Below are 115,343 nucleotides of genomic sequence, written 5' to 3'. Positions count from 1 at the left end.
AAAGGGCTGTAAATAACAGCCAACCCATACCACCAAGGGTCATGACCCAAACGGCATTTGTAAATGCCTGTGGACTGAATTCCGGTGATCCCAAATCGACGCCAGCCGCCTGTGCGCCAAGGCTTGCACCCACCGTTTCGATCGGTGCCGATCCAACAATTCCAATCCGCATCAATGTCACCGGATTTCCTATAAACGTGATTAACGAGATCGCTACAATAATAATTGCAAAAGAAGGTCCTAACGAACTGATGGCCCCCGTTCTCACGGCCGCTCTCACTTCAGACTTCGTCAGTCCAACATCCGCACTCGCTCTTGAAGCAATCCGAATAAACATAACCGCTTGAAAAATAACCGTCCCTACAACCAACATGGCAATGATCCACATCGGAAAGCTATTTGCCACCTTCATTGTTTCTATCATCTTTTTCCCTCCCCAGTTCCACTTTTTACTAGCCATCACTAACTATAGACAGTTACCATATTACCAACAAATAAAGCGCTTACAATTAGTTCGAATTTTAGCCCTTTTCAATTTATGTTCCTTACTATACACTGGGGTTATCCTTGAAACAATGTGTATCTTCATACAATTCCTATTTTTTATATGGATAATCCTACATCACAATGGGAAGGAGACCTTCAAAATGACAGAATTCGAATCACCACATTCATTATTGCAAGATCATATGAATGAAAATGAACTGACCATTTTAGTCGATAGCATCCGTTCCATCACCTCCAGCCTGGACCTTGACGAAGTGTTGAAAAAGATTATGCGCAACGCCCTAAAAGTGATCCCTGCCACCGATGCGGGATACTTATTGCTTTACGATGAAGCATCCGATCGGCTACTTGCGAAAGCACCCATTGGATTCACGGACAATATCTACAATTTCAAGGTGAAAAAGGGGGAATCTATTACAGGTAAAGTATTTGAGGATGGGATTGGCAGGTTCTTTAACTCCCATGAGGAATTGATGAACACAATGGATGATTTTCATATTTCCAAAGCGAATCTTCAGACGCTTACAACGTCCATAACTTCTACAACGGGGCCTGAAACCCTTATTTGCGTTCCGATTTCGCTTGAAGGGAAACGGATTGGGGTGATGACCACCCACCAATTGAAACGGAAAAAAGTGTTAGACGAAAATGATTTGCTTTTATTACAAGTGTTTGCGGAACAAGCCGCCATCGCGATTCAAAATGCACAGTATTACGCGGAAGCACAACGCCGAATTGGAGAGATCACTCAATTGAGCACGCAACTGGAAGAGCGGAACAGCCAACTTCAAAAGAGACATGAAGTGCAGGAAACGTTGACGGCCATTTCCTTGGAAAACAGAGGGATTGAAGCGATGATCCATGCATTCAATCAAATGATCGATTGTCCAGTCACCTTTTTCAGCAATATCGAAGAGAAATTCTATTCGAATTCCTTTCAAGAATTATCCACCCCCGATCCACACGAGCTAAAAAATATCTTTGCGAGTAGCAGAAAACCAATCCATCTTGAAATTGGATTTCCTGCTAAAATGGTTTATCTGTACCCGATCTATAACGGCATCGTTTTTCTCGGTTGTTTTATCCTTCATGTGAAAGAAAGCATTTCCGAATCAGATCATATTGCACTCGAACAAGGCTGTTCCATTCTGACATTGGAATTAATTAAAAATCAGACGGTCACTGAATTTTTTTATAAAAAGACACACGAGCAATTCCTTACATTGCTGGACGCCCCTAACAATGAACATTTGGAAGTGCTTGCAAAGGAGAATGGCCTGGACGTTTCCTCACACTGGTTCCTTACCATTTTTGAAATACCGAATTACACAGACTTGCAAATCCTTGCAATAAAGATTCATCATTTAGTTCTGAAACTGAAAAAGAAGCTACCTATGACGGCATCGATGATTTACGGATTACAAAACCAGGTCATCCTTCTTGCTCCTTTGGATAAACCTGATCAGTTTCAGGCTATCCGACAAAAATTCCAAACCATCAAGAACGATTGGGATGCGGATGGGAATCCTGCTTTCCGTGCCGGCATCAGTGCGACTTATAAAGGGTTGCAGTCGATTCAAAAATTACACGAGGAGGCGACCAAAACGCTCGCTTACCTCGCCTCGCGGAATCGATCCGATATGATCCGATATGAAGACATCGGGTTAAACCGGCTCTTTTTAAATCAGCCACCCGAGGAAATCGAGCAATTCATCAATGAAGTATTTGTACCTCTCTCCGCCTCTAACGAATCGAAAACGGAGTTGGAAGAAACGTTGCTCGCCTATTTCAACGCCAATCGTTCCGCCACAAAAACAGCGAAAAAACTGCATATTCACATCAATACCCTGTACCAACGACTTCGGAAAATCGAGCATCTATTGCAATTGGACTTAAACGATAACGAAGACTCCTTGAAAATTCAACTCGCATGCCATTTACGATCGACGTATCTGTAAAGACACAAAAACCGACCCTCACAGGTCGGTTTCCATGTATTATGCGTTCAATTGTTTTAACACTGTCCCTACTTGCACGGTGCGTTTTGCTTGGTGGGCAACAGCCGCTTTGATCGCCGCTTCATCGTCAGCAATTTTTCCGTCCTGTCCCACTGTGACACTCGTACCGTACGGGTTTCCGCCTGCTGCAAATGTCACTGGATCTGTAAATCCTGGTGCTGCAACAATGGCACCCCAATGGTACATCGTTGTATAAAGGGACAGGATTGTCGCTTCTTGTCCGCCGTGCGGATTTTGTGCAGAAGACATGGCACTCACGGCTTTATTGGCTAGCTTTCCTTGGAACCAATGTCCGCCCAATGTATCGAAGAAACCTTGGACCTGACTAGCGACATTCCCAAAACGTGTCGGTACGCTAAAGATGATCGCATCTGCCCATTCGAGATCATCGCCTGTCGCAACAGGCACATCTTTTGTCGCTTCCGTATGTGCTTTCCAACTCGGTGTTGAATCGATGGCAGCTTGTGGAGCTGTTTCTGCCACTTTCATCACTCTCACTTCAGAACCAGCCGCTTCTGCAGCTTCCTTTGCCCATTGTGCCAGTTGGTAATTCGTACCGCCCGAACTATAGTATACGATTGCTGTTTTTGTTTTTGTCATGTTAACCGTCTCCTCTGTTGTTGATTTTCCAAATAATTTTGCAAAGAAACCCATCTCATATGCCTCGCTTCTGCTTCATTTTCCAAATACTGCGTTGTACCATTCCGCCGCTGCATCGACTTCCGTACGCGTTAACGAATGGCCATTCATCTCCCAATGTACAGCCGTTTCCACGCCCGCATCTGTCAGTAATTCATCCAACTCTTCCGACTCTTCCGCCGTGCACATCGGATCATTTTTACCCGCAGCGATAAAGACCTGTGTCCCCGTCAAATCCGGCAAATCGATGCTGCGTCGCGGAACCATCGGATGATGCAGAATCGCACCTTTCAACGCATCTGCATAATGGAACAGCAAGCTCGCGGCAATGTTGGCTCCATTAGAATACCCAATTGCAACGATATTCAATCTGTCAAAACCATATTCTTTTGCGGCTTCGTCTAAGAAATCATTCAGTTCTTTTGTTCGGAAGATCAAATCCTCCTCATCAAAAACACCTGCCGCCAATCTGCGGAAAAAGCGTGGCATGCCGTTTTCAAGCACATTGCCACGAACGCTTAGCACGGCTGCATCTGGATCGACCATCTCCGCAAGCGGCAATAAATCCTGTTCCGTACCACCCGTACCATGCAACATAAGAAATACCGGCTTCGTTGCATCTTTGCCTGGTTTGAAAATATGTTTCATCTTAACCTCTCCCTTATCCCTCAAATTATCGGGCATTGAACGGTGTTCAAGCTTCCCCTAATTTCTTCATATACAATTCCCCTAAATGATCAGCAAACAAATATCTCGAATTCAAGGTAATGATAGCAGACGCGCTCCCACATGTCAAAGGGAGCGCTTGTAATCGAAAAACGATTCAATTCGTTACGTCTATTTCCATAAAAAAAGGAAAGCATATATAAGCTTTCCCCCCAATTTTATAAAACTTTACTCAGAAACGCCTGCGTCCGAACTTCCTGTGGATTCCCGAATAATTCTTTCGGTATGTTTTCCTCCACAATATAGCCGCCATCCATGAAAATGACGCGGTCCCCTACTTCTCGCGCAAAACCCATTTCATGCGTCACAACGACCATTGTCATTCCCTCAACGGCAAGCTGCTTCATGACAGCAAGCACATCGCCTACCACTTCAGGATCCAATGCGGAAGTCGGTTCGTCAAATAGCATGATCTTCGGGTCCATCGCCAATGCTCTGGCAATGGCGACCCGCTGCTTTTGCCCGCCCGATAGTTCGCCGGGATACCCTTTCGCTTTGTCGGACAATCCAACCTTCGCCAGCAGCTCCAACGCCTTCTTTTCAAGTGATTCTTTATCGCCTTTCCCCAGTTTCATAGGCGCTAACATAATATTTTGCAAAACGGTCATATGCGGAAATAAGTTAAATTGCTGAAATACCATGCCAACATTTTGCCTGATTTTATTAATATCGAGCTTTGGGTCAGTAATGTCTTGCCCATCGATAATGACATGGCCACCTGTAATGTCTTCCAGCCGATTCAAACAGCGTAAAAATGTACTTTTCCCTGATCCCGAAGGACCGATTACACAGACGACCTCCCGCTCTTGTATGGCCACATTGATATCTTTCAACACTTCAAGCTCCCCAAAGGACTTTTTCAAATTCTGCACCTGAATCAACGTCATCTGAGAACGAACCTCCTTTCAACAAAGCTAGCTAGCACGGATAGCAAATAAATGACGATGAAGTAAATGACACCAACCGTCAACCAAATTTCAAAAGGTTGGAAAGTCGTACTGGCCTGCACCTTCCCTTTCTGCACAATATCCGCAATCCCGATTATGGAAAGCAAGGACGTGTCTTTGAAACTGATAATGGACTGGTTGGTGATCGTCGGTAACATTCTTCGAAAAGCTTGCGGCAAAACAATGAAACGCATCGTATGAGCTTGAGTTAATCCAAGTGACCTAGCCGCTTCTGTCTGCCCCTTATCAATCGACTGGATACCGGCGCGGATAATTTCGGAGAAGTATGCACCCGCATTTAAAGAAACGGTTAGAATTCCCGCTACAGTCCGATCCAACGAAATAAAATCAAGCCCATTCAATCCAAAATAAATGAAAAATAACTGAACAATAAACGGCGTTCCCCGAACGATATCCACGAAAACCTTTGCAATCCAGTTTAACGGTTTAATGGATGTCAGGCGCATCAAAGCCGTTACCAATCCAACCAAAAAGCCAAAGATAATCGAAAAGAAAAAGATGTACAAAGTTACTTTCAAACCAGCCATCAAATAGGGCAATGCTGCAATAATCGTATCCATCCACTCATCCCCTTTTATTCAAATGCGCCTTGATGCATTTGATCCCCGTTTATGGAAGTGGGCACTTCCGCTAAATCTAGTTAAAAAAATATAGCGCAAGAAACACGCTATATTTTTTAAAGGCTATTCACTCACTGAGATACTTATCTAGAATCTTATCGTATTCCCCGCTATCGCGAAGTTCTTGTAAACCCTCATTGATCTTCTGCAAAATATCGCTATTTTTTCCTTTCAATACCGCAATTCCATATTGGTCTCCATTCAACCGCTCCCCAACGATTTGCAAACCGAGATTGTTTTGAGGTATCGCGTAAGCGATTACAGGATAATCCTCGATTAAAGCATCTGCATTGCCATTTTGAACTTCTTGGAACATGGCAGGACTATCATCGAATTGAACGATCGTATATCCATATTCACTTTCATGATCCATCGCAAACTGCGCTCCGGTTGTTCCATTTTTCACAGCAACCGTTTTACCTTTCAAATCTTCGATCGATTGAATGTCCGTCGTCTCCCCTCCAACGACTAAAGTCAGACCTGCATCGAAGTACGGATCCGAGAAATCCACGACTTTTTTACGCTCATCTGTAATACTCATGCCGGCAATCGCAATGTCCAGTTGACCTGCTTGCATCGCCGGAATAATGCCCCCAAAGTCCATGGCATCATATTCGATTTCAAATCCTTGGTTTTTCGCAATCGCTGTCATAATATCAATATCGATTCCTGTCAATTCTCCATCCACTTCAAACTCGAACGGCGGGTATGTGTTGTCTACTCCCACTTTGTATACTTCCGTACTATCGTTCCCTGAACTATCGCCTGAAGTTTCTTCAGAGCTTTCCCCTTGATCAGTACCGCATGCCGCAAGAATGAGCATGAACGATAGGACTAAAGTGAAAATACCAAACTTTTTCATATGAATATCCCCCTTTTTGTTTGATTCATTATCAAATATATCACAATAGTCCCAATTTTACTATAATTGTTTTCTGAAAATTAAGGCCTCCTTATACCTCATTTTTCATCAAACTAAAAACCCTCTCTAAAGGTAGAAAGGGCTTGTCAACTGTCATGACGATGTAAAATTTGAGATCCGCCAGTATTCCCAGGCTAAGACTGGGGCCATCCATGCTAGGCCTTTACTCTCAACTTGATGAATCGGAAACCAGTTATCTCCAGAACCTTGCATTAAATAGACTTCATGATGGGGGGCAGCATCGTGCGTACCCGTCAAATCAAATGTCCCGTCCCGGCGCAATACCGCCCGTACTTCATAATCGATTTTAGGTGCAGTCGTCAATGGATTCCCAACAGCATGCGTCAGATGAAAACCGGCCTCGCCTTCTTTGTGATCCTTCCGTTGCACAGAAATCCCATCGAAAGAGGCGGTCGCTTTTTCTCTAAAGTGCTTCAAGCGGTTGTAGGCGATAGATGGACCAATATTTTTCGTGAAGAAAAGCGGTGACCGTTCAAGATCATAGGCCAGTTCAATATCAACGCGGGTACGAAAGCTTTCCCCGTTCGGATCAAATTCCCGGCCATCTCCTTTGAAATAGCGGTTTAACGTCAACGGATGGGGATTCAGCACCCACTCATCCGCCAAAAAAGTTGTATAGCGGAATGCCCACCGCTCAACGTTCAACAGTCTTTCCCTTTCCCCGACAGGTGTCAACAATCTCTTCGGTTCGGCAATCACTTTTGTCACCGAGAAACTTTCAATGGCCGCCTCCTCCTTGGAAGTCGTTCGATTCAACCAGTCAAAGAGCGTAGACGCGATCGATTTACTGACATTCAACCGTTCTTCCGACTTCAAAAGCGGACGCTTGGCATGGATCGTGTATGTATACGACTCATCCAGTTCAAAATTCCGGTCGATATAGCGATTCACATCCACCGTTTGGAGAAACACCCCATTCCGGTAGATTTCGTATTCGTAAACGTCTGTCATCTCCTCCCAAGCGAGTGCGATTTGTGTCTTGGCGACAATCGTCGTCATTACCAGTGATTGCAGCGGATTTTCCTTGTTCTTCTCTTCCGCGAACGCGGATGTTTGCAATGCGATGACGTCCACCACATCCCCGCCAACTACCCGCTCGATGGAATAATTATAGAGTTTTGCATGCTTGAAATCACCGTCACTAAATTCCGGCACCGTCCCCTCGTAAAGATGGACACCGTCTTTGTAAACATGATATCGTCCGCCAACATCATTCCACGTAAAATAGATCAAATCCGGCCGATGCATGACCGATTTAATTTCAAATACCGCCGTATCCTTCATCAATAAACCACACTCCCTCCTTCTAAAAGTGTGGCACACTTAAGGTTTCGTTAAACGTCTTTTACGGCCAAAAGAGCCGTACCCCTTTCAAACTGGGGCACGGCTCTCCTTTATCAATTACGCCTCGGCGTAATTGCGTCCAGATTTTGAATTGCGCTTTCCAATAGCTGATGCCTTAATTTCTGCAAAGAACGCAGAAATTAAGGCATTTTCATTCAGGACGCGGTGAACTTAGCCTGAGTTCCTCTAATCAGCAAATCTTTTTGTACTGAAAGCGAAGCGTCAGCTACAGGGAGTTTGGACTCCCTCTGATTGAAATGCATTCTAGCATTCATCCCGCCACTTACGGAAGTGAGGGACTTCTGCTGAATCAAGTTAAACTACAATTTTTACATTTCCACACCCGTCAATGACAGTCGGACCGCCCCTTTCAATCGGCGTGCCGCTTCCAACGGATCATCCTGCCCCGCAATTGCGGAGATGACTGCTATGCCCGAAGCACCCGCATGAATAACCGCCCTTGCTTTTCTTTCTGATAGGCCACCGATACCGACGATCGGCAATCCTGGCAGCAATGATGCCACTCGTCGAATCATTTCGGGACCGACGACAGGCTGTGTATCTGTTTTAGTCTTTGTGCTATAAATCGGACCAATGCCAATATAATCGGCCTTTGCTTCAGCCGCCGCTAGTGCTTCTTCTACATTATGAGTAGATACGCCAAGCAACATCGACGGTCCTATTTGACGACGAACCGATGAAATGTCACCGTCTTCCTGACCAATATGGACGCCATCCGCTCTGACCTCTAACGCAAGAGCGACATCATCATTGACGATAAACGGAACGTTATAGCGATGACAGAGTTCTTTACACGCTTTGGCAAATGACCGCAACGCTTCCCCTTCCAGTGCTCCCGGCCCTTTTTCCCGAAGCTGGAAGCATGTTACGCCGCCCTTCAATGCCTCTTCCAATACGACAAGCGGGTCGCGCCCTACCACATTCACTGTCCCGAGAATGAAATACAATTTCAGTTTCTTCTTATCCAATCACCGCAACCCCTTCCATTAGATTCCCACCTTTACGGTTGTAAGCCCAATGATTCGTCGGACCGTGACCGCCTCCGATACCCAAGCCATTTTCAATGGCTGCATGGATAAAACATTTCGCAGAAATGACCGCCTCCGGCAACGACTCCCCATCTGCAAGAAAAGCGGCGAGTGCGGCGGAATACGTGCACCCTGTCCCATGCGTGTCTTTAGTGTCCACCCATGGCGAGCGGACTGAAAAACGCGTGCCGTCCGATCCGGCAAACAGATCTTCTGCAAACGGCGCTTCTTTCCAGTGGCCCCCTTTGATGACAACCGAATGGGCGCCTAAAGCCATTATATGCTCCGCCGCTCTCTCTATGTCTGATTCCGACTTTATTTCCAATCCTGTCAATACTTCCGCCTCCGGAATATTCGGCGTCACGACAGTCGCAATGGGAATAAGCGCGGACTTCAATGCATCAACCGCCTCCTCTTTCAACAGCGACGCGCCACCCTTCGCAATCATTACCGGATCGATGACAAGCGGGATACCGCTATCACGCAGTTCAGCCGCCACCGCCTGAATGATTTCCGCCGAAAACAACATCCCTGTCTTGACCGCCTGTATAGCAAAGTCTTCTTTCACCGCCTGAATCTGCGCAGTAATGATGGATAGATCCATCGGCTGGATCGCCGACACCCCATACGTATTTTGCGCCGTCACCGCCGTCAAAGCGGATGTCCCGAACACCCCGAGTTCCTGAAACGTCTTCAAATCCGCCTGAATCCCCGCACCGCCGCCACTATCCGATCCTGCAATCGTCAAAGCCACATGTACCATTCGATTCCCCGCCCTTTTCTTCTTAAGTAAAAATCAAAAAGCCGCTTCCCGGTGATGATGGGAAGCGGCTACCATTTGTAGGTTTGTCAAAGGTGCGCCCACTTCCCTACGCCAGTATCATCCGGATCAGGTTCCAAGGGTCCGTGCACCCATGCACGTCTCAGCCTTCGAAAAAGGCTCCCCTAGTGGTAATTGAAACTATTCAGCTTTAAAGTCCAGTGTAGCATAATTTAGACGGGAATGTTGGTTTGTTTCGTGTTTGCGGCGTTCGATTACGTATAAAGTATTGATTCGCCAATATCCAGACGTTATACGCCAATAAACGTCCGACAAACGCTGATATCAGGTCGATATACGCCAATATCTTGTCTTCTTATACCTATCAATCCAACTCTCTCAACCGCTTGCTCAACACTTGAAAGTCCCGATCCAAATCCGCATATTTTTTATCTCCCGGCTTCAGCAAACTTAACTGTCCTAGCACCGCCTGCAATTCGGTTTCCAATCGCAACCGCTCTTCTGCGGACTTTTCGGGTTGGATCACTTTCTCACGTGCTTTCCACTCCGCATAGGTCAGCGGTACTTTCCGGATCGTCCCTTTCTCAAAAACGAGCAACCCCTCCGCCATCCGCTCTGTAAAATAGCGGTCATGCGAAGCAAACAGCAATGTCCCCGGAAATGACTCCAATGTCTTTTCGAGTTCCTCCCGCGAAGGTAGGTCCAAATGGTTGGTCGGCTCATCCAACAGCAGCACATCCGCCCCTTCCAAGATGAACTGCATCAGCTTCACTTTCACACGCTCGCCCATGCTCAGCGCGGATAACGGCAAATTCCAATGCGCTTGCGTAAAACCGAGATTCGTCAAATTGGTCCGGATCATGCCTCGCTCGTGAAAAGTTGTCACATGGAAATACTCCGCCATCGTCACATCCGGAAGATCGAGCACTGTTTGATTCAAATAGCCGATCGTCATCCCCTCCGTTTTCCACAGCTTCCCTTCATGCCCTTCCTCTCCTAGCATCATCCGGAACAGTGTCGATTTCCCTGAACCGTTTGGACCCACAAATGCGATTCGTTCACCGGCTTGCACGGTGAATGATACGTCCGCGAATAATTCCCGTCCGTCGAAGTCTTTCCGTACTTCTTTCAATTCCAGTACCCGTTTTCCTTTCTTCCTCCGCCCTTTCACATCGAACGACACTGTGATTTCGGTTTCCGGCTTTTCGATACGCTCCTTTTCCAGCTCAGCTTCCAACCGTTTCCGTTTCGAGCGGATTTGGACGTCACGCTTTTTCGCTTTCATTCGGAAATATTCTTTCGTCCCATCCTTTTTTGTCGATTCCGCATGGGCTTTGGCGGACCAGTCTCCCAATGCTTCGATCTGTTCTTCGACATGTGCGATTTTCCGCTGTTGCTGCTCGTACTGTTTCTGCTGAATTTCCCGATCCTTCTCCTTTTTCTTGCGATAATCCGTGTAATTCCCTTTATATACTGTCAATTTCCCATATTCGATTTCAAATACAAAGTCTGCTACCTTGTCAATAAAATGCCGATCATGGGAAGCGACCAAATACGTACTTTCCCCGTCCTGAATGATTTGGATCAATTCCTCCAACGCTTCACTATCCAAGTGATTGGTCGGCTCATCCAACAGAACAAGCCCACTGTTTTCAGCAAGTGCGGCGGAAAGTCGAATTTTCATCCGTTCGCCTCCGCTTGCCACTGTATAGTCGACAGACTCCGGCACTTGCCATCTTTGCCGATAGATATGCGTTTCTGCCCGTTCCCAGTCGGCATCGCCTGCCTCTTCCTGTTCCTGCCTGAAATACGTAACGGACGGTGCTTTACCAGCCCAATTCATCGAACCCGAAGTCGGAGCGATTTCTCCTGCCAGCAGTGACAAAAGCGTCGATTTTCCCGCACCGTTCGCTCCAACAATTGCGATACATGCCCCTGCCGGAATATCCACCGACAGCCCATCCAAAATCACCGTTTCTCCATATGCCACCGTTACCTCATTCAACGTTCCGATCAGCATGTGCATTCCTCCAAAAACGGAGGGACAAAAAAATCCCTCCGAAGTAGTATCGGAAGGATTAGCCCTATTGTTGCCAAATTTAAAGTCTCCTAAAAAACCTCTTGCCCGTGCAGAGAGGAAGGAAATGGTTTAAAAATGGACAGACTAATCCTGTTTTCCGTGTAAAGAAAAATTTAATTTCTCGGAATCAAGAGATTAGTTATCCATCGTCCACCCATCATTCCTTCCTCAAGATAATTACTGAAAGTATACCACAAGCAAGCAGCCAACTCAAAAATATGTCATGCTATAATAAAGAATAAGCAAAGCATAAAGGAGGATTCCATGACTCAAAAAATCATTTTTTTCGATATAGATGGCACGTTATACGATCACGACAAAAATCTGCCACCCTCTACTAAACAGGCGATTTTCGACTTAAAGGAAAAAGGTCATATCGTGGCCATTGCCACAGGACGCGCACCATTTATGTTCAATGACCTATTGGACGAATTAGAGATTGACACATTCGTTAGCTATAACGGTCAATATGTCGTCTTCAAAGGCGAGCCTATTTACACAAACGCGCTCAATAAGGACGCGCTTGTCCGCTTAACGGAAGTTGCAGTAGAGCGCGAGCATCCGGTCGTCTACATGAATCACGAGGATATGAAAGCCAATACCCCCGACCACGAACACGTCTCTGCCGGTATTCATTCCTTGAAAATCGATTATTTTCCCAATTACGATCCAGGCTATCACGAAAATAACGATCTGTACCAATCCTTGTTATTCTGTAAAGATCCTGTCGAAAAAGAATATGAACAACAATTTCCCGAATTCGATTTCGTTCGCTGGCATCCTTTGGCGGTCGACGTCGTCCCTGTCGGCGGCTCCAAAGCAATCGGCATTCAGCAAATTATAGACAAATTGGGCATTCATCCAGAAAACATTTACGCATTCGGTGACGGCTTGAACGACGTCGAAATGCTAACAACCATCGCGAACAGCGTCGCCATGGGAGACGGACATGAAGATGCAAAAAATGCAGCCAAATATATCACAACAAATGTCAGCGAAGATGGTATTTTATACGGTTTAAAAATGGTCGGCTTGCTTGATTAACGGCACGGTAGTGACATACAGATAGCCACTGCCGTGCTCTTCCGTCTAAAGAACAAAAACGCAGGGCGCCTAGACGTGAAATCACTAGGTTATCACTTTTCCACAGTAGGAGATTTTATAATTTCCTAATCAACAAAAAAAGTCTGTGCAATCCCCCGCAAAAGTTGACCTTTCACGACAGTTCTTTGCACAGACACTGCTTCATTTATTCATTTGAGCGAGAAAATCCGCTAAAGGATCCGTTTCTTCTTCCACCTCAACAGGCGCGCTTTCTGTCATCGCCACCTGATCCCAATCAAAATTATCCAAATCATCGCCATCATCGACAACACTGCTCGGCAATGGATTTTCCGGTATTTGCGGTATTGCCGGTTCATCTAACGCAGCCGTTGTCTCATGCTGCACATACAGAGCTGCATCGGCATCGATAGCGTTACTGTTCAATGAGGCATAGAGAGCCGCCGTACGGACTGGATCAGCAATCAGCTGATAGACGATGCTCCCTAAGAGCGCTTCGGAATGCTCATGCCTCAACCAATCGCGTTGGGCTTTCGTTAAGCCTTTCGGTAATGGAATCGAAATGGCTTCCCGCTGCTTGATAAGGGAATCATTCACCCCTTCAATGACAAACTGGGCGATTTTACTGGAAAAATTCCTTCTTTCCACTTCTTTTAGCTTCTGCAATTGCTTTAATGTATGGTCAGATGTATCGGAAGGCAGCCGGAATGTGATCGGCTGCCCCCTTTTCAAACCAGTTTCACTCATGGTTCATCACCTATTTTGTTTTCGCTAACTTTTCTTCTTCCCTCGGCTTCGCCGGCTGGTTTTTTCGGGCAAAATCGGAAATCAGTTTGTAATACGCGTTGGCCATCATCCAGACGCTTTCTTTTTCATCCTCGAAGAAATCGATGTTATAGCCATCCAAACTGTTATTCAACGTCTTCAAATAGTCTTTCAATACGATGGAACCGCCACCGATGAAATAGCAGATTTCCGTTTGTGAGTTTCTTTGCCAAATGTTGCGCAAGTGACGATACTGCTTTTTCGCCAAGTCTAACAGGATCCGATCGACGATGTCATGCACGCTCGTCCGGCTTCCCCGCACCATAATATGATTGCGGTCATTTTTCTTCGTAATGATATCGACCACATCAGAACGGCTATCTAGCTCAACGCCATGGCGCGCGTAAATCTCTTCGCGAATCTTGTCCAGAGACTCCGAAACACCTAAATTGAAGCCTTGTGCCTTATCGTCATCCACTTTACGGTTTTTAATAACCGCCACATCCGTCGACAATCCCCCGATATCTTGGATAAGAATCCGTTTGTCAATCAGCTCTTTATTGATGATATTCAAGTGATTGTCCATTACGAGATTGATAAATGCCGCGAACCCTTCCGGATACACTTTCACTTCATCGAATTTCAGATTCACTTTCAACCCTTGGTATTTAGGAGTCACTAAAAACTCGACTTGGTGAACCGAACCGAGTAGTTGGGAACGATAGCCTACATCCTTCCCTTCCTTCACTTCTCTTAGTGGAAGGCCCGTCCCAAGCGTATATGTCGCCTCAATTACATTATTATTACGTTTAAAAACACTTTTGTTTTCTTCACGCGCTGCATCCAATGCTAATGCAGCAAACAACATTACAAGTGTCTGATCTTCCTCAGATTTGTTACTTCCCGGATCCAACTCCGTAGAATTCCCGCTCTTTGTCGCCAATTTCCCAACACGGTAAATGGCATTGTTGTCATGTAGTGTAGGAGAGTGCAAACGGATATGGATACCTTCTGTCGGGTCTTGATTGTCCAATTCTTCAATACCGATAATCGGACGATCTGCAACATCCTGCGCAATCACATTCGGGATATTGAGTTCCGTTTCCAACTTTCCAAAAATAGCTTTCAATGAATCGTTACCTACGTCAATTGCTGCAATTCTAGATTCCGTCAATCCAATCACCCTTCCCTTAATCTTTCTTTCCACTAAAATGGTACTGGAGTTTTCTAGACAAATCAATACTATCCCTTCATTTATAACACAACTGTAATGTTGTGTGCGCGAGCGTAAACATGTACACATTTACGTATACTTATATAAATAAAGGATGTGTACTTGTTTGTATACTTGTAAACGTAATTGTTTACAATTGTATACAATTACGTTTACAACGCCACTACATTTGTATACATCATTTTTGATAGCAAAAATTCTTTTGGGAAGGCAATCATGACTTTTCCTTCCTCCCTATCTTTTCATCTCCTTCTGATCATGCCTCTCTCTAAAATGGGCATCCTATAGGGAAGATCGAAGAAAATCCGGCATCGAACGCCTAGGATTCGGTTCCCTTTATATTGATGCATCTTCATTCAGACTGAGCTACAGCGGACGCCCCTTCTATAGATGGCAATTCGCTTCCCTATTTAATGGTTACGTCTTGGCGCCGAATCCATTTTACGCGTCCTATCCGTACCGAGATGTTATACTGTGAACGATCTTATTTACAAGGAGGGACAGGATGGATCCATCCAGACGCTCAAAGTCGATTCGACTGTTGAACTTCATCGAAGAAAAAGGAAATAAATTACCGCATCCTGTGACAATTTTCATCCTCTTCACTTTGCTTGTCATTGCTTGCTCTCATATTTTTTATCTGACAGGAACGAGCGTCAGCTTTGAAGGGGTCAATCATGAAACGGGTCAGATGGAGATGTTGACGGTTAAAGCAGTCAGCTTGCTTGTTCCCGAAGGCATTGCTTACATGTTTTCCAACGTTGTGTCTAACTTCACTTCTTTCGTAGCCCTCGGTCCAGTACTTGTAGCGATGCTCGGAGTGGGTGTTGCCGAGAAAAGTGGCTATATCAGTGCTTTAATGACGAATACTGTCTCAAAGGCGCCGCGAAGATTCGTCACACCTATTGTGGTGCTGATGGGTGTACTGTCCAACGTTGCTGCCTCTGTCGGGTATGTCGTACTGGTGCCGCTTGGTGCCATCATCTTTTTAGGTTTTAAACGGCATCCGTTGGCTGGATTGTCTGCAGCGTTTGCCGGGGTGGCCGGTGGATACTCCGCCAATCTGTTTTTGGGGACGAATGACCCGCTCTTAAGCGGAATTACAACGGAAGCTGCACGGATATTAGATGCCGGATATATCGTCTATCCGACCAGCAACTGGTTTTTCATGTTTGCTTCCACCTTCTTGATCGTTATCATTGGAACGTTCGTAACGGATAAGCTGATCGAGCCCAAATTAGGGAAATATATACCCGTTGGAGATGTCGAACATCAAAACCAAATTTCTTCTCTAGAAAAGAAAGGACTTTTATGGGCAAACCTTTCTATTTTAATCACGATCGTCGCAATCGCTCTTCTGGTTCTTCCCGAAAACGGAGTCTTACGAGGTGAAGGCGGTAGCATTATCAAATCGCCTTTTATGAGCAGTATTATTTTCATCATGATGTTAATCTTTTTAATACCAGGTATTGTTTATGGTTTGGTTACAAAATCAGTAAAAAACGATAAAGATATCGCCAATTTGATGACAGGTTCATTGGAAACAATGGCAGGGTTCATCGTGCTGATCTTTTTCGCAGCACAATTCGTGGCGTTATTCAACTATACAAATTTGGGGACGATTATCGCGGTGCAAGGGGCAGCCTTCTTGCAAGCCATCCATCTAGATGGGGCACCACTACTTGTCGCCCTGATTTTCATTACGACAGTCATTAACTTGTTCATCGCTGCGGATTCGGCGAAATGGGCAATCATGGCACCGGTCTTCGTCCCGATGTTCATGCAGATGGGCATTTCACCGGAAGTGACCCAAGTGGCATACCGGGTTGGCGATTCATCAACAAACATCATCTCGCCGCTAATGCCCTTCTTCCCCCTTGTCGTAGCCTTCGCGCAGCGCTATGGCAAGGAGAACGGTGTAGGAACAGTGATTTCGCTTATGCTCCCCTACTCCATCATCATTCTGTTTGGATGGACGATTTTCTTCATCCTCTGGTATGTGTTCGGAATCCCGGTCGGTCCCGGGACAAGTTTGAATTATTAAGAAAGGGTGTTTAACAATGAAAGTAACGACAACATGGACAGGCGGGCGCGCCTTTACCGCAGTCGGCGATTCCGGCTATGATGTCAATATGGATGCAACAGAACTATATGGCGGTTTAGGGAAAGGGGCAACCCCTACCGAAATGCTACTCGGAGCGGTGGCAGGTTGCATCGGAATCGATGTAACAATGCTCTTAAAAGCCCAGCTCGATAAAATAAAGAAGCTTGAGATCATTACAGACGGCACGCGAAAAGAAGAACCTCCGAAAGGCTTTACGGCCGTCGAAGTGACTTTTGTCATCGATGGCGACATCGACAGCCATAAAATCTGGCGGGCTATTCGGCTTGGAAAAGAGAAATACTGTTCCGTCTCCGACTCGTTAAAAGCGGACGTCACGTTTAAATTGATTTTGAATGGCAAGGAAGAATTGGATCTCTAATAGGCATTTATAACGATGCATTATGGCAATTGCAGGAGTTTTTTCCTTCTCCCTTTGCGCACGTTGAGCCGTTCGTCATATTGTGTTATTGTTAAGTTATAATAGAATAATCTACCGCTAGGGGAGTCTTATGAGAGGCTGAGATGCATTTATGCGGACCCTTGGAACCTGATCTGGGTCAAACCAGCGTAGGGAAGTGGAAACGCTTAAACAATTCGTACAGCCGCTTCCAAATCTGCGATGAGGAGCGGCTTTTTCATATGCACCTGCCAGTCATGGGGCTGTACATCGACTTGCACCCTGCCCTATTTGCTTATGTTCGCGGGTTGTTTGCTTGCACTCGTGAAGGTTTTGATTGCTGATGCGAAGGATTTGCTTGCCTTTTTGTCGAATTGCTTGCATTACAAGACTTTAGAACCAGATAAAATCTAAGGGAGGATAAACTATGACAACTTTGATACAGAAACTGCGTGAAGAACGCCCGCTAATTCATTGTATAACGAATATCGTCGTCGCCAATTTCCAAGCGAACGGCTTGCTGGCTCTCGGGGCTTCTCCCGTCATGGCAGATGCGATAGAAGAAGCTGCCGAAATCGCCGCCGCCTCCTCTTGTACCGTGTTGAATACCGGAACATTGAAAAAGGACACGGTAACATCGATGCTCTTGGCAGGGAAAAGCGCCAATCAACAAGGGGTTCCTGTCGTCCTAGATCCAGTCGGCGCGGGTGCAACCGCTTTCCGGAAAGAGGCCGTTTTGAGGATTTTGAGGGAAGTGGATGTGGCGCTCATCCGTTGCAACGCAGGGGAGCTAGCTGCTATCGCTGGAGTCGACTGGCGTTTCAAAGGGGTTGATGCAGGGGATGGTGAAGCGGATATTACCGCCCTTGCAGAGGAAATTGCTCACATGTATAACTGTGTCGTTGCAGTCACCGGTCCTTGGGATATTGTGGCGGATCGGCATGGAACGAGTTGCGTGACAGGCGGGCATCCGCTTATGTCACATTTGACAGGTGCAGGCTGTCTCCTCAGCGCCGTTGCGGGAGCTTTCTTAGCCGTGGCGGAGGATGAGCCATTCAACGCCGTGACCACTGCATTGGCGTTTTACAAGAAAGCCGGGGAAAAAGCCGCGGAGCACGCTTCAGGTCCGGGTGATTTTAAAACCTATTTCTTGAATGCCCTTTATACATTGGAGGAAGATGTCATCCAAGATCGGCAGTTCATTCGGCAACCACAAGGGAATGGCAAGGGAATGACATTGTCATGAACACACGAAAAATGGTCATCATGACTATGTTCGTCGCCATCGCGGTTGCAGGCTCGACATTTGTTTACTTTCCGGCCGGCATCGCACGCGCCTACCCGATTCAACATGCCGTCAATGTCATCGCCGCCATCATGCTCGGGCCCGTTCCGGCCGTTATCATCGCTTTTTTAACTGGGCTTGTCCGCATCCTGACAGGCACAGGCTCTTTGCTCGCATTTCCAGGCGGGATGATCGGTGCCTTTCTTGCGGGCGTCTTCTATAAGTATTTCAGAAAGACATGGTTGGCAGCTGTCGGGGAAGTCATCGGAACAGGCGTCATCGCCTCCCTGCTCGCAGTCCCCTATGCCAAACTGTTGATGGGAACTGCATTCACAGCTTTCTTTTTCGTCCCTCCCTTTCTCGTCTCCAGTGTCAGTGGCGCCATTTTAGGATTGGTGCTCGTTGTACGGTTACAGCGAACACAGATTGGTAGTCAGCTAGGACGGGAAATATAAAAGGAGGCAATCATTTTGTGATTGCCTCCTCAGTTTGTTGATAAACGCTAGTCAATCATCCGATCAAGAAAAAGTTCCACTTTTTCCAGATAGGCGTCACCGGCTACAGCAAAAGATTCACCGTGGTTCGCATCGGGAACAAGAAAGAGTTCCGCATGACTAGCGGTTCGCTGAAACAACTCCTCCGCCATCTCCGTCGGAACGAATGTATCACCTTCCCCATGAATATAGAGGATCGGGACATCCGTCTTCTCCACTTCTGTCATTGCACTAGCTTCCCTGAAGGAATAACCGGCTCTGATTTTCGTCAACAAACTCGTGCTATCCAGTAACGGAAATGCCGGCAAATGAAACATCCGATTCATTTGATACGTAAACAACTGGTAAACCGACTGATAGGGACTGTCCGCAATGATGGCCTGCACCTGCGAAGGTAGATCTTCTTCCCCGCTAGCCATCAGGACAGTTGCCGCCCCCATTGATAAACCGTGATAAACCACTTTTGTATCTTTTCCGAGTTTCTTCACCAATAATGATGTCCAATCGATCAAGTCAAGCCGATCCGGCCAGCCAAAACCGTAGTAATTCCCCTCGCTTTTTCCATGTCCCCGTGCATCAGGCATGAAAATGTTGTAACCTAACTCATTATGATAATGCTGTCCGTATAGCCCCATTTGCTTGCCATTCCCTAAATAGCCATGTGTCAGGATGACCAATTTATCGGTCGGCTGTGAGGCAGGCAAATAGTAACCGGACAGTTTCAGTCCATCGCGTGATGTTAATGTAAGGCGCTCAAAGGGCTGATCCTTTACCCACTCGATCCAATCCCCGTTCAAATACAGCTCCATCGACTGATCCGACACTTCTAAATCAGCGTTATTCTGCAAGAAGTCTTTCGGGCCGCGTTTGACCGCCAACCCATAAAAAAAGAAGCTGCCGGCAACTTGGCTGACGATGAAAACCGCGATAAAAAGGAGCAGGATCTTCTTCCAATTGATTCGAATCGCTTTCCATCTCCTTTAATTCTCTATCATCGGGCACGCTGGATGCCTACTCCCATTATAGTAGGAAAACGAGCGAAAATGAATGGTATCCGAACGATTGGAAGACTAGGAATTTTTCCCTCCATCTATAGAATACAGAAGTACCCGGCCGCAAATCATTTCGACTGGGTACTTCTTTTGAATCGTCATACTCTTACTTTTAAATGAAAAATCATAATAATTTTTATATTCCGAAATTACTGTACGGTTGAGAAAGAGTAAAAGTAATTGAGAATAAATGCTTAGCCGGTAGTCGTTTGTAACAGCTTTGAAAATGTTTGGTTAATGTTTAGCTTAAAATGAAGCGTTACTCTTGACATTTATAGTGCTTTATACAATAATGAATATTGAATTAGAATTATTATAGTTAACCAATAATAAAAAATATATGATTGGTTGTTTGAGGTCAGCCTTTATCGCTCAGACTAACGACTATAAGTTCTAAAAAACATACTTTGGGAGGAAATTAAATCATGTCTTTAATCGGAAAAGAAATTCTACCATTCAAAGCATCAGCTTATAATAGCGGTAGCGGAGAGTTCATCGACGTTACAGAAGAAAACCTAAAAGGTCAATGGAGCGTTGTTTGCTTCTACCCTGCAGACTTCACATTCGTTTGCCCAACTGAACTCGAAGACCTTCAAAACCAATACGCAACGCTAAAAGAGCTAGGCGTTGAAGTATATTCTGTTTCTACAGACACTCACTTCACACACAAAGCTTGGCATGATCACTCAGAAGCGATCAGCAAGCTAGAATACATCATGATCGGTGACCCTTCACAACAAGTTTCACGCAACTTCGACGTTCTAGACGAAGAATCAGGTCTTGCAGATCGCGGTACGTTCATCATCGATCCAGACGGCGTTGTACAAGCTGTAGAAATCAATGCTGGCGGTATCGGCCGTGACGCAAGCATCCTCGTAGGCAAAATCAAAGCAGCTCAATACGTGCGCAACAACCCAGGCGAAGTTTGCCCAGCTAAATGGGAAGAAGGCGCTGAAACTCTTAAACCAAGCCTTGACCTTGTAGGTAAAATCTAATAATCCCGATTTAAATGGATGAGTTGGCGGGGGATACCCCCGCTAACTTTTCAAACTTCGGCGGATGCTCCAGATTTTGAATCTAAGGAAGGCTATTCAAGATCTGGCGCGTACACGCCGAGGTGTGTTTGGCGAAGTACTATATGTTAAGGAGAGATAATCTTGTTAGATGCAACGATAAAAGCACAACTCGCCCAGTATCTAGAAATGATGGAAGGCGATGTATTACTTAAAGTAAGCACAGGTTCAGATAAAGTTTCCAAGGAAATACTAGGTCTTGTAGAGGAATTAGCGGCGATGTCCTCCCACATCAAAGTCGAGCATACACAACTCGAAAGAACGCCTAGCTTCAGTGTCAACCGCGTCGGTGAAGACACAGGTGTAACGTTTGCAGGTGTTCCGCTTGGCCACGAATTCACGTCTCTCGTACTAGCACTCTTACAAGTGAGTGGTAGAGCTCCGAAGGTCGAGCAAAAATTGATCGACCAAGTGAAAGCTATTCAAGAAGAACTAAACTTTGAGTCTTATATTAGCCTCAGCTGTCAAAACTGTCCGGAAGTCGTACAGGCGTTGAACTTGATGAGCATTTTGAACCCGAATATCACACATACGATGATTGACGGTGCTGCCTTCAAAGAAGAGGTAGAAAGCAAACAAGTTATGGCTGTACCAACTGTTTTCTTGAATGGTGAGTCATTCAGTAGCGGACGCGCGACATTGGAAGAAATCCTTGCGAAACTAGGCAGCGCACCAGACGCTTCAGAATTTGCTAATAAAGAGCCATACGATGTGCTTGTTGTCGGTGGCGGTCCAGCAGCGGCAAGTGCGGCGATCTATGCGGCACGTAAAGGCGTTCGTACGGGCGTTGTTGCTGAACGTTTCGGCGGTCAGATTTTAGACACGGCTTCGATCGAAAACTTTATCAGTGTCAAGCATACGGAAGGTCCACAGCTTGCAGCAAGTCTCGAAGAACACGTCAAAGAGTACAATGTAGATATCATGAATTTACAACGTGCTGTACGTTTAGAGAAAAAAGATCTCGTCGAAATCGAACTTGAAAACGGTGCAGTGCTGAAAAGTAAAACAGTCATCCTCGCTACAGGCGCACGCTGGCGCAATGTCGGAGTACCTGGCGAAGCTGAATTTAAAAATAAAGGCGTAGCTTACTGCACGCATTGTGACGGTCCATTATTTGAAGGGAAAGACGTGGCGGTTATCGGCGGCGGTAACTCCGGTATCGAAGCGGCGATCGACCTTGCAGGCATTGCCAACCATGTAACGGTTCTGGAATTCATGCCTGAGCTCAAAGCGGACTCTGTCCTACAAGAGCGTGTCCATAGCCTGCCGAACGTCAACGTCCTGAAAAATGTTCAAACAAAAGAAATTACGGGTGTTGATAGCGTAAACGGCATCACGTATGTAGACCGTGAGAGCGGTACAGAACATCATGTTGAACTGTCAGGTACTTTTGTTCAGATCGGCCTTGTACCAAACACAGATTGGTTAGGCGATACAATTGAACGCAATCGTTTCGGCGAGATTGTCGTAAATAATCGCGGTGAAACGAACATCCCTGGCGTATTCGCTGCGGGAGACTGCACGACAAGCCCGTTTAACCAAATCATTATTGCGATGGGCTCAGGCGCAACAGCATCATTAAGCGCTTTTGATTACCTCGTCCGCAACTGATAAAGTGAAATTAGGTTCGCAGAATTCTATAAGTGCCTTAATTTCTGCAATGAGCGCAGAAATACGGCAAATCGAACCCTTCGCTGTTCGATTGGCAGTTGATCTCCCACCTATCCTTAGCGTTCTACCAAAGCCTTGAGGTGGGAGTCTTACTGCCCGTTAAAGCGGGATATCTTTCAAAAGTCCTTGTACTCTCTACTAGATTGTACAAGGACTTTTTTGTATGATTGTATGAATTCCCCTCAGACAGCGATCAATTTCCTTCAAACTCCGATTCGATCCGCTTCATGAACTCCTCTGCAGCGCTGTACCCTTGCTGTTTCAAATACCAGTTATTCGCAGCCGCTTCAATCAAGCCTGCGATGTCACGACCTGGCTGAAGTTGAATTTTAAGATGCGGAATTTTAACGTCCATGTATTCCACAAACTTCGTTTCCATTTCCAGCTCATTGTTCAGTTCATTTTTTTTCCATTCGGTCAGTTCAATATCGAGCGCAATCCGTGTTTCCTCTTGGAATGCGGCTCTTCCATAAAGGCGCACGACATTCAACAGGCCGACACTGCGAAGCGCAAGAAATTCTTTATTTTTTTCATCATATGTGCCGAGCAATGTTTGCGGGCTCAGTTTTTTCAGGACGACGATATCGTCAGCGACTAGTCGATGTCCACGTCCGATCAGCGTATGAGCAGTCTCACTCTTCCCTACCCCGGACTTGCCGCGCAGCAAAATACCCATCCCTGCGACATTGATGCAGACGCCATGGATCGCGATTTCCGAAGCCATCGCTTTAATGACATAGGCATCCAATTTCGCACTGAGTTCACTCGTGGAATCAGGCGTGCGCAATACCGGAATCTTTTCTTCTGTACAATATTGGATCAGCCCTAAAGGCTCTTCTTGTCGCGACGTGATGATGATACAAGGCGGCGCATATTGAACAATATTCCCGATGCGCAGCTTGCTCTCCTCCGTCGACAAGGTATGTAAATAATTGATTTCGTTTTTGCCAAGGATTTGGACATGTTCTGTGGCGATAAAATCGAATTTATCCATAAACTCCAATCCCGGACGTCTCACTTTCGTCTTTTTAAGCACACGATGCAATTGGTCATGTCCGCTTAGCACTTCCAGTGAAAACTTTTTTGTAATTTCTTCTATGGTTACGGTCCTCATGATATAGTCCCCTATTCTACGGTCGTTGTTTTTCTAGTTATGTATATCGTACATCGAGTTTCCGTTGACAGGTTTTACAAATTTGTGTCCAACTCAATGAATCTGTACAATTCCTATAGGCGTCGCCTAGTACTAGTATAACCTCTTGACCATGTTCATAGACAGCGATAGCCTATTCCTGCTTTACGATTGTATAAACAATTCCACCAAAAATGAGCAGAATACCAGCTATTTGATACAGCGTCGGTTGAAAATCTAAAATAAGGATATCGAGCAAAATGGCCACAACCGGATCGACAAACACCAATGCGGAAATGACAACCGTCGATAATTGCCGAAGACTGTTGAAAAATAAATAATAGACAAACCCTGTATGGATGAAGCCTGTCCCGACGATGTACAGCCAATTCGAATCACTTAACCCGTTGAACACCGTGAAGTCCATGAATGGAAATAACATGACAATGCCGACTGTCGTTTGGATAAACGTCATCGCATACGCACTCAGCCCTTTGATCTCTTTGCCGATCAGCATCGTCATCGCATAACAGAGCGCCGACAAGATGGCCCACCCAAATCCCAAACCGACAAAATCGGATAACGAAGCGAAGTTTTGAACTCCGATGATACAGACACTTCCAAGAAAACAGATGACAATCGCCAATAATCCAGTTAACGTCATCCTTTCTTTCAAAAACAGACTGCCGATAATCAAAACGAAAATCGGGGCTAAATTATAAAGCGTAATAGTAACTGTAATCGATATTTCTTCAAATGCCTTGAATAAAAACACCCAATTGAGCACTAAAAAAACACCGCAAACGACTGTTTGCATAACTTCCCGCTTTCTCCACACTTCCACTTTGTGTCCACCTGTAATGAGCCAACAACACCCTAAAAAAAGCGTCGCACAAATACATCGGACGAAAACCAATTCAGCCGCGGGAACTCCTGTCTTTACAGTAAAGAATCCGACCGACCCAAAAATCGCCATCGCCAATGTCATTTGCAGCATGGGCATTCCTTTCACGCCGATCCCTCCTTTCTCCTGAACTTTATAACTCTATTATGTCAGGAAAGAAGGTTGAGAGAAAGGTGAATGAATAAAGAAACAATATAGAATAACAACGATCCATCAAATAAAAAATTAATTTTCAAATGCTGTCCACTTTCCCCCTCTAACTCTCTATATAAAGGGTGAAGGGGGATATTACCTATGACAACATACTTAACAGACTATGCACACTTCACCAACAAGGACGATATGGACCAAGCCGTCAAACAACATATCTCCGCAAACTGGAACGCCATGAACGACACGGACCGGGCTGTGCTCGATATGATCCGTTGCTACTCCGTCAAATACGGTGCAGCCCACTTGAAACACGAAACGATGGAAAAGTCCATTGGAAAATCAAATGCAACAATCCGTCGCGCAATCCGCAAACTGGAAAAGCTCGACATCATCGATCGCATTCATTTCATCCGCCCTATCATGAGCGGTCTAGGCGCAAATATTTACGCCATTAAACCTTTCCATGACCAGGGGGAAATGAACAGCCGGGACGATGCTCCAAAACGCGATCACCGCGCGGACAAGCCATCGAATCCGGAAATTGAACCATCACTTTCTAAATCTATAAATCCTAAAGATCTAAATATAACGTCTCCTACGGAACAGTTCTCGACGACACTTTACGGGAGAATGAGATCACTCCTTTCCTCAACGATCGGAGAGACCACCTTGGCAAGAAAGTTTTTCGGTGTCTATCGCCAACAATCTTCCCAAATGCTCAAGTTCAGCATCCACGCCGATAAGGAGGAGCTGTTCGAACAATTGGCCTTACAAGCCCTACAGATTGCCCTTCAAGCAACGAAACGCAAGAAGATCCAGAACCTCCCTGGCTACTTCTCTGGTGTATTACGTGAGCTTATTGGCAAGGCGTTGTTTAGTGATATTTATCAGGAATATGATGTGGCAGTGGATGGGTTTTATGTGCCTAGCAATCAGTACTGATGCAATTTGTAGCAACAAGGAACCTATTTTTAATTTGGATAAAAAAACAGTGCCCGCTTACCATAGGGCAGCAGGCACTGTTCGTTTTCATTCTTGCAGTTCATTTTCAATTTGCTGTAGCAATACGGACATGACTTTTGCGGATTGGGCACGTGTAGAGGATGCTAGCGGCTGGAATGTACCGTTATCCCCTTGCATGATGCCGAGCGCATAAGCTCTTTGCACATCTTCCAGCGCATCGTCGCTCACGCTTTGCAAATCACTGTAGCGCTGTTTCACTTCCACTTTCACCGCTTTTTTTGTTGCATACTCATAAGCGTTGACGGCCATGATAGCCATTTGTTCACGCGTCAGTTTTGCATTAGGATCAAATGCCTTTTCGGATACCCCAGTCGCGATTTCCGCCTCAAACACAGCCTGCACGGCGTCTTGTGCTGCGCTTGGAACATCGTCGAATTGGCGATCTGTGGAAGTCGGTTGCAGTTTAAGAGCGTTCGCCAACATCGTCACGAATTGAACGCGCGTCACTTCATCTTGCGGCGCGAATGTCGTTTCCGTTTTGCCTTTAATCACACCGCGATTGTACAAATCGTGGATATAAGGGGATGCCCAATGATTTTCATTGACGTCTTCAAAACGGCTCGGTTCGTTCATCTCTTTTCCACCAAATTCGTAAATCGCGACCGTCCCGGATACTTCATGCGTCGCCGCTACCAACGCATGACCTGTCGGGCTTTGATTTGCGGCAATAAAACGCAATCCTTCAGGCGAGACATCCCCTTTGATGTCTTCACTGTAGTCCCTGCTCGCTATATATGTGACGAATTCGGGGTGCGACGGATTTGTAAGCTCATAAACCATAATGCCGCTCACACGCTCCAAAGCGATAAAGGCATAGTTTTTACCGTCAATTCCCCCAACAACAACGGTTTCCGGTTCCGGCCCTTTGGCGGAGCTCCGTTTGTCATAGGCAATTTCTTCATTGTCTGTGTTAAAGAACTCTGGGAGTGCTTCGGCCGTTATATTCTCGAATTCACTCCCGCTATCAAACACCAGCTCCATCGTATCCGCATCAAAGATGGAGAAGCTGCGTCCGCCGTACGAATAGAGCGCTTCATACGAACCATCCGGTGACATGCCTTGTTCGAGTGTGATTTTCGTTTTCGTCATCTCATCGAATAGGCCATCCGCCACTAACTGGTCTAACTCCTCTTGCGTGAAGCCTCCGTAATGATCGGCCTTCAATTGAATCTTGTCGGCAATATCACCGATTTCTGCCTCTTCGGAATACGCCTCGTAATCGCGGGCATCCCCTTCATTCGGCGTCAAAATATACGTTTTACCACCCGCTGTGAACGTATCGATGGCATCAGGCATATAAAATCCTAGCACAGGCAGGCGCTCAAGTTTCGTTTCGTCATTCCGTTTCCCATCCAGTTCGTTCCCCGGGAGGGAATGATCTTTCACGCCAAGCCCTTTCACATGCAAGATTTTTTCTGCCACTAGGTCAACCGTCGCAATCGCATTATTTTCTTGCATCGCAACATACGCTAACTTGCTATCGGCAGAAACCGCTACATATTCCGGCTCCAATTGCTGAAGGACCGTCCCTTTGGAATTCACGCGCACTTTGTCATCGAGCTCTACATCTTGAAAGGTAAGCGTATTGACCGTGAAATCAGCTGGCTCTTTCGTGACACCAATAATCGAAATCGTCCCTTCCGGATCAACCGCATAATCATCGCTCGGCTCCCCTTCATTTGCAACAACGGCCTTCGCTCCATCCGGTGTAAATGTCACCATATCCGGCAACGAACCGACTTGCACATGTGTGATGTACGCTCCCTCTTTGGATAAAAAGAAGATATAGCCCGTATCTGTTTTCGGATTACTTACGACCGAAACCGCCACCAAATCTTTCGTCGGATGGGAGGCAATACTTGTAATATCAGATACATTTTCAATGCCGAACTCCGAGAAAAACACCCGTTTTTCCGACCGGACTTTTGTAAACTCACCAGATTGTAAAGACTCAAAAGAAAGGATATCAATTCCGGACACGGCGCCATTCGTGACAAAAGCCCGTTTCAACGCTTCATCATAAGCCATAATTTCAGTACCGCCAAGCCCTGCCATACTGTCATATTGACCGATTTGCGTAATCTTCAAATCCGCCCCCTCATATTGAAAAAAAGGAGGTTGCTCCGCGAACACATTGTACGGCTGGCCCGCACCAAATAAAATGCCCGCTGCCGCAATCCCTGCAATGACTTTCTTTTTTATCTTCATCCATGTAACCCCCAAAATCATGATCTCTTATGTACTTATTCTAGTGATTGATTATTAAGGGGGTGTTAATGGTTTGTAATTTTTTGTCCTTTTAGAAGATATTCTTTAATTCGCTCATGCTACATTAAAACACCATTCTAAATTAGGGAATGTAATGCTTTATATTTTTCTTGCCCCATTCGTACATCATTAAAACGATGGGCATGAGGCTTTCGCCTAGATTGGTTAATGAATATTCCACCCGTGGAGGTACCTCAGGAAATACCTTCCGATGTACAATCCCATCCTCTTCTAACTCCCTAATTTGAGAAGTTAACACCTTATGTGTAATTTTGGGAAGCATTCGTTTAATCTCACTAAATCGCAATTTACCCTCTGTTCCTAAATAGTACAGAATGATGATTTTCCACTTGCCGCTAAAAAGGGATAAGGTCAGTTCCTTTTCACAATTAAATTCGCCGTTTGCCATCTTCCTTTTGACTTCCGTCCGCAAATCATCCATCAGATTTCCCCTTTCCCTTTGTTTCTCAAAAGTATCCTTCTAGTAACCTTCTCACAAAAAAGTGCGTTCTTCCAGCGAAAAGAAATATACTTTAGAATTGTATAAAGATAGCGAATATTACTTTTTAACTATCTACTATTACTCATATGTGAAGCTTGATCGGTGTGAATTCTCATATTGAAGGAAAATTAGGATAGGAGATGAAAAAATGGCAGGAAACAGAGCGATTGTTTATAGAGGTCCAGGACGTGTAACGGTTGAAGATATTAGCTTTCCCGACTTGATTCTTAGAGACGGCCCCGGAGTAAATCCATTAAATGTCGGCCGTAAATGTGAGCACGGCGTTATTTTAAAAGTTATTACAACGAATATTTGCGGAAGTGACCAACATATGGTGCGTGGTCGAACGACAGCTCCATCTGGGCTCGTCCTTGGCCATGAAATTACAGGCGAAGTCATTGAAGTGGGTCGTGATGTGGAATTTATTAAAAAAGGGGACCTTGTCTCAGTCCCGTTTAATATTGCTTGCGGCCGTTGCCGTAGTTGTAAAGAGCAACATACACATATTTGTGAAAATGTGAACCCGGATCGTCCTGGGTCGGCTTATGGCTATGTAGACATGGGCGGTTGGGTCGGCGGCCAATCTGAATATGTCATGGTCCCTTACGCCGATTTCCAACTGCTAAAATTTCCTGACAAAGATCAAGCGATGGAAAAAATCCTTGATTTAACGATGCTTTCCGATATTTTCCCAACAGGCTATCATGGCGCAGTTAGTGCCGGCGTAAAACCGGGATCTACTGTATATGTGGCTGGAGCAGGTCCAGTAGGTTTAGCTGCTGCCCACTCTGCCCAACTTCTAGGTGCCTCAGTTGTCATTGTTGGGGATTTGAATAGCGAACGGCTCGCACAAGCTAGAAGCTTCGGCTGTGAAACCGTAAACCTAAAGGAACATCCGAATCTCGGGGAGCAAATCGAGCAAATACTAGGTATACCGGAAGTAGATTGCGCCATTGATTGCGTTGGCTTTGAAGCCCACGGACATGGTGCAGGAGCCGGTGAAGCTCCTGCTGCCGTATTGAATTCCATTATGGATGTCACGCGTGCAGGGGGACGTCTTGGTATACCTGGACTCTATGTAACTGGCGATCCAGGTGCCGTCGATGAAGATGCAAAAATTGGAACGCTAAAGGTACGTCTTGGGCTTGGTTGGGCGAAAGCACATACTTTTGTAACAGGCCAAACGCCAGTTATGAAATATCATCGTGACTTGATGATGGCGATTTTAAGTGGAAAGGCACAAATTGCGAAGGCAGTAAATGCCACATTAATCTCTTTAGACCAAGCACCAGCAGCATATGCTGAATTTGATCAAGGAGCTTCCAAGAAGTTTGTTATCGATCCCCACGGCGTTTTGAAATAAGTAATTTTATTTTAAATATAAGGAGGACCATTATTATGAGCAAAATTACATTAGATGTAGCAAAAGAAATTATCGCAGGTGCGGAAGAAGAAGCGAAAAAAATTGGAGTGTCTATGGTTATTTCTGTTGTCGACGAGGGTGGAAACATGATTGCCGTTCACCGGATGGATGACGCTTGGCTAGCAAGTGTTGACATCGCTCAAAATAAAGCATGGACATCCGTCGCTTTAAAAATGCCTTCAGCAAACCTGGCAGAGGCGACTGTTCCTGCAGCAGAACTTTATGGGTTAAACACAACGAATAATGGACGCCTTGTCGTCTTCGGCGGGGGAATCCCGCTTGTCAACGACGGTAAGGTAGTAGGAGCAATAGGTGTCAGTGGAAGCACAGTGCCTCATGACGTTCAAGTTGCGGAAGCTGGCGTGAAGGTATTTAATAACAAACTATCTTAATATCATTTTGCTAGGGTTAGGAGTCAGGCTTATGGTCCTGACTCCTCTTTTTTTTGAAAGAACAGGCGTAACGAGTAAAAAGTACCCGGTTACCTTACATTATTCCTTCTCTAACTCCTCATACCACTTATCTTTCCAAGCTTGGACCGCCGCATCGATTTCATCTCTCGCCTGCTTCGCTTCTGCACTTTTCTCGTCATACAGTCCTCTGAAATGATTCCCTCTCAGTTCCTTCATTTCCTCGACACGATCCATGACGTGCTGTGCAGCCTCCTCACTGATGAGCCCTTCCCCTCTGAGGAAACGAGCTGCTCCATTGATGCGGATCGCTTCCCGGTCCGAGAGATTCGAAAGCGGGCCATAAATATCTTGAAGCTCCGTCATTTGATCGACCAGCTTCCCAAGCGTTACCCCTTGCTGACTCCACACCTGCATCAGGCTCGGCTTCCACTTTTTCAACAAGACATCCTCAAAACCAGACTTATCGCGCACGGTCGCATACTTGCCGCCCCCGGCTTCCGCCGCCTCTCTCAACTGGTTTTGACCTTCATCATCTACGTCAAAGCCAATAATATTCACCTTGGCCTCGATATTCCCCTCATGCAACTTCTTGGCCGCCGCGATCGGATCTCCTCCGCACGTCTCGATCCCGTCACTCACAATATAGACGATGTTACGGTACTTCTCATTTCCATAAGAAGAAAGCAACTCCCCCGCCTTCTCCATCGCACCCGCTAGCGGCGTCCATCCGCTCGCCTGGAACGAATCCATCGCCTCATGAAAAGCGGTCTCCTCATACGCACCCAGCGGATACACTTCATCGATCGAACTACAAGAAAGTTCCTTCTCGGATTCAACGCCCCTTCCCTTATGACCATACGCCAGAAGGGAAACATGCACATCATCCTCCAACTCACTCGTAAACGCCTCAATCGCCTCTTTAGCCAGCGCCATCTTCACACCGCCCGCCACCTCGGCCTTCATACTGCCACTTGCATCCATCAAAATGACAATATTCGTCTTCCGTGCCTTCGCAACCTCAATCTCATCCTTCCCATCCGGCAACTCCGGCATCTCATAACCATGATCATACGAAGCCAGTTGGTCATAGAAGGAATGATATTGCCCCGAACCAAGCTGATACACAAGATAGTCATAGATCTGATCCGCATCCAGCTCATTATTTTCCAGGAAATAATTCGATAGCTCCTCCTGCATAATCGGCTCAAACGTATCCTCATAGAAATTATGATACGTCCAAAAATTCTTCGTCTCCGCCGCTTCAACTTCAGGCGCCATATGCTGCCCCACCAATTTACCGGACTTTTGAGCTATCATGCCTTCCAGCTCTAGTGATGCTTTCGGAATTTCATCGGTTGCAGAGGCTGTTTCGTCCGCTTTTTGTTCTTTTGCCTTTTCTGTTGTTTCTTCTTCAGCTTTAGCATCCGGTTTGGCCTGGTCTGAACAGGCTGTTAGGATGATGCAGGTGAATAGTAGTAATAATGCCGTTTGGATTTTTTTCTGGATGAACATGATCTTCCTTCCCCCTTGGATTGCTTACTTATTGTATCTATTATTTACGTGGGATGGAGAGGGTGGGTTTCTGGGGATTAAGGGCTGTTTTTCGTTATCCTATAGTCACACGCCAGCTTCAAAGAAGACCATCCTTTATTTTGCCCCCCACTAAACTTCACTCTTAATGTCAGTTCCTCTTGGTTGTCATTCCAGCGTAACGACGTTTGAATTGCAGTAGGTGTCTTGGGCAAGACTTCAATTTCATCTTTTATTGCACCGTATTCCAATACTAAACTGTCATTTTGTGAATAAATCGTGAGCACCATTGTAGAATTTCCTAATAACGCCGCAATGCCTTTTCTTATGTACTCTTGTTGAGCTACTTGTAAGCTTTCACCCAGTTCTTCCGATACCTTTTCTAAAGCCTCTCGATGGGTTAATAATTCTTGCTCAAACTGTTTTTTTACTTCTTCAACGAATAAAGCCAGAGAACCTATATCAAAATATTGCGGTCCTAAAATTGTTCCGATACCTGGATTTTTCGTTGTTATTTTAGTATTCCTTTTTGAAATCGCCTTTAATGAGAAGGACTCCACAACATATTTTTGATCGACCCTTAGAACAAGTTGCAAATCACTTGTATCCAGACGATCCAACACATAATTATTTGCAACTAATTGTATACTTTCGATTTGGTAGGATGAATATTTCCCTTCCAAAAATCCGAAAATCTTTTTCATCGTTATAGTCGATGCTCTCTGTAAATCCAGTAACTCTTTATGCGAAATAATCGGTGAATAAGTGTTCAACATTTGACGATATTCTTGTTCATCTACTTGAAGTACGGATGGTTCTGCTTTCAAGATTCCATAGTACACCATCGCCTCGTTACACTTCCCAATTGCATTGCTCTTGTTGGTTGTCTCTAATTGGATATGTTGTTCAATCAGCATTTCAAAGTTCTCGATAGAACGCAAATTACGCTGCTCGATCTTATCCTCAGCCGGGAACACTTCATAGCTCGTCGCTAACTTAACGGACGAAGTAGGACCACTTTCAAATTTAAATCGAAGGGTTAATGCCTCTTCGCCCGAACGAATACCAATAGTATCATTTCCTTTTTTATATATTTGGATTCCCTGGTTACTATCAATATTGGATTTCCAATGCTCCACACCCAAACATTTGCTCCCATTCGAATGTCGAGTTATAATGGTAGTACTATCAATCAACATTAATTCATTGAAGGCATGTTGGATTCCCTCCGCTCCCACATTGTACTCGTCTTTTAGAAGTATAAAACAGTACTCCCGAAGACTAAAAAGAAACTCAGTCCGGTATGGATTAATCTCTTCTTCGAATTTCGAATAGTAATGACCGACCTTTTTCTTCAACACCGAGATGCGATCATAAGCGTTTAGATTTTCCTTCAAAGAAATAATTCCTTGCAAATACGAAAGATACTCTCGATTGAAATGATCGTTAAAATAGGTTTGTAAACCAGTCGAACCAAAATACTTTTCCAAAAAACTTTTAGCACCTAAATTTTTGGGTTGAATATTTGCAGAACCTTTAATAAGAAATAGATTGATTTTAATTTCTTGTTGGTCAGTTAACCTTAATACTAGATCCGACTCAGCATCCGGCCGCACAGTTTCAAATTTATTTTTAACAGACTGGATATTCGGGTATAGTTCTTTGATAAAGTTAACTGTTTGTACGACAGGATCAGAAAACGCGTCAAGGGAATCTCCTATCAATGAGCGTTTCAACGCATGACTCACATGCAAGACATGATTTTTTCCAATTACACTTGGCTTGTTCACATAAATCCCCCATTCCTCTTATTTCCCTGTCACTACTTGAATCTTTTTACAATTTGTTACAGTGGCCTTTTCTTAATGCACATGTTAAAATGATATATAGCTATCGGAGGTGCGCAACATGAAGATTGCAGTACGCGGAAGAGCAAAGTTTCGTCCCTTAAAGGATTATGATAAAGCAAAAATCAAAGAGTTACTACTTGATAAAATCGAAGAAGAACAAGCAAAAGCTCAAAAGTTGTCGAATGAAGATCAATTTGATGTATTTGATCGACAAGCAGATAAGATGAACGTAGTCAGTCTTTTCTCTGGGTGTGGCGGTTTAGATTTAGGTTTCGAAATAGCCGGTCTCGATGCTACATTAGGCAAAACAAAAACAGAACAGGTCCTAAAATCACAATCAGATTTCTTCAAATCCCGGCATAAAAGTCTATTTCATACCATTTACACAAATGATATGTTTAAGGAAGCCAACCAATCATATAGTTTGAATTTCCCTAAAACAATCGTTCAACATGAAAAAGACATTCGAAAAATCAAAGACTTTCCTAGCTGCGATATTGTATTAGGAGGCTTCCCATGTCCTGGATTCAGCGAAGCAGGACCTCGACTTATTGATGACGAACGTAATTTTTTATACATCCACTTTATTCGTTGCCTGATTCAAACAAAGCCAAGCTTCTTCGTGGCAGAAAACGTAAAAGGATTACTTACATTAGGCAAAGGCGAAGTAGCCAAGCAAATTATTCAGGATTTTGAATCGGCTGGCTATAGGGTGAAATACAAACTCGTCAATGCACGAGATTACGGTGTACCGCAAATACGCGAGCGCGTATTCATTGTCGGTGTACGAGAAGACATCGATTTCGATTACCAGTTTCCAGATCCAACACATGGTGATACACAAGGATTGCTTCCTTTTGTTACATTACAAGATGCAATATATGATTTAAAGGACAACCCTGGCGATTGGTACGAAGGTAGCTTCTCACCTATGTACCTTTCCCGAAACCGCAAGAAAAATTGGAGCGATCAGAGCTTTACAATTCAAGCCTCCGGCAGACAAGCTCCTTTACATCCAGGCGGAGCACCAATGGAAAAAGTTCATGCAGACAAATGGATATTGCCAGGCGACGAAAGCCAGCACCGACGGCTTTCCGTAAGCGAAATCGCCCGTATTCAAACTTTCCCAGATTGGTTTCTATTCTCTGACGGGAATAACACAACTGCAAATAAAAATGGACGACTCGATAAAATTTACAAACAAATAGGTAACGCGGTACCTGTCGAACTCGCTAGGGCTATTGCTGCCCCCATTGCAAAATGGTCACTTAAAAACTTTCAAACCATTCAAGGGAATCGTAACTATTCCGAACAACTAAACTTATTTGAAGAGACCACTGTTTAAAACCAAAATATTCTTTATATCAGGACAGTCACTCATGCCCCCTATAACCAAGGTACTCAGTTCTGAAACAATTTAAAGTTGTTTCAGAACTGAGTACCTATTTTTAAAGACATTATTTAATGACGAAGAATTAAGAGTTAAATACAGGGATAAAGGTCGTCCAATGAATTGTAGGTATACGAAGCAAACAAAAGGGATGTCCCATCATTTCCAATTGGTCATCCCTTTTCATTATAATAATTTATGTCTGTAGATATAAAAACGATTGTTTTTTCCATTTATATTGACTCTATCAACATGTCCGTCCTTTATCAAACTATTATTAAACTTTGTTACATTATTATATTTTGATATGAAGGAAACACCTTCAATTGTTCTATGCGGGCTTGGAAATTGATACATTTTACGATGCCTTACAACTCCATCTCCATATGAGCCAAAACCCGTTTCTTGTGTATTAGCGTGGGCAAACGCACAGTCACGGTCATCATTGAAAAAATCACCGTCAACAATAGAATAGTCAGTAAGGTATCCATAAGTTCTATCAGTTTTATAACGTGCAACAACGTAATAACATTCACCTTGTAAATCGTTATGTTTAAAAGCACCACAAGGTATCGTCGAATTGAATTGAATTTGTCCTTTAGTTCGAAGTGATTTCAATTCAAATCCTACATTATTGATAACGCAGTCAGGATGATCATTTGCTCCCAATGATACGGGGTTCAAATCCCTTAGACCTTCAAAAAACCAATCGCTTAAAAGTTCATCGTTACCTTTTAGGTAAATGTTGGGGTTTCTATGTTTATGTAACTTTTCACAGCTCCTATGAAAAACTTCAATTGCTGTAATTAGTGCATTTTTCTCATACTCTATCATGAAGTTCTCCTTTCAAAATATACACTAATTCTGCTATAACCTATATATGAATCAATATCATACTTTCCATTAAGGAACCTGCACACTCCTTGATTATACCTTAAATATTCCTGACCAACATTTTAATATCCTTATTTGCTCCTTGAACTCGCAAGTATCCAAATTCATTTTCCTAAAAACAATTAATCGACTCCAACTTCGGGACACTTCGCATACTTTCACAATTACATATTCCACATAAGTCTGTTTAATCTTTATGGATTTCGTGACACTCGTCACAAGCCTAGAGCATTTTTTCATCAAATTTACTCTTACGCTCCTCTATATCCATTTCATCTTCCCATAACCCTACTTGTACCGTGAAATCTTCAGTTGAAAGCATATAACCTAAGTCTTTAGATGGAGCATAGACTAATCGTAAATTGCCCAAAGCTGCTTCCTTCTATTGAAATCACATTCTTAACGACGATTCCCCTATGATCATCAATTACTCGAACGAGCGTTTTATTAATTTTATACTTGATCGTTCGTTTCAATATTCCGCTTTCTTTTCTACTTATATATCCGATCCCTGACATTGATTTTTCTAAATCTCATCAAAAAGTACCTAGTTACGGAAAAATTCAAAGTTGTTATAGAACTAGGTACCTCACCGATTAAGTATTGTCTAGGTTTTGTCACCGAATGTCTTGCAAATCGAATTAGTCAAACATAGGTCTCTTAAACTGACGGGTGCCTGTCACAGCTGCTATCGCTTATGGATTGCCATTCAGAGAATGGTAGCTAAAGGCACTCGATAAACTTAATATCGTTTTAATCCGCAAAAAACGTAGGCAGCCCCATTTCCCTTAGCAGTTGATTAAATGTTGGGAAGGTTTTAGAGCTAATCGTTCCAATGTTTTCTTCGGTAAATAAACGTGCTCTCATTTGCTTAAATAGTTCTGGATTGATGGCTGGAAAGACTTGCTCAAATGGCTCTTGATGATCCAACTTAAATAAGTAACCTACTGTGTAGATGTAGAGAATCGGGAAATCTTGTTTGATATTCGACGCGTACTCCAGGAATGCGGGGAGGTAATCGTCGATGTGATAGTACTGTTCTTTTGGAATGTAGGTGATATTAGGATTTTTACTGGTGCGGAATACGTCGGCTGGACCGCTTCGCCAGTTTCCTAACATGGCGGTGAATGCCAAGATGGAGTGTGCCCGGATTTCCGGGTCTTCATCGTTGAAATGTTTGTAGTATGGAGCTTTGGTCTGTTCGCCCCAGTCATGGGCTGTGTCAAATAAGCCAATTTCAATGCCGCTTAATAAGCGTGCTAGTTTTTGTTTCATGTTCGCTCAATCCCTTTGTTGTATAATTCCTTTCACTATACGTTAATGAGTCCCAAAAGGCTTCTATTTGTTAGAAAGAGCTCCTTCTTCGGTTCATCTCTGTCGTAGCTTCTCCAAACCATATAAAAAAAGTATCTAATTCCGGAACAACTCAAAGTCGTTCCAGAACTAGATACCTATCAGAAAATACTTACCCAGCTGAAATCGGAACTAGCTTGGCCAGTTCATCGATCGCTAGCTTAATATCTTCTTTCGTGTTGTAAAAATGTGGTGCTATGCGGATCACATCGTTCCTTGCTGACACAATGATCTGACGGTCTTTCAGTTTTTGTTCGATTTCGTTTGCGTTCGGAACCTTGATTGCTGTGTTAGAGCCTTTTTGTTCAGCCTGTAAGGGGCTTGCAACTTCCAAGCCTTTTTCTCGGCAATAATCCAATGTGTATGCGGACAGTTCACGAAGATAGCGTTCGATATTCGGGATGCCCACGTCTAACAGGACTGAGATGGCGCTTTTTGAAGCGAAGCCATTTATCATCGGAAATGTGCCTGAATCAAATCTTCTTGCGCCTTCCGCGTATTCCACTTCTTGGCTATTAAAGGCAAATGGATTCGATTGACCAAACCAACCGGTAATTCTCGGAACTAGATGATTTGCAATCTCTTTTCTCACGTAAAGAAATGCAATTCCAGGCATTCCGAGCATATATTTTTGCATTCCGGCGGCGAGGAAATCCACGCCAAGGTCTTTCACATCAATATCAATCTGACCTGCAGACTGATAAGCATCGACGAACATTAGGCTATCATTTCTATGTGCAATCTCCGTGATCCCTTTAATATCAAGTCGCTCTCCATTATAAAAGGATACATGTGGCGCGGATGTTAAAAGTGTTTTATCGGTAATATTTTTTTCATAAGTAGTTGTGGACGGGTGAATGTACTTCACGTCATACTTGCCTTGAGAAAGTGTTGCATGCCCGATACATGGAAAGTCAGATGTAGATAAGATGACTTCATTTTTCAATGTGTGTGGTTCAAGGCTTGTTAGAACTGCAGAAATGGCATGCGAGACTGAAGAAACGATTGCTATTTCGTTTACGTCAGCATTAATCATTTTCGCAAACTTCCTCCGGCTTTCTTCACACGCATCCATCCAGTATCCCCAGTCCGTTCCACGCTCTTCCAATGAGTGCATATAGTCTTGCACGCTGTTTTTCACATCGATATGAATTGCACTTTGCGAACAGCTTGACAGTTGAATATTCTTTTTCAATGAAGGGAACTGCTCCCTAATTTCATGTATGTTTTCCACTGCGTCTTTTCCCCTTTCCGACTGCTTTTGTCCAGTATAGTTGCTAGAAGTTCTAAAATCTGTAAAGGTTTTTACTAAATATTTGATAGTAAAATTGATAACTTTTCGGAAAAGTAAAAAATTTTACTGTTTTTTAAATTTGTCTCTTATATACTACTCCTAAAACCAAGGATGGGAGTGTTCCTACATGACGCAAAATGTTATTTCCGAGAAAAAAACAAAATCCAAATTGAAGCTGTCCATGCCAAACGTATTTGTCATTTTGTTCGCGATGATGTTTATGGCTATGATTGCAACTTGGGTTGTTCCGTCGGGATCCTATGATCGTGTTGAGGGTCCAGACGGCAGAATGGTCGTTGTTCCGGATTCCTATACGGTATCCGACTCTACTCCAGTTGGCCTATTCGATGTGTTCATTGCAGTTCCTCAAGGATTAACAGAAGCGGCAATGATCGCTTGGGCAATTCTAATCATCGGAGGTACATGGCAGATTTTACATGCGACGGGTGCTATATCAGCAGGAATCGGAAATATGGTGACAAAGCTTGGAAAAAGAGAGGCCATTATTATTCCAATCATGATGCTTATTTTCGCTTCAATCGCTGCATTCATTGGGGCAATGGAACTCGCCATCGTCTATATTCCCATCATGATTGCGATGTGTCTGGCATTGCGTCTAGATGTGCTGACGGCTGTAGGAATTTCGCTTGTTTCGGTCGGAGGCGCTTTTGCAGCTTCCTTGACAAATCCTTTCACTGTTGGCTTGGCCCAACAAATTGCAGGGCTTCCACTTTACTCAGGATTTGGATACAGACTGATTGTGCTAACAGCTTTTCTTGGCATAGGTATTCTTTATGTACTGCTCTATGCACGCAGAGTGAAAAAAGATCCAAGGAAGAGCCTTGTCTATGAAGAAAATTTAAATTTCATCAAAACGTATAAAGAAAATGAAGTGCTAGAGCATCGAAAAGAACATAAATATATTGGAGCTCTTCTCATTGTCGCTTTTGCATTAATTGTTTACGGAGTTTTAAAATTGGGATGGTTCATGTTTGAAATTGGCGCGGTTTTTCTTATAGTTGGGATTGTAAGCGGTTTATTATCAAAAATGTCACTCGATACGATTACGGACCATTTTATTGAAGGTGCTAAATCCGTGTTATTGGCAGCGCTTGTTGTGGGTTTGGCGAGAAGTATCGTAATTATCATTGAAAATGGCGGCATCATCGATACGATTGTCATGGCATTAGTCGCTATGATTGACGGGCTTCCCCATGCAGTTAGTGTTATCGGGATTTTCATCTCACAGTCCATTTTCAATCTGATCGTTCCTTCTGGAAGCGGGCAAGTCATGATTACCATGCCGATCCTGTCGTCTGTTGCGGAGATGGTTGGAATCACTAAGCAGTCGACGATACTCGCAACACAACTGGGCGATGGAATTACAAATATCTTGTTCCCAGTGTCCGGCGTGCTGATGGCCAGTTTGGTCTATGCTAAAGTCCCTTATTTCACATGGGTGAAATTCATCATGCCACTTCTTATTATTTGGACCGTTCTCGGTTGCATATTTTTAGTTATTGCTCAGGCAATTCAATGGGGACCTTTTTAATTTCATAAATAGAGGTGAGGGTTTTGATGAAAAGAATAGTTTTTAAACATGGAAGAGTAATTGATGGGTACCAAGATAAGCCTCTGCAAGACGGGCTTGTCGTTATAGATGACGGGACGATTGTCTACAGCGGTAATATGGATGAAGTGGTTTTAGAACGCTATCAGGATGCGCATATAGTCGACTTAAGTGGGAAAACAATTATGCCAGGAATGATCGATGCACATGTCCATTTAACTTTAGCTGGGGAACCGAGCTACTTGCAAACCTTAATTATGGAAGACGCGAAGCTGACGGTTATTAAAGGCATTGAACGAGCAAAAAAGGCTTTGAATGCTGGATTCACAACGATTCGCTGTCTTGGTGAAAAAGGGCAAATCGATGTATACATTAAAAAGGCAATTGAAGAAGGCGTGATTGTCGGTCCCAATATCTTGGCGAGCGGTAAAGCAATTACGATTACTGGCGGCCATGGTGACATGTTTCCGGGAGATATTGAGATTGATGGTATTGCCACGATTGTAGACGGTGAAGACGCGGTACGAACTGCAACTAGAAAACAGTTAAAACTAGGGGTCGATAATATTAAGCTCATGGCAACCGGGGGCGGGATGTCACCTGGTGATGCTAGAATTTCTCAGCTGACGATTACCGAAATGCGGGTTGCTATAGAAGAAGCCGAAAAGTATGGAAAGCTTACAGCGGCGCATGCCATAGGAGAGGAAGGCATCAATAATGCGCTGGAGGCCGGCGTTAGGACGCTTGAACATGGAACCTATATCAGCGACAAAGGCATCGGAATCATTCAAAAGACCGGCGCCTATCTCGTCCCTACACTTGCAGCATTTAAAACATTAAAGTATGGAAAAGAAGGTGGCGTTCCGGAATATCATCTGAAAAAAGTACAAGCCTTCAAAGATGCCCACTTTATCAATTTGCGGAAAGCACTGGATGCTGGTGTGAAAGTCATTACAGGTACCGATGCTGGGACACCCTTCAACTTGCACGGAGAAAATGCATACGAACTCGAATGTCTCGTTGAAGCAGGGATGGCACCGATGCAAGCGATTCACGCTGCGACCCGAGTGGCGGCAGAAGCGCTGAAACTTGAGGATAAAGGGATGCTCAAGGAAGGCTATGTAGCCGACCTTATCATAATAGATGGTAATCCGCTTGATGATATCACCATTCTACAACAAGGGAAAGTCGAACAAGTTTATAAGCAAGGCGACCTTGTATACAACCAAAAGTGAAGAACAACCCGCTTCCGATTATGTGGAATGCGGGTAGTTTCAATGATAGTCACGTAATTTCTGTACATCGGAAATGTAATAATAACGTCCCTTCTTCTCAATCAATCCTAATTCCATCAAGTTTTTCACGACATTTACGACTGTTACACGTGTCGTCCCTACGAGATCAGCAATTTCTTGATGTGTGAATATGATTGAAATCTTTACAGCCTTTTGATTTTCCATTTCTCCATACATGGATGCCAGCTGCAAAAATGTTTGGACAATCCGCTCTTGAGAATTCCCAAACGACAAATGCAGGGATGAATGAGCCAGTAACTCCACTTTCATGGAGAGCATTTCAATACGCTGCTTAGCAAGTTGTCGATGTTGGAGCAGTAAATCTTCAAAATGATTCTTCTTCACTTTTAATAATTTTGTTTCTGAAACGGTCACTGTACTCGTCACATAGGCATTTCTGTTTTGCATTTTATACTCACCGAGTAGGCCATTTTCTCCGATAATGGCAATTGTCTTTTCTTTACCTTCTTCATTAATCAAATATAACCTAACTCGTCCCTCTAGCACGATATACACAACATCTATTCTTTCTCCCACATGGTATAAATGTGTATTCTTCTGTACCCGTGTCAATTCACCTTCAGTTAAAAGCAATGACCAATCAAAAGGTAACTTATCTAACCAAGGCGAGTTATTGGAATGATCTTCTCTATTCATATCGTTCACCTAATTTGTTAGTATTTTCATTAATCATATCCTATTATCGAATATTCCGAAAGATAAATTACTTTAAAACGAACTAAATAATGATGCTGAAAACGGGTATTAAAATAAAATCTTTCTATTCATAGGACCTAACAACTATTTATTTTAATATATAATCGAAAGTATTTAGACATATATCTTTATATCTTAACAAAGGACGAAATACCCTTTACAATGAGAGGATGTACATTCTTAAGTAAAAGGGAGTTTTTTAGCATGAAAAGTTCTTCGGGTATTGATAGAAGCACGCAAGCATTGAATGGATCGTCTGTGTTGGCCGCCTTGGAGGCGAATTTGGGGATGATCGAATTCAATCTGAACAAAGAGGTTATTTGGGCGAATGACAATTTCGCGAAGGCTTTGGGGTATACGGTCAGTGAGATTAAAAATATGGACCACAAACACTTTTGCACTGAAGCGTTTGTAAATAGTAGAGAATACGATGCGTTATGGGCGAATCTCAAAAAGGGGATCAAGTTCGAAGGGAAAATTCAAAGAGTGGATAAGCAGGGGAATTTGCTTTGGCTTGAAGCGACCTATATGCCTGTCCTCGATGATAGTGGCCGCGTCAATGGCATCCTTAAAATTGCTACAGATATTACGGAGCGTGAAAATAAAGTGAGAGATATCGTTTCGCAGTTAGAGGAATTGTCTTTAAGTTTCGGGAACATGGTGAATGAGAACTCGATAGAGAATATGAGAGCATTCCATACCTTGAAGGAGCAGACGGACCTCATCAGTGATACGGCTAAATCGATCCGGAATATTTCTTCGCAAACCAATATTTTGGCGTTGAATGCAGCGATTGAAGCGGCTCGGGCCGGCGAACATGGACGCGGTTTTGCAGTTGTGGCGGAAGAAGTTCGTAAATTGGCGAGTAATGTAGATATGGCGATTAAAAAAGTGCATTCGAATGCAGATAGTATCGCGAAAGAAGTGGTTGTCGTGAGTAACATCACCGAAAAATCTCAAAAAGAAGTGATTGAGACACAAGCTAAAATTAGTGCGACGATGGATGAATTTGCAAGTCTCTCTAAGTAAACAGAAATCCTAGCACCTCTTTATATGTAGTCAAATATAGCAACTTCATTTCACATGATGTATGATCGACTTAACTTGACTATACACAAAAGGAGGAATCGTTTTGGTATCATCGAAAGATGTCGCAAAACATGCAGGCGTTTCCCAAACGACTGTTTCACGTGTTTTGAACACTCCGGAATCTGTTAAACAAGCTACTATTGACAAAGTTATGAAAGCGATCAACGATTTAAATTACATACCTAATGGGCATGCACGTTCCCTAGTTCAAAATCGAACGAATACGATTGCTCTTCTATCAGGTCCACTGCACAACCCCTTTTTTGTCGATTCAACATCAGCTATTGTTAACTATGCCACTAAAATGGGATACCGCGTGAACGTTCAATTCGTCAATGATCAAAAATTAAATGAAGCATATGCAACCGCTATTGAACACAAAGTAGACGGCGTCATTTTATCATGTATCTTACTTGATGATCCTATATTTGAAAAGCTTATCCGCATGGATATTCCATTCATTACCTATAATCGAAAACATAAAAACAATGATTACTTTGTAGAAATTGATAATTTCAAGGCAGGCTATTTAGCAGCACAACATGTAATCGAACAAGGTCATACAGCCATTGCATGGGTTGGCGGTCCTTTGACCGTTAGTACCTTCAACAACCGTTATCTTGGATTTCTTCAAGCGATGGAAGATTATAAGACCCCCTTCACAAAGCCTTATCTTATAAATACAGATACTTCCAAACAAGCCATTTCAAGTGCTTTTCAGGAACTCATGGCGCTTGAACAACGTCCTACTGCCATTTGTGCGGGAGCAGATTCACTTGCACTATCTTTAATAGACGATGCTATTCAAAATAAGTTTTCCGTGCCTGCAGATATGAGTATCATTGGCATTGATAACGTAGAGTTGAGTAGCCATGGTTTAATCCAACTGACGACTGTTGGTAGCATTTCTGAGCAAAATCTTGGCTATTTAGCGATCCGAAAACTAATTGAAATGATTGAAAACAAAAAAAACAGTTGCATTCAAATTACTGAATCTGTTAAAGTGTTCGATAGAAGAACAACACGGAAAATATAAACAAACTTTTAAACGGTTTGTTTTATATTTTCCAACAAAATGAATACGTAACCATTTTTTAAAATATTTTTTTATCCACGAATGGTTACGTATTCATTTCACCTGGCATTCAGGTATATCTTTCTATTCAGTTTTGTAAGGGGTTGCATTTATTAGCAGGGGGGGAGAAAAAAGTTTATGAAATGGAAAGACAGGAAATACGGGGAAGAATCACCGTACATACCGGCTGGACCTTTTAAAATTCGCTTACCATTTATCCACTATCGGTTTGAATGGCCGGACTATGTCCAAGGTCTACTCATGTGTGCGGTCGATTTGTCGGCGATTCCACTTTTAATTGAGCTTTTAGGGATGCCATTTGAAGTCGCTTTAGCAATTGTAATCCTAAACGGTTTCTTTTATTTGCTACATCATTTGCTTGGCGATCCAGCTGTACCAGGATGGATTACGCCAGCAATACCGTTAATCATGCTGTATTGTCAGCAATTCCCTGAAGGACCTGAACGCGTACATGCGCTGATTGCATTCCAGATGACACTAGGTATTCTTTCAGTTCTCTTGGGTGCCACAGGCTTAGCTGCAAAAGTTGTCGGGTTAATCCCTTCCGCGATCAAGTCTGGGGTTATTCTTGGCGCGGGTCTTGCAGCGGTCATTTCGGTTTTTCAAATCGGAGGGAGATTTGATAGCTTCCCTTGGACCATTACAATTGCAATCGGGATTGGGTTCTATCTTTTATTCTCCAAACATTTTGCAACCTTCCAAAATCGCAATCCTTTTTGGGGTACGGTCGCTAAATTGGGAATTTTCCCAGTCATTATTATAGCAGTTGTAGTTGCACCATTATTTGGAGAGGCAGCTTGGCCAACGATTCAATGGGGTTTCTCATCTCCAGATTTCATTACGTTATGGAATGAATACACAATTTTCGGGTTAGGATTCCCACCCATTATGATGTTTATCACTGGATTGCCTACTGTACTAGCCGCATACATCGTATTATTCGGTGATGTACTGCAAACCAAAGCTTTAGTGGAAGATGGGGCAGCAACACGTCCTGATGAAAAAGTCGAGTACAACCCAAGTCGTGCACACTTGATTTTCGGAATACGTAACAGTGCCATGAGTATTTTAGGACCGGACGTAACGATGTGTGGTCCATTATGGTCCGCTATGCAAGTGGTCATGGTTGAACGTTTCAAAAAAGGCCGTAAAGCGATGGATTCTTACTTTGGTGGTGTTGGTTCCTTCCGTTGGGGTACGAATACAGGCTTACTTTTATTACCTGTAGTGAGCTTAGTGGAACCCATTTTAGGGGTGGCTTTGGCCTTAACAATGTTAATCCAAGGATATGTCAGCGTAAAAGTTGGTATTTTGGAAGCACGTAGCCAACGTGATTTAGGAATCGCGGGTATTATCGGGGCTATCCTTTGCATTAAAGGTGCTGCATGGGGATTTGCAGTAGGAATCGTACTTTGCTTCTTAGTTTTCGGTAAAGATTTCTTCAAAGGTGAAGTTGATCAAACGTTTGTAAAAGATCAGCAAGCAGATTCTGAAAAAGTATAACTGGAGAGGATGATTCGATGAACAAACAATATTACGTAAATGGTGAATGGAAGTCTTCTATGGATTTTGCGGAACTTCAGTCTCCTCATACGAAGGAGGTCATTGCACATATTCCGCAAGCTAGTCGTGAAGAAGTAGAGCAAGCCATTGAGGTTGCGGATGGTGCAAGAATAGAAGTGGCTACGCTCACTGCCTATGAGCGCGCTGCTATTTTAGAGCATATTGCCCGACTTTTTATCGACAACCGGCAAAAAGCTGCGGAGATCATTTCCTTGGAAGCCGCGAAACCGATTAAGTATGCATTAGGCGAAATCGATCGCACAATTGAAACCTATAAATTTGCTGCGGAAGAAGCAAAACGGTTAACGGGTGAATTGATTCCGATGGATGCCGCGAAAAATGGAGCGAATCGATTTGGCTACACAATTGAAGAACCGCTTGGGGTGATCGGTGCCATTACACCTTTTAACTTCCCACAAAACTTGGTCGCACATAAGGTAGGACCTGCAATTGCAGCTGGGAACACGATTGTGTTGAAACCAGCATCACAAACGCCACTGTCAGCACTATTTTTAGCTGAATTAATTGACCAAACCGCTTTACCGAAAGGTGCCTTCAATGTCATTACAGGTAGTGGTCGAACAGTTGGCGATGCGTTAGTAGAAAGTGACAAAGTGAAAATGATCACGTTCACCGGTAGCCCTGCTGTCGGCATTGGTATTCGAAATAAGGCGGGCTTGAAAAAAGTGGCGCTAGAGTTAGGATCAAACGCTGGGTTAATTATCGACAAAGGCGTCGATTTGTCCGACATTGTACCTAAATGTGTCATGGGTGCCTTCTCAAACCAGGGGCAAGTTTGTATATCCCTTCAACGTGCGTATGTTATGGATGATGTATTTGAAGAGTTTTTAGAACGATTCACTGTGTCAACTAAGCAATTAGTCATTGGAAGCCCAGTGGAAGAAACGACGGATATTTCTGCAATGATTCACCCCAATGAGCAGGAGCGTGCCGTGAATTGGGTCAATGAAGCTGTCGAGCAAGGAGCAGAAATTGTTGTAGGTGGCTCAATCGACAACGGGGTTTTCATGCCGACTATTTTAACGAATGTATCCCCTACTTTAAAGGTTTCATGCCAAGAAGTATTTGCGCCAATTGTTATTGTTAATCGTATTACTTCCATTGAAGAAGGGATCGCAGCGATCAATGATTCCAATTATGGGCTTCAAGCGGGAATTTTCACGAACGACATCCAAACAGCTTTCACTGCGTCTAAACAATTAGAAGTTGGTGGCGTCATGATTAACGACATTCCAACATACCGTGTCGACCAAATGCCATACGGTGGTGTGAAAGAAAGTGGTACAGGTAAAGAAGGTTTAAAATATGCCATTCATGAAATGACCGAAACCAAATTAGTCGTTTGGAATAACAATTAAGGAGTGACCAGCATGTCTGAAAAAATTACTTTCACACCGATTAGCTATACAGGATGGGATTCACTATCCCATCTCTTAGATGAGGTAAATCGTTTTAACGTGAAAAAAATTCTGATCGTGACAGACCCTTTACTAAAGGAAATCGGGTTGACTGATAAAGTCGTAGTGCCTCTGGAAAATGCGGGATACTCTACTGAACTGTATATAGAAGTAGTACCGGAACCGCCGCTTGCAATTGCGGAAAAACTGGTTGCATACACGCGCGACAATGCATTCGATATGGTCATTGGGGTTGGTGGCGGTAGTGCGCTAGACTTATCCAAACTTGCAGGGGTATTAGCTTCGCACGAAGGGCTTGTTGCAGACTACTTAAACTTAACGGGCACAAAGCAAATTACGGAAAAAGGACTTCCTACGATTTTAATCCCGACTACGTCAGGTACAGGTTCGGAAGTGACCAATATTTCCGTATTATCATTGGAAACAACAAAAGATGTTGTCACGCATGATTACTTACTAGCAGATGTTGCCATCGTCGACCCTGCGTTAACGATTTCATTGCCACCTAAAGTAACAGCTGCAACGGGGATAGATGCGCTCACACATGCGGTAGAAGCATATATTTCTAAAAATGCGAGTCCCATTTCCAATGCACTTGCCTTACAAGCCATTCGCTTAATCAGTAACTCGATCCGCACTGCAGTATCGAACGGGAACGACAGACAAGCCCGTACAGATTTGAGTTATGGAAGTTATCTTGCCGGCCTTGCGTTTTTCAATGCAGGCGTAGCTGGCGTTCATGCCCTAGCTTACCCGCTTGGCGGTCAATTCCATCTTGCACACGGTGACTCAAACGCAGTATTACTTCCGTATGTAATGGGTTATATTCGCCAAAGCTGTGAAAAACGAATGAAAGACATATTTGAAGCAATGGGCTTTAGCTCAGCAAATCTTTCACAAGAAGAAGCTTCATATAAATGTGTTGCAGAGCTAGAACGCTTAGTAAGAGATGTAAACATCCCATCAACGCTTAAAGGCTTTAACATTCCTGTGGAAGCACTGGAAAATCTAACGAATGATGCAATTGAGCAAAAACGTATTTTAGCACGTAGCCCAATGCCTTTAGACAAAGACGACATTTATACCATTTATAAAGCAGCATTTGATGGTGTAATTGCCGAAAAAAAATAAGTTTAACCAAAAGAAATAACTCATCTTGGCCGTCAACGCGAGGATGGGTTATTTTTTGCGCAAATGAAATGGATCATATTCACAGTCAACGAACAAAAGACCTTCCAGACGCCCATTGGACGCATGAAAGGTCTCCCCCTTTACTCTTTTACAAATTCAATTGTACTTCTCACCGTGTCGATCGGGCGGACCATTTTCTCGATTTGTTCACGCTTTGGTTCGAGGAATGGTGGCAACGATAGTTTTTCGCCGAGTGTTTCGTATGGTTCGTCTCCCATGAAGCCCGGTCCGTCGGTTGCGAATTCGAAAAGGATGCCCGGTGCCATTCTGGAGTATAGGGATCCGAAGAAGAAGCGATCGACGAAGCCGGATGTTTGGAAGCCGAAGCTTTCGATGCGTTTCGTCCATTCGTCGAGTACGGCACGGTCTTCAACGCGGAATGCTGCGTGGTGAACGGTACCGAAGCCTTGGCGACCTTGCGGGAGCACGACATTCTTTTCGACGATGACTTGTGCGCCATTGCCGCCTTCCCCGACTTCAAATAAGTGCAAGTCCCCTTCTTGACCGATTTCTTTGAATAGCAGAACCTTTTCCAAAACCTCTTTCATGTAATCGAATTGAGCAATTCGGATATGAATTGGTCCGAGTCCTGTAATGGCGTATTCCAATGGGATCGGCCCTTTTTGCCACGGAGTGCCCGATGCGATGCCTTTGTTGTTTTCATCTGAAATCAGTTGGTATTGCTGATCGTCAAAGTCGACGAAAGAGAGCACTTTAACGCCGAACTGTTCTTGGATGCCGTCATGCTTAATGTCTAAACGGTCAAAGCGTTTCTTCCAGTAATCCAATGCTGCATCTGTCGGCACACGGAAAGCCGTCCGATAGATTTCGTTTGTTCCATGCGAGCCTTTCGGGATGCCTGGGAAATCAAAGAATGTCATGTCTGTTCCGGCATTCCCTTTGTCATCGGCAAAGAATAGGTGATACGTTTGAATATCGTCCTGGTTCACCGTTTTCTTCACTAAACGCATGCCCAATACATACGTGAAAAATTTGTAGTTCTCTTCTGCACTGCTCGTAATCGCGGTTACGTGGTGCATGCCTTTTAAATGATTCATGTGTGTTCCTCCTATTTATATTCAATTTGGTCTCATTGTTTGTATCTATACCCCAAACCATTTATCTTGAATTCAAGATAATATTAATATACGTGGCTCCATATGTCAATCTCTACGATTCAGCAGTCTCCTTCATATTCCTTTTACAATTTTTACAATACTATTACATAAAACTTTTCTCCTACGTCCTATAATTAGATTTAGCTAGATTGTATAGGGGGACTTTCGACATGAAACTCACGGTTGGCAAGAAATTATGGGCAGGTTTCTCTTTCATATTCGTTATTTTATTGATGGTTGGGGCTTCCGGCTTATGGGCCTCGACCAAATTGAATACGGAATACCGACACCTCATCGATGAAAATATGCACAACGTTTTGTTGCTCGAACAATTATTAGCCAGTCAGAATGAAAATGCTAAAAATGTCCATGGTTTTATCATTTACCACGAAGAATCTTACGTAACGAACCACGAGGCAGTTCTCACTTCATTCAAACAGACATTGAATGAAGTGACGAAGCGAGTGCAAACGGACGCTGAACACGCCATGCTGAAAGCGGTGAAAGAGGCTTCCATCAGTTATCAAGATATTAGCGATATTGTCATACGGGATGTCCAGGAAGGCAGTTTTGAAACCGCAGCAAAAATCGCTGCTGAAGGGGAAATTTATGAAGAAGCCATTAATGGAAACATCCGCAAATTGATTGAACTTCAAGAAAGCGAGCAAGCCAAGACTGAAGATGAGCTGCAGCAAGTATTGATGGGCATTCAAACAGTCATCGCGGTGCTCATTGTCATTGCCGTCCTTATTACGGTTGTTATTGCAACTGCCATGAGTCGAAATATCGTGCGCCCTGTCAGAAAAATGACAACGGCCCTCCAGCAACTCGCTCAAGGGAACTTTACGGTAGAACCCGTGCATATCCGGGGCAAGGACGAGCTTGGCACAATGGCGGATGCTTTCAATGCCATGCTTGGAGATCTGCGCGGCATTGTCACCAATGCGAGACAGTCCGCAACCCTACTCGCTGTGCAGGCAGAGGAATTGGCGGCCAGTTCGGAAGAAAGCTTAGCCGCTTCCGAAACGGTTGCTGCGATTACGGAGCGCAATTTGACAGCCAGTGAACATCAGACGGTTTCCGTAAAAGAAACAGCGGCTTCCATCCTTGGCATGAGTACCGGGATTGTTCAAATGACGACAGACAATAACGCTTTGCTCCAGTCGTCTGAAGAAGTGGCACAGCTCGTCAAGGACGGTTCCACACTAATGAACTATTCCACCCATCAGATGCAGACGATCAATTCAACAATTGGGCAATCTTCCGATACGATCCGTCAGCTGGCGGCGCAATCTGAACAAATCCGTAAAGTAACTTCGCTCATTACGGCGATTGCGGAACAAACGAATTTATTGGCGTTGAATGCCGCGATTGAAGCCGCAAGAGCCGGAGAACACGGGAAAGGTTTTGCAGTTGTCGCAGAAGAAGTGCGTCATCTCGCGGAACAATCCAAGCAATCCGCCGGAGAAATCGGTCGGATGATTGACGTCATGATACACAATGTGGACAAGGCTGTTTCCAGCATCGAAGAAGGCAACGTACAAGTGAATGAAGGGCTTGTCGTCACTGAAAAAACGGGCACCATTTTCAGCCAGATTGAAGCCTCGACGGAAGACATGCGCACGAAGTTGGCCACTGTGTCCGCTGCCATTGCCCATCTCCAAACCATTACCGATAACGTGTTGGGCGAAGCGAACGTCATTGAAGAACTAGCTATCCAATCATCTGCGGAAGCCCAATCAGCAAGCGCCGCCACAGAAGAACAACTGGCCACAACCGAAGAAATATCAGCAAGTGCGCAGACCCTCGCCGAACTTGCGGAAACATTGCAGAATGATATGGCGCGGTTTACAGTGTGATAAACGTCGTAGCGATCCTCCTATGTTATACTGAGGGAAAGGATTTGGAGGGATTTTGATGGCAGAATCAAAAGCAAACCGACGAATCTCGATTTCGGAGATGAGCAAATGGGATGGTAATTGGGAATTAATTGACGGGATTCCTTACAATATGACCCCGGCTCCTTCCACATCGCATCAACACGTTGTCGGGGAACTTTTTTTCGCACTTCGTACACATTTTGGGGGAGATCGCTGTTCTGTATTTGTATCTCCATACGATGTCCAAATTGATGAAACGAATGAATACACGATTATCCAGCCTGATATCTCTGTTTTCCGCAACCAGGATCCAATTGATGAGAAGCGTGCAAAAGGTGCACCCGATCTCATAATAGAAGTGTTATCTCCGGCTACTGCCTTGAAAGATCGTAATCACAAATTCAATTTATACGAGCGAACGGGTGTCGGCGAGTATTGGCTAGTCGATCCCCTCAATAGAACGATTGAAGTATACGGATTGGCGGATGACAAGTACCGGAAACGGCAAGTTTTCGGACATGAAGATACGTTATCCTCATTCACTTTTTCGGAATTAGCGATTGAGTTGAACGGAATATTTGTAGACTAAAGCATCCTTGAGGGGTGCTTTTTCAATTTATGACTGGCTTGGAGAACATTATGACCGGCTCAAAGCGAATGATGACCGCCATGCTTTTTCAACTCGAAAAAACCCCACTGTATCGTGAGGTTTCGATCCGCTCTATTCCCGAACGACCGGCATCGAACAACATCTAAAGGACCCACCCGATTTAATAATTTCGGAAAAATCGACTTCGATCACTTCAAATCCGTGAGCGCGCATTGCCGCGTTGACATTTTTGTTTTGAGGTAAACTGAACACTTTTTTGTCACCGATCGATAAGACATTGGTACCCATTGTAAACTGTTCTTCTTCGGACACTTCGATCAGTTTATATTTCCGATCTGCAAGCATGTCAATCGTTTGTTGATCAAGCGCTTTCGGGAAAATTAGTCCGACTTCCGGTGAAAGAATATTGAAAACGCAGTCCAGGTGCAAATATTTTTCATCGAAAGGGACTTGGACAATTTCATGGTCAGGAAGATCATGTTTCAATTGACGGACCGCCGCTTCCGAAGTCCGGCTGCTAATGCCGACATAGACCGTCTGTCGATCGACGATGACATCGCCCCCTTCGACCCGGTCTGTTGTCGTTTGAAAAGGGATTTCCTCTTCCTCCAACCAATCCTCCAGCACTTCTTCCTCCCCTTGACGAATCTCGCTGGCCATTTCGGAAACAAAAAGTTCATCTCCGACCGTAAAACCGATATCGCGGGTGAAAACTTGCTCTGGGAATTGCTCGGATGCTGGCAACTTGATCACTTCGACGCCGTGTTCTTTCAACGTCCTTTCAAACTCTTTATGTTGTTTCATCGCAAGTTCGACATTTATATTTTCATCTTCATACTTTTTCTGTACATCATTGATCACTTCTTCGATCGCCATGAATTTCGGCGGGCATAGGATGACACGGCGCAGCGTATCATATTCTGTATCGCATTGAGTTATCGATGTTTCTTTCACAGGGAAATCCATTTTTCGACCTCCATTTTATCAATTACGCCTCGGCGTAATTGCGTCCAGATTTTGAATTGCGCTTGCGCAATTAACTCCTTTCAAAATCTGTGACATCCGCCGGAGGCTCAACTTGAATCAGCAGGGAGGTTGGACTCCCTCTGATTGAAATGCATTCTGGCATTCATCCCGCCACTTATGGAAGTGGGGGCTTTTGCTGAATCAAGTTGATATCTTCATTACAATCCCCTGTTTCAATTGATTTAAACATTCAATTTCTATCATCTCAAAATATACTGTTTCACCTCTCTCTGAGAGGGAATGGAAGTAGAAAAGCTTAGGAGGCGAGGCGTAACCATGATTCAAACTAGTGAGGCTTTATTAACAAAAGAGGATTTTGCACGGCGCGCAGATTTGCCAAATTGGCTATTGGATGCCTACCAAACATTCCACGAGACAGTGACGGATAAAACATTTCCGTGCTATTTCGGTATGGGCGGCCAATTGAAAGGTGAATTGCGCTATGGTTATGTGACGCAAGATGATTGGTCAAACTTACCGCAAACGTTGAAATCGTTTTTAGCCTTATTCGATGATCCCGCTCATAAACGCCACGGACTCTTTGTCTTTGTGGAGCCATTTGAAGCAGAAGGTTCTTTGGAAGACTATCGACAGCAATTTTGGGATATTCTTCAGTATTTACATCAAGTAGATGAAGTGAATTGGCCTGTGGAAAGCCCTAGAGACCCCGATCATTATTTATGGGATTTCCATTTTCACGGGGAGCCCATTTTCGTTTTTGGCAATGCACCGGCTTATAAGCAACGGAAAACGAGGGACTTGGGGAAGGCGATGGTGCTCGGCTTTCAACCACGCCGAATTTTTGAAGGACTAAAAGGGACTGAAAAAGGCGGCATCATGTCGCGTGAAAAAGTACGCGAACGCGTTGCCGTCTGGGACCAACTGCCGAAACATCCCGATATCAGCCATTTCGGCGATCCTACTCATAATGAATGGAAACAGTTTTTCATCGGAGATGACGCAGAACCGATTGTCGGCAAATGTCCGTTTATGCATAAGGAGATGCAGTGAAAGCCGTCCACGGGGGCGGCTTTTCACGTGGAGCTGCCTATTAAGTTCACAACATTCTGGGGAAATAAAATAACGTTTTACTCACGCTAAACAACGGTTCACTCTTACTTAACAACGCTCTACCCATCTAAACAACGTTTCACCACACTAACAAAATTCCACAATTTCAATGAAATTTCCCACTCTTCAATCATTATTTCCCGCCTTTTGTCGATTTCCCGGGAAATAATCGTATTATTTCCCGGAATATTCCCACTTTGAATCTGATGGCACCAAATTGTAGTATTTGGTTGCACTCATGCCTTGTTTGATTGCACTCCAGTGTGATTTGATTGCATTCACCCGCAATTTGATTGCAACTCAGGACTTTCCTCATACAAAAAACCCCGCATCTCACTGCGAGGTTTTCATTCCTTTATTATTGCCCAGCACCTTTTGCATAATAAGCAGCCATTTCCTCTTCAGGTACCATGCTTCCGCCTGTTGCCCAGACGAGATGGGTTGCTTGGGCGGAATCTGCATGCCCGACATTCTCACGGATACTATTCACAGGCCCTGTCATTCCGGCAAGTGCGGAAGGTTCAAGGCGAATTTCCTCCGTATCGGCGAGCAGTTTCAACAGCTTGAACATCGTTTCATCCGCAATGGTATAGCAGCCGGTCATGAACGGTTCCATTGTCTTTCCTACGAAGCCGGACGCTGTTCCTACGGCCAAGCCATCCGCTGCGGTCTTATTGTCCAATCCGAAATCTTGCACCGAAAGTTGGTCATGTAAGCCCGTCATCATGCCGAGCATCATGCATGGGGAATGTGTCGGTTCCGCGAAGAAGCAACGCACATGGTCCCCAAAGACCAGTTTCAAGCCGAACGCAACGCCACCCGGTCCGCCGCCGACACCGCATGGCAAGTAAACGAATAGCGGATGGTCGGCGGCAACAAGTGTGCCCCGCTTTTTCAATTGTGCAGCGACGCGCTCCCCTGCAACCGCATAGCCTAAAAAGAGATCGGTCGAATTTTCATCATCGATAAAGTGGCAGAGTGGATCTGCGTCTGCTTGCCGGCGTCCCTCTTCTACCGCTTTACTGTAATCATCGGCATATTCGACAACCGTCACGCCTTTTTCCCGCAGCATGTCCTTCTTCCATTGCTTCGCATCCGCCGACATATGGACGGTGACATCGAATCCAAGTTTCGCACTCATAATGCCGATGCTTAAGCCTAAGTTCCCCGTCGAACCAACTGCAATTTTATGTTTGGCAAATAAATTACCGAATTCCGGTTGTGCAAACTTGGCATAGTCCTCTTCTGTCGTGATGAAGCCATGTTCAAGCGCAAGGGTTTCTGCATGCTTCAGCACTTCATAAATGCCGCCACGTGCTTTGATGGAGCCTGAAATCGGCAAAGCATTGTCTTCTTTCAATAGCAGTTCTCCGGGAATCTCTACTCCATATGCATTCGCCAATGCGGCTTTCATTTGTGGAATTGCTGTGAGCGGCGATTCGATGATGCCGTTCGATGCTGTTGTTTCCGGGAAAACATGCGCGATGTAAGGGGCAAACCGTTTGAGCCGATCAGCTGCATCCTGCACATCCTTTGCGGTGACGCTTGTTTTGGGAAGAACTGTCGCTGTTGATTCTACTCGCGGATTCAACCAAAGCACTTCTTCACGCTCCATCACTGGTCCGATAAGCGGCAGTTCCGCTTTCCATTTATTCACTTCGTCTCTATTCATCAGGCACCCCTCTTTTTCAGAATGTCGTACAAGCAGTATAACATGCCGAAGTTCGTTGCCGTTAACGTAATACGATACGTTCAATCAATTCACGGGTTAGCTCAAATCGCGGGTTGACGGTGTCTGTCCCGTTCGCTTCGACATCCATCACAACTGTGATAACACGCTTTCCTTCAAAGACACCCGTGCTCACAAAGCAGGCTCCAGCCTCCTCTGTAAAGCCAGTCTTCAGTCCATCGATTCCCGGGAAAGCTTGCGGCATCCCTGGCAACATCAGGTTGGTACTCCATACCCGCACACCATCCCCTGTTGTAAAATCCGTCAGCCTTGTAAAATTCAGGACTTCTGGATGATCTTCCAATAATTTTTGGGCAATCGTCGCAACGTCCCGCGCGGAAGCATGATTCGTTTGTTCTTTTCCTTTTCCGATGTATTCGCCATCGAGTCCGCTTGCATTGTAAAAGCTCGTCTCTTTTAACTTGAATTTCCTAGCTTGTTCATTCATTAAATCTGCAAATGCCTCTTCTGTTCCGCTCACCATTTCCGCAAGTGCCATGGCAGCATCATTTGCAGAGTTGACAGTCATCGCGGTGAATAATTCCTTTACAGTATAGGCATTGCCTTTTGCCATACCGAGTTTTGTTGCGGCTGCTTTCCCCATTAGTTGCTGCACCGCATCACTCGGCTCATAGACGCTTTCCCATGATAATGTGCCGTTTTGAATGGCGTTTAGGACAAGGTACTGCGTCATCAGCTTGGACATACTTGCGATGGGCAACGATTCTTTGCTATTTTTCTCATAGAGCACTTTGCCCGTTTCAGCTTCGATCAGCAGTACTGCTTTGGCATTGACATGCGAATCAATCGCTTCCGTCTTCCAATCCTTGGCTTTCAGGACGAAAGTGAAACCGAGCACGATGAGGAATAGTATAAAGGTTAATTTTTTCATAGTTCTCACGCCTTTGCAGTCATTCCTGTTTATTATGCGTGATAATCATGAAGAATCTCGTAGTGTGTTTCTGAAGAATTTCTTAAGTTTTTCCCACAAATGCCAAACGCTGTCCAAATGGACCCGGGCAGATGCCAACCTCCATCCGCACACACCATAATCGTTTTATGCGAATAGTATACAGTAATGATTCAAAGACGGTGGTGATGAAAATAATATTGCCCGCAGTACTTGGCGGTCCGATTTTGCATGGGATCGACAATCTTGTTGGGTCAATGAACCACAGCGGTTCGAGGAGGCGTTCCTACTGTCGATGGGCAATCACATCGACGGGTTCATTGCCGGCACACCCGCCTTTGCGGAATGGACTGACTGCTTTTGGCATCACATAGCGTCCGCGATTTACGTCCGCACGAAAATGGTTAGTTGCGGGGATAATTCAAGAACTCTATCTAAGAGGACACCTGTAAAAAGTTTACAGGTGTCCTCTGTTATGGTTCATCTTTTAGAATGGATTGCCAAAGCAATGGCGCTTAGCCCCGTGACGACAGCAATCGGCAAGGCATGGGCAAGATGCGCTTCTGCCACATAACCGACTGTATACACTTTCAATAATGAACATGCCGAAACGACCAATATGACGACAAGGAGCCATTTTATCCAGTCTCTCATTTCTCCAGCGTTCCTTTCATAATGCCGTCCGCACATCCCATAATTCAGGAAAAAAACGATGGTCGAGCACAGATTTCAAATAGTTCACGCCGGACGAGCCCCCGGTTCCCTGCTTGAAGCCGATGATGCGCTCGACGGTTTTCATATGGCGGAACCGCCATTGCTGATGGCTGTCTTCGATGTCGACCAACTTCTCGGCAAGCTGATACAAATCCCAATGAGCGTCGACGTTGCGATAGACTTCAAGCCAAGCATCCGACACCGTCGGATCTCCTTTGTATGTGATGGAAAAATCGCGCGTCAGTAAATCAGGGTTGATCGGAAAGCCGACCCTTGCTAACGCTTGGATAGCAACATCATAAATGCCAGGTGCCCGGTAAGCGGCTTGAAGCTCAGCGGCAAGAGCTGCGTCTTTCTCGTAAATCTTCAAAATATGAGGCTGTTTGTAGCCGAGCGCAAACTCGATGAGACGATTTTGATAGGACTGAAAACCCGATGCCCTGCCCAGCTCCCCGCGAAATTCCATATATTCGGCCGGCGTCAATGTCGCCAGCACATCCCACGCCTGGATGATCTGCGACTGCGTTCTCGACACGCGTGCCAACATTTTAAACGCTTCCGGCAGTTCGTCTTTTTCTATCAAATCAATTGCCGTATGCAGCTCATGCAAGATCAGTTTCATCCATAACTCGCTCACTTGGTGGATGATGATGAACAGCATTTCGTCATGATGCCCGGACAAGCGCTGCTGACTCGACAACAATTGATCGAGATGCAAATATTCCCCATACGTCATATTATCCCGAAAATCCGTGTGAATCCCTTTCTCAGTCATCCGCCCACCTCCGCAATACAGCGCGGACAGGACTGCCATCCCCTTCCACAAGCGGCAGTGGTAACGCGATCAGCTCATAATCGCCGGGTTCCACTTCCGTTAGCACGATGTTTTCCAAAATCAGTACATCATTGGTATGGAGTGCATGATGCGCTTCCAGCAATTTGCTCGTTTCCGGATCGACAGACGGCGTATCAACGCCAATGAGTCGAACCCCTCTCTCTTTCAACAAAGGACCGAGATCCGCCCCAAGCACAGCGAAGCTTGTCGGAAACACAGCCGTATCCGGGTGCCTTCCGGTTTTCAATAAAATCCGAGATGCCCCGCCGAAATCAATACCTTCCAATTCCGCACGTCCAATTTGGTCAACACCTGTCACGTCAATGACACGCGCGCGCCCGATATAGACGTCAATCGGCAGATCAAGCACCCGCTTCCCTTGATCATCAAAATGAAACGGCGCATCGATATGGGTTCCCATATGCGTACTCGTCGTCAGCTTGCCGATATTGACGGAGCCCGTCTCCGCTTTTGAAAACGCCACTTCATATGAAAATGGCGTGTCGCCTGGCCATTCTGCGATACCATTATAAAGCGGTTGTGAAATATCGATCCATTCCCCTTTCATGCGACAACTCCCCTTTTATTCTCAAATTTTTCATAGCGTTTTTCATCCATAATTACGCGCAATTTCCGAATGGTATGCCACACATCTTCGAAAGAATTATAGAGTGCGACAGGCGCAAGGCGGATGCCATTGGGCGCGCGAAAGTCCGGGATGACGCCATCCGCTTTTAACGCTTTGCAAATGCGTGCCGCTTCCGCATGTTCGAGTAAAATATGGCCGCCGCGCGAATTGTCGACCGGATTCCCGATACTAAACCCCAAACCCTCAAGTTCCACGTGAATCAATTTCATTATATGTTCAGTCAATTCGAGCGATTTTTTTCGAATTCTATTCAGACCAGCATCTTCGAACATGTCGAGCGCACCCATGACCGGCGCCAAACTTAACACATGTGGCGTGCCGATTTGATACGCTCCAGCATCCATTGCGGGATCCATCGTATGCTCCATATCGAACTGCGTTTCCTTTTTGGAACCGAACCAGCCCGCGAGTCCTGGCGCCTTGCCGAAATGTTTTTCATGGACGAATAGCCCCGCCACGGATCCAGGTCCCCCATTCAAATGCTTGTACGTACACCAGAATGCAAAATCCATTCCCCAATCATGCAAGGCATGTTCAACCGCACCGATCGAGTGGCAAAGGTCGAAGCCGATTGGAATTCCCCGTTCCCGTGTAGCCGCAGTCAACCGCTCCATATCGAGCACTTGCCCACTACGATACAACACCGCCGGTAAGACAATCAATGCGATATCATCCGTCATCGCATCAATGATATCCTGTACGCGTAGCATTCTGCCATCCGGGCTTTTCACCCGTACAAGATATTCTTCCGGATCATAGCCCTTCAACGCCAACTGGCTTTTTAGCGCATAAATGTCCGAGGGAAAATTGAGTTCATCCGCAAGAATTTTCGTCCGGTTCCCCGATGGTTTGTAAAAGGTCGCAACGAGCTGATGCAAATTCGTCGTAGTCGATCCCGTGGCGATGACTTCGCCTTTCTTCCCCCCGACGAGCGGCACCATCTTTTCCCCAACCATTTCGGATAAGTAAAACCAAGGGGATTCCCCTTCTGTCCATCCATCGATACCAAGTGTTTTCCATTAATCTAGCAAATTATGCAACGTCCGCTCCGCCCGTTTGGACAATAAACCGAGCGAATTGCCATCCATGTAGATCGCATTTTTTAGTAAATAAAACTCGTCCCTGTACTTCGCAAGTCCATCTTTCGCATCCAATTCCTTTGCATAATCGATGCCGTTCCTCCCGATTCCTCCTTGCGTGAATTATTTGATATTTACTAAATCATATCATAGGGAAGTTCACGCTTCGCATAATTTATTGGCGCTCGAGTAGTCGTTATTGGCGCAAACCGTTCGGATATTGGCGTTCCCTAACGAGTTATTGGCGCTCAAACCGCAACTATCAGCGAATCAGGACTTTCCGCCCGCAAAAAAACCGACATTTCTGTCGGCATCCCCACCCCTATTTAAACCAGCCCTTCTCCTTAAACCTCGAAATCGCTTCAATCCGATTCCCTACGCCGAGCTTATCAAGAATCGTAGAAATATAATTGCGCACGGTGCCCGGTGTCAAAAAGAGCTCGCTCGCAATCTCCTTCGTCGTCTTCCCTTCCGCAATCAAGCCGAGCACTTGGCTTTCCCGCTCCGTCAATGGATTTTCCGTCTCGTCATCTTCGCCATATGCGATATCGACGAGTTCTGGCGCGTAAATCCGCCTGCCGTCCATGATCGTCCGGATGGAACTGACGAGCTCTTCAATCGGGCTATCTTTCAATAAATACCCACGCACGCCCGCTTTCCGGGCACGGTCAAAATAACCCGACCGTGCAAACGTCGTTAGGATAATGATTTTACAATCGCTAGCCCGCAATGCTTCCGCCGCATCCAACCCTGTCATAACTGGCATTTCGATGTCCATGATGCAAATATCAGGCTGTTGCTCCTTCACCAATGCGACAGCTTCCTCTCCGTTTTTCGCCTTGCCGACGACTTCCATATCCTCTTCCAAGTTCAACAACGAACCAAGTGCCCCGAGCAGCATGCCCTGATCTTCCGCTATGACAATGCGTATCATGTCCATCACTCCATTATATGTGTTAGAACGGCAGGTACACGAACAGTCAACTTCGTCCCTTTTCCGCCTTCTACAGAAAGATTTCCATTCACGAACTCCAAACGCTCCCGCATCCCTTTTAAACCGCTCCCCGGCGAGGTTTCTCCGCCCCGCGTAATGCCAATGCCATTATCCTCGACCGTAATGACAAATTCATTCGGCATTTGTTCGAACGTGACATGGCAAGCCGTCCCGTAACTATGCTTCACCACATTTGTGACTGCCTCTTTCAAGCACATGCTTAACACGTTTTCAACAATCGTCGGGATATTGTTAAACTGAGGGTCTCCCTCCATTGTGAAATCCATTTCAGCCGCCCTCAACATTTGCCGAATCCGGAGCAATTCATCCTCAAGCCGGACAGCGCGCATATCCGCCACCAGTTCCCGCACTTCCTTCAAAGCGGTCCTTGCCGTTTGCCGGATATCTTGCAGTTCTTTGATAGCCGTTTCAGGGTCCTGCTTGACCAACTTGCTCGCCAAATCACTTTTCAAACCGATCATGGACAACTTTTGCCCGAGCGTATCATGGAGATCACGGGCAATCCGTTGCCTTTCCTCCAAAATGATTAGCTCTGAAATCCGTTCCTTCGCATCCTCCAACTGCCCTTCCAAGTTCTCACGCTTGTTGCGGTTATACAAATTAAAGGGCAACAACACCGTCCCAATAACCGTGACCAAAATGAAATGGACTTGCGGCAAAAACAATTCGATTTCAATGAAAAAGCCGCCGACAATGGCACCGACCGTAAACGCAATATGCAGCCCATACATAATGAAAAAGCCGACTGGATTACGAATATTCCCGATAAAAAAAGCCGTGAAAATCGACAAATAGACGTACCCGAATAACAATGTCATCCCAATATTGATAACAATTTCAAAACTGAGCCACATATAGACAAGTCCGCTCTTCGATTTAAATGAAAAACGGTAAGACAAGAAAAACAAGAGCAACAAGGAAATGCCGACAGCAATCTCAATCGGTGAAGAAGAACGGAAGAAGAAAAAGAATGGCAATAAACAAAAGATCACCCATGCGTAAATGCTGAGCCATGGATTTTTCGGAAAAATACTATACCAACTATGCATGTCGTGCTTTCACCGTCCTGTCTGTTATTTCCATTGTAGCAAAAAACGGCGTGAGTGCTAGGCACCCGCGCCATTTCTTTTGCATTTATCCCGCATTAACGGGCAGTAAGACTCCCACCTCAAGACTTAAGTAAAACAATAAGGATAGGTGGAAGATCAACTGCCCGTAAAAGCCCGATTGGTTCAACTAACAATCAGTGGGGGATGGGGATAACCCCCACTGTTTGAAGTTTCACTTTATTTTCCTTCAAAACTGGTTCGTTTCGGTTTAAGGTCGATAGATGGACGAGCCGAATTCAATAAGTTTTTCACTTCTTTGAACGTCACGAATGTTTTATGTTCCGGATCATACAAACGATAGCGGATCGATGACAAACTTGTTTTAATCGTAATCGTCGTTGCTTGATGAAGGGGCGGCGTCGATTCATGTGCCATTTCCAAGTTATAATTCGGCACACGTGGCGCCAAATGATGGACATGGTGGAAGCCGATATTGCCCGTCACCCACTGCAACACTTTCGGCAACTTGTAATACGAACTGCCGTCGACTGCCGCTTTGACATAATCCCACTCTGATTCCTCTTCAAAGTATGAATCTTCAAATGTATGCTGAATATAGAACAACCAAATCCCGAGCGCGCCTGCTACGAACATGATCGATCCTTGGACGATCAGGAAAGCTTGCCAGCCGACAAGTAAAATCAGGCCTGTATAGAGGGCAACGAGAATCACATTCGTCAAATACGTATTGTTGCGCTCTTTCTTCCGTGCATCTTTCCGGTTAAATCGACTTGAGATGAGGACCAAGTAAAGAGGGCCCAAACCGAACATAACAAGAGGATTTCGGTACAAACGGTAAGCTAAACGCTGCCATTTTGATGCTGCCACATACTCGTCGATCGTCATAACCCAAATGTCGCCCACACCGCGTTTATCCAGATTCGAACTTGTTGCATGGTGAATCGAATGCTCGCGTTTCCATTTTTCATAAGCAAACAATGTCAAAACACCTGTGATCGTTCCAAAAATGTCATTCGCCTTCTTATTTTTGAAAAACGAACCGTGCGTACAATCGTGGAAAATGATAAACATTCGCACAACAAATCCTGCCGCGACAACTGCTATCGGAAGTGTCAACCAAATGGACACAGACAAACTTTGATAAGCCAAAAACCATAAAATGAAAAACGGGGGTATTGTATTGACAAGTTGCATGACGCTTTTTTTCCGGTCAGACTTCGCAAAAGGGGCAACATCTTTATGCAACTGCTTTGTTTTTTCTTTACTCATAATATCCTCCCTCAATCTCACGTTCTTTTATTCGTTAGATTCATCTTAAAGAAATTTCTAACTTTGCAGAAGACATAAATGTCATGATGATCCATATGACAACTGTCACTTATTGTGAATTGATTCACAAGGATATTCATTTCACAATAGTAGGTTCAAAACTTTAATGATCTCAAAAAAAAAGAGTGCTCCATCGTAAAGGAGCACTCTCTTAACACTTAAACATATTCTTCTACAGCTCTATCGACTTCCGATTGGCGAATGGCGTGATGTGTCGCATGCCAGACCGCTTTTCCGTCTTTCAATAAAAACAGTTGGGGCGATTCATGTGAAATGCCTAGATTTTCTTCGACTTCATTGGAAACGGGACGGCTTTCCCGCACTTTCAAGAAATATTTCGGGACATCGGCTGTCGACGCGCCGAAGGCCTGATAGGCGGCCGCACTGATTGGACAAGTGGTACTATGTTTCAATACGAGCTGCGGTTCCTCCTTCGACTTTTCTAACACATCGTACCATTCGTTCACAGATCGAAGTTCTTTCATTATTATCCTCTCCTCTGTTTATTTATTTTCCTAAAATAGGCCGCGCTAAACACGTGGGCGCCAACAAACGCAATACTTGCAGCATCCGTTCGAACTCTTTGTCGGCAATGTCGTTCATGCAGGAGATTTGGAGCCAGTTCCGTTTACGTAAGTAGACACTTTCATAATGAACATTGAATCCGTTCAAAAATAAATGATCTCCTAGACGAACAGCTGAAAAGCCTTCTGGCATACGCAGTGTGCTGATGGTCGGGGATGCCGCCACTTCCGGCGCCACTATGGTGAAGCCCGCCTGTTCGGCCACCTCTCTCACCCGCAGTGCACGTTTGGCAATCAACCCATACACTTCCTCCGGCTGCTCGAACTTCCTGAGCGCTACATCCAATGCGGACAATAGATTGGACGATTGAGTATACGGGATTCCATCCGCTTCCACATAAGCACCTAGATCCAAGTAACGCGGCAATGCCTCATTTTTGGCTACTTCCCTATTGTGAAAGACAAATGACAGGCCTGAATAACTTAATAAGCCCTTGCCACTCACACCTGAAGCGAAATCGACCGCGGTCAAATCGACCGGCACCGTCCCGATTGTACTGATACAATCGACAGCAAGCACAATCTCCGCTTGTGAACAATGTTTTTTTAGGAGATCCAAGTCACTCAGTACCCCAGTCGATGTTTCACAATGAACGGTCCATACCCAGCTGTAGTTTCCGGATAATAATGCTTTCCCGATTTCCTTGTCATCAAATGGACCGCCCCATTCAATTTCCATCGTATCGAAAGCCATGCCAAAACGGTTGGCATGATCGACGAGCCTTGCACCGAACTCGCCATTGACGAGAATAAGCCCTTTGCCGCCAATAGTGCTTAACTGTGCGGCAACAACATCGTTCGCGAGCGTTCCCGTCCCTTGCAGAAGCTGGACGTGTTTCGCTCCTGTCAATGCCGTCAAACGCTTTTTCACACGCTTCAAAAGACCCGCATAGGCGGACGAACGATGGGAAAAAGGCGTAGCCATCATCGCTTCGCGCACTTCATCAGCAATCGTCGCGGGGCCCGGTAGAAAATTGACGGACGGTTTTGAAATCCGGCCTGCAATGCCCGCTTCGAACGTCTCTTTCGTCAAATACATCGGCTGGAATGCCGCGTCAGCTGTACCCGTCAGTTGTGCAAACGGTCGAAATCCGAGCTGCCCGTATAATTTCTGCTCCCGAACCGTACCTGAAATAAGCGCCGCGTCATACCCCGCTTTTAAGCAATATTGTACTAACGCTTGCGTTAATCCGAGAAATGCACGGCCGTTCCGATAGGCAGGCTCAATGGCCAACAGCCTAATTTCCACTGGATTTTCAACTTGCATCGGCAATTGTTTTTCCACGAGACCGATTTTTCCATCCAATGAAAACGGACGTTTACTGCGGATGGCGATCATGCCAATGAGCTGATCATCCTTTTTGCAAATGAGATATGTATTTTCGTCATGGAATTTGTCGATAAGCTTATGGGCGTCATTCCGTTCATGTTGCGGAATTTCCTCCACGAATGTACGGTAATTGAGTGCATGAATCTGTTCGAATTCTGCGGAGGTATCCGCAATTTTATACAGGTATGTCATTTTCTCAACTCTTTTCCGGCATAAGTTTTTGTCTAATGTCCTTTCGGTGGGCGACGAACAGCAAAGCCGTCACTAAACAAGCCACGCCAACCGCCGGCATCCCATAGGAAAAGGCAAATACGATCAGCGGCAGGAAGCCAATGGCACCGAGTCCTGCGAGTGTAAAACTTTTCAGGAATGGATAACTGAGCAAAAATAGACCCGCAAACACGGCGAATAATAGAGGATTAAAGACAAGAAGCCCACCGATGAATGTGGAAACCCCTTTTCCCCCGCGGAATTTCAAGATCGCAGGAAACACATGTCCCACCATGACCGCAACTAACGCCAGCAGTTCAATAGCCGCTCCGAAATCAAGCCCCTTCACAACCCCAACCGCGATTGCCCCTTTCAAGGCATCCCCGACAAACGTCGCCACAAATGCCTTCTTGCCAAACAATCTCCCCACATTGCGCGCACCGGGATTCCCGCTTCCTTCCGCTCGGATATCCTCTTTGTAAAACAACTGACTGATCAAGGGGGCTGTCAATATATTTCCAAGCATATATACGCTTGTCAAAAGTAGAATTAGCGTCATAGTCCATCCTTTTTACATAAGATAAGTTGCTACAAATTAACTTCGATAAATAGTTTCCTTTCCCTCTATTTTTAATCTCCAAAATCGGATACACTAATGTCCAAACGAAAGGGGAAATCGCTATGCGCGGACAATCAATTCGCCTTCTATCGGTATTACTTTTACTGATTGTTTTTGGTGTTACATTCGGTTCTATCGCTTCCTCAATTGGGAACCAGCCGATGGGGGCGTTTGATACATCCATCATCGCAGTTGTCCAAGGTTGGGAAACATCGTGGTTGACTGCAGTTTTGAAGATTTTCACGTGGATTGGTACCGGTTATGGCGTTACGCCGATTGCTATGATCATGTTTACCATCCTTTACTTTGGACTGCGTCACCGCCAACAGGCATGGCTTTTGATTGCCACAGTCGCCGGCTCCATTATTTTAAACAGTGTGTTGAAACATGTTTTCAAGCGGGAGCGGCCGGAAATCTATCGCATCGCGGATGCAGGCGGCTTCAGCTTTCCAAGCGGACATGCCATGATGGCGTTCGCCCTTTATGGCATCCTGGCATTTATCTTCTGGCACCATGTGAAAAGGACCCGGAATCGTATTCTTCTTGTGCTATTCGCCGCCTTCATGATCCTGATGATTGGAACGAGCCGGATTTACCTTGGCGTACATTACCCGAGCGATATTGTCGGTGGCTATGCAGCAAGCGGTTTTTGGATGATCATCACGATTGTCATTTATACCTATTTTGTGAACAAGTGTGAGAAAGGAAACGACCGTTCAACGTCTCGCTGACGTGCAACGGTCTTTTCAATTGATGATTTGATACAATGAGTTGACGCAAGGGGGTTACGCTTTTGAATGTATTCACCGAACGGGTCATCCGCATTATCCAAGGGATTCCTGCCGGTCATGTAATGACTTACGGACAAGTCGCAGCCGCGGCCGGCAATCCGCGGGGCGCAAGGCAGGTCGTACGCATCCTCCACTCGATGAGTGCAAAACATGGATTGCCTTGGCATCGTATCATCAATGCGAAAGGAGAAATTTCGTTTACCGCCGGCGAGCAGCGTGAATTGCTGGAAGCGGAAGGCATTCTTTTTAAAAATGAAAAAGTCGATTTGAAGATTTATCGCTGGTTTCCACCTGAAGAGGAAGAGTGGTGAATCTTTTATTCCTGCTTTATTGGCGCTGACAGTGGTATCAATGGCGTTTGGTGGGTATTTATTGGCGTTCAGGATGCAGTTATTGGCGCTCACTCACGGGTTATCGGCAAATAAGAACTTTCGGCCTAATCCATAACCGGCATCTAACTGTTTCCATTAACTAAAACTGGTTTTTCACCTCCTAAGTTTGGTAGACTGTTAGCAAAATGAGTGAGGGGGAACTTACATTGACACAATCATTGACATGTAAAGACGTCATTTACGCATTCAGCAAAGATCATGCACCCGTGAAACAGATAGAGCCAGGCACGACGATTGAAATTGAAACATACGACTGCTTTGAAAACCAAGTCCAATCTGCCGAAACAAAAATTGCAGGCATTGATTGGGATCGAATCAACCCGGCTACTGGTCCGATTTTTATCACTGGCGCGCAACCCGGTGATGTATTAAAAGTGACTATCGACAAGCTGGAAATCGGTTCACAAGGTGTAATGGCAACAGGACCGGATCTAGGTGTCATGGGACATCGACTCGATGAGCTCGTTTCAAAGATCATCCCGGTTGAAGACGGTTTTGCTGTATTCAACGACAAGGTGAAAGTACCGCTTAACCCGATGATTGGTGTCATCGGCGTGGCTCCTGCAGGAGAACCTGTGTCGTGCGGGACACCAGGTGCTCATGGCGGCAATATGGATACGAAGTTGATCGCCGAAGGGGCAACGCTCTATTTCCCGGTATTTGCCGAAGGGGCCTTGTTTGCACTTGGCGATTTCCATGCGGCGATGGGTGACGGTGAGATCGGTGTGTCCGGCATCGAAGTTCCCGGCAAAGCAACCGTGACGCTCGATGTTGTGAAAGGCACTTCACTCCGTCACCCCGTGCTTGTGAATGAAGAAGGGATTGCCTTCATCGTTTCCGCAGCTACTCTCGACGAAGCGGTGAAAACGGCTGTTGAAGAAGCAATTGATTTCCTCCTTCCGCATACCGATATGACGCTTGCGGAACTGACGATGCTTATGAGTGCGGCTGGCGACACACAAATTAGCCAAGTCGTCGATCCCCTCATGACAGCCCGTTTCTTTGTGCCGCAGTATATTTTGAACGCCTATGATGTGAAACCATTTGCATGAATCTACAAAAATAGGTTTATCGTTGACGGGAAGAGGGTAATAACAAACGGTGCCTTGCTGCCGCAATGAAATTTTGAATAGATAAGGAAGAAAAAATATGTGGAAAGAGTTTAAGAAATTTGCACTAAAAGGCAATGTAGTGGACCTTGCTGTTGCCGTCGTAATCGGAGCAGCATTCGGGAAAATTGTTTCATCCCTCGTCGATAACATTATTATGCCTCTTGTCGGTCTTCTTTTAGGAGGATATGATTTTTCCAAGCTGAGCATTAAAGTGATGGATGCAGAAATTATGTACGGCGTTTTCATTCAAAACGTTGTCGATTTTCTCATCATCGCCTTCACGATCTTCATGGCCATTCGTTTATTGACAAAGTTCAAAAAGAAAGAAGAAGCCGTCGAAGAAGCCGTACCCGAAGTCGATACGAAGGAAGAACTGCTCAAGGAAATCCGCGATCTGCTGAAAGAAGGAAAAAACTTGTAAGCCAAATATAAAAGGACAACCCCAAACAAATGGGCGTTGTCCTTTTTGAATTTATTCCAACCTTATCAATCAGCCCCTGCTCCGCCGCCGTCGAATCCGCCTCCACCTCCGCCATCATATCCGCCACCGCTATCTGAATAATAGGAGCCGCCTCCCGAGGATGCGTTGGCAATTTTGGTCGGTCCCCATGTCGATTGGACAAAATGGAGCGGGTCCGTTTCCAGCGCAAATAATGCGGCGATTGGCAGCATTGTCGGCAATGGACCTTGCAAGCGAGGAAGCTTCGACTTCGATCTGTTCAATAAATAGGCCCGCGTCAGCCAACGTTCCTGCTCTTCTTCCGTTAAATGTGGAGGGAATCCGCGTCTGATCTGCGCCCTGAATTTCGCAATGCTCATTTTCGTGTAAAGGGCATTCATGGAAGTAATCATGGATCGTGGCGTCACAAAGTAAAGCACTGCACTGGCGATGACGAACCAAAGAATTATATCTATCAACCCTTGGTCCACTGCTTGCGCCGCGACAAAGAACATGACGATAAAATAAACGATTGGCAACCACAATTTGTAAGGTCTCCGCCAATTCCAGTACAGCATGATCACCGTTACGATGAATGGCAAGGCAATTTCAAAGCCGCCACTCCCATCCGCATACAGCGCAAAGGCGATTGCCGAAGCGAGTACGAGACAGACGAGCCGCTTGAGGAATCCAGCTATTTTATCCGAAAGCGTTCCCGCTTCCGTCATCAGTTGCTTCACTTCTGTATACCATTCCTCATATTGTCGTTCAAATTCGCGTTGTTTTCTTACATAAGTCTTCTTTCCGCTTTTTTCATTTTTCGCCGAACCAGCGATATCGTGCAAATGGAATTTACGGGTCGTCAATTTGGGCTTAAAAAGCCATGTAATAAGTTCCTTTTCAAAAGGTAATAATGATGGCGGTGATTGATTCAAATGAAAAGCGAATGTCTTCTCGGGTGCTTGGGGTTGATTTTTAAATCGATCTGCACTTGGCTCCAACTGCAGATCGACATATCCTTTCTCTGCCAAGGAAAAAATGCCTGCCAAAAAGTTTTTCGGCTGCCGAGCCCCGTTACGATCCACGAATGTTAAATAAAGCGGATCTGTTTGCAGAACGTGATAAACGCTACCAAAAAACGGAATGGACCGTTGGCGCAACAGCCAGACCAACACCGCTAGTAAAAGGAAGACCGACGCAATCACCTTTATCGTGTCTTTTGCCGTTGGAAGAAGCGCCAACTTCGAAGCAAATGCTTCCAAGCGCTTCTCTTCCTGCTCAATCGCCTCGCCAAGCGGAATCGGGGCCGCCCCTTTTTGCTGCTCCGTCATAATAGTAGACGGAAAAAAGACCCGGGTTGCAGTCAATCCGAACGCTTCAGATGTCGGCGTCTTGAAAACAATGCCGTTCGCATAGACTTTTTCAATGCCGCCCATTCTGTCATACATGAACCCATGAATATTGCGGTCTCCAGCATCTCCAGGGAGTAGGTAAGTAATGCTAACATTATTTAAATCAGTATCGTGGTTGCCATATTTCTCAAAAAATGTCACGTCTAGATCGCTATATGTATCGTATGATTTCACTGCACCACGCATGTAATATAGGTAAAAAATGGTCATCGTTTTATTCTCGGCACTGATTGCCGCCTTCTGTGTCTCACCACTCGTCGTCACATCCAACCGCGTCAACATCGAATCCGCAATTTCCCCAACAACCGGATTTTCCGCATTGAGGAGATGGGCCTCAAAACCGTCGATCTGCCCCAAATGCCTTTCCGGGAATGAACGCGTCACTTGTGTAAAGGCGCCATCGAACGTATACGTGAAAATTTCATTTACCAACATATCGCCGTTCGGCTGAACCCACCCTTTGATCTGCACCTCATCGATCGTATATGACTTTGCATGTGCAATCGTGTTCGGCAGCATCGCAAACAAGATGATTGTCAGGATTGCAATGATTTTTTTCATCAAAAACACCCCCATTTCTATTCGTATGTATACGTAGTTCGCTCACTCGCGGTTTCATTTCCATTGGAAAAAGGGAGGAAAGGCTTATCACTAAGAATTGATTGCATTCGTCGGGCTTTTGGTTGCACTCACCACTCGCTTGATTGCACTAAATGATGTTTTGATTGCACTCATCGCTTGTTTGATTGCAACTCAGGACCTTCCTCCTACTCCAGAATCATTTTCTCTAAAGGAAAACGATAGTACCTGCCCCTTTTTACGCCATTTGGTTCAAGCGGCAGCTCCCCTAATAGTCGCGTCGCTGTATAATTATTCGGGAGATGTAAAAACTCCCTGCAATCACGGTTGGTCATCGTTTCACTTATCAGCATGAACCAGTCAGTTATCGCTTGGCGATGCGCTGTTTTACTAACATTTCGACATGCATTGCAGCCCCATCCGCGATAGATTCTTGTCATCCCGAGTGTCCCACACTTTTCACAGAAGACACCACTTTTTATTTCCGTAGGATGAATACGAAGCGCTTCGCACATTGGATAAGGATTATAATCGACATGGCCTTTCATTAATTGGTCTACGATATAAGAGAGGGTCTTCGTGTCAAGCATTTGGGGGGTTAACTCCCTTTTTCTAAGAAAAATTGGAATTTCATTAGGAAATAGGATTTTTAAATGGGGACGGGTATTTTCAATCCGCTGTCTGGATGTAGTAAAAACAACGGCACCACTCACTGGAATGGATAAATCTCTAGCTTGCAACCAATCTTCTAGCAAATAGCAATTACGCTCAAGCTGGATAGAAGGACACTCAAAAGCATCGGTCTGGCCATTATCAAGGACACGGATCATCTGATTCCATTGATCAGGGAAACTGATGCGTCCCGCTATATTCTTCATCTCAAGAATGAATGCCCCGCGACTTGATAGAAACAATGTATCGATTTGAAATTTCCCCGTTGAAGTTAGGTTCAAATCGTGGAAAATAAAATGATCAAATTTGAATTGGTATTTGGTAAAAACATCATCCAACACTTTTTCGCCATTCACTCCAGCTGCGGTCGTCCGGACGCGCTCCTTGATATTGTCGAATTGCGGATGATTTTTGGGGATGCGACGTTGTAACGCTTGTAAACCTAGCAAACTATACGGAAACGACCTTGCCTTGACAATCATCTGTTTTCCACCTCCAAACCAAGCGTATCACAGGCTTGAACACGTTGCTATACGTTGGGCGAAAGTCGTAATTTGCCCTTCTTTCAGGCCTCAAAATTGAAATTTAACGATCAATCTTTCGCGATAAATTTGATTGCATTCGCCGAGGTTTTGATTGCACGCATTACCCGTTTGGTTGCACTCAATAGGTGTTTGATTGCACTCTTCCCCGGTTTGATTGCAACTCGGGACTTTCGCCCCCGCCGATCCAACTCCGTCACAATTGCACGGCCAGCCGCCATTGCTTGGCCTACACCGAGATGGTACAATATTAGATAGGATATTGTATAAAAGGAGTGATTGGCTCATGTGGTTCCTATACATTATGTTCACTTTGTTCGCATTCGTTATCGTTGGTACAGTTGCAGGACTTGCAATGACTTTCAGCAATCATAAATAAGTACAAAAAAGCCCTCCGCCAATGGAGGGCTTTTTATCTTCATTCAGCAAATGGTTTTGTACTGAAAGCGAAGCGTCAGCTATAGTAGACTCCCCTATAAAATGGCAAGCCGAATGAAGATAAAGCCTCCGGCGGATGTCACAGATTTTTAAAGGAGCTTTTCGAGCTAGCTCGAAAAAAATCTGGACGCAATTACGCCGAGGCGTAATTGATTACGCAGTCACATCCCGTTTCACAAACGTCGTATAACTGATCACCAAAAATACGACGAGGTAAACCGCTAACACCGCAAGTGAAAATGGCATGGTCATGCCTTCAACGATTCTGAAATCTGATTCATAGATCGTCAAATCCATATGAGTGAAAACAATATATTTCACAATTTCATACTGCGATAGAATCATAACGACCGTATTGCCCATGAAGTAAATGAACAATGACAGACCGATTGCCAGTGAGCTTGAACGGAAGACGCTGCCGATCATAAACGCGAATGTCGCGGTCATGAAGACATTCCCAAAGGACAACAGCAACATGTAAAGCCCTTTCCCCCAAATCGACGCTGCAACGACTTCCTTGCCATTCCAAACAAGTTCCTGCCCGGTGCCCGCTTGGAAGAACAGATAGGCGCATACAACGGAGACCACAAATCCCACAAGCATGAGCAAAGCACCAAACAGCATGACCGTTACATACTTGGACGTCAAGATTTTCCATCGTTTCACCGGTCGGGACAATAGCATCTTAATCGTCCCTTGTGAAAACTCGGCAGCCACAATACCTGCTGCGACAATGACGGTCAACAATACGACAATGGATCCGATTCCTGAGGAGTCCATGATCATTTTTTCCCGGCTATTCGCGTCCAACGGTTCTACGGAATTCGCAAGACGATATTCCAGAATCTTTTCCTTACCTTCCAGCCGTTCCTTTTTGCTATCCGACAACATCGGATTCCCGAGTTGTTCTTGAACGTTCGTCAGTTCGCCTTGCACGACCGATTTCCAATCTGGCTCGTCGTAATCATTCATCGTCTGAATCCATTTCGTCAACCCGAACATCCCGGCAATCATGGCGACAAGCAGGACCATCATCACCCATGTCCCTTTTTTACTCCATAACTTCATCCATTCATTTTGTATGAGCTTCGGCAATTTGGCCACCTCCTGTCATTTCCAAAAATTGATCTTCGAGTGTTTTCCGATGCGGCTGGACTGCAAACAATTGCAGTTTTTGTGCGGTCATCTCCTGGATGAGTCCAGGGATGCGGGCCCTTTCCGCATTGATAATAAACCCTCCATTATACGCTTCCACTGCGAACCCTTCCGCCTTCAGCATCTCCTCCGCCGCTTCCGTCGGCAATGCCTCAATATAATAATGGGACTCCCGAGCCTCCGCCATATCGCGGATATCAATCAATTGCCCATTCTGGATAACCGCAATCCGATCACACATCAATTCGATTTCGGACAACATATGACTGGAAACAAAAATTGACACGCCTTCTTTCTCTGCAATGCTCCGCAAATATGTCCGAAACTCGCGGATGCCTGCGGGATCCAGCCCATTCGTCGGCTCATCGAGGATCAAAAACTTCGGGCGATGCAATAACGCTTGCGCAAGCCCAAGCCGTTGCCGCATCCCCAGTGAATACGTCGACACTTTCTCATGAATCCGATTTTGCATGCCGACTTGCTGAACCACTTCATCGATGCGTGCTTTTGACACATTTTCATGCATGCGCGCAAAATGAACCAAGTTTTTATAGCCCGACATATATTTATACATTTCCGGATTTTCAACAATGACCCCGACTTTCGACAGACCTCCTTCGAAATCGTCTGCCAACGAAATTCCGTCAATGATCACCTCTCCACCCGATGGTTCCATCAGCCCGACCATCATCCGGATTGTTGTCGTTTTCCCCGCCCCGTTCGGACCGAGAAATCCTGTAATTTGCCCCGGATATAACGCCAAATTTAAATTGTCGACAATCTTTTTTTTACCGATTGTTTTCGTTAAGCCCTTCAGTTCCACGACTGGTTTCATTTCCATATCAACTTCCCTTCCTAAATAAGGACACCATCCAAGACGTTGCGTCTTGCCCATACGTATCCCGGATTTCGTCCACCGCCTCATGCGCGATCAAGCGATTCCCTTTGAGCACAATAATTTCATCAAGCAACGGCTCCACTTCTTTTAATTCATGCGTCGATAAGATGACGGTCTGCCGCTCCGGGTTCGTGAAACGGATCAATCCTTTCGCAATATCATCACGCACCATCGGATCCAAGCCCGAGAACGGTTCATCCAACAAATAATAATCCGCTTCCCGTCCAAGCGTCGCCGCAATCTTAGCCCGCCCCCGATTCCCTTTCGACAAATTCTTCAGTTTCGAATTAAGATCCAAGTTCAAAAACTGTGCAATCTCCTTTGCCTTTATCGGATTAAAATCGGTAAACTGTGACTCATAAAATGCAAATAACTGACCAACTGTAAAATACGGGTAAAACATATCCGCATCAGGCATATACGCAATATTTGTCGCTACCTTACGCTTGATCGGCTTCCCATCCAACACCGCGCTCCCCGCATTCGGCGTCAACAATCCCGACATCAGCTTCAGCAACGTCGTTTTCCCACTGCCGTTCTCCCCGACGAGACCGATGATTTTCCCATGCGGCAACGTCAATGTAATGTCTTCCAACGCCTTGCGAGTGCCATACTTCTTTGTAATATTTCTCAATTCAATCATCGTTTGTCACCCCGTTTCTGTAGATGTTCCACGATTTCCGCTGTTGTAAAACCAAATGCTTCGACACTTTGGAGGAATGACGTCACCAATTGCTCTTTCATTTCATCCCGAAGCATCGCAATTTTCGCTTCATCCGCCGTCACAAAAGATCCTTGCCCCCGTCTCGTTTCCGTGATTTCCATCTGCTCCAGCTCCTTATAGACACGCTGCATCGTATTCGCGTTAACCCCGGCTTCCACCGCATATTCACGAACCGACGGCAATTTCTCCCCTGGCTGCAAAGTCCCCCGAATAATAGCTCCCGTAATCCGGTCGATGAGCTGCTGGTAAATTGGTTTATCTGGAAGAAAATCAATGCCCATCGTTTACAACCTCACTTTCTTTTCAAACAACATGGATCCCATAACGAAATAAAATAGGGTCAACAATCCATAGAGAATAAGGCTACCCACCGTTAAAATCGTTCCTCCGGGAATAATGTAGTTGTTGAACATTAATAGATCTACCGTCTGAATCGGGCCATACATCGGTCCCATGTTCATGAACGTTTGGAACACTTCGGTGAACCAGACAAGCGCCCATCCATAGAGCCAGACGCCTACTAAAACAATAATGATGGGAATCGAAACCCAGCCGATCCGGGAACGGAATACTTGATAAATGGACCAAAAGAAAAACACAAGCGCCATGACATAGACCACGTTCAATAAAATAACAACGCCGACGGTCAACATCAGATCGACATCACCCCATACGGAGACAACTCCCCCGATAACATAAAGAATGCCTGCAATTAATTCCCATAACACGAGTGAACAGACGACCGTCAAGCCTATCAAGACAAACTTCGCACCGACCAGCTGCCGTACCGATGCAGGCGTATGAAACCAAATATCCGGTCGATTTACGTCTTTTCCTAAACTTTCAAAAAGCATGGTAATCGCCATGATTAAGTGAAGGGTAAAACAAACCCCAATATTCGGTTGGACGGAAGTGAAAAACCCTTCAGATACACCAAGAACGAAGTGAGTCACCCCCCAGAACAGTAGCAGATTATTGAGGAATACAAAGAAGATCAGTTTCGATTTCATCTGCGCCCACTCTTTTAGCACTAAACCTATCCATCTTTTCATAAGCTTTACAGCCTCACTTTCTTCTCAAAAAGGAAAGCTGCAACGATGAATAATGTAACTGTAGCGATTGTCTCGAATAGAATCTCACCCGTGTAAAATACTGTTTTTGTATGCTGGAAATAAATAAAATCCATTGTGATCATCGGATTTTTGATAGCCATTAAATCGATGGGGCCAATCCGCACAAACTGCTTGTAGAAATCCGAGACAATAAATTCCCCATAGCCCCGGGACAACAGGACAAACAAAACGAAAGTCACAACCGTTGAAAATCCCTTTATATACGGCTTCAACAAGCGATCGATCACCCAGAAGAAAAAACCGAGACCCATGAGAACGAGCGAAATTGCAAAAAGCATGACGATGAAAATAGTTCCAAAGAAAAATAGTTCATTGAACGAAAAAATGACTGATTTTGAAAATGTATAGTGAATCGCCAACGCCAAGGTCGGAATGAGCAATCCGACAGCACCAATCATCGCTGCCAAAAAGACTTTCGTGCCAACCAGCTTAAAAATGGACGCATTTGAATGTAGCCACACATCAGGTTGCCTCATCTCCCTGCCCAACATTGTAAGCAAAGCAACAATCGGTGCAAGTACACTTGCCCCCGCCCATAGAAAACAAATGACAAGGGCAACATCAAACACATGCATGTCGGCATCGATCAGTCGAGTAATCAAAAGTGGAAAGAATAGCATGACAACAGTCGCCAATAGCGCACTCACCAGAAGCGGCCACTTCATCATCACCCACTCTTTCCGCACCAATCCATTCCATTGTTTCATCAACGTACCTCCTCCTGTAACGGTGTATTAGTTAAATAGTACACTATGGAGAAGAAGGTTGTAAAGTGATTTGTTGGAGAGAACTTTTGGTGTATTGGCGTACGATGGTTGGTTAATGGCGCAAAGCCCGGGTATATTAGCGTTCGTTGGCCACTTATTGGCATTCCCCTCTTTATATTGGCGATTTGCAATTACTTATTGGCGAATAATGGTCTATACCTGACAGAAACGCGCAAAAAAACACCAAGAAAAATCCGTCTTGGTGTTCACGCTTCTATGATCTCTTTCTCTCTTACATCAAGCTGTTCCAGTTCATGCTCCATCTCATCACGCTTTCTCGTCAGCTGATCTTGCACCCGCCGTACATCCTGAAGCACAACGTTCAGTTTACTCTGGGCATCCGTGATCCGCGAATGCACCATCCAATCCGAAAAGATATTATCGAAAAACACATCCGTAAAAGTGAAAATATCATTATTGTTCACCTTGAACGATTCCGTCGCCGCATTCTGAACATCCATCAGCTCCGTTTCAAAATGACGAAGCGCGCGCTGTGCACGATGGACGAGGTCATCCGAGCTATTCATTTCAGAGTATTTCAATGCCGATACAATCAGCCCGCCACCTAAAAATGTGTCCCATATCGACATTCCTTCCGCCGATCCAAGCTTATCGAGCGCCGCATTCAGCGCACGAATCGCTTTGCTCCCGGCATCCCGAGCTTCCTCGATTTCACGCAAAATCGACCGGACACGCACCCGATCATCCGCAATCTTTTGCAACGTCGCATGGGCAACAGAATCATTCTGCCGGATCCACGTCTCTTTCTCCTTCAGAAAATCCGCCCATTCCTCATCAATATAAGCGAATTCCGGATTTTTCATCGCTTCGCGCAGACGTCCGACTTCCGCCTCCAAATCCGTCACCGTTTTTTCCGCTTCATTATATTGCAGTTCCACTTCCGCCACTTCGGCCATTTCCCTCTCCATTTGCTCATCCCATTTACCCGTCCACTCTTTTATTTTATTCATAAAAGAAAATTTCCCGAGCTGTACGACGTCCTGTTGCTCCTTTGTCAATTGCTTCTGCAACCGATCGCGCAAAGCACGCGCATCCTGTAATTGCACCTCCGTTCCATCAAGCCTACGCTTCACTCGGTTGCGCTCCGTCCGCAACATCATCAATTCCATCTGCCGTTTGTGTATATCCTGTCTCATCGCTTGCACCCCTTTTTACTATATACGGAAATGCACTGATGAAGTTTCAATTGTGCGTCTTAAACATTTGAGGGGTTTAAACGACAAGCTTCGATATAGTTAATGAAAAGACCTTTTCGAATGAATAAAGGAGACGAAATCATACGCTGTCATTTTATAAACTTTGTTGCACGTTTGCAAAAACCATTATTTGTCGTTACACTTCAATTTCCCCCATTATAGTTAGAGCCTGTAACGTTAAGAGGTATTGGTAAGCAATAACCGGGTTACGAAAATCTTTTTCTAACAGCATTTCTATTTTTTCAATCCGATAGCGTAGACCATTCAAAGATAAGGATAGATCATGTGCGGTATTTTCAATTTTTCCTCCGTGCACCAAATAAACAAAGAGCGTTTTAATAAGTTCCTTATTTTTTGACTCGTCTATGTTTAGTAAAGGCCCCAACAGTTGCTTTGCATATCTCTTTATAGCGAGTTCATTTTTAGAGCTAATTAAAATTCCGATGATCCCGAGAGATTCAAATGTAGTAACTGCCTTCTTGGATGGTATTTGCGACGCAATGATTGCCTCATCATATTGTTCAAACACCTGGTCAATTTGATCGCTCTCCGAACTAATTCCTACATGGAAGGTTAACTGTGGAAAAGTAATAATTAAATAGTTGATCATTTCTTTAAAACAATCAATTATATCTTTAAAGGATTTTGAATTGGGTTGTATAAGAAACGCCAAATGATTGAGCTTCTGGCAAAATAAAAAATTCCATTTATTTTGCCGTAAATACTCTTCTGAGTGTTGGGAAATTTTGTTGTAGTCAATCATACCTCTATCAATGTTTCCTTCATATTTTAATAAAACGATATGAAAAGGCTGATCTAGATTTAAATGGTAATCAATGTAACTACTGCGTTTTAAAATTTCATCTTTGGATAAATCTCCATCTAACATTTGTTTGAAAAAATAGCTCTTTGTTTGACTAATGACTTCATAGCTCGTTTTTATTTTTATTAATGATAATGCACAAACTGAAGCAATCTTTTCTAGAATCTCAGGATTTACCCTATGTTGATTAACATGTTCTGAAAAAAAGACAAAGGAACAATATCCATAAATCTTTTCCTCGATTAAGATAGGTGCTATTAATCGATAATGAAGGTCGGCATTTATTTCTGTAACAGAAGAAAAGGGTTGAGTCTTGCTCGGAAACTTCATTTCTCTTTGCAGATACCTATTAAAGTCCGAATCGATTTCATTAAAGAAACCTTCCGTTATTCCTGAAAAGGCTAGAACATGAAAGTTTCGATCTTCTATAATGAAAGGTAAGTTGGTTTGCTTGTAAATGATATTGGAAAGTGACTGAAGGTCATTGCCTTTACTAATGTCATTGATTAATTCATTTTGAAGGGAATGGATCTCTTCAATATTCCAATAGCCTTCATTAGAAGGCTGCTCTTCCATTCCTGGTATATCACTATTTGTTAAATTGGCATACAATTGATAATCATACGTTTTTTGGTTAACCAAGTAACACACCCCTTTTATAAAAGTAGGTTGTTGTGCTATATAAAATGATCCGTGATTATCAAGCAATTCAGCGGATCTGGTTCCTAAAAGGTAAACAACGAATCACCTCAACATCCGACCAATACAAAGGTGTTAAGCTAAATGGAACATTGGATTATAAAACGGGATCCTTTAATTCAACATAGATAGCTCCTTAATAACCATTAGTGCAGCCCCGCTAACAAACCCTTCTTCACCAAGATTCTCCTTGCTAAACACAACATTATAAGTAGGATAAAAATAGGTTTTTTCAATAGCTACCTTAGTTGCTACATCAAAAAATAATGGGTGACAATAAATTAAAGGTCCTCCTAAAATGACCTTCTCTGGATGAAGGAGATTTATTAAATTAGCTAATCCAATGCCAAAATAAGTTGCTGATTGGGTAAAGACCTCTAAAACCAATGGATCATTTTCATGTAGAGCTTGGACAAGGTGAAAGAATTTTACTTTCTCGGGATCATTCTCTATATTTTGTATTGCACTTATTCTTCCTTGTTTTAATCTGGTTTGAACTTTTTTTTCTATTGCAGGGATCGTTGCATAAGATTCCAATGAACCATAGTTCCCAAAGCCCTCATGTTGCGGTCCGTCTGTTTGAATGATCATTTGGCCAATTGCTTCATCTAAATCAAATGCTCCTTTCAGGAGTTTCCCGTCGGACATCATTGCTGTTGCAATAGATACGCCTGCGAGAACGTAACAAAGATGTTCAACTTTTTTGTCTTTATGTAACCAATATTCAGCCTGAACCCCAACACTTGGTCCATTATCAAGAAGAACTTGGAAATTGAGCTTATCCTGGAGGACTTTGCAAATTTCAATATTCTCCCATTGAGGTGCAGAGAAATAGCTAGGATTTAATATTTTCCCTTCTTTCTTATCAAGAGGACCTACAGCACATATTCCCATTCCAATTACAGAAATTCGGGGTATGCTATGTTTGATCAGCATTTCATGAACAGCTTCAATAACTTTTGGTAAAAGATTCTGTGGTGTCATCATTTTCGTCATGAGCCATTGTTGTGACGAAATTGCCCTTAAATGCAAATCATAAAGGTATAGTCTGCAGTTGATCCTAGATATTTCTAAACCAAAAACATATCCATAGCTAGGGTTCGTTTCATACAGAATGGGTTTTCTACCTCGGGCAGAATCTCCAAAGCCGACATTGATAATAACTTGTTGTTCGACTAATTCCTCTAAATGACGGGTAATCACCCCAGTATTCATGTTACATAGTTCAAGTAATTCGATCTTAGTAATTGGTCCTTTATTTCGGATAAGTTCGTAAATCTCTTTTTTTTCTTCATTGGAAATCCAATCACTTATTTTTCTCATGGATTCTATTCCCTCACTAATCTATCATTTATTCTCATTATACCATTTGTCGAGAAATTCAGAATAGATCAGAAAGAGCGACATCTAAAAGGAAGTCAAAGACAAGAGGGAACCACGATCTTTTTTAACCCGGTTATTCCTTTATCTTACTTTCTAATCGATGTCGCCTAAATCCATTTAAACCAAATTCTATTTAATAGATTGCTTCTCTTTCTTTTCAACTGAAATAGCTTGTAAATCATCAGGGACAATTACAGTTCCAGTGAAAGTTTCTTCAGCTTCTTTTTGTACGGCATTGACATCGATTTTCGGGAAAAGATGTGTTAATACCAACGTCTTGACTCCTGCGAGTCTGGCGGTATCACCTGCTTGGGAAGGTGTGCAATGTGTTTGGCTGATTCTGTTCCATAAATCTCTTTTTTCTGGATCCTGATGGTTCGGATAATAAGTACTATTTGCCACAAGGCAGCAATCATGTACTAGAATATCTGCTCCTTGAGCCAATTTCACTAAAGAATCAGTTGGTGCCGTATCTCCTGAAATGACGATTGCTTTTGAATCTACTTCAAAACGGAAGGCGTAAGTTAAGATACTATGGACCATTTCTTCGGCAGTGACTCTAACAGGAAGAGAAGATTCAACCAATCCAGGCTTTTCAATTTCAATAATTTTAACATTTAGAAGTCCTTCTTGTGGTCTTCCGGCTGATAATCGGTAAGAAATATCTTCATCATACATGGCAAGCAGATTATCATGGAATTTTTTTGTCCCTTTTGGTCCAACAACGGTAAGTTCCCGTCTTCCCAATTCCCACCCGCCTAATAAAAATTGTGCATATCCGAAAGTATGATCAGAATGCAAATGGGTAAACCATAGATGATTGACCTCTTCAGGTGCAATTCCTGCTTTCATTAACTGATCGGTTGTTCCTTCACCGCAGTCTACTAAAATAGGCAGTTCATCGACAAATACAACTTGTGCTGGACCAGATCTAGAGATTTCCGGACGAGGACAACCTGTCCCCAGCATCACAATTTTCAGTTCTTTATTTTCGGTCATTCTACATACTCCCCTTTATTGTTAATGATGTATAAACACAGGATTATCTTCTGTTAATGAAGTATCTGCCGTTTGTTGTTTTGGAGGCTTTATAAATAAGATTGAAACGATCGCCCCAGTAACTAATAAAATGGCATTAATATAAAAAGCGTTTGAAAAGCTGCCTGTAGCATCAACGATTACACCCGTCAGAATCGGTGCGATGATACCAGGTATTGTATAGGATAATTGAAGAATACCAGCCATTGAACCCGCTTGTTTAGGTGCTAAGCTCGGAATAATCATATTAATACAGGTTTCTGAAAATACAGCAGCTGATAAACCAACAACAAATAATAGGATGATTAAGATTAAACTTGTAGAAGAAGTTGCCTTTCCAATGAAGAAAAGAGAAACAGCGATTATACTAAAGCAAGCAGTTTGCCAATATGCCCAAAACCGGCGATTACCTGTTTTGTTTGTAAAATGATCCAAGACTTTCCCGGAAATAATAGCACAAATCCCGGCTGCTAGATAAATAAACATCATCGTATACCCCATTGATTTCAAATCAAGATTTAGCTGCATAGAGAAATACCCGGGCAACCAAGTCATTAAGAAATAATAAGTATAGCCGAAACAAGCGCCAGTCCAAAAGTTAGCTAAAATGCTTCCTCTAACTTCCTTAGGTAGTTTAAATAAATTTTTAATAGATGGCTTTTCTTCAGACTTATTATGAATATCTCCCTGTTCTACAGACAACATGTCTTTTTCTTCCTTAGACATATATTTGCTATCTGCCGGGTTATCTGTAAACCACTTTCTCCATCCAATTAACCAAATTAATCCAGCGAATCCCATTACATAAAACGCAACGCGCCATCCATAAGATACGATGAGCCAGGCAACAATTGGTGCTCCTAAAGCAGGACCTAGCTTTACTCCTAGAAATACTGTGCTAACTGCTGTGGAATATTCTTTCGGCCTTGCCCAGTTAGAAACTATTCGGATCCCATTAGATAATGTTGGACCTTCACCTACCCCAAATAAGAAACGAGCAATGATAAAAGTAACGTAGTTAAAGGCTAATGGGGTTGCCATCGTAAAGATAGACCACCAAGCTGCACCTACCCCTAAAACCTTTTTGGGACCCCATTTATCTGCTGCAATTCCCGAAAGAAAGCCAAATGGCACAAGTCCCCAGAAGAATGCACTTAAAATAATTCCCCACTGGGTGGCACTGAAACCGAATTCCTTCATAATAGATTCTGTTGAAAATGAAATAATGATCCGATCCACAAAGTTAATAAAAAATACAAGGGAAACAAAAATTAGTATAAACCATCTAAAAGACCCTATTTTCATAATTAACCTCCAATTATTTCTGGAATAAGGTCACTCTCAAATCTTTAATTCAATTCCAGGTCGTGCCCCCGTATATGCATTCTCTAATAGGATGCGAATCGATTTTTGATCAACAGGTCGAGGATTATAATAAGGGTTTCTTATAACAAATTCTGCAGCCTCATCCAAGTCGTTCTCTCTCATACCGATTTCAGCTAACGAAGTTTTGACCCCAAATGATTTTATAAGATCAAAAAGTGTACCAGCTACATCATCACGATCAATTCCAATACTTTTTGAAATTGCTTGAACTGCTGATGGTGCATATTTAGCGTTATAGGCGATTACATATGGAAGAATCACAGTATGTGTTTCAGCATGAGGAAGTTTATATGATCCTCCTAAAACATGGCATAGCTTATGATGTAAAGCCATTTCTACTGATCCAAGAACGGTTCCAGAAAGCCAGGCTCCGTATAAAACTTCAGAACGAGAACTTATCTCACGAGGATTCGCTACTACCTTTGGCAGTCCATTGTATAAAGACTGAATCCCTTCCTGAGCCATAATAGAAGTAATAGGATTAGAGTTTTTAGCATAAAGAGCCTCTACACAATGGGCAAGTGCGTTTACACCACTGACAATCGTTAGATAAGTAGGCAATGATGTTGTTAATAAAGGGTCGTAAATGACTGTTTGTGGTTTCACATTGGGATTTTTTCCAGTTGTTTTGTATCCATTCTCAGTTATTCCCCAAACAGAGGTCATTTCTGAACCAGAGTAGGTAGTTGGGATGGCTATGATTGGAATTGGCTTTTGGAGCGCTATAGCTTTTGCTAGTCCGACAGTCGATCCGCCCCCAACAGCAACAAGGCTATCAATCTCCAATTCATTTACTGTTTCCATGGCCTTTTCTACTGTTTCAATTGGTACATGTTGGATGACATCTGTATAAATGCCGGCACATCGTTTTCCAAGTAAGTCCGAAATTCTTTCGTTCAACTCTTTTTGTCTTGGGGTTGAAATAATGAGTGTCCTACTGCCATTAAGTTTTTCAGTTTCTTTACCTATTTCCTCCAGTGACCCTTCACCGAATAGCGTCCTACCCGATAGGATTTCAAATAGAAATGGTTTCATTTTTATCATTCCTCCCAACCAAAAGAAGTTAACCCGAAGACGATAGAGAGATTGCCTTGATTAGATTTAAAGCAATCTCTCATTGAAGAATGTTTATCCTATGATTCTTTTAGATACAAACCACTTGTTTTGTATGATATGGAATCTATTAAATTTAAAACTACATAATATTCTGAATAATTTTTCTTGCAAAGGAAATTTCATCATCATTCACGACATGATCCCTTCCCTTGTAAATACGCTTGATGACGTTTCCACCCATTTCGAGAAAGATGTCAGCACTTTCATGAACTCTCTTTTCCGGAACCCATTCGTCGACATCACTTGATCCAAGAAATACTGGGGTGCCATCAAAAGAGCCGTTCTTTTCCCAACTAGTACCTTCGGGTCCAATAACTCCACCTGTTAACAGAATAATTCCCCCATAACGTTGCGGATTTCTGACTGCGTATTCCGCTGTTAAACATGCCCCCTGCGAAAATCCTAACAAAACAATCATTTTCGGAGAAATATTCTGTTCGAATAATTCATTAAGCCAATTTTGATAACATTCTAGGGAGTAGCTTAAATAAGGTTCATTTTCTGAAAGCGTCTTCATAAATCCATATGGATACCAACTATTGTCAGCTGCTTGTGGCAAAATATAATGCGTATCCGTTAGATTCATGCGTTCAATTAACTCGAACATTGTTTCAGCTGTTTGTCCCCGACCGTGGACCAAGATCACAATGGCTTTACTATCTTTTAAGGGGGTTCCGCGTCTAATAACTTTCTCTTTTAAGTGAGGATTCATTGAACGCTCTACCATAATTTAAGAATTCTTTACCGTAATTTGTGGATTCACGATTGGCTCAAGTGTAGCTAAGATTTGTTCACGATCTGCTTCCTTCCAGGGCGGAAGTAGTTTGTTGCTTCCTAACTCCTCCATAGGTTCATCAATTGCAAACCCAATATCACTTGTAGCAATTTCACATAAAATACCGCCAGGAGAGCGAACATATACAGAGTGGAAGTAGTTCCGGTCTTTAATTTCCGATGCATCTGTATAACCTAGGCCTTCCAAATGAAGTTTTACTTTTTGAGCAGCTTCATCATTTTGTACAGCAAAAGCTACGTGGTGGACAGTTCCTTCTCCCAAAATCCAGCTTCCTTGAGGAACATCTGGTTCATGAACTAGGTAAACTGTTTTTTGAGCTCCTCCTTTTCCAGTTTCAAACTGATAATAATTTCCGTCCTGCCCTGTCATTTTAAAACCTAGAGCTTCCTGAAGAAAGCGTGATTGCTCTCCGATTTCCCTGACTGACATTGTCACGCTATGAAAGCCGCGTACAGCATCATTTTCAGAGATTTCATCTGTTGTCCATCCGTTTCTTTCATCACTGTCGTCGCCAACGATTTCAAATTCTAAACCAGTTGGATGATAAAAGTGTACCCTTTTTTGACCAAATCTTGTCTCGATTTTGCCATGCTCTATGCCGTGTTTATCAAAATGTTTCAACCAAAATTCTAATGATGATTCCGGGGCTGTGTATGAAGTGATTTTCACTTGCCCTGAACCTTTTCTTGCACGGATTCCAGCTTGTTTGTATGGAAACGTTGTCATAATTGTTCCCACTTGGGCATCACGGTTTCCATAGTATAAATGGTAAATTGGTAGTTCTCCATCAAATAATACTGTTTGCTTTACCATTCTTTGTCCAACGATCTCAGCAAAGAAGTTTATATCTTCTTGTGCAGCTCCTACCCCCGATGTAACATGATGAATTCCTCTAATTAAATGGTCCATTTTAATCCCTCTCATCTTTTCTGAAATTTCAACATTATCTAATAACTGTTGATGCTTTTTATTATATCTACCATAAAAATAGAATTAAACGGCAAAATAACACCAATTAATTTTGTTCTTCTGGACTTTTTTGCTAGAAATGATTGTATTTGAAGTTTAAATTAATTTAAAAGACTAATTTCCCTTAGATTAAGAAAGAAAATTAGCTATAAAACCTTATTTTTATTATTGAACAAATCTGTTCATCTTCTTATACACTTGAGAAATCAGTGGAAATATTAATGAAATTTCAATTGTGCGTCTTAAAACATTTGAGAGGTTTAAACGACAAGCTTCGATATAGTTAATGAAAAGGTCTTTTAAAGGTGTAGAAACAGAGGATATGGAGCCGATTATTATTGATTTACACTAACAAAGAGAAAGGTCCTTGTCTGTATCTCTGTGCAAGGACCTTTTCTTTATGTACATAAGTTTTTCGAGCGACAGATTAATCTAGATTAGGAAATCAACTTATCCACATGTGGGTAATTGAAAATGTAAAATAACAATCCACCATCTTATCCACAACGATGCGTGGAAATAAAAAAAGCAAAGCCTACACACGTAAGCTTTGCCCATCTTATCATTTATCCCCAAACTTCTTTTGCTACATCTACGATGAATTTCAATTTCTCCCATTGTTGTTCTTCCGTCAGTTTATTACCGTGGTGTGTAGAAGCGAATCCGCATTGCGGGCTCAGGCATAGTTGCTCAAGCGGTACGTATTGCGTCGCTTCTTGAATGCGCGCTTTGATCGCTTCTTTACCTTCCACTTCACCGTTTTTCGATGTCACAACGCCAAGCACGACTTTTGCGCCGCCGTTCGGAATATGTTCCAACGGTTTGAAATCTCCTGAACGGTCGTCATCGTACTCCAAGAAGAAACCGTCCACTTTTTCTTTTGCCAATAAAGTTGGTGCAATGAGTGCATAACTTCCTTCGAACGCCCATGTCGATTGGTAGTTGCCGCGGCATAGATGCGTTGTGACCACTAAATCTTCCGGCTTGCCTTCCAATACGCCATTGATGACGCGGAGCGCCAGGTCAATCAGTTGTTCTCTTGAATATGCCTCGTCCTGTCGCCAAGGAATGGACGTAGAAGAAAGTCCCGCAATGTACACATCATCCAATTGCAAGTAGCGCACGCCTGCTTCGTAAAATGCATGCAGCGCATCGCGATACGCCTGAATAACATCTTTTGCGTACTCTTCGAGATCCGGGTAAATATTCACATCACGGATTCCTGCATTGAAAAATTGGTTTGGACTTGGAATCGTTTGTTTCGCTACGGCACGACCGCCGACGATTTCATTGAACTCAACGAAGTCTTTAATGAATGGATGATCCGGATTAAAGGAAATCTTGCCTGTGTTTCGGACATTGTATCTTTCCGTTTCAACCCCATCAAATTTGTAACCTGTCTCCGGTACATAGCCTTCAAATCCATTCAAATGCTCCATGAAATCCAAGTGCCACCAAGTGCGTCTGAATTCGCCGTCTGTAACAACTTCCAATCCGACTTCAATTTGTTTGTCGACAATGCGTTTGATTTCCTGTGTTTCCACTTCACGCAATTGTTCAGCCGTGATTTTGCCTTCTTTGAATTCTTTCCGCGCTTCGTGTAAGTTTTCTGGACGAAGGAGGCTTCCTACATGATCTGCTCTGAAAGGTGCTTGTATGGCTGTAGTCGTTTTGTTTGTCATCGTATTTTTCCCCTTTTCATTTATAATCTAATGTAGTCTTATCCCCAAACTTCCTTCGCGACATCCACGATGAATTTCAACTTCGCCCACTGCTGTTCTTCCGTCAGCTCATTACCATGATGCGTGGAAGAGAAGCCACATTGCGGGCTCAGGCATAATTGTTCCAGTGGTACGTATTGCGTTGCTTCTTCAATGCGCGTTTTGATCAATTCTTTGTCTTCCACTTCGCCACTTTTCGATGTCACAACACCTAGAATAACTTTCGCACCGCCGTTCGGAATATGTGCAAGCGGTCCGAAGTCGCCTGAACGGTCGTCATCATACTCCAAGAAGAAACCGTCCACCTTTTCTTTGGCAAATAAAGTCGGTGCAATATGCGCATAGCTGCCCTCAAATGACCAAGTCGATCTGTAGTTCCCACGGCATAAATGCGTTGTGACAATCAAATCTTCTGGCTTGTCCTCCAACACACCGTTTACGACACGCAATGCCAAATCGATTAATTCTTCCCTAGTAAATTCATCATCACTATGTGGTAGCTTTTCCGCTGACAGCCCCGCGATATAGACATCGTCAAACTGCAAATAACGGACACCCGCATCATAAAATGCCTTCACCGCATCCCTGTACGCTTGAATGACATCGTTCGCGTAATCCTCGATATTCGGGTAAATTTCTCTGTTGCGGATTTCACTCGGGAACAGCTGATTCGGACTCGGAATCGTCTGCTTCACCACTGCACGTCCATCTACAATTTCATTGAGCTCGATAAAATCTTTGATGAAAGGATGATCCGGATTGAAGGAAATTTTTCCGGTATTGCGTACATTGTACCGCTCTGTTTCAATTCCTTGGAACGGGCGACCTTTCTCAGAAACATAGCCTTCGATGCCATTCAAATGCTCCAAAAAGTCGAAGTGCCACCAAGTCCGTCTGAACTCACCATCCGTCACCACTTCCAGGCCCACTTCAAGTTGCTTCTCCACGATGCGCTTAATTTCTTGCGTCTCCACTTCGCGCAATTGCTCCGCAGAAATTTCGCCTTCTTTGAACTCGGCGCGTGCTGTATGTAAATTTGCCGGTCGCAATAAACTTCCTACATGATCGGCTCTAAATGGTGCTGTCGCTACTATCTTTGTTTGGTTTGTCATTGTCTATTCCTTCTTTCTAGTTGTTTTTTAAGGGGTTAAGGGATATAAAAAAACCCCTTCCATGATAAGAAGAGGTTTTGGCAATTTCGCTAGATTCTCTCCTTATCTTCAAGCCCACGGCAAGATGCCATAGCTTCTGGAATTAGCACAGTACTTCATAGAAGTCTGTTGCTGAGGTATCAAAGGGCCAGTCCCTCCACCTCTCTCGATAAGAAAGTTACGTATTCGGTTGATAGATACTACAATACAGGTAATAGAATAGAATGTCAATAGTGAAATCAATAAATGTTTGGACTATTTGGTTTTGTACAACGTTTTCTGCAAATGAAACAACACTCCAACATTAAAAAGCCCGCAGCCAGTGCGGACTTTTCTCTCATTGTTCTTTTTCCAGATCATCCAGTAGTTTTTTCCTGACAAAGCTCAAATGCTTATACATCTGTTGAAAGGCTGCGTAAGGATCTCTGTTTTTAAGCGCTTCGTAAATCCCTAAATGATGTTCCACGGTGACGCCAGGCTCACGAAAAGGAATGAGGCTATCCGTTTTTTCATGGGCGATTAGCAATGATTCAATCATCCCTTCAACGACTGGATTGTTTGCGCTTTGTGCGATGATGCGATGGAATTCCTTGTCTAATCGACCATAGTCGCTATCTGGATTGGCTTGGATACTATCAATCGTTTCCTTCAGTTGCTCCAGTTGCTCGTCCGATATTTTTTCAGCGGCAATCGTAACAAGCCCTAACTCCAACGTCATACGTGCTTCAATGACAGCGGAAACGTTATTGATCGATAAGGCAAGCATCACTTTGAATGGATTGCTACCGACTCTTTCATTGACATATGTACCCCCGCGCGGTTTTCTCGTAATGATTTCTAATGTTTCCAATGAACTGAGCGCTTCCCGTAAAACGGGTCGGCTCACATCAAATTGTTCCATCAGCGTCATTTCCGCCGGCAATTTATCGCCCGGTCTCAATTGTCCACTCATAAGCAGTTGGACAATCTGTTCCAACACTTGTTGGGAAAGCGTGCTTCTGCGGACTGTGTCCATTTTATATTCTTTCATCCAAACCCTCCTTTCTTCCCTTACTGGTTTTTACATGCGAATACGGCTTGTCATTCGTTCATAGACCAATTTCGCAGTCAGAATATCAAAAATCGAGACACCAACCGATTTGAAAAGGGTCGTTTTTCGCTTCATTTCCTCATTTTCCCCGCCTTGTACAAGGCTTTTCAGTTCGGGAACCGTCTTCTCACTATGTCCCAATGCCCTGGCGTTCATCAGTTCACCACACTCGGAAAATGCCGCGTGCGTATCAACATAGAGATGGTCCACTTCCTTGATAATTGTGTCGGGAATTTCCTGCATGAAAGATTTGAATGCCCCCGATCCTGCAAAATGCTTTCCAGTCAAATCCACCTTGCCGTCATAAGGAAGGACTGGATCGATTGACGTCGTTGTTGTAATGATCAGTTGTGCTTCTGTCAAAATCGTTTCTGGATTTGAAATTTCAAAGCGGATCGATGGAAATGCCTTCTTCGCTTTCTCCATAAACGGATGAAGTCTTTCCTGACTACGATTATACACCAAAACCCGTTTAATTTGTCTGACAGCGCATGCCGCCTCCAAATGACTCCATCCTTGGTCGCCCGTACCAATCACACCAATGGTATCCGTATCATTGGCCACCAAGTATTTCATCCCCAGGCCGCTAACAGCACCGGTCCGCATCGCTGTAATCGTCCGCGCATCCAATATCGCAAGCGGTTTCATCGTTTGCCTGTCATTCAACAGAAAAATGCCACGCAACGTCGCTTCCCCAATTGCAGCATTTCCCGGTGCGATCCCAATCACTTTTGCCCCGTAATAATTTTCATAAAAAGAAGGCATTAAAAGCGCAGAGTTATCGGCATCATTGATGAATAACCGTTCTGGAACGAGCGACCTTTTCTCGCCATCATTCAGATAATAGTCTTCGATTGTATCGATAATCTCTTTCACGGTCACCAAACTTCTAATTTCTTGTTCGTCAATGAAACGCATTATGATTCCCTCCCAAACATCATTATCAATCACGCCTCGGCGTGATTGCGTCGAGATTTTGAATTGCGCTTGCGCAATTGACTCCTTTCAAAATCTGTGACATCCGCCGGAGGCTTTATCTTCGTTCAGCAGGCGTTTGAACACCCGCTGAACAGTAAACCAAAACGCATTCATCTCGCCACCTTTGGAGGCGGGAGTCTTCTGCTGAATGAAGATAAACAGAAGAGAGACCAACGATTTTCGCTGGTCTGTTTTGCAATGGTTCCCTACTTATCGAAACAAGGAGTTAAGCTTGTTATCGCATAACTCCCGCTCCTTCATCTTATTTGATGAACACCGTTTTAATTGCCGTATAAAATTCTTTTGCCGCTTGCCCTTGCTCACGGGAATGGGAACTGGATTGCTTCATGCCGCCGAATGGAGCTTGCAGTTCAACTCCTGCACTTTCGGCATTGATGCGTACCAAACCTGCATCCATTTCATTGATGAACGACAGCATATGGCCAATACTTGTCGTGAAAATGGAAGCACTTAGTCCATATTCCGAGTCATTTGCCAATTCAAGCGCTTCTTCGATCGTTTCCACTTTCATCAGTGCAAGCACTGGACCAAAAATTTCTTCTCTTGCAAGCGCCATGTCAGCAGTCACGTTTTCAAAGACAGTCGGCTCCACGAAGTAGCCATTCAACCCATCCTTTTGCACTTCATTTCCACCAAGAAGAAGTGTCGCCCCTTCAGCTTTCCCTTTTTCAATCGCGGAAAGAACGGTATCCAACTGTCCTTGGCTTGCGCTCGGCCCCATCCATGTGCCTGCGTCCATGCCGTCTCCGACCGTAATTTTTGCCACTTCTGCAAGCAATCTCTCTTTAAATGCCTCGTAAATATCTTGTTGAACGATGACACGGCTCGTTGCAGTACATTTTTGACCGGATGATTTTAACCCGCCGCTAATTGTCGCTTCAACAGCCAACTCCAAATCCGCGTCATTGGCAACGATGACAGGGTTTTTCCCGCCCATTTCAAGTTGATATTTAATCCCTCTTGATACAGCGATTTGTGCCAATTGCTTCCCAACTGTATTGGAACCTGTAAACGTAATGGCATCGATTTCTTGATGGTTCGCCATTTCGGTTCCAATCAAAGCGCCTGAACCCGTCACCATGTTCACGACACCAGCGGGAATGCCTGCATCATGTAAACATTCGATGATCTTCGCACTCGTCACCGCTGTTTCACTGGCCGGCTTTAGCACGACTGTATTGCCATAAACGAGAGCCGGTGCCATTTTCCACATCGGGATGGCTACCGGGAAGTTCCAAGGCGTGATGACACCGACAACTCCCAAAGGCACTCTCGTCGTGAACATCAACGCTTCGCTGTCTGTCGATGGAATGACATCACCCACCGAACGCATCCCTTCGCCCGCAAAATAACGTAAAATGGCTACGCCACGTGCCGTTTCACCTTTCGCTTCCGGGAATGTCTTCCCCATTTCAAGCGTCATCGCTGTCGCGATATCATCGATTCGCTCTTCCATAATGGACGCCGCTTTCAATAAATAATCGCCCCGTACACTTCCAGCTAGTTTGCGCCATGCTTTTTGTGCTTTTCTTGCTGCTGTAGCAGCCTTGTCAAAATCATTGCTGTTGGATAATTGATAAGTGCCAACCACTTCGTCCTTGCGCGCCGGATTTTTGCTTTCACCTGTCTTCCCCGTTTCAGACGCGATCCATTCACCGTCAATATAATTCAAGAAGGTTGTTGTTTTTACTTCTGTCGTCGTTGTCATCATGTCCTCCTCTTAAACTGCTGCCACTTTCGCAGGATACTTTGCCAATGCCTTTTCAATAATGCCTTTCAACTCTTCGTAATGTGCTTCTTCAACCGGTGCTATCGGCGCACGGACATTCGTTGTTACCGGAAGCCCTACGATGTTCATACCAGCCTTGATAAGCGAAACTGCATAGCCCTTCTTCTGTTGGCGAATACGATGAATCGGGAAAATGACATCTTCATATAATTCATTCACCAAATCTTTATTGCCGCTGAGCAGTGCCTCGTAATACTTGGCTGAAATATGAGGGATATAATTTGAAATCGCTGAGGAATACGATGTAAACCCTAAGTTCACATACGCCGCCATTGTCACTTCTGCTAACGGCATACCATTGATCCACTCCAACCGATCCCCAATCAGATGTGTAAATTCCACGTTCTTTTCCATATTCCCGATGCCATCTTTATAGCCGACAAGCTGTGGCAGTTCGCATAATTTTTGAAGTGTTGCCGCCTCAAAAATACAGTTATCACGCTGGTAGACGATTGCATTCAAGTCCGTGCTTTGGATGATTTCTTTCAAATAATTGTAAATGCCATCTTGTGAAGGGTCGATCAAATACGGTGGTAAAATCAAATACCCTTCTGCGCCAAGTTCTTCGGAAATTTTCGCCTGCTCCAACGCATGTGTGATGTTTCCGCCAACACCTGTATAGAGAGGAACTTTCCCTTTCGTCTTCTCAACAGCCACTTCCACCATCGCTCTATATTCCTCATTGCTTACTGCATGAAATTCGCCAGCCCCACAAGCGACAAAAATGGAAGACAGGCCTTCTTCAATTAAAAACTCAATATTCTTCCCCAGTCCTTCTAAATCCAATTTCCCTTCAGCATCCATTGGTGCAACCGGAAATCCTAAAATCCCTTTCGGTGACTGTCTCTTCTTCGTTGTCATGTAAATTCCACCCTTCAAAATATTGTAATCAATTTCTATATGTTTTATTGTAAGACAATTAAATTAGTCTGTCAAATTATATTTTAATCTATTCTGATAATAAAGCTCAATTCCCCATAAAAACGAGTAGGAACATAAAAGAAAAATGAACTTAGCGAATAGCTAAGCTCACCTGAATAAATCGGATTAACGGTAGCCAGCCAATGCTGGTAAAAATGATGAGAACCATGGCATATAAGTGATCAACATAAGCACGACGAAAATCGCCCCGTAAAATCGCAATAAATGCGGCATAACCCTTTCCAGTTTTCGATCGGCCACTTTAATACCGGCAAATAGAATATTCCCGACAGGCGGTGTAATCGTTCCGATACAAAGATTGAATGTGAGCATAATGCCGAAATGCAAAGGCGTCATTCCCAATGCCATGCAGACTGGAAGCAAAATTGGTGTGAAAATTAAAATGGCAGGCGTAAGATCCATAAATGTACCGACAAATAACAATAAAATATTGATGGCGAGCAAAATAATGATTGGATTGTCCGAAATACCTAAAATGACATCCGCCATCAGGTTAGGGATTCCTGTAAATGACATGACCCAGCCCATAATATTGGACGCTCCAATCAAAAACATAATAATCGCTGACAGCTTTGCACTCTCAACTAAAATGTCATATAACTCTTTCATTTTTAATGTTTTATAAAAAATAGTTGATAACAATAAACTATAAACGACTGCGATTGCAGCACTTTCTGTCGCTGTAAAAATACCGCCAACTATGCCGCCGATGACGATAATGATCAACAATAAGCTAGGAATTGCCTCCAAAGTAACTTTTATAAATTCCTTAAAAGTAATCGCTTTTTTATCGACGTAGCCTTTCTTTTTTGTATAAAAATAAGCGACCACCATACAGCTTACTCCCCATAGGATGCCTGGGATTACGCCCCCAAGGAAAAGGGCTGCCACTGAAGTCCCCCCGCTGATCAATGCATAAGTGATTAAAGCTGTACTTGGAGGGATTAAGAGTCCTGTCGGTGCTGTGGCGATGTTAATAGCAGCAGTGAAGTCGCTATCATACCCTTTCTTTTTCTGAATAGGGCTCATAATGGTCCCCATTGCAGATACCGCCGCTGTCCCTGAACCGGACACGGACCCGAACAACATATTTGCCACGACATTCGTATGCGCTAAAGAGCCCGGAATTCTCCCCGTCAATGCTGTTGCAAAATTAATGAGACGAAGAGCAATTCCCCCTTTATTCATTATATTTCCGGCTAAGATAAAGAAAGGAATTGCCAATAAGGTGAAAATATTAATCCCTTGAAACATTTTCAACGCAGATGAAGGAACCGCTGCCGAAAAGCCTAATGACTGCGTAATGGCGAGTATGGATGCCACAACTAACGTGACACCAATCGGTATTCCGATGATTAATAGAACAACAATTGTTACAAGGATCAATAAAGCTGCTGAAGCCGCTACACTCATTGGAATTCCTCCTTTCCACTTTCATTAAATTTTTGGATGGCTTGAATGATATTTAATAGGTTGTAAACGATGATCAAAATACCACTGATTGGGAGAATTACATAGATCCAATCCAACGTAATATTTAAAGTGGGAGAAACTTGGATCGCACCCACTCCTACAAAATCTTTTCCTCCGACTAGAAAAACAATGACTGCAATGACCATAATTAGTAATTCTGTAAAAATCGATAATACGAGCCCTCCAGCTCCTGTTAACTTATCCGGGATAATGGACAATCTCATATGATCTTTCTGCCCAAAAACGAGCGCAGTGCCAAGCAAGGATACCCAGACAAAAGAGAAGCTCAATAGGTCTTCTGACATTGTGCTCGGATTTTTAAAGACATAGCGTGTCACCACTTGATACGTTGCAAGAATCGTCATGATAGCTAAAAACAAAGCACATAGCGCGGCTAGTACCTTATCTAAAATGCTTCTCACCTTGATCATTTTCATCCTCTTCTTTCATTTAGTTCTGGATTTGTTGAACCCGGTCATAGAGCGATTGCAGTTCTGGGTTTCCTTTTAACAATGCTTCTTTGACGGGTTGTTGGATTTCTTCAAACGGTTTTTTGTCCACTGTTATAAATTCAACGCCCATCTCAGTTGCTTCATCAATCATCTCTGCAATTTGTTTATCCCATTCCTCATTGGCAACTTGTGTACTTAACTGGAAAGCCTCTTGAAAAACTTCTTTTTCATCCGTCAATGAATCCATGAATTTTGTACTCACTACAAACATATCTGTAAAGATCTGATGTTCCGTCCGGGAATAGTATTTGGCAACCTCTCCATGTTTCATCTTCACAAGTGCCATTTCAGGATTCAATCCCGCATCGATGACACCATTCTGTAAAGCCGTATACACTTCGCCGTATGCCATGACAACTGCCGCTGCATTAAAACCTTGGACCATTTTCACATTCGCTTCACTGGATTGCACACGGATTTTCAAGCCTTTGAGATCTTCCGGTGTTTCAATCTTCTTGGAAGAATAAATATTATTCACACCATTGGCAAACCAAGTAACCCCTTGAATCCCTTTATCGACCGTCGAGTTATAAATTTGGTTGACAAATTCTTCATCTTCCATGACTTTGCGGAAACTTGCTTCATCATTAAATAAGTACGGTAAACTGAAAATCTTATATTCATCGGCAAATGCTTCTAAATTGCTCCCACTCGTCACAACCATGTCCAATGAGCCCATTTGCAGTAATTCAAGTACTTCGGAATTCCCGCCAATAACGCCGTTGGTAAAGATTTTCACTTCGACTTGATCTCCGAGTTTTTCCTCAAGGTATTCCTTAAAGGCTTGTAAACCGATGGTGATCGGGTGATCGTCCGGCTGCACGGTTGCTATACTAATAATTCGTTTACTCCCTGCTTCTTCACCGCTCGCTGAAGTCGAACACCCAGCTAAGGCTAGCATTAAGAAAATGCATAAAATGACAACTGAATATCTTCTTATCGTTCTCATATCCTCACCCTTGCATCATGATTTGTAAGCGCTTACGATTAACATCTTATTGAGTAACCCCTTGGCATGTGGAGGTGGCTTTTCTTCCCGAACACTTTAACTACCAAGAGGTTATAATCTAGAAAGAGATTGAAACTTGTTTAGACGAGCAATTCTCCATCTCTCATAATCGTTCGATCGTCAATTACACAAGTAACCGTTTTAATGACCATATCTAGATGGAGCGGTGAATTTACATGTCCACCAAAGTTTAAATTCTTTCCGATTCCAATATGGATATTTCCAAAAGAGCCTTCATCAGGTGCCATATGTCCACAAAGGAAATTCTCTTTATTCAATCCAAGACCCAGTTCTGCAATATTGTAAACGGTCGGATCATTGAAATCCGCCAGCATTTGACGTAAAATATCCGCCTCGCGTCCACCTTGGATTTCTGTAATGAAGCCATCTTTGACGATGCATGTGATCGGTTCCTCAATAAGGTTTAATAATGGATGAGGAATACTTCCGTCAAACACTAATACACCATTGGCAGTTCCTTCAACCGGACCTAGGGCAACTTCTGCGTTAGGAGGAAACGAAGCAGCTCCAGGCACAGTTGCTGTACCATGGTCCAATACAGGTTCTCTTCCTTCTATGCTGCAAACCATATGTGTGCCGCCAGGAGCAGTCAGTGTAAATGTTTTTCCTTTATAATGAGGTGCCACCCGGTTAACCACTTCTGTAACCTCATCAAAATCCGCTGTTAATCCGCCTTTTTCAAACATATGTAGCGCATAATCTTGAAGTCCGATCCAACGAAGGCGGCCATTTTTACTTGCATCCAAACGCGCTTTTGAATGGTACATCGAATAAGTTGTCGCACCAAAAGCCACATCGCAATTGTTCATTGCTGCCCGTACAGCTTCAGTCGGTTCAGCCCCATGTCCTTCTCTTGTCGGCATCACCATCAAAGTCGTTTCAAAGAATTCCTTTGCATATTTATAAACAAATTCTCCGATTTCTTTTTTATTTTCATCGGTAATGACAAGCACTTTTTCTCCTTCTTTTAAATGCGTGATGCTTGTAAATAATTGTTTAATCCCTAGTGGTAAATCTTCCAACAGTTCTTTTCTCGTTTTTGTTAATACATTTTCCATCGTTCATTGCCCCTTTTCATTTTTATTCCAAATCCATTCCTTAAAGCCATTCATTCCACTTCCACAATGATTTCAACTTCTACAGGAGTCCCTCCGGGAAGAGAACTTGCCCCCAGCGAAACTCTACTATGTCTCCCTACTTCACCGAACACTTCTAATGCAAAAGCGGACACTTCATTCATCACTTCCGGTTGCTCTATGAAATCTGGTGTGCTTGCCACATAACCTTTTATATTGACTATTTTTTTAATAGAGTTGAGACTTCCCATCATATTTCGCACGGTAGCTAAACAATTAACAAACGCAATTTTGGCTGCATCTTGTGCTTCTTCCATCGAAACTGTATCTCCTACAATTCCTTGATACTTTAAGACCCCATCTACCTTTGCTGCGTTGCCAGATATAAAAATTAAATTGCCAATACGAACGCCATCTTCAAATATACGTTTATTTGCTTGTCCTGAAAGTTTATAGCCCATACTTTCCAGCTTTTCTTCATAATTCATAAGCGTTTCCTCCCTCTACAAAGCTTATATCATATTTAGCTTCGCACTTTTTTTGGCTGACCACCCTTTCCAATCTTCTGTATTTTACTAATTATCGCTTTATCATATTGTAAGACAAATAGAATAGTAAGTCAATTGAAAATTAAAAAGAAAATTTATCAACTTAAATTCTGCAAATTTAAAAAGCCCACAAATTATTGTGGACTTTTTTTAAATTCAATGCTTCAACTCTCCACGCAACTTTCGATGCGCGCGGCGTGCAGCAGCGGTTTCGAACAAACTCTTTTCATCTTCCGATTCAGGAAAAACGGCAGGAATCGGTGCCGGTTTATTGTTTTCATCCATCGCAACCATCGTTAAGAATGCTTCGGTTGTCCGTTTTGTTTCACCTAAAATTGGATTTATGGACTGGACAGTTACAAACACTTCCATTGAGGTACGGCCCGTAGAACTGACGATTGCTTCGAGTTCAAGGATGTCCCCTACATGAGCAGATGAGAGGAAGTCGACTGAGTCGATCGAGGCAGTGACAACTGCCTTGTTGGAATGCTTCATGGCTGTGATTGCGGCAAGTTCGTCAATATAGGCAAGCACCTTCCCTCCGAAAATCGTTTGCAAATGATTCGAATCCTGCGGCAATACCAGTTTTGTCTGGATGGTGCGTGATTGGCTCATCGGTCTACTTTCCGTCATTTGACCTTCTCCTCCGTAACATGTAAAAATATAGTTAATCGTTCCATACATATAGTATAGACCCTACAAGGAGATTTACCATGCTAAAATTCATCGACACGCAATATGAAAAATTCACTTGGCTCCTCGTATTCTCGGGAATTATCTTATTTTTTATAGCAAAGGAATACCTTTGGATTGTTTTATTTTCTTTTCTCTTAATTAAAGCGGTGAAGTTTCGGAATACAATCCGAACCACACCTATTCCCAAGCTGGTTATGCAAGTTGGTCTGTTTATCTTATTGATCGCTGTGCTAGCCATTATTATAATTGCTTCCGCCAGCTTCATGAAAGAACACAATATCCCCGTTTTTCTTCGCTATGCTTATCTGATCGTTGTGCTTTTTATCGCTTCGTCTTGCTATGAATGGGCAACCAATTTTTTAATGAAAATCTGGAATAAATGATCGTTTTCGTGAACTTCATACCCCTTCCAACTAACTAAACAACATCACACCACCATTTCAAAAAAGGCACCCCTAACCGGAGTGCCCTTCATACCATACTCGCCAATTGCGCGTATAGACGTTTCATTTCTTCTTGCATCGTCCACTGATCTACTGCGAGCCATCTGCAATGGATGGCGTTTCCTTCCAACCGTGTAATCCCTGCTTTTAAACCTTCTTCAACACGCAATGTTTCTTGCAGTGCACGCACGTCGATGTCGTCTGCTTTCGGGGAGACGAGCCAGATGGAGCCAACGTACATCGCTTCTTCCAAAACGCCAATGCTTGCAAACGGCACATCGCGTGGCGAAAAATGGAGCGTGTCAAAAGCGAGCAGTTCGTTTTCGACTAGGATTTTGAAATTGGAGCGGAATGATTGATAGGCAAAGATTTCGCCTCGTTTTTCGCGTCCCGGCGCGACAATCTCGCCCCAGATGACCGTGGCATCCCCCGCTATGCGAAGGGTAGTGTCCACTTGGAATTTGGCGTCTGCGAACGGGATGAGCACTTCTGGCATCCATTCCAAACGCGAGCGTTCTCCCAGTTCGACATCGATGGTCAAGTAGCATGTATCGCCTGTATGGGATGGATAGATTTTCAGTGCGGCTTGTTGCACGAGACGCGCCCGGCTATCCGGCGCGAGTTTGACTGTAATATCATTGCGGTCCCCCGCGACCATGCCGCCTGATGATTCCATGATGTAGACGGTGGCTGTTGGATCATTGCCTTCGTACAATTCCCGACTCGCTTTCAACGGGGGCTGTTGGTAAACATGCGGCATTCGCGTGTAGCCCCGTCTCGGCTCAAACGCCATATCGAGCTTGCCGTGATGATTGACACGGGACGGCTTAATCATCGGAACCAGCGGAGCCCGCACCTTCCAATAACATGCTGTGCTTGATCCAGTCGACGACTTTATCGACATTTTTCTGCGTTCTGACGTCTGTGAAAATATATGGACGGCCACCACGCATTTTTTTAGCGTCGCTATCCATCAATTCAAGGTCTACGCCGACATGTGGAGCAAGTTCCGTTTTATTGATCAACAACAGATCAGAGCGCGTCAATGCCGGACCGCCTTTACGCGGGATGTCCTGTCCTTCCGCCACGTCGATGACATAAATATAACCGTCAACAAGTTCCGGGCTGAATGTTGCGGACAAGTTATCGCCGCCGCTTTCTACGAAAATAATATCAAGGTCGTTGAAACGATTTTTCAATTCATCGATCGCAGCAAAGTTCATCGACGCGTCTTCACGGATGGCCGTATGTGGACAACCACCTGTTTCAACCCCTAAAATACGATTTTCTTCAAGTATACCGTTGTTGATGAGGAACTGGGCGTCTTCACGTGTGTAAATATCATTCGTAATAACCGCCACATTATAGTCTTTATGCATCGCACGTGTCAGTTGGTCGACGAGTGATGTTTTCCCCGATCCTACTGGACCACCGATGCCGATACGTACTGGTTTCATATTGAAAAACTCCTTCCAAAATTAAGAGATAAACAATCTTGAGAATAAATATTCGTGTTTCATCGAAGCAAGCTCGATGCCAAGCGCATTGTTGCTCAGGTCATCCACTGTCAATGTTGACACCAAATCAGCCGCTTCCGTCACGCGATCAATCAATTCATACATCGCTTGGACACCCGTGTTTTGCCCGAAAGGTACCGCACGGACTGCATTTTGAACGAGCCCGTTCAATGAAGCAAACAGATAAGTCAACACCGCATGATGGACACTCACACCTGTCGTCGCGCTGTATATGCCATAAAGGACAGCATAATGTCCCTTAATTTCTTTCGTTTCCATCCGTTCTTTCCACTCGGCTAGGAAATCATCCGTGCCAAGCGGTGATACCGTCCGAATAAATTGCCTGCCAAGGTTCACACTGGCATCACGTGATTCTTTCGCCAATTTGATCGCCCCGCAAAGCTGCTCCAGTTCAAGCAGTTTTTCAAGATCCCGCTCTTCGGCTGCTGCATATGCCGCCTGGATTAAAATCGCGTCTCCATATACCAAGTTATGGAAAAGAAAGGACGTACAATAGTTAATCAAATCTTCCTTCGTTCGAATTCGATCTTCCTGGATATACGTTTCCATCCCATATGATTGGGTGTACGAACCAATTGGAAAGGCGGAATCATGAATTTGGAACAGGCGTAGCAACGCGGAATCAGTGGGAATGTCCGCGATATCTGAACGGTTGTTTGAAGCGTCTTTCAGTTGTTTCATAGTCGACACCCACTTCGTCCAATAATTTGTTCAGCGTATGGTCTGCACGTACAATCACTTCATTTTCTTCAATAAGTGCAGGTGTATGGCGGTTGCCGAGTTCGAACGCTGTCTTGCCCATTTCCGTCATATTTTTCGGACGGATGACAATGACCGGCTCCATTTTCGTGCGCACAGCAATACGACGTTCGTTATCTTCGTATAAAAGATCGCCATATTGCAAGGTTTGGCGTTCGTGATGATGGTGACCGTGGTCTCCATGATCATGGTCGTGGTCATCATGGTCATGATCGTGTTCGTGATCTTCATGAGATTGTTCGAGCGCCAGCGCAATATCCGTGCCCTGATCTGTTTCCCTGCGCAAAATACGTTTACTCAACTCTTCCCAGTCGAGTTCAAGCCATTCTGTCTTTTTCCCTGCAACTTCTTCTTCCGTACCGATATTTCCAATGACTTTTGTAATCAGCATTGTGCATTCTCCTTCACAACAATATTCGAAAAGACAAGGTGGAATTTTCTACTTGTCATTTCACCTGTCTTTTCGGATGATTCTCGTCCCTTTACTTCAACAAGTTATTAACAATTCGCTCAAAATAGGAAATAACGTTGCGCCATTGGTAGAACGCTTAACGGTTCACAAGTCGCCAATTCGCCATCGATTTTCACTTCATAGGTTTCTGGATTGACATCGATGTCCGGTGTTTCGCTATTATGCTTCATATCTTTCTTGCCGATATTCCGGCAGTTTTTCACTGTACCGATCATCCGCTTCAAGCCGAGCTCTTCAGGAAGACCTTCCTCCACTGCGATTTTCGGCAGGAATGTCATCGCTGCGTTTTGCGGCCCTTTTCCATGGAAGCCGTACATGCGGCGTCCCATCATCGGTTGCGGTGTCGGAATGGATGCGTTCGGGTCGCCCGTCATCGCATAGACAGCAATACCGCCTTTAATGACGACTTCCGCTTTCACGCCGAAGAATGCCGGATCCCAAAGGATGATATCCGCCAGTTTTCCTTCTTCCAGTGAACCGACTTCGTGGCTGATTCCTTGTGCAATCGCAGGGTTGATATTCAATTTTGCAATATAGCGCTTCACGCGGTAATTATCATTCCCTTTTCCTTCATCTTGTGGAAGTGGGCCGCGTTGTTTTTTCATTTTGTCTGCTGTTTGGAATGTACGAATCGTCACTTCTCCGACACGACCCATCGCCTGTGAGTCGGATGACATGATGCTGAGGATCCCCAGATCTTGCATGATGTCCTCTGCTGCAATCGTTTCAGGACGAATACGTGAATCCGCGAACGCTACGTCTTCCGGCACATCATGTTTCAAATGGTGACAAACCATGAGCATGTCCAAATGTTCGTCGATTGTATTTGTCGTAAGCGGTTTTGTCGGATTAGTGGATGCCGGCAAGATATTCGGGTGCCCTGCCAATTTCAACTGGTCAGGTGCGTGACCGCCGCCCGCTCCTTCCGTATGGAAAATATGGATGACGCGACCGTCGATCGCTTCAATCGTATTTTCGACGAATCCAGCCTCGTTGAGCGTGTCTGAGTGTAAGGCCACTTGGATATCATACTCATCCGCTACCGAAAGGCTCTGGTCGAGTGCAGCCGGAGTCGCACCCCAGTCTTCATGGATTTTCATGCCAATTGCGCCGGCACGGACTTGCTCGACAATCGGTTCAGGAACGGAAGCGCTCCCTTTCCCAAGAAGACCGACGTTGATCGGCAAATCTTCAACCGCTTGTAGCATCCGGTGAAGATGCCACACGCCCGGTGTGACACTGGTCGCTTTCGAACCCGCTGCCGGGCCGGTTCCGCCGCCGATGAACGTCGTTGTTCCAGCGTTCAATGCCGTCTCGACCTGCTCCGGGCTGATGAAGTGGATATGTGTGTCGATGGCACCCGCTGTCGCGATCAGTCCTTCTCCTGCATACACTTCTGTTCCGACCCCGATGATCATATCTTGGTCTACACCATCCATGGAGTCCGGATTTCCGGCTTTACCGATACCGATGATGCGGCCATCTTTAATGCCAATATCCGCTTTGACAATCCCTGTGTAGTCGATGATCACCACATTCGTGATCACTGCGTCGAGCACACCTTCATCCCGGACGTTTTTGCCGTTTTGTCCCATAGAGACACGCAAAGATTTCCCACCGCCGAAAACGCCTTCATCGCCATACGTCGTATAATCTTTTTCGACTTCGATCCACAGGTCCGTATCCGCCAGACGCACTTTGTCTCCTACCGTTGGACCGAACATTTTCGCATACTGATCATGTGTTACTCTCATTTACTATCCTCAGCTCCTTTAAAGCCACCTTCGATCGCTTTATCTAAAATCTCATCCTTATTATGCGTAGAGCCTTCCGTTAACTTGTTCAAACCGAAAACATGTCGCTTGCCACCGAACTCCGTCAACTCGACTTCTTTCTCCTCACCCGGCTCAAAACGCACGGCTGTTCCCGATGGAATGTTCAAATGCATTCCGACCGCCTGCTCACGGTCGAACTCAAGAAACCTGTTAACCTCGATGAAGTGAAAATGTGAACCAACCTGTATCGGACGATCGCCTGTATTGGACACACGGATTGTCTTAACCGGGCGCCCGACGTTTATTTCGATGAAGCCTTCTGCTGGTCTAATCTCTCCTGGAATCAAAAAAATGACCTCCCTTATTATTGAATCGGATTATGGACGGTTACGAGTTTTGTGCCATCCGGGAATGTACATTCAATCTGTACATCGCTGATCATATCGCCGACACCTTCCATAACATCATCCACTGTCAGCACATGCTTTGTATCGCTCATCAACTGCGCAACCGTTTTCCCGTCACGCGCGCCTTCCATGATGTAATGGCTGAGGAGTGCAACCGCTTCCGGGTAATTCAACTTCACACCGCGTTCTTTACGCTTCAATGCAAGCTCACCTGCAACGTGTAACAGCAATTTTTCCTGTTCAACTGGCGATAACTTCAATTCTAAGCACCTCTTTTTTTATTATTCAATTATTATGCAGGTGTTGCCAATCGAACAGCGAAGGGTTCGATTTGCCGTATTTCTGTGATCTTTGCAGAAATTAAGGCACTCTCCTTTTAGGATGCGGCGAACTGAACCTGCCTTTCCTTATTCAATGATCGTTTGGTTGCCCGTTGAATAAAGATAAAAAATCCAAATCTCTATTGATTCAGATAATTCACGTACTCCGTTTTCTTTTTTAATTAATGTTTTTTATATAGTTGCATGAGCATGCAATTCGGAACAGACGTCCGGTCGGTTGGAACCCTATGGAATCGGGCTTAAGAAGAGTTTGTCGAGGTTTGTCGATGACTAATCTATTATATAGCCTGATGCCGATTTCTTCAACTTTATGCATTGCAAAGCATCATCACATTCGTTTTCCAATCATCTATTCTCATACCAAACTACCCTAAAAAAACGGTTATCAAACAAAAAGGCTTGAAAATCCATGTCAATTTCCGCATGGATCATCAAGCCTTCTTTTTTATTCAACTCCCGGCAAGATGGTCAACGTCCGTTCATTCCCATCCAACTGGGCTTCGACGCCGAGCGGCACGGCAAAATGGGGTTGGCAATGACCGATTTGAAAGCCTTTGACAACGGGAATCCCTAGATTGCCCAAATAATGGTCGAACACTTCAGCCAGCGTCAAAGAGTCCTTTCCTTTCTTCGGTTCCGCATCTGCAAAATCGCCGATGATGATTCCCGCCGCATCCGCCAGTTTTCCGGCCATCCGCAGCTGATTCAACATGCCATCGATTCGATAAGGTTCCTCGCCGACATCTTCGATCAGCAAAAGTTTCCCCTTTGTATCCAACTCAAACTTCGTCCCCATCCCTTTGACGAGCAAAGATAAATTCCCGCCGACGAGTTCGCCTCTTGCGATGCCACCTGCCACTGTTTCCAGAGGAGAAATCGCTTCAGTATAATGAAGTTCCATCGGCTCGAACAATTGCTGGAACATTTTTGCGGACAGCTCATGAAACGAATCCTTCCCGACACATGAAGCAAGCATCGGACCATGGAACGTCACCAAATTCGAATAAAGCCCCATCGCTGTATGTAGGAACGTAATGTCGCTGAACCCCCAAAAGATTTTTGGATTTTCCTTCATGTGCTGCAGGTCGATCCGATCTGTATAACGCGCAGATCCATACCCTCCGCCTGCACAAATGATGCCTTTAATCGCTGGATCTGCAAACATGTCGTGCAAGTCCGCCAAGCGCTCATCATCCGTTCCTGCGAGAAAGCCGTGTACATTTTTGACATTTTTCCCAAAACGCCATTTCAAGCCAAGTTGTTCAAGAAATGCGAGTGATTTTTCAAGACTTTCCTGATTCGGCGGACTCGATGGCGCAATGATGCCGATTGTGTCTCCTTGTTCCAAACGCTGTGGCCTTATTTTCATATAAATACCCAATCCTTTCGATCTTAGTCCGTTGTAAAGTAGCCCATTTTGTATACATTCTCCACTTCTGCCTGGAAGTCCTTTTATCAGTGAATCCCCGGTTTCTATATATTGGCGCTTACTGGTCACTTATCGGCGGTTAGCATGTAAATATTGGCGTTCGACAACCCTTTATTGGCGCTCAACAGCCAAATATCGGCGTTCCCCGTTCACTTATCGGCGAATCAAGGCTTTATACCTAAAAAGCGCCACCCGGTTCCCCGGATGACGCCTGTGCATCGAACTTATTCCGCTACTCCCCAAACCCAAGGCAAACTATAGTCAGAAGCAGGGTCAATGGAGAAGTTGACGACACGTTTATTCACCCCAATCAATGCATAACGGTAATCGGTCGGAGCGATCGGTACATCTTCCCACATCAATTGTTGCCATTCGTTGTAAATGTCCCTGCGATACTCGATGTCAAATGCTTTTTCAGATGTTCCCGCTGCAAGCAGTTCATCATTTTTCGCGCTTGTGTAGCGGCTATAATTGAATGCCGCAGTACGACCGTAAAGGCCTGCAGGATCGGGGTCTGTTCCGGTTCCCCATGCCGCTTGGAACAGATCGATTTTCGGATCGTCCGCTTGCACCCGATCATAAAACGAGTTGAACTCGTGTAAGCGTCCATCCACCAATTTGACGTTCAACCCGACATCCGCCCAGTTTTGAATATAATATTGGGCAATCGGCTCCGCCATTTCCCCGCCGGACATAGATGCGAAATGCAGGACGAGCGGCTTTCCTTCCGCATCTTCACGAAAACCATCGCCATCCACATCGACAAATCCTGCTTCATCTAGCAACGCTTTTGCTTTTTCCGGGTTGTACGGGCGACCTTTCACACTGGCATCATAAAAGTTTTTGAATGTCGGAAGGATCAACGATGTAGCAGGAAAACGAAGCCCATGGTACAGCACCTCGCCAATCGTTTTTGTATCCATCGCATGCCACATCGCTTGACGGACACGCTTATCCGCCAGTTTGGCGTTTGGATCCAGCCGATTTTCCCCTGTACGCGCATCCCATTTACCAAGTTTAAACCCAATATACGTGTACGATGTATCCACATCTGCAAGGATTTCAATATTGTCGATGGCTTTCGCGTTTTCATATTGATCGGCCGGAATGGATGCGATATCGGCTTCCCCTTTTTTTAACACTTCCAGAATAGATGCGGAACTGACCACTTTCAGGACAATCGATTGCAAGGCGGGACGTCCTCTCCAATAGTTTTCATTCCGCTCATACAAGACGGATTCTCCCGGCACAATTTTCGTAATTTTGTACGGGCCAAAACCGATTGGATTTTTGCGGATCTTGTCAGAAGACATGATTTCCTCGATGGTCACTTCTCCCGTCATGACATCGCCAATATGATGCCTTGGTGTCGGAACCGTCCAAATCCCCGACAATATGGATGGCGTCGCTTCCGTGAAGGTGATGGCGATCGTTTTTTCATCCGCTGACACGGAAATACCGGAAATTTCTTTCGTCTCCCCGTTATGATAAGCGGGCATGCCCTCTACATTGGACACCATGAACGTATAGCGGGTCCCTACGTAATCGGGGTGCCCGAGCAGCTGATACGTATACAGGAGATCGGATGCCTTGACCGGTTCCCCATCCGACCACTTCACACCGTCTTTAATCGTCAATGTGATCGTTTTATTGTCATCCGAAATCGCATACGTTGCCGCGCCTTCATTCGTGATCAAAAATTCGGCGTCTGTCGCAAGCAGACTTTCATCAAAAAACTGCATCACCGTTGCATCCGGACTGCCCGAATAGAAGACGCGATTCAACGTTCCTTCAAAAGGGGTGTCCGAGACGAGCGCATACGTCAACTCGCCGTCTTCCAAGGCGGGTGTTGCGTTACTTACTTCCAAAGAGAATTCAGGAGCCATCTGTCTCTCTTCCGCTTGGCTCCGCTGCATTGAACAGGCAGCTAAATTCGCGACGACAACAAGAAGTGAACACATAAGAAGCATTCGCCGCTTTTTCAATTGTAGGTAACCTCCTTAATTTTTATCAATTACGCCTCGGCGTAATTGCGTCCGGATTTTGAATCGAGCTTGCTCACGTCTAGTCTTCGGGCGCCAGGAGCTCGGGTCATAAGTCAAAGCTGCTCTGTGGCAAAAAGCGCCACGCCGCATCTTCGCCTTATGCCTGTCGCTCCTAGGCAGGCGCCCTACGCTTTTGAGAGATTAACTCCTTTCAAAATCTGTGACATCCGCCGGAGGCTTAGCTTAATTCGGGGGTAACCCCCGAATTAAGCTAATCTTTGGCGGGCATCCGAAGCACGTTTCACCGCTTGTCCAACGTAATTGATGCATAACATCATGACTAAAATGAGCAAAGCTGCGGGCAACCATACCCACCACTTATTTTGGACAATATCCGGATTTTTAGCATAGCTAATCAATGTGCCGAGTGAAGGCGTTCCCGCCGGAAGACCGAAGCCGAGAAATGTCAGCCCCGTTTCCAACCCGATATTCCCTGCAAGTGTCAGCGTCATATTGACAATAACGAGCGAACTTAAGTTAGGAAACATTTCAAACAGCATGATTTTCCAACTCGGCGTCCCGAACGTTTTGGAAGCATGGATGTAATCCATTTCCCGCTCGGCTAATCCTTTGGAACGGATCAGCCTTGCTTTCCCAAACCATGAAAAAGCACTCATCATAAGGATGAAACTCCACACGGTATAGTGTGGAACGACGACAACGAAAACAATAATGAACATCAACGAAGGCAATACCATAAGAAAGTCAACAATCCGCATCATGATTGAATCGACAACACCGCCATAGAAGCCGGCAATAAGCCCATAGGCAAGTCCGATAATTCCCGATAAGAGTGTTACCAAAATGCCGATGGTAAAGGAGTTACGTGTCCCAATCAGCAACTGTCCGAATACATCCCTTCCCCCGTCATCCGTTCCAAGCCAATGTGTCAAAGAAGGTGATTGATACATTTGCAAAAAGTCGATACGCATCAGCTGGGCCATATCAATGAAAAAAGGGGAGAGATACGCTGATAATAAAATGAAAAGCAACAGGATCAAAGAGACGAACGCCGTTTGATCATGCCTAATTTCTCGCCAAATCGTTTCCATCAATGATGGGTAACTCTTTTTCACTTTTTTCATTAATTTCTTTTCGTCTACAGCAACCATTTCTACTTCCCCTCCTTTTCCATAAAGTGAAACTTCAATCAGTGGGGGTTTTCTCCATCCCCCACTGATTGAGGGGAACACAAGCTAAAAGCGTCACGTCCTGTGACAACGCTTGTGTGACCAACATCGTGTTGGCCCGAACCAATCGGGCTTTTATCTTCCTTTAATGGATGCCCAAACTACCCGCTGTAGGAAGGCGACTTAAGTTCGCGGCGTCCTGTAAGTTGATCTCCCACCTATCCTTATCGTTTTACTTAAGTCTTGAGGTGGGAGTCTTACTGCCCGTTAATACGGGATCAATCAATGCGGATACGTGGGTCGACCATACTTAGAATAATATCCGACAGCATCGTCCCAACGATCGCCGCTGCACCTGAAATCATGACGAGGGCCGTAACGACTGTAAAATCGCGTGAACTGATGGATTGAATAAAAAGCTGTCCGATTCCAGGGTAGCTAAATATCGATTCAATAAAGACAGAGCCGGCAATCAAACCGGTAATTTCGTACCCGAGAAAAGCGGCAATCGGCAACAGGGAATTCCGTAAAATATGGCGTGTATACACTTTCGATTCCGGCACCCCTTTTGCACGGGCCAGCTTGACGAAGTCTTTCAATTTCGTATCGATCATGTCATTGCGTAAATATTGGATCGTCCCGAATGTAAAGAGAATGGCGCCCGACAGGACCGGCAACACTAAATGTTGCGCTTTACTGACGACATAATCCCAAGTGCCTTCCTCCACCCGTATATCGACACTGCCGCCTGTCGGAAACCAACCAAGCACGAAGCTAAACAAAAATAGCATGAGCAGTGCAAACACAAACGTAGGTGTAGCAAAGGCAAAATAGTTATACGTGACAATGAGTTTATCCGCCCAGGAATCCGTCCAGCGTCCAGCGATAATGCCGAGCGGGATGGCAATCAGATAGGTGACGACCAATGTGAAAAACGATAACAGGACCGTATTGGCAATCCGGCTCCCCAACAGCGTAGTGACCGGCTGCTGATGAACATAGGACATCCCGAAGTCGCCTTGCACCGCTTTCCCGATCCACAAACCGTACTGGACGTACCATGGTTCATCCAGCCCAAATTTGTCACGGATCTTTTCCATCTCTTCCGGGGATGCATCCGGATTGCCCATAAATGCGCCCGTCACCGCATCTCCCGGCATCGCTTTCGCTAATACAAAGATGACGATACTAAGAAGGAGGAGCTGTGGAATCATCATCAATGATCTTCTTATCATAAAAGTCAACACGTCCTCGTTCTCCTCCTTTACTGCAATGCAACAGAATGTGTATTGGAAACTTTCTTCAAATCAAACACCCGTCCATCTTTATTGAAAAAACGGTCATACTCTGTCCGGTAGGCTTCGTGGATCATTTGACGAAGATATCGCTTTTCCAGACGCTTGTCCGGATCCATTTCAGGAATGGCCGCCATCAACCTTTTTGTATAAAGATGCTGCGGGTTGTTATATATATCGTTCACCGTGCCTTCTTCCACAAAACGGCCGCGGTACATAATGCCGATTCGATCACAAATATGTTTGACGATGCCTAGGTCATGCGAGATAAACAGATAGGTCAAATTAAACTCTTTTTGAATCTCTTGCATAAAATTCAATACCTGTGCCTGCACAGACACATCCAATGCGGAAACCGGCTCGTCCGCGATGATCAGTTTCGGATTTAACGACAATGCCCGTGCAATGCCGATTCGTTGTCGTTGACCGCCCGAAAACTGGTGCGGATACTTATAGATCGCCTCCGGGCTAAGTCCGACGCGTTCCACGAGCGCTTGTACTTTTCTCAACTCTTCATCAGGCGACAGCCGTTCAAAATTGCGTAACGGCTCTGCGATAATACTTAGGACATTTTTCCGGGCATTCAACGAAGCATAAGGGTCTTGGAAAATCATTTGAATATCTTTCACATGATTCCTCCTTGCCGAACGGCTTTGTTCGGCAAGATTTTTTCCCTCAAACAATAACTCCCCGCCTGTCACGCGGTTCAGACCGATAATGGCCCGCCCCGTCGTCGTTTTTCCACACCCGGATTCTCCGACAAGCCCATAGGTCTCCCCTTGCTGCAGTTCAAAACTGACCCCGTCCACCGCTTTTACATAATCGACAACTGTACGGAAAAATCCGCCACGGATTGGATAATGCACTTGTAATTCATTTATTTTTAGTAAAGACATCTCGCAAGACTCCTTCGCTTTCCACAGGGAAATGGAAGTTTTGATAGCATGTACAACGAACAAAATGGCCCGATCGCACTTCATGCAATGTCGGATGCATTTCATGATCCAAAGCAGGAACCCATGGAACGCGCGAGGCAAACCGACAACCGGTACGTGCAAGCTTCTGAAGGGAAGGGACAACCCCTTCAATGACATGAAGTTTCGACTTTGCTTTCCGACTGGCCGGCATGGACTGCAATAAGGAACGGGTATAAGGGTGTAGCGGGTGGGTGAAAAGCTCCCGCACTTCCGCCAGTTCTACCACTTCACCGGCATACATGACAGCAACACGATCCGCCATTTCCGCCACGACGCCAAGATCATGGGTGATCAAGATGATGCCTGATTGGCTTTCGGTTTGCAGCTCTTTCATCAAGTCCATAATTTGCGCCTGAATCGTTACGTCCAATGCCGTTGTCGGCTCGTCCGCGATAAGAAGAATTGGATCACATGCCAGTGCAATCGCAATGACAACGCGTTGCCTCATGCCTCCCGACAGCTCGTGCGGGTATTGCCGGTAGATACGTTGTTCGTTTTGGATACCGACACGATGCAACAGTTCCAATGTACGCCGCTTCTTAGCCGCCGATGATAACTTCAAATGGGTATCCATCGATTCTTCAATTTGCCTGCCGATCGTTGCCAATGGGTTGAGCGCTGTCATCGGTTCTTGGAATATCATCCCGATCTCTTTCCCACGGATTTTATTCAACTTTGCTGGCGACAACTTTAACAAGTTTTGGCCTTCAAAATTCACTTGTCCTTCCAACTTCGTAGTATTTGTAGGATGAAGCCCCATAATGGACAACGCCAAGGCGCTTTTGCCACACCCCGATTCGCCTACAATCGCCAGTATTTCATTCCGATGGATCGTTAACGAAACACCATCTACCGCAGCGTAGTACTCATCTTGGATTCTAAATGATGTTCGCAAATTTTCTATTTCTATTATTGGATTTCCCAGGAAAATCCCCTCCTTAGGGCTAGAAATAGAACTTTCCGCCTCGCTTTGCGTGCTACGTCTACTATATTCAAGTTCTTACTGTTAATATGCGAACAGTCTTGGACAATATGCATTTTTAAGGATAAAAAAAAGACCCCACTCTCGTTCAGAATGGAATCCTTAAGGTCATCGTACTATGAATTTGTGGAATTGGTAGATGTGGAAGCTGCCATTGCCGCAATTGTGGCAGCCATGATCGCTTGTTGTGCTTGGACAATCAATTCTACAGAAGTAGCCAAACTGATCGTTGCCTCTTCCGCGTTTTCCGTCAGCATATGCATAATATAACCAATCCCGATCGACAGCGCCATTTCCCGGTTCGATTTGAACGGTTTGGCGCTTTCCAACGCAAGCGTCAATTCGATGATTTTACCGACTTCCTGATCATCCACCCCAAATACCGTGAGAAAGCCGATCATCGGGTAATGGACAGGACGGACTTTCGCACTTTGTTTAAATTGAGTCAGCACTTCCGCCGCACGTGAGACGAGTTTCTCGTCAAATTCAATATGTATATACGTCATCACTTGCGCTAACCATTGAAGTTCATTGCCTGCACGGAATCCTTCCGCACGCAATGCATCGTAATAGACGTGCATCGCTTTTGCATGTGCCGTCGCATCCTCGCCTCTTTTTCCGAGCAGTACAGCATACGCATAATCATCATCGGACGTAAGGAAGAAATGCTGCCTTTTCATGGCATCAAACAATTTTTTAGCTTGCCTCGCTTCATTTTCATACAGTTCCGGATCGTCTGTTAAAAGAAGCGCAGCCAAATAGGAGTGGATTGTATTGCGGAAACCCATTCCTTTTAACACTTGCTGCTTGGCAAAAAGCCTTTCCACTTCTTCGTCTATATCCGTACCGGGTTGATCGAGAAAAGCGGCCAGCATCGGCAGCAAATTGCCACGTAGTGGAGAAAGCCAACCCGATCGGCTTTTTAGCTCATCCATCGCGCGACTCAAACTTTCTGCGTCGAACTCCCTCTCCGATGTGACGTAATACGATGTAATAGTCAGAACGACATTTTTGTCCACCGTCCAACCTGCCAACGATTTCACCTTTTCATATGTCGTTTCGACTTCCTGCCTAATCACATTCGCATCCATCTCCCACAACCCCCTTTATAGAATATACGGTTTATATTCGAAAAAGTTTCATCTTTATTCAGCAAAAGGCTCCCAACCCTATAGGCAATGGGCTGAATAAATCCGATAAAAACCTCTTTCCATGCTTTCAGTTACATGAAAAGAGGTGTTTGTTTAGCTGACGATTTCTTTTTTCGAAGCTTTCACCAATGCTTCCACCGTGGCTAAATCGTTACGGTGAAATGCATCGACAATTGCACTGCCGACAATGACGCCATCTGCAAAAGCACCGATGGATCGGACTTGTTCAGGCGTTGAAATACCAAAGCCGGCGAGCACAGGAACCGGACTGACTGCCTTCAGCTGTTCCAAATGGGTTTCCAGTTGATCGCCAAAGCCGGAACGGACACCGGTAATGCCATTGACCGTCACTGCGTAGATGAATCCTTCACCAGCAGCGGTGATTTTCTGGATTCGTTCCGGTGAACTTGTC

110 protein-coding genes, 3 pseudogenes and 3 riboswitches (2 of these 116 cut by a window edge) are annotated in these 115,343 nt (G+C 44.5%); of the genes and pseudogenes, 30 read left to right on the top strand and 83 right to left on the bottom strand.

The features are described 5' to 3' along the window. A protein-coding gene (locus MHZ95_RS08435; protein ID WP_239390176.1) for a DUF5058 family protein crosses the window boundary here: on the bottom strand, positions 1-424 show its 5' portion. Its footprint begins 284 nt before the window's first position; the window shows 424 of its 708 coding nt (coding positions 1-424); it begins with the start codon at positions 422-424; its stop codon lies beyond the left edge, outside the window. 223 nt (positions 425-647) lie between these two features. On the opposite strand from MHZ95_RS08435, the gene MHZ95_RS08430 reads away from it, so the two are divergent. After that, positions 648-2,465, top strand: coding sequence for a helix-turn-helix domain-containing protein (locus MHZ95_RS08430; RefSeq protein ID WP_239390175.1), 1,818 nt, complete (start codon positions 648-650; stop codon positions 2,463-2,465). A gap of 39 nt (positions 2,466-2,504) precedes the next feature. On the opposite strand, the gene wrbA is transcribed toward MHZ95_RS08430, so the two are convergent. The 9 genes from wrbA to abc-f form a co-directional block, all read right to left on the bottom strand. Beyond that, the gene (wrbA, locus tag MHZ95_RS08425) at positions 2,505-3,125 is read right to left on the bottom strand and encodes an NAD(P)H:quinone oxidoreductase type IV (RefSeq protein ID WP_239390174.1); all 621 of its coding nucleotides are present in this window, start codon (positions 3,123-3,125) and stop codon (positions 2,505-2,507) included. Between the two features lie 75 nt (positions 3,126-3,200). Continuing rightward, positions 3,201-3,812, bottom strand: coding sequence for an alpha/beta hydrolase (locus MHZ95_RS08420; RefSeq protein ID WP_239390173.1), 612 nt, complete (start codon positions 3,810-3,812; stop codon positions 3,201-3,203). Between the two features lie 236 nt (positions 3,813-4,048). Then, positions 4,049-4,777: an amino acid ABC transporter ATP-binding protein gene (locus MHZ95_RS08415; RefSeq protein ID WP_304649027.1), complete on the bottom strand. Its 729-nt coding sequence runs from the start codon at positions 4,775-4,777 to the stop codon at positions 4,049-4,051. After that, the gene (locus MHZ95_RS08410; protein WP_239390172.1) at positions 4,774-5,418 is read right to left on the bottom strand and encodes an amino acid ABC transporter permease; all 645 of its coding nucleotides are present in this window, start codon (positions 5,416-5,418) and stop codon (positions 4,774-4,776) included. Before MHZ95_RS08410 ends, MHZ95_RS08415 begins: the two co-directional genes overlap by 4 nt. Positions 5,419-5,545: 127 nt before the next feature. Next, complete coding sequence (locus MHZ95_RS08405) at positions 5,546-6,340, bottom strand: transporter substrate-binding domain-containing protein (protein ID WP_239390171.1); 795 nt, start codon at positions 6,338-6,340, stop codon at positions 5,546-5,548. 153 nt (positions 6,341-6,493) lie between these two features. Then, the gene (locus tag MHZ95_RS08400) at positions 6,494-7,705 is read right to left on the bottom strand and encodes a DUF3238 domain-containing protein (protein WP_239390285.1); all 1,212 of its coding nucleotides are present in this window, start codon (positions 7,703-7,705) and stop codon (positions 6,494-6,496) included. A gap of 389 nt (positions 7,706-8,094) precedes the next feature. Next, positions 8,095-8,754, bottom strand: a complete 660-nt coding sequence (thiE, locus tag MHZ95_RS08395; RefSeq protein WP_239390170.1) for a thiamine phosphate synthase — start codon at positions 8,752-8,754, stop codon at positions 8,095-8,097. Next, entirely contained in the window at positions 8,747-9,577 is an 831-nt protein-coding gene (gene thiD / locus MHZ95_RS08390) for a bifunctional hydroxymethylpyrimidine kinase/phosphomethylpyrimidine kinase (protein ID WP_239390169.1), read from the bottom strand. Before thiD ends, thiE begins: the two co-directional genes overlap by 8 nt. A gap of 86 nt (positions 9,578-9,663) precedes the next feature. Then, positions 9,664-9,771, bottom strand: a riboswitch (TPP riboswitch). A 188-nt stretch (positions 9,772-9,959) separates the two neighbouring features. Further along, on the bottom strand, positions 9,960-11,615 hold the full coding sequence (gene abc-f / locus MHZ95_RS08385; protein WP_239390168.1) for a ribosomal protection-like ABC-F family protein: 1,656 nt from the start codon (positions 11,613-11,615) through the stop codon (positions 9,960-9,962). Positions 11,616-11,939: 324 nt separating this feature from the next. Between abc-f and MHZ95_RS08380 the strand changes: the two genes are divergently transcribed. Next, positions 11,940-12,719 (top strand): Cof-type HAD-IIB family hydrolase, encoded by a 780-nt coding sequence (locus tag MHZ95_RS08380; protein WP_239390167.1) that lies wholly within the window; start codon positions 11,940-11,942, stop codon positions 12,717-12,719. Positions 12,720-12,920: 201 nt separating this feature from the next. Here the strand turns inward: MHZ95_RS08380 and MHZ95_RS08375 are convergent, their stop codons facing one another. Together MHZ95_RS08375 and MHZ95_RS08370 are read right to left on the bottom strand one after the other, a co-directional pair. Next, positions 12,921-13,484 carry a hypothetical protein gene (locus MHZ95_RS08375; protein ID WP_239390166.1) on the bottom strand — a complete coding sequence of 188 codons (564 nt, stop codon included), beginning with the start codon at positions 13,482-13,484 and terminating at the stop codon, positions 12,921-12,923. A 10-nt stretch (positions 13,485-13,494) separates the two neighbouring features. Next, entirely contained in the window at positions 13,495-14,676 is a 1,182-nt protein-coding gene (locus MHZ95_RS08370; RefSeq protein ID WP_239390165.1) for a ParM/StbA family protein, read from the bottom strand. A gap of 565 nt (positions 14,677-15,241) precedes the next feature. Between MHZ95_RS08370 and MHZ95_RS08365 the strand changes: the two genes are divergently transcribed. The 4 genes from MHZ95_RS08365 (at position 15,242) to thiW (ending at position 18,977) form a co-directional block, all read left to right on the top strand. Then, positions 15,242-16,780 (top strand): AbgT family transporter, encoded by a 1,539-nt coding sequence (locus MHZ95_RS08365; protein ID WP_239390164.1) that lies wholly within the window; start codon positions 15,242-15,244, stop codon positions 16,778-16,780. 16 nt (positions 16,781-16,796) lie between these two features. Further along, positions 16,797-17,219 (top strand): OsmC family protein, encoded by a 423-nt coding sequence (locus tag MHZ95_RS08360; RefSeq protein WP_239390163.1) that lies wholly within the window; start codon positions 16,797-16,799, stop codon positions 17,217-17,219. Positions 17,220-17,328: 109 nt separating this feature from the next. Then, positions 17,329-17,431, top strand: a riboswitch (TPP riboswitch). Positions 17,432-17,664: 233 nt separating this feature from the next. After that, positions 17,665-18,483 carry a hydroxyethylthiazole kinase gene (gene thiM, locus MHZ95_RS08355; protein ID WP_239390162.1) on the top strand — a complete coding sequence of 273 codons (819 nt, stop codon included), beginning with the start codon at positions 17,665-17,667 and terminating at the stop codon, positions 18,481-18,483. Then, positions 18,480-18,977, top strand: coding sequence for an energy coupling factor transporter S component ThiW (gene thiW, locus MHZ95_RS08350; RefSeq protein WP_239390161.1), 498 nt, complete (start codon positions 18,480-18,482; stop codon positions 18,975-18,977). The genes thiM and thiW overlap by 4 nt, the downstream gene beginning before the upstream one ends. Before the next feature lie 47 nt (positions 18,978-19,024). Here the strand turns inward: thiW and MHZ95_RS08345 are convergent, their stop codons facing one another. Continuing rightward, on the bottom strand, positions 19,025-19,864 hold the full coding sequence (locus MHZ95_RS08345) for an alpha/beta hydrolase (protein ID WP_239390160.1): 840 nt from the start codon (positions 19,862-19,864) through the stop codon (positions 19,025-19,027). Then, positions 19,854-20,018: a hypothetical protein gene (locus tag MHZ95_RS08340; protein ID WP_239390159.1), complete on the bottom strand. Its 165-nt coding sequence runs from the start codon at positions 20,016-20,018 to the stop codon at positions 19,854-19,856. The genes MHZ95_RS08345 and MHZ95_RS08340 overlap by 11 nt, the downstream gene beginning before the upstream one ends. Before the next feature lie 475 nt (positions 20,019-20,493). Between MHZ95_RS08340 and ahpC the strand changes: the two genes are divergently transcribed. After that, the gene (ahpC, locus tag MHZ95_RS08335; protein WP_239390158.1) at positions 20,494-21,063 is read left to right on the top strand and encodes an alkyl hydroperoxide reductase subunit C; all 570 of its coding nucleotides are present in this window, start codon (positions 20,494-20,496) and stop codon (positions 21,061-21,063) included. A gap of 159 nt (positions 21,064-21,222) precedes the next feature. Next, the gene (gene ahpF, locus MHZ95_RS08330; RefSeq protein ID WP_239390284.1) at positions 21,223-22,752 is read left to right on the top strand and encodes an alkyl hydroperoxide reductase subunit F; all 1,530 of its coding nucleotides are present in this window, start codon (positions 21,223-21,225) and stop codon (positions 22,750-22,752) included. A 253-nt stretch (positions 22,753-23,005) separates the two neighbouring features. On the opposite strand, the gene hprK is transcribed toward ahpF, so the two are convergent. Both hprK and MHZ95_RS08320 read right to left on the bottom strand, forming a co-directional pair. After that, positions 23,006-23,926, bottom strand: a complete 921-nt coding sequence (gene hprK, locus MHZ95_RS08325) for an HPr(Ser) kinase/phosphatase (protein ID WP_239390157.1) — start codon at positions 23,924-23,926, stop codon at positions 23,006-23,008. Positions 23,927-24,098: 172 nt separating this feature from the next. Continuing rightward, positions 24,099-24,947 (bottom strand): DMT family transporter, encoded by an 849-nt coding sequence (locus MHZ95_RS08320; RefSeq protein WP_239390283.1) that lies wholly within the window; start codon positions 24,945-24,947, stop codon positions 24,099-24,101. A gap of 195 nt (positions 24,948-25,142) precedes the next feature. Between MHZ95_RS08320 and MHZ95_RS08315 the strand changes: the two genes are divergently transcribed. Beyond that, on the top strand, positions 25,143-25,943 hold the full coding sequence (locus MHZ95_RS08315; protein ID WP_239390156.1) for a helix-turn-helix domain-containing protein: 801 nt from the start codon (positions 25,143-25,145) through the stop codon (positions 25,941-25,943). An 87-nt stretch (positions 25,944-26,030) separates the two neighbouring features. Here the strand turns inward: MHZ95_RS08315 and MHZ95_RS08310 are convergent, their stop codons facing one another. Next, on the bottom strand, positions 26,031-28,232 hold the full coding sequence (locus MHZ95_RS08310; RefSeq protein ID WP_239390155.1) for a choice-of-anchor I family protein: 2,202 nt from the start codon (positions 28,230-28,232) through the stop codon (positions 26,031-26,033). A 142-nt stretch (positions 28,233-28,374) separates the two neighbouring features. Continuing rightward, on the bottom strand, positions 28,375-28,734 hold the full coding sequence (locus MHZ95_RS08305) for a winged helix-turn-helix transcriptional regulator (protein WP_304649018.1): 360 nt from the start codon (positions 28,732-28,734) through the stop codon (positions 28,375-28,377). Between the two features lie 208 nt (positions 28,735-28,942). Here MHZ95_RS08305 and fdhA point away from each other — a divergent pair, with 208 nt between their 5' ends. Together fdhA and MHZ95_RS08295 are read left to right on the top strand one after the other, a co-directional pair. Further along, a complete protein-coding gene (fdhA, locus tag MHZ95_RS08300) occupies positions 28,943-30,157 on the top strand; it encodes a formaldehyde dehydrogenase, glutathione-independent (RefSeq protein WP_239390153.1) in 1,215 nt (404 codons plus the stop codon). A gap of 35 nt (positions 30,158-30,192) precedes the next feature. Next, positions 30,193-30,609, top strand: a complete 417-nt coding sequence (locus tag MHZ95_RS08295; protein WP_239390152.1) for a GlcG/HbpS family heme-binding protein — start codon at positions 30,193-30,195, stop codon at positions 30,607-30,609. Positions 30,610-30,708: 99 nt separating this feature from the next. On the opposite strand, the gene MHZ95_RS08290 is transcribed toward MHZ95_RS08295, so the two are convergent. Both MHZ95_RS08290 and MHZ95_RS08285 read right to left on the bottom strand, forming a co-directional pair. Continuing rightward, a complete protein-coding gene (locus tag MHZ95_RS08290; RefSeq protein WP_239390151.1) occupies positions 30,709-32,142 on the bottom strand; it encodes a vWA domain-containing protein in 1,434 nt (477 codons plus the stop codon). 77 nt (positions 32,143-32,219) lie between these two features. Continuing rightward, the gene (locus MHZ95_RS08285) at positions 32,220-33,950 is read right to left on the bottom strand and encodes a hypothetical protein (RefSeq protein ID WP_239390150.1); all 1,731 of its coding nucleotides are present in this window, start codon (positions 33,948-33,950) and stop codon (positions 32,220-32,222) included. Positions 33,951-34,068: 118 nt separating this feature from the next. Here MHZ95_RS08285 and MHZ95_RS08280 point away from each other — a divergent pair, with 118 nt between their 5' ends. Further along, a complete protein-coding gene (locus MHZ95_RS08280; protein ID WP_239390149.1) occupies positions 34,069-35,355 on the top strand; it encodes a DNA cytosine methyltransferase in 1,287 nt (428 codons plus the stop codon). 231 nt (positions 35,356-35,586) lie between these two features. Here MHZ95_RS08280 and MHZ95_RS08275 read toward each other — a convergent pair whose 3' ends face one another. The 4 genes from MHZ95_RS08275 to MHZ95_RS08260 all read right to left on the bottom strand — a co-directional run bounded on the left by MHZ95_RS08275 (position 35,587) and on the right by MHZ95_RS08260 (position 38,881). Next, a complete protein-coding gene (locus tag MHZ95_RS08275; RefSeq protein ID WP_239390148.1) occupies positions 35,587-36,234 on the bottom strand; it encodes a hypothetical protein in 648 nt (215 codons plus the stop codon). 283 nt (positions 36,235-36,517) lie between these two features. Continuing rightward, positions 36,518-36,664 carry a hypothetical protein gene (locus MHZ95_RS08270; RefSeq protein WP_239390147.1) on the bottom strand — a complete coding sequence of 49 codons (147 nt, stop codon included), beginning with the start codon at positions 36,662-36,664 and terminating at the stop codon, positions 36,518-36,520. A 383-nt stretch (positions 36,665-37,047) separates the two neighbouring features. Then, the gene (locus tag MHZ95_RS08265) at positions 37,048-37,569 is read right to left on the bottom strand and encodes a hypothetical protein (protein WP_239390146.1); all 522 of its coding nucleotides are present in this window, start codon (positions 37,567-37,569) and stop codon (positions 37,048-37,050) included. A gap of 190 nt (positions 37,570-37,759) precedes the next feature. Next, positions 37,760-38,881: an aminotransferase class V-fold PLP-dependent enzyme gene (locus tag MHZ95_RS08260; protein ID WP_239390145.1), complete on the bottom strand. Its 1,122-nt coding sequence runs from the start codon at positions 38,879-38,881 to the stop codon at positions 37,760-37,762. Between the two features lie 187 nt (positions 38,882-39,068). Here MHZ95_RS08260 and MHZ95_RS08255 point away from each other — a divergent pair, with 187 nt between their 5' ends. Beyond that, the gene (locus tag MHZ95_RS08255; protein ID WP_239390144.1) at positions 39,069-40,493 is read left to right on the top strand and encodes a YfcC family protein; all 1,425 of its coding nucleotides are present in this window, start codon (positions 39,069-39,071) and stop codon (positions 40,491-40,493) included. Between the two features lie 26 nt (positions 40,494-40,519). Continuing rightward, positions 40,520-41,746: a metal-dependent hydrolase family protein gene (locus MHZ95_RS08250; protein WP_239390143.1), complete on the top strand. Its 1,227-nt coding sequence runs from the start codon at positions 40,520-40,522 to the stop codon at positions 41,744-41,746. A 39-nt stretch (positions 41,747-41,785) separates the two neighbouring features. Here the strand turns inward: MHZ95_RS08250 and MHZ95_RS08245 are convergent, their stop codons facing one another. After that, positions 41,786-42,463, bottom strand: coding sequence for a Crp/Fnr family transcriptional regulator (locus tag MHZ95_RS08245; RefSeq protein WP_239390142.1), 678 nt, complete (start codon positions 42,461-42,463; stop codon positions 41,786-41,788). A 222-nt stretch (positions 42,464-42,685) separates the two neighbouring features. Between MHZ95_RS08245 and MHZ95_RS20990 the strand changes: the two are divergent. The 6 genes and pseudogenes from MHZ95_RS20990 to MHZ95_RS08215 all read left to right on the top strand — a co-directional run. After that, a pseudogene (locus tag MHZ95_RS20990) lies at positions 42,686-43,117 on the top strand (PAS domain-containing protein); the annotation flags it as partial. Positions 43,118-43,180: 63 nt separating this feature from the next. After that, entirely contained in the window at positions 43,181-43,552 is a 372-nt protein-coding gene (locus MHZ95_RS20985; protein ID WP_370642971.1) for a methyl-accepting chemotaxis protein, read from the top strand. Positions 43,553-43,655: 103 nt separating this feature from the next. Beyond that, complete coding sequence (locus MHZ95_RS08230) at positions 43,656-44,648, top strand: LacI family DNA-binding transcriptional regulator (RefSeq protein ID WP_239390141.1); 993 nt, start codon at positions 43,656-43,658, stop codon at positions 44,646-44,648. Between the two features lie 177 nt (positions 44,649-44,825). Continuing rightward, complete coding sequence (locus MHZ95_RS08225) at positions 44,826-46,211, top strand: DUF3360 domain-containing protein (protein WP_239390140.1); 1,386 nt, start codon at positions 44,826-44,828, stop codon at positions 46,209-46,211. Positions 46,212-46,228: 17 nt separating this feature from the next. Next, complete coding sequence (locus MHZ95_RS08220; RefSeq protein WP_239390139.1) at positions 46,229-47,650, top strand: aldehyde dehydrogenase family protein; 1,422 nt, start codon at positions 46,229-46,231, stop codon at positions 47,648-47,650. Between the two features lie 12 nt (positions 47,651-47,662). Beyond that, positions 47,663-48,841: an iron-containing alcohol dehydrogenase gene (locus MHZ95_RS08215; RefSeq protein WP_239390138.1), complete on the top strand. Its 1,179-nt coding sequence runs from the start codon at positions 47,663-47,665 to the stop codon at positions 48,839-48,841. 140 nt (positions 48,842-48,981) lie between these two features. Here MHZ95_RS08215 and MHZ95_RS08210 read toward each other — a convergent pair whose 3' ends face one another. Next, positions 48,982-49,959 carry a ring-cleaving dioxygenase gene (locus MHZ95_RS08210; RefSeq protein WP_239390137.1) on the bottom strand — a complete coding sequence of 326 codons (978 nt, stop codon included), beginning with the start codon at positions 49,957-49,959 and terminating at the stop codon, positions 48,982-48,984. Positions 49,960-50,189: 230 nt separating this feature from the next. Here MHZ95_RS08210 and MHZ95_RS08205 point away from each other — a divergent pair, with 230 nt between their 5' ends. After that, the gene (locus tag MHZ95_RS08205; protein ID WP_239390136.1) at positions 50,190-51,878 is read left to right on the top strand and encodes a methyl-accepting chemotaxis protein; all 1,689 of its coding nucleotides are present in this window, start codon (positions 50,190-50,192) and stop codon (positions 51,876-51,878) included. Positions 51,879-51,936: 58 nt separating this feature from the next. After that, the gene (locus MHZ95_RS08200) at positions 51,937-52,488 is read left to right on the top strand and encodes a Uma2 family endonuclease (RefSeq protein WP_239390135.1); all 552 of its coding nucleotides are present in this window, start codon (positions 51,937-51,939) and stop codon (positions 52,486-52,488) included. A gap of 132 nt (positions 52,489-52,620) precedes the next feature. Here the strand turns inward: MHZ95_RS08200 and MHZ95_RS08195 are convergent, their stop codons facing one another. Further along, positions 52,621-53,475 carry a dimethylarginine dimethylaminohydrolase family protein gene (locus tag MHZ95_RS08195; RefSeq protein WP_239390134.1) on the bottom strand — a complete coding sequence of 285 codons (855 nt, stop codon included), beginning with the start codon at positions 53,473-53,475 and terminating at the stop codon, positions 52,621-52,623. Between the two features lie 336 nt (positions 53,476-53,811). Here MHZ95_RS08195 and MHZ95_RS08190 point away from each other — a divergent pair, with 336 nt between their 5' ends. Further along, the gene (locus tag MHZ95_RS08190) at positions 53,812-54,546 is read left to right on the top strand and encodes a YqcI/YcgG family protein (RefSeq protein ID WP_239390133.1); all 735 of its coding nucleotides are present in this window, start codon (positions 53,812-53,814) and stop codon (positions 54,544-54,546) included. Positions 54,547-54,964: 418 nt separating this feature from the next. On the opposite strand, the gene MHZ95_RS08185 is transcribed toward MHZ95_RS08190, so the two are convergent. Next, on the bottom strand, positions 54,965-56,278 hold the full coding sequence (locus tag MHZ95_RS08185; protein ID WP_239390132.1) for a D-serine ammonia-lyase: 1,314 nt from the start codon (positions 56,276-56,278) through the stop codon (positions 54,965-54,967). Positions 56,279-56,339: 61 nt separating this feature from the next. Continuing rightward, positions 56,340-57,227 carry a D-alanyl-D-alanine carboxypeptidase family protein gene (locus tag MHZ95_RS08180; RefSeq protein ID WP_239390131.1) on the bottom strand — a complete coding sequence of 296 codons (888 nt, stop codon included), beginning with the start codon at positions 57,225-57,227 and terminating at the stop codon, positions 56,340-56,342. 206 nt (positions 57,228-57,433) lie between these two features. Between MHZ95_RS08180 and MHZ95_RS08175 the strand changes: the two genes are divergently transcribed. Then, positions 57,434-57,619 (top strand): hypothetical protein, encoded by a 186-nt coding sequence (locus MHZ95_RS08175; RefSeq protein ID WP_239390130.1) that lies wholly within the window; start codon positions 57,434-57,436, stop codon positions 57,617-57,619. 106 nt (positions 57,620-57,725) lie between these two features. Here the strand turns inward: MHZ95_RS08175 and MHZ95_RS08170 are convergent, their stop codons facing one another. The 10 genes and pseudogenes from MHZ95_RS08170 to MHZ95_RS08125 all read right to left on the bottom strand — a co-directional run bounded on the left by MHZ95_RS08170 (position 57,726) and on the right by MHZ95_RS08125 (position 66,619). Next, positions 57,726-57,899 (bottom strand): hypothetical protein, encoded by a 174-nt coding sequence (locus tag MHZ95_RS08170; protein WP_239390129.1) that lies wholly within the window; start codon positions 57,897-57,899, stop codon positions 57,726-57,728. A gap of 16 nt (positions 57,900-57,915) precedes the next feature. Then, complete coding sequence (gene kynA / locus MHZ95_RS08165; RefSeq protein ID WP_239390128.1) at positions 57,916-58,734, bottom strand: tryptophan 2,3-dioxygenase; 819 nt, start codon at positions 58,732-58,734, stop codon at positions 57,916-57,918. Next, positions 58,727-59,362 (bottom strand): arylformamidase, encoded by a 636-nt coding sequence (gene kynB / locus MHZ95_RS08160; RefSeq protein ID WP_239390127.1) that lies wholly within the window; start codon positions 59,360-59,362, stop codon positions 58,727-58,729. The genes kynA and kynB overlap by 8 nt, the downstream gene beginning before the upstream one ends. After that, positions 59,359-60,630: pseudogene (kynU, locus tag MHZ95_RS08155) on the bottom strand (kynureninase). Before kynU ends, kynB begins: the two are co-directional and overlap by 4 nt. A gap of 214 nt (positions 60,631-60,844) precedes the next feature. Further along, the gene (locus MHZ95_RS08150; RefSeq protein WP_239390126.1) at positions 60,845-61,456 is read right to left on the bottom strand and encodes a response regulator transcription factor; all 612 of its coding nucleotides are present in this window, start codon (positions 61,454-61,456) and stop codon (positions 60,845-60,847) included. 5 nt (positions 61,457-61,461) lie between these two features. After that, positions 61,462-62,586, bottom strand: coding sequence for a sensor histidine kinase (locus MHZ95_RS08145; protein WP_239390125.1), 1,125 nt, complete (start codon positions 62,584-62,586; stop codon positions 61,462-61,464). A gap of 237 nt (positions 62,587-62,823) precedes the next feature. Continuing rightward, positions 62,824-63,876: a Delta(5) desaturase DesA gene (gene desA, locus MHZ95_RS08140; RefSeq protein ID WP_304649010.1), complete on the bottom strand. Its 1,053-nt coding sequence runs from the start codon at positions 63,874-63,876 to the stop codon at positions 62,824-62,826. A gap of 218 nt (positions 63,877-64,094) precedes the next feature. After that, positions 64,095-64,421 carry a bacillithiol system redox-active protein YtxJ gene (ytxJ, locus tag MHZ95_RS08135; protein ID WP_239390123.1) on the bottom strand — a complete coding sequence of 109 codons (327 nt, stop codon included), beginning with the start codon at positions 64,419-64,421 and terminating at the stop codon, positions 64,095-64,097. Between the two features lie 22 nt (positions 64,422-64,443). After that, positions 64,444-66,042: an aminotransferase class V-fold PLP-dependent enzyme gene (locus MHZ95_RS08130; RefSeq protein ID WP_239390122.1), complete on the bottom strand. Its 1,599-nt coding sequence runs from the start codon at positions 66,040-66,042 to the stop codon at positions 64,444-64,446. Between the two features lie 4 nt (positions 66,043-66,046). Beyond that, positions 66,047-66,619: a glycerol-3-phosphate acyltransferase gene (locus tag MHZ95_RS08125; RefSeq protein WP_239390121.1), complete on the bottom strand. Its 573-nt coding sequence runs from the start codon at positions 66,617-66,619 to the stop codon at positions 66,047-66,049. Between the two features lie 122 nt (positions 66,620-66,741). Here MHZ95_RS08125 and MHZ95_RS08120 point away from each other — a divergent pair, with 122 nt between their 5' ends. From MHZ95_RS08120 to mscL, 4 genes are all read left to right on the top strand, one after another. Then, positions 66,742-67,410 carry a phosphatase PAP2 family protein gene (locus MHZ95_RS08120; RefSeq protein ID WP_239390120.1) on the top strand — a complete coding sequence of 223 codons (669 nt, stop codon included), beginning with the start codon at positions 66,742-66,744 and terminating at the stop codon, positions 67,408-67,410. 62 nt (positions 67,411-67,472) lie between these two features. After that, complete coding sequence (locus MHZ95_RS08115; protein WP_239390119.1) at positions 67,473-67,781, top strand: MGMT family protein; 309 nt, start codon at positions 67,473-67,475, stop codon at positions 67,779-67,781. 227 nt (positions 67,782-68,008) lie between these two features. After that, positions 68,009-68,914 (top strand): acetamidase/formamidase family protein, encoded by a 906-nt coding sequence (locus tag MHZ95_RS08110; RefSeq protein WP_370642953.1) that lies wholly within the window; start codon positions 68,009-68,011, stop codon positions 68,912-68,914. A gap of 97 nt (positions 68,915-69,011) precedes the next feature. Further along, positions 69,012-69,395: a large conductance mechanosensitive channel protein MscL gene (mscL, locus tag MHZ95_RS08105; RefSeq protein WP_239390117.1), complete on the top strand. Its 384-nt coding sequence runs from the start codon at positions 69,012-69,014 to the stop codon at positions 69,393-69,395. Positions 69,396-69,460: 65 nt separating this feature from the next. On the opposite strand, the gene MHZ95_RS08100 is transcribed toward mscL, so the two are convergent. From MHZ95_RS08100 to MHZ95_RS08050, 11 genes are all read right to left on the bottom strand, one after another. Further along, a complete protein-coding gene (locus MHZ95_RS08100) occupies positions 69,461-71,386 on the bottom strand; it encodes a DUF2207 domain-containing protein (RefSeq protein WP_239390116.1) in 1,926 nt (641 codons plus the stop codon). A 206-nt stretch (positions 71,387-71,592) separates the two neighbouring features. Beyond that, positions 71,593-72,558, bottom strand: a complete 966-nt coding sequence (locus tag MHZ95_RS08095; RefSeq protein WP_239390115.1) for a nuclease-related domain-containing protein — start codon at positions 72,556-72,558, stop codon at positions 71,593-71,595. A 110-nt stretch (positions 72,559-72,668) separates the two neighbouring features. After that, complete coding sequence (locus MHZ95_RS08090) at positions 72,669-72,839, bottom strand: hypothetical protein (protein ID WP_239390114.1); 171 nt, start codon at positions 72,837-72,839, stop codon at positions 72,669-72,671. A 370-nt stretch (positions 72,840-73,209) separates the two neighbouring features. Further along, complete coding sequence (locus tag MHZ95_RS08085) at positions 73,210-74,160, bottom strand: ABC transporter permease (RefSeq protein ID WP_239390113.1); 951 nt, start codon at positions 74,158-74,160, stop codon at positions 73,210-73,212. Beyond that, positions 74,129-75,052, bottom strand: a complete 924-nt coding sequence (locus tag MHZ95_RS08080; protein ID WP_239390112.1) for an ABC transporter ATP-binding protein — start codon at positions 75,050-75,052, stop codon at positions 74,129-74,131. The genes MHZ95_RS08085 and MHZ95_RS08080 overlap by 32 nt, the downstream gene beginning before the upstream one ends. A 1-nt stretch (position 75,053) precedes the next feature. Beyond that, positions 75,054-75,752, bottom strand: coding sequence for an ABC transporter ATP-binding protein (locus tag MHZ95_RS08075; RefSeq protein WP_239390111.1), 699 nt, complete (start codon positions 75,750-75,752; stop codon positions 75,054-75,056). After that, the gene (locus tag MHZ95_RS08070) at positions 75,749-76,114 is read right to left on the bottom strand and encodes a GntR family transcriptional regulator (RefSeq protein WP_239390110.1); all 366 of its coding nucleotides are present in this window, start codon (positions 76,112-76,114) and stop codon (positions 75,749-75,751) included. The genes MHZ95_RS08075 and MHZ95_RS08070 overlap by 4 nt, the downstream gene beginning before the upstream one ends. 3 nt (positions 76,115-76,117) lie before the next feature. Continuing rightward, on the bottom strand, positions 76,118-76,885 hold the full coding sequence (locus MHZ95_RS08065) for a hypothetical protein (protein WP_239390109.1): 768 nt from the start codon (positions 76,883-76,885) through the stop codon (positions 76,118-76,120). 5 nt (positions 76,886-76,890) lie between these two features. Then, positions 76,891-77,673 (bottom strand): hypothetical protein, encoded by a 783-nt coding sequence (locus MHZ95_RS08060; protein WP_239390108.1) that lies wholly within the window; start codon positions 77,671-77,673, stop codon positions 76,891-76,893. Between the two features lie 266 nt (positions 77,674-77,939). Next, positions 77,940-78,890 carry a hypothetical protein gene (locus tag MHZ95_RS08055; protein WP_239390107.1) on the bottom strand — a complete coding sequence of 317 codons (951 nt, stop codon included), beginning with the start codon at positions 78,888-78,890 and terminating at the stop codon, positions 77,940-77,942. A gap of 196 nt (positions 78,891-79,086) precedes the next feature. After that, positions 79,087-80,415 carry a PucR family transcriptional regulator gene (locus MHZ95_RS08050; RefSeq protein WP_239390106.1) on the bottom strand — a complete coding sequence of 443 codons (1,329 nt, stop codon included), beginning with the start codon at positions 80,413-80,415 and terminating at the stop codon, positions 79,087-79,089. Between the two features lie 44 nt (positions 80,416-80,459). Here MHZ95_RS08050 and MHZ95_RS08045 point away from each other — a divergent pair. After that, positions 80,460-80,582 (top strand): annotated as a pseudogene (locus tag MHZ95_RS08045) (IS630 family transposase); the annotation flags it as partial. A 4-nt stretch (positions 80,583-80,586) separates the two neighbouring features. Here MHZ95_RS08045 and MHZ95_RS08040 read toward each other — a convergent pair. The 18 genes from MHZ95_RS08040 to MHZ95_RS07955 all read right to left on the bottom strand — a co-directional run bounded on the left by MHZ95_RS08040 (position 80,587) and on the right by MHZ95_RS07955 (position 100,124). After that, complete coding sequence (locus tag MHZ95_RS08040; protein ID WP_239390105.1) at positions 80,587-81,795, bottom strand: ROK family transcriptional regulator; 1,209 nt, start codon at positions 81,793-81,795, stop codon at positions 80,587-80,589. A gap of 189 nt (positions 81,796-81,984) precedes the next feature. Next, on the bottom strand, positions 81,985-82,854 hold the full coding sequence (locus tag MHZ95_RS08035; RefSeq protein ID WP_239390104.1) for an MBL fold metallo-hydrolase: 870 nt from the start codon (positions 82,852-82,854) through the stop codon (positions 81,985-81,987). A gap of 21 nt (positions 82,855-82,875) precedes the next feature. Continuing rightward, positions 82,876-84,198 carry an MFS transporter gene (locus MHZ95_RS08030; protein ID WP_239390103.1) on the bottom strand — a complete coding sequence of 441 codons (1,323 nt, stop codon included), beginning with the start codon at positions 84,196-84,198 and terminating at the stop codon, positions 82,876-82,878. 36 nt (positions 84,199-84,234) lie between these two features. Then, the gene (locus MHZ95_RS08025) at positions 84,235-85,314 is read right to left on the bottom strand and encodes a maleylacetate reductase (RefSeq protein WP_239390102.1); all 1,080 of its coding nucleotides are present in this window, start codon (positions 85,312-85,314) and stop codon (positions 84,235-84,237) included. 160 nt (positions 85,315-85,474) lie between these two features. Next, positions 85,475-86,122 (bottom strand): alpha/beta hydrolase, encoded by a 648-nt coding sequence (locus MHZ95_RS08020; protein WP_239390101.1) that lies wholly within the window; start codon positions 86,120-86,122, stop codon positions 85,475-85,477. Positions 86,123-86,125: 3 nt separating this feature from the next. Continuing rightward, positions 86,126-87,100 (bottom strand): ring-cleaving dioxygenase, encoded by a 975-nt coding sequence (locus MHZ95_RS08015; protein WP_239390100.1) that lies wholly within the window; start codon positions 87,098-87,100, stop codon positions 86,126-86,128. 626 nt (positions 87,101-87,726) lie between these two features. Beyond that, complete coding sequence (locus tag MHZ95_RS08010) at positions 87,727-88,842, bottom strand: 5-methyltetrahydropteroyltriglutamate--homocysteine S-methyltransferase (protein WP_239390099.1); 1,116 nt, start codon at positions 88,840-88,842, stop codon at positions 87,727-87,729. A 38-nt stretch (positions 88,843-88,880) separates the two neighbouring features. Continuing rightward, the gene (locus tag MHZ95_RS08005) at positions 88,881-89,993 is read right to left on the bottom strand and encodes a 5-methyltetrahydropteroyltriglutamate--homocysteine S-methyltransferase (RefSeq protein ID WP_239390098.1); all 1,113 of its coding nucleotides are present in this window, start codon (positions 89,991-89,993) and stop codon (positions 88,881-88,883) included. Between the two features lie 99 nt (positions 89,994-90,092). After that, positions 90,093-90,208, bottom strand: a riboswitch (SAM riboswitch). Positions 90,209-90,369: 161 nt separating this feature from the next. Beyond that, entirely contained in the window at positions 90,370-91,062 is a 693-nt protein-coding gene (locus MHZ95_RS08000; RefSeq protein WP_239390097.1) for a FadR/GntR family transcriptional regulator, read from the bottom strand. Between the two features lie 30 nt (positions 91,063-91,092). Next, positions 91,093-92,040 (bottom strand): ornithine cyclodeaminase family protein, encoded by a 948-nt coding sequence (locus MHZ95_RS07995; RefSeq protein ID WP_239390096.1) that lies wholly within the window; start codon positions 92,038-92,040, stop codon positions 91,093-91,095. A gap of 322 nt (positions 92,041-92,362) precedes the next feature. After that, on the bottom strand, positions 92,363-93,829 hold the full coding sequence (gucD, locus tag MHZ95_RS07990) for an alpha-ketoglutaric semialdehyde dehydrogenase GucD (RefSeq protein ID WP_239390095.1): 1,467 nt from the start codon (positions 93,827-93,829) through the stop codon (positions 92,363-92,365). A gap of 12 nt (positions 93,830-93,841) precedes the next feature. Then, complete coding sequence (kdgD, locus tag MHZ95_RS07985; protein ID WP_239390094.1) at positions 93,842-94,771, bottom strand: 5-dehydro-4-deoxyglucarate dehydratase; 930 nt, start codon at positions 94,769-94,771, stop codon at positions 93,842-93,844. 186 nt (positions 94,772-94,957) lie between these two features. Next, entirely contained in the window at positions 94,958-96,265 is a 1,308-nt protein-coding gene (locus MHZ95_RS07980; protein ID WP_239390093.1) for a TRAP transporter large permease, read from the bottom strand. Next, complete coding sequence (locus MHZ95_RS07975; protein ID WP_239390092.1) at positions 96,262-96,756, bottom strand: TRAP transporter small permease; 495 nt, start codon at positions 96,754-96,756, stop codon at positions 96,262-96,264. The genes MHZ95_RS07980 and MHZ95_RS07975 overlap by 4 nt, the downstream gene beginning before the upstream one ends. Before the next feature lie 19 nt (positions 96,757-96,775). Next, positions 96,776-97,786, bottom strand: coding sequence for a TRAP transporter substrate-binding protein (locus MHZ95_RS07970; protein WP_239390091.1), 1,011 nt, complete (start codon positions 97,784-97,786; stop codon positions 96,776-96,778). A 140-nt stretch (positions 97,787-97,926) separates the two neighbouring features. Then, positions 97,927-98,925, bottom strand: a complete 999-nt coding sequence (locus MHZ95_RS07965; RefSeq protein ID WP_239390090.1) for an aminopeptidase — start codon at positions 98,923-98,925, stop codon at positions 97,927-97,929. Between the two features lie 50 nt (positions 98,926-98,975). After that, entirely contained in the window at positions 98,976-99,431 is a 456-nt protein-coding gene (locus MHZ95_RS07960) for a RidA family protein (protein WP_239390089.1), read from the bottom strand. Positions 99,432-99,647: 216 nt separating this feature from the next. After that, on the bottom strand, positions 99,648-100,124 hold the full coding sequence (locus tag MHZ95_RS07955; RefSeq protein ID WP_239390088.1) for an acyl-CoA thioesterase: 477 nt from the start codon (positions 100,122-100,124) through the stop codon (positions 99,648-99,650). 80 nt (positions 100,125-100,204) lie between these two features. Here MHZ95_RS07955 and MHZ95_RS07950 point away from each other — a divergent pair, with 80 nt between their 5' ends. Beyond that, a complete protein-coding gene (locus MHZ95_RS07950) occupies positions 100,205-100,570 on the top strand; it encodes a hypothetical protein (RefSeq protein ID WP_239390087.1) in 366 nt (121 codons plus the stop codon). An 88-nt stretch (positions 100,571-100,658) separates the two neighbouring features. On the opposite strand, the gene MHZ95_RS07945 is transcribed toward MHZ95_RS07950, so the two are convergent. The 15 genes from MHZ95_RS07945 to trpA form a co-directional block, all read right to left on the bottom strand. After that, complete coding sequence (locus MHZ95_RS07945) at positions 100,659-101,465, bottom strand: urease accessory protein UreD (RefSeq protein WP_239390086.1); 807 nt, start codon at positions 101,463-101,465, stop codon at positions 100,659-100,661. Further along, on the bottom strand, positions 101,458-102,087 hold the full coding sequence (gene ureG, locus MHZ95_RS07940) for an urease accessory protein UreG (RefSeq protein WP_239390085.1): 630 nt from the start codon (positions 102,085-102,087) through the stop codon (positions 101,458-101,460). The genes MHZ95_RS07945 and ureG overlap by 8 nt, the downstream gene beginning before the upstream one ends. Positions 102,088-102,108: 21 nt before the next feature. Continuing rightward, positions 102,109-102,849, bottom strand: a complete 741-nt coding sequence (locus tag MHZ95_RS07935) for an urease accessory protein UreF (RefSeq protein WP_239390084.1) — start codon at positions 102,847-102,849, stop codon at positions 102,109-102,111. Further along, entirely contained in the window at positions 102,791-103,318 is a 528-nt protein-coding gene (locus MHZ95_RS07930) for an urease accessory protein UreE (protein ID WP_239390083.1), read from the bottom strand. The genes MHZ95_RS07935 and MHZ95_RS07930 overlap by 59 nt, the downstream gene beginning before the upstream one ends. Before the next feature lie 119 nt (positions 103,319-103,437). After that, positions 103,438-105,153 carry an urease subunit alpha gene (gene ureC, locus MHZ95_RS07925; protein WP_239390082.1) on the bottom strand — a complete coding sequence of 572 codons (1,716 nt, stop codon included), beginning with the start codon at positions 105,151-105,153 and terminating at the stop codon, positions 103,438-103,440. Next, positions 105,150-105,521 (bottom strand): urease subunit beta, encoded by a 372-nt coding sequence (locus MHZ95_RS07920; protein ID WP_239390081.1) that lies wholly within the window; start codon positions 105,519-105,521, stop codon positions 105,150-105,152. Before MHZ95_RS07920 ends, ureC begins: the two co-directional genes overlap by 4 nt. Before the next feature lie 17 nt (positions 105,522-105,538). Beyond that, positions 105,539-105,841, bottom strand: a complete 303-nt coding sequence (gene ureA / locus MHZ95_RS07915) for an urease subunit gamma (RefSeq protein WP_239390080.1) — start codon at positions 105,839-105,841, stop codon at positions 105,539-105,541. Between the two features lie 526 nt (positions 105,842-106,367). Further along, the gene (locus tag MHZ95_RS07910; RefSeq protein ID WP_239390079.1) at positions 106,368-107,291 is read right to left on the bottom strand and encodes a S66 peptidase family protein; all 924 of its coding nucleotides are present in this window, start codon (positions 107,289-107,291) and stop codon (positions 106,368-106,370) included. A gap of 284 nt (positions 107,292-107,575) precedes the next feature. Further along, a complete protein-coding gene (gene opp4A / locus MHZ95_RS07905; protein ID WP_239390078.1) occupies positions 107,576-109,336 on the bottom strand; it encodes an oligopeptide ABC transporter substrate-binding protein in 1,761 nt (586 codons plus the stop codon). Between the two features lie 266 nt (positions 109,337-109,602). Further along, positions 109,603-110,508, bottom strand: a complete 906-nt coding sequence (locus MHZ95_RS07900) for an ABC transporter permease (protein ID WP_239390077.1) — start codon at positions 110,506-110,508, stop codon at positions 109,603-109,605. A 296-nt stretch (positions 110,509-110,804) separates the two neighbouring features. Continuing rightward, on the bottom strand, positions 110,805-111,773 hold the full coding sequence (gene opp4B / locus MHZ95_RS07895) for an oligopeptide ABC transporter permease (RefSeq protein ID WP_239390076.1): 969 nt from the start codon (positions 111,771-111,773) through the stop codon (positions 110,805-110,807). Between the two features lie 17 nt (positions 111,774-111,790). Continuing rightward, on the bottom strand, positions 111,791-112,717 hold the full coding sequence (locus MHZ95_RS07890; RefSeq protein ID WP_239390075.1) for an ABC transporter ATP-binding protein: 927 nt from the start codon (positions 112,715-112,717) through the stop codon (positions 111,791-111,793). Then, complete coding sequence (locus tag MHZ95_RS07885; RefSeq protein ID WP_304648998.1) at positions 112,695-113,693, bottom strand: ABC transporter ATP-binding protein; 999 nt, start codon at positions 113,691-113,693, stop codon at positions 112,695-112,697. Before MHZ95_RS07885 ends, MHZ95_RS07890 begins: the two co-directional genes overlap by 23 nt. Positions 113,694-113,896: 203 nt before the next feature. Then, positions 113,897-114,871, bottom strand: coding sequence for a DUF4003 family protein (locus MHZ95_RS07880; protein ID WP_239390074.1), 975 nt, complete (start codon positions 114,869-114,871; stop codon positions 113,897-113,899). Positions 114,872-115,024: 153 nt separating this feature from the next. Next, positions 115,025-115,343 carry the final stretch of a tryptophan synthase subunit alpha gene (gene trpA / locus MHZ95_RS07875; protein ID WP_239390073.1) on the bottom strand. 470 nt of this gene lie beyond the right edge of the window, so 319 of the gene's 789 nt are visible here — the last part of the coding sequence; its start codon lies off the right edge, out of view; its stop codon occupies positions 115,025-115,027.

This window comes from Sporosarcina sp. ACRSM (genome assembly GCF_022346545.1).
Lineage (GTDB): Bacteria > Bacillota > Bacilli > Bacillales_A > Planococcaceae > Sporosarcina.
The sequence above is the reverse complement of the archived record's forward strand: the minus strand, read 5'-3'. Positions and strand labels throughout refer to the sequence as shown.

Excerpts from the sequence above, each read along its gene's own strand:
- MHZ95_RS08305 (WP_304649018.1), bottom strand. The coding sequence starts at position 28,734 with ATGGATGATTTGCGGACGGAAGTCAAAAGGAAGATGGCAAACGGCGAA.
- MHZ95_RS08070 (WP_239390110.1), bottom strand. The coding sequence starts at position 76,114 with ATGGGCATTGATTTTCTTCCAGATAAACCAATTTACCAGCAGCTCATC.
- MHZ95_RS08040 (WP_239390105.1), bottom strand. The coding sequence starts at position 81,795 with ATGAGAAAAATAAGTGATTGGATTTCCAATGAAGAAAAAAAAGAGATT.
- MHZ95_RS08405 (WP_239390171.1), bottom strand. The coding sequence starts at position 6,340 with ATGAAAAAGTTTGGTATTTTCACTTTAGTCCTATCGTTCATGCTCATT.
- MHZ95_RS08095 (WP_239390115.1), bottom strand. The coding sequence starts at position 72,558 with ATGATTGTCAAGGCAAGGTCGTTTCCGTATAGTTTGCTAGGTTTACAA.
- MHZ95_RS08225 (WP_239390140.1), top strand. The coding sequence starts at position 44,826 with ATGAAATGGAAAGACAGGAAATACGGGGAAGAATCACCGTACATACCG.
- MHZ95_RS08190 (WP_239390133.1), top strand. The coding sequence starts at position 53,812 with ATGATTCAAACTAGTGAGGCTTTATTAACAAAAGAGGATTTTGCACGG.
- MHZ95_RS08360 (WP_239390163.1), top strand. The coding sequence starts at position 16,797 with ATGAAAGTAACGACAACATGGACAGGCGGGCGCGCCTTTACCGCAGTC.
- MHZ95_RS07975 (WP_239390092.1), bottom strand. The coding sequence starts at position 96,756 with ATGATCAAGGTGAGAAGCATTTTAGATAAGGTACTAGCCGCGCTATGT.
- MHZ95_RS07880 (WP_239390074.1), bottom strand. The coding sequence starts at position 114,871 with ATGGATGCGAATGTGATTAGGCAGGAAGTCGAAACGACATATGAAAAG.
- MHZ95_RS08375 (WP_239390166.1), bottom strand. The coding sequence starts at position 13,484 with ATGAGTGAAACTGGTTTGAAAAGGGGGCAGCCGATCACATTCCGGCTG.
- MHZ95_RS08245 (WP_239390142.1), bottom strand. The coding sequence starts at position 42,463 with ATGAATAGAGAAGATCATTCCAATAACTCGCCTTGGTTAGATAAGTTA.
- MHZ95_RS08310 (WP_239390155.1), bottom strand. The coding sequence starts at position 28,232 with ATGAAGATAAAAAAGAAAGTCATTGCAGGGATTGCGGCAGCGGGCATT.
- MHZ95_RS08090 (WP_239390114.1), bottom strand. The coding sequence starts at position 72,839 with ATGGCGGCTGGCCGTGCAATTGTGACGGAGTTGGATCGGCGGGGGCGA.
- MHZ95_RS08430 (WP_239390175.1), top strand. The coding sequence starts at position 648 with ATGACAGAATTCGAATCACCACATTCATTATTGCAAGATCATATGAAT.
- MHZ95_RS08220 (WP_239390139.1), top strand. The coding sequence starts at position 46,229 with ATGAACAAACAATATTACGTAAATGGTGAATGGAAGTCTTCTATGGAT.
- MHZ95_RS08075 (WP_239390111.1), bottom strand. The coding sequence starts at position 75,752 with ATGATTGAATTGAGAAATATTACAAAGAAGTATGGCACTCGCAAGGCG.
- MHZ95_RS08125 (WP_239390121.1), bottom strand. The coding sequence starts at position 66,619 with ATGACGCTAATTCTACTTTTGACAAGCGTATATATGCTTGGAAATATA.
- MHZ95_RS08170 (WP_239390129.1), bottom strand. The coding sequence starts at position 57,899 with ATGAGAGACTGGATAAAATGGCTCCTTGTCGTCATATTGGTCGTTTCG.
- MHZ95_RS07955 (WP_239390088.1), bottom strand. The coding sequence starts at position 100,124 with ATGACGGAAAGTAGACCGATGAGCCAATCACGCACCATCCAGACAAAA.
- gucD (WP_239390095.1), bottom strand. The coding sequence starts at position 93,829 with ATGACAACGACGACAGAAGTAAAAACAACAACCTTCTTGAATTATATT.
- MHZ95_RS08180 (WP_239390131.1), bottom strand. The coding sequence starts at position 57,227 with ATGAAAAAATTAACCTTTATACTATTCCTCATCGTGCTCGGTTTCACT.
- desA (WP_304649010.1), bottom strand. The coding sequence starts at position 63,876 with ATGAGTAAAGAAAAAACAAAGCAGTTGCATAAAGATGTTGCCCCTTTT.
- ytxJ (WP_239390123.1), bottom strand. The coding sequence starts at position 64,421 with ATGAAAGAACTTCGATCTGTGAACGAATGGTACGATGTGTTAGAAAAG.
- MHZ95_RS07995 (WP_239390096.1), bottom strand. The coding sequence starts at position 92,040 with ATGCGTTTCATTGACGAACAAGAAATTAGAAGTTTGGTGACCGTGAAA.
- MHZ95_RS08275 (WP_239390148.1), bottom strand. The coding sequence starts at position 36,234 with ATGATAGAGTATGAGAAAAATGCACTAATTACAGCAATTGAAGTTTTT.
- MHZ95_RS08065 (WP_239390109.1), bottom strand. The coding sequence starts at position 76,885 with ATGAAAAGATGGATAGGTTTAGTGCTAAAAGAGTGGGCGCAGATGAAA.
- MHZ95_RS08120 (WP_239390120.1), top strand. The coding sequence starts at position 66,742 with ATGCGCGGACAATCAATTCGCCTTCTATCGGTATTACTTTTACTGATT.
- MHZ95_RS07980 (WP_239390093.1), bottom strand. The coding sequence starts at position 96,265 with ATGAGTGTAGCGGCTTCAGCAGCTTTATTGATCCTTGTAACAATTGTT.
- MHZ95_RS08080 (WP_239390112.1), bottom strand. The coding sequence starts at position 75,052 with ATGGAAATGAAACCAGTCGTGGAACTGAAGGGCTTAACGAAAACAATC.
- MHZ95_RS08255 (WP_239390144.1), top strand. The coding sequence starts at position 39,069 with ATGACGCAAAATGTTATTTCCGAGAAAAAAACAAAATCCAAATTGAAG.
- ureC (WP_239390082.1), bottom strand. The coding sequence starts at position 105,153 with ATGAGAGTAACACATGATCAGTATGCGAAAATGTTCGGTCCAACGGTA.
- mscL (WP_239390117.1), top strand. The coding sequence starts at position 69,012 with ATGTGGAAAGAGTTTAAGAAATTTGCACTAAAAGGCAATGTAGTGGAC.
- hprK (WP_239390157.1), bottom strand. The coding sequence starts at position 23,926 with ATGAGGACCGTAACCATAGAAGAAATTACAAAAAAGTTTTCACTGGAA.
- MHZ95_RS08205 (WP_239390136.1), top strand. The coding sequence starts at position 50,190 with ATGAAACTCACGGTTGGCAAGAAATTATGGGCAGGTTTCTCTTTCATA.
- fdhA (WP_239390153.1), top strand. The coding sequence starts at position 28,943 with ATGGCAGGAAACAGAGCGATTGTTTATAGAGGTCCAGGACGTGTAACG.
- MHZ95_RS08030 (WP_239390103.1), bottom strand. The coding sequence starts at position 84,198 with ATGAAAATAGGGTCTTTTAGATGGTTTATACTAATTTTTGTTTCCCTT.
- MHZ95_RS08150 (WP_239390126.1), bottom strand. The coding sequence starts at position 61,456 with ATGATACGCATTGTCATAGCGGAAGATCAGGGCATGCTGCTCGGGGCA.
- MHZ95_RS08265 (WP_239390146.1), bottom strand. The coding sequence starts at position 37,569 with ATGAAACAAAAACTAGCACGCTTATTAAGCGGCATTGAAATTGGCTTA.
- MHZ95_RS07965 (WP_239390090.1), bottom strand. The coding sequence starts at position 98,925 with ATGGAAAATGTATTAACAAAAACGAGAAAAGAACTGTTGGAAGATTTA.
- MHZ95_RS08400 (WP_239390285.1), bottom strand. The coding sequence starts at position 7,705 with ATGAAGGATACGGCGGTATTTGAAATTAAATCGGTCATGCATCGGCCG.
- MHZ95_RS07935 (WP_239390084.1), bottom strand. The coding sequence starts at position 102,849 with ATGAAACAACTGAAAGACGCTTCAAACAACCGTTCAGATATCGCGGAC.
- MHZ95_RS07950 (WP_239390087.1), top strand. The coding sequence starts at position 100,205 with ATGCTAAAATTCATCGACACGCAATATGAAAAATTCACTTGGCTCCTC.
- MHZ95_RS08000 (WP_239390097.1), bottom strand. The coding sequence starts at position 91,062 with ATGAAAGAATATAAAATGGACACAGTCCGCAGAAGCACGCTTTCCCAA.
- abc-f (WP_239390168.1), bottom strand. The coding sequence starts at position 11,615 with ATGCTGATCGGAACGTTGAATGAGGTAACGGTGGCATATGGAGAAACG.
- MHZ95_RS07970 (WP_239390091.1), bottom strand. The coding sequence starts at position 97,786 with ATGAGAACGATAAGAAGATATTCAGTTGTCATTTTATGCATTTTCTTA.
- MHZ95_RS08215 (WP_239390138.1), top strand. The coding sequence starts at position 47,663 with ATGTCTGAAAAAATTACTTTCACACCGATTAGCTATACAGGATGGGAT.
- MHZ95_RS07960 (WP_239390089.1), bottom strand. The coding sequence starts at position 99,431 with ATGAATTATGAAGAAAAGCTGGAAAGTATGGGCTATAAACTTTCAGGA.
- MHZ95_RS08410 (WP_239390172.1), bottom strand. The coding sequence starts at position 5,418 with ATGGATACGATTATTGCAGCATTGCCCTATTTGATGGCTGGTTTGAAA.
- ureG (WP_239390085.1), bottom strand. The coding sequence starts at position 102,087 with ATGAAACCAGTACGTATCGGCATCGGTGGTCCAGTAGGATCGGGGAAA.
- kynA (WP_239390128.1), bottom strand. The coding sequence starts at position 58,734 with ATGACTGAGAAAGGGATTCACACGGATTTTCGGGATAATATGACGTAT.
- MHZ95_RS08005 (WP_239390098.1), bottom strand. The coding sequence starts at position 89,993 with ATGACAAACCAAACAAAGATAGTAGCGACAGCACCATTTAGAGCCGAT.
- MHZ95_RS08380 (WP_239390167.1), top strand. The coding sequence starts at position 11,940 with ATGACTCAAAAAATCATTTTTTTCGATATAGATGGCACGTTATACGAT.
- thiW (WP_239390161.1), top strand. The coding sequence starts at position 18,480 with ATGAACACACGAAAAATGGTCATCATGACTATGTTCGTCGCCATCGCG.
- MHZ95_RS08035 (WP_239390104.1), bottom strand. The coding sequence starts at position 82,854 with ATGACCGAAAATAAAGAACTGAAAATTGTGATGCTGGGGACAGGTTGT.
- kynB (WP_239390127.1), bottom strand. The coding sequence starts at position 59,362 with ATGAAAGGGGAATGGATCGATATTTCACAACCGCTTTATAATGGTATC.
- MHZ95_RS20985 (WP_370642971.1), top strand. The coding sequence starts at position 43,181 with ATGGTGAATGAGAACTCGATAGAGAATATGAGAGCATTCCATACCTTG.
- ahpC (WP_239390158.1), top strand. The coding sequence starts at position 20,494 with ATGTCTTTAATCGGAAAAGAAATTCTACCATTCAAAGCATCAGCTTAT.
- MHZ95_RS08185 (WP_239390132.1), bottom strand. The coding sequence starts at position 56,278 with ATGAATAGAGACGAAGTGAATAAATGGAAAGCGGAACTGCCGCTTATC.
- MHZ95_RS08010 (WP_239390099.1), bottom strand. The coding sequence starts at position 88,842 with ATGACAAACAAAACGACTACAGCCATACAAGCACCTTTCAGAGCAGAT.
- MHZ95_RS08195 (WP_239390134.1), bottom strand. The coding sequence starts at position 53,475 with ATGGATTTCCCTGTGAAAGAAACATCGATAACTCAATGCGATACAGAA.
- wrbA (WP_239390174.1), bottom strand. The coding sequence starts at position 3,125 with ATGACAAAAACAAAAACAGCAATCGTATACTATAGTTCGGGCGGTACG.
- thiM (WP_239390162.1), top strand. The coding sequence starts at position 17,665 with ATGACAACTTTGATACAGAAACTGCGTGAAGAACGCCCGCTAATTCAT.
- MHZ95_RS08415 (WP_304649027.1), bottom strand. The coding sequence starts at position 4,777 with ATGACGTTGATTCAGGTGCAGAATTTGAAAAAGTCCTTTGGGGAGCTT.
- kdgD (WP_239390094.1), bottom strand. The coding sequence starts at position 94,771 with ATGACAACGAAGAAGAGACAGTCACCGAAAGGGATTTTAGGATTTCCG.
- MHZ95_RS07890 (WP_239390075.1), bottom strand. The coding sequence starts at position 112,717 with ATGTCTTTACTAAAAATAAATGAATTACAAGTGCATTATCCAATCCGT.
- MHZ95_RS07900 (WP_239390077.1), bottom strand. The coding sequence starts at position 110,508 with ATGGTTGCTGTAGACGAAAAGAAATTAATGAAAAAAGTGAAAAAGAGT.
- MHZ95_RS08100 (WP_239390116.1), bottom strand. The coding sequence starts at position 71,386 with ATGAAAAAAATCATTGCAATCCTGACAATCATCTTGTTTGCGATGCTG.
- thiD (WP_239390169.1), bottom strand. The coding sequence starts at position 9,577 with ATGGTACATGTGGCTTTGACGATTGCAGGATCGGATAGTGGCGGCGGT.
- MHZ95_RS08315 (WP_239390156.1), top strand. The coding sequence starts at position 25,143 with ATGACAACATACTTAACAGACTATGCACACTTCACCAACAAGGACGAT.
- MHZ95_RS08025 (WP_239390102.1), bottom strand. The coding sequence starts at position 85,314 with ATGAAACCATTTCTATTTGAAATCCTATCGGGTAGGACGCTATTCGGT.
- MHZ95_RS08365 (WP_239390164.1), top strand. The coding sequence starts at position 15,242 with ATGGATCCATCCAGACGCTCAAAGTCGATTCGACTGTTGAACTTCATC.
- MHZ95_RS08210 (WP_239390137.1), bottom strand. The coding sequence starts at position 49,959 with ATGAATCATTTAAAAGGCATGCACCACGTAACCGCGATTACGAGCAGT.
- MHZ95_RS08250 (WP_239390143.1), top strand. The coding sequence starts at position 40,520 with ATGAAAAGAATAGTTTTTAAACATGGAAGAGTAATTGATGGGTACCAA.
- MHZ95_RS08175 (WP_239390130.1), top strand. The coding sequence starts at position 57,434 with ATGAAAATAATATTGCCCGCAGTACTTGGCGGTCCGATTTTGCATGGG.
- MHZ95_RS08320 (WP_239390283.1), bottom strand. The coding sequence starts at position 24,947 with ATGCCCATGCTGCAAATGACATTGGCGATGGCGATTTTTGGGTCGGTC.
- MHZ95_RS08295 (WP_239390152.1), top strand. The coding sequence starts at position 30,193 with ATGAGCAAAATTACATTAGATGTAGCAAAAGAAATTATCGCAGGTGCG.
- MHZ95_RS08145 (WP_239390125.1), bottom strand. The coding sequence starts at position 62,586 with ATGCATAGTTGGTATAGTATTTTTCCGAAAAATCCATGGCTCAGCATT.
- MHZ95_RS07910 (WP_239390079.1), bottom strand. The coding sequence starts at position 107,291 with ATGAAAATAAGGCCACAGCGTTTGGAACAAGGAGACACAATCGGCATC.
- MHZ95_RS08055 (WP_239390107.1), bottom strand. The coding sequence starts at position 78,890 with ATGAGACAGGATATACACAAACGGCAGATGGAATTGATGATGTTGCGG.
- MHZ95_RS08060 (WP_239390108.1), bottom strand. The coding sequence starts at position 77,673 with ATGAAACAATGGAATGGATTGGTGCGGAAAGAGTGGGTGATGATGAAG.
- MHZ95_RS07930 (WP_239390083.1), bottom strand. The coding sequence starts at position 103,318 with ATGCTGATTACAAAAGTCATTGGAAATATCGGTACGGAAGAAGAAGTT.
- MHZ95_RS08200 (WP_239390135.1), top strand. The coding sequence starts at position 51,937 with ATGGCAGAATCAAAAGCAAACCGACGAATCTCGATTTCGGAGATGAGC.
- MHZ95_RS08290 (WP_239390151.1), bottom strand. The coding sequence starts at position 32,142 with ATGTTCATCCAGAAAAAAATCCAAACGGCATTATTACTACTATTCACC.
- MHZ95_RS08280 (WP_239390149.1), top strand. The coding sequence starts at position 34,069 with ATGAAGATTGCAGTACGCGGAAGAGCAAAGTTTCGTCCCTTAAAGGAT.
- MHZ95_RS07945 (WP_239390086.1), bottom strand. The coding sequence starts at position 101,465 with ATGATTAAGCCGTCCCGTGTCAATCATCACGGCAAGCTCGATATGGCG.
- MHZ95_RS08130 (WP_239390122.1), bottom strand. The coding sequence starts at position 66,042 with ATGACATACCTGTATAAAATTGCGGATACCTCCGCAGAATTCGAACAG.
- MHZ95_RS08015 (WP_239390100.1), bottom strand. The coding sequence starts at position 87,100 with ATGGACCATTTAATTAGAGGAATTCATCATGTTACATCGGGGGTAGGA.
- MHZ95_RS08020 (WP_239390101.1), bottom strand. The coding sequence starts at position 86,122 with ATGGTAGAGCGTTCAATGAATCCTCACTTAAAAGAGAAAGTTATTAGA.
- MHZ95_RS08420 (WP_239390173.1), bottom strand. The coding sequence starts at position 3,812 with ATGAAACATATTTTCAAACCAGGCAAAGATGCAACGAAGCCGGTATTT.